This is a genomic window from Rhodoferax sp. GW821-FHT10B06 (assembly GCF_059415605.1).
The window spans coordinates 169,291-274,133 of the sequence record NZ_JBWKNO010000007.1 but is presented as its reverse complement, the minus strand read 5'-3'; the positions used below and the strand labels follow the sequence as shown (position 1 = coordinate 274,133).

The following is a 104,843-nucleotide window of genomic DNA, read 5'->3' as shown; positions in this document are numbered from 1 at the left end:
GGGCTTGCCGTCGGCGGTCTTGAAGGTGAAGGGCTCGTAGGTGGGGTCGATGGCGACTTTGAGGTCTTTACCTTGTGCCATTGCGGCAATAGACAGGGCGCTCAGGGCGAGAGTCAGAACGATTTTCTTCATTGATGTTCCTGGTAGGAGGGGTGTCAAAAATAGCTTGCAGGACACACTTTAGGGGCTCAAATTTTAGGCCCCAAGGTGGTGCGTAGCGGCAGGGGTTTGCCCTTAACAGCTGGGTAGCTTCGAATGCAAGTCCCATACCAAGGCTGGCCAGGTGGGTTGCTTCCAGTGTCTGCTGTAATCTGCGTATTTTGCATTGACCGAGAACCCACCATGACTTTGACGGATTTGTCCCAATCTTCCTTGCGCCCATTGTTGCAGCTCAAACTGGATCAGAAGACCAAGCCCTTGGGTTCTTTGGGGCGGCTGGAAGCCTTGGCCGTGCAGCTGGGCGAGATTTTGGGCACCGAGGCTCCGGTACTGGAGCAACCCCAGTTGGTGGTGTTTGCTGGCGACCATGGCCTGGCTGCGCGCGGTGTGTCGGCCTATCCCAGCGATGTGACCTGGCAGATGGTGGAAAACTTTTTGGCCGGTGGTGCCTGCGTCAGCGTGCTGGCGCGCCAGCATGGCATTGCGCTGACCGTGGTGGACTGCGGCGTACGGCATGACTTTGCGCCCCGCCCGGGGCTGCTGGACTACAAGCTGGCCTATGGCACAGCCGATGCGCTGGAACAAACGGCCATGAGTGCCGCCGAATGCGAGCGGGCGATTGCCCAGGGCCGTGCGGTGGTGAAAAGCCTGCCAGGCAATGTCTTGCTGCTGGGTGAAATGGGCATTGGCAATACCTCGGCCGCATCGCTATTGATGGCCCGTTTGACCGGGCTGGATATTGCGGATTGCACCGGCGTGGGCACCGGCCTGGACGATGCGGGTTTGCAGCGCAAGATCGCCGTGCTGACCCAGGTGCTGGAGCGCCATGCCGGCGTGACCGATCCGTTGGAAGCACTGGAGGCGTTTGGTGGCTTCGAGATGGCGACCATGCTGGGCGCAGTGCTGCAAGCGGCCCAGGAGAACCGCGTAATACTGGTCGATGGCTTCATCACCAGTGCGGTGGTTCTGGTGGCCCATGCGCTGCAGCCCTTGGTGTTGCAGCGCTGCGTTTTCGCCCACAGCTCGGGCGAGCGCGGCCATGCCTTGATGCTGCACCATATGGGTGCAACGCCACTGCTGGATTTAGGCCTGCGCCTGGGCGAGGGCTCGGGGGCCGCCATGGCTTGGCCGCTGCTGCAGTCAGCCTGCTTGGTGCTGGCGGACATGGCTAGTTTTGCATCTGCAGGTGTGTCGCAAAGCGCGGCTCCGTAATTGGGTGCGTGCTACGGTTTTAATAGCTTGCTGCGCAAGTTTTATATGCGCTACAAGGCATTTTTATATGTAAGTATGGTTTAGGGTTTGTGTGTGCGGTGGGGGCTGTACAGCAGCATATGCACTGGTAAACTGGGCTTCGACCTCGTTGAATGGCCCACCCATGAACATGTCGCCTCCCAATTTTGGAGCCCAGTCTGTCGGAGCACCCGAAGGGGGCTTTACGCGGGCGGTGGCAAGCCAGTTGCTGCAGGCCGTGTCGCACAGTGACAGCGCTTTCCTCGTATGCGGGCCGGACGCCCGCATCAGCTACGTCAACGCAGGTTTTACCCGGGTCTTTGGTTACACCGCAAGCGAAGCGCTGGGCCAGTTGGCCAGTGTGCTGTTGGCCGGGCCACACTCTAATGCCGAGGCCATGCAGCGCATGGCCGGTAACTTTTTGCAGCCAGGCGGCGGCCACACCGAGGCGCTGATGTACACCAAGACCCGCCACCTCTTGTGGGTGTCGGTGGTGGTGGACCCGTCGTATGACGAGCGCTGCCAGTTGCTGGGCTTGGTCTGTGTTCTGTCTGACGTTACACAGGTCAAGATGCATGAACAGCTGCAGTACAAGGTGCTGCAAGCCATGGCGCAGGAAATGCCCTTGCAAGACCTGATGGCGCTGGTCTGCTACGAGGTGGAACAGATCGCGCCCGAAGTGACCTCCTCGGTGCTGGCGGTGGACATGCAGGGCCGGCTGCATCCATTGGCGGCACCAGGTCTGGCCAATGAGTTTTCATCTGCGTTGGAAGGGCTGTCCATCGGGCCCCAGGCCGGCTCCTGCGGTACGGCAGCCTGGCGGCGCGCATCTGTGGTGGTGACGGATATCGCCAGTGACCCGCTGTGGGCGCCTTACAAGCACATGATCCTGCCCTATGGTTTTCTGGCCTGCTGGTCCAGCCCCATCATGGCGCAGGATGGCCGGGTGTTGGGCACCTTCGCGTTCTACTTTCGTGAAAATCGCGGGCCGGACCCATTGCACCAGCGCCTGGTGAATGTCTGTGTGCATCTCTGTGCGCTGGCAATGGAGCGCGAGGAGTCGCGCGCGCATATCCATCAATTGGCATTTTTCGATGCTTTGACCGGCTTGCCGAATCGCACCATGCTGCGCAAACGGGCTGAAGCTGCGGTGGCGGAAGCCGGCCGTACACAGGCGCCGCTGGCTGTGCTGTTTTTCAATATCGACCGATTCAAGCAGGTCAACGACACGCAAGGCCATGGCGCGGGGGATGCGCTGCTGCGTGAAATCGCTGCCCGTCTGGGCCTGTTCGTGCGTGTGGGCGATCTGCTGGGGCGCCATGCGGGGGATGAGTTCGTGGCCGTGCTGACGGAGTGCACCTCTGAGCAGGCCACGCAGGTGGCTGACGAAATGCGTGCCGCAGTGACCGCGCCGGTGCTGCTGTCGGGTACGGTAGTGCACTCCAACGCCAGTCTGGGTGTGGCCATGCTCCCCGAAGATGGCACCGACTTCGATACCCTGCTGACCCACGCCGATCTGGCCATGCACCAGGCCAAGCGCGATGGCCGGGGTTGCATGCGTTTCTTCAATCTGGCGATGGATCGCCAGACCCAGGAGCGCATTGCTCTTGAGTCGGCGTTGCGTGAGGCACTGCGCACAGGCGGCCTGCAGCTGCACTACCAGCCGCAGGTCATGGGGCATGGCGGTCAGCAATTGCATGGTGTGGAAGCCTTGGCGCGGTGGACGCACGCAGAGCTGGGGGTGATTTCGCCGGCCCGCTTCATCCCGCTGGCGGAAGAGTCTGGCCTGATCGACGTTCTGGGCCGCTGGGGCCTGGAGGAAGCCTGCCGCCAGATGGCCGACTGGCGCAGGCGGGGCATAGCCGTGCCAAGGGTGGCCGTCAATCTGTCGGCGCGCAATTTCCAGGATGCCGGCCTGCCACGCCTGGTGGCCAACTTGTTGAGCGAGCACGGGCTGACCCCGAACGACCTGACGCTGGAGATGACCGAGAGCGTGATGATGGACTCCGGCGGCAGCGCGCTGCAGACCATCCACGCGGTGCACGCCATGGGAGTGCATCTGTCGCTGGACGACTTTGGTACCGGCTATTCCTCCCTCGGCTATTTGCACCGCCTGCCCATTCACGAGCTGAAGCTGGACAAAAGCTTTGTGCAAGACCTGGACGACAGTGCCGCTGCGCAGGCGCTGACCAACACCGTCTTGCGCATCGGCGACGGTTTGCGCCTGACGGTGGTTGCCGAAGGTGTGGAAACCCAGCTGCAGGCCGACTTTCTCACGGACCGCGGCTGCCCGGTGCTGCAGGGTTATCTGTTTGCCAAGCCTTTGCCGGCGCCCGAACTGGAGCAGTGGCTGCAGTCCCGGGCCAGGGCGAGCGTCCCTCTGGTCTGACCGTGGAGTCAGGGCGCCGCAGTCTTGGGTTTGAAGTCGCAGTAGCTCGATACGCCGCACTGCCAGCACAGGGGTTTGCGTGCTTGGCAGATGTAGCGGCCGTGCAATATCAGCCAGTGGTGGGCATGCACCATGTATTCGGCCGGAATGCGTTTGAGCAGGCCTTTTTCTACTTCCAGCGGGGTCTTGCCGGGCGCCAGCCCAGTGCGATTGCCCAGGCGGAAGATATGCGTGTCCACCGCCATGGTGGGTTCGCCAAAGGCTACGTTCAAAACCACATTGGCGGTCTTGCGGCCCACGCCGGGCAGGGCTTCCAGGGCCTCGCGGTCGTGCGGCACTTCGCCGCCGTGCAGGTCCACCAGCATGCGGCAGGCTTGCATCAGGTGCTTGGCCTTGCTGCGGTACAGGCCTATGGTTTTGATGTAGCCCTCCAGCCCCTCCAGGCCCAGGTCCAGAATGGCCTGCGGCGTGTTGGCAACTGGAAACAGCTTGCGCGTGGCCTTGTTGACGCCCACGTCGGTGGCCTGGGCCGACAGCAGCACGGCCGCCAGCAGCTCAAACGGGCTGCTGTACTCCAGCTCGGTAACGGGGTGCGGGTTGGCGGCCTGTAGGGTGGCAAAAAATCCGGCGATGGCTTGGCGATTCATGCCTGGCAGAGTTCCATTTCAGAGTGAGGAGATATCGACAAACGAGTCGGGCAGGGGGAATTTGGACTGCATCCATTCTCGGTTCAGCTGCAGGGCGTGCACCACATCTTCGGGCAATTCATCCAGCATTTCTACGCCGCCGGCCGGCATGTCGGCCAACAACATGGCCAGGTGCACGATGCCGCCTAGCCGGTTGAACGGGTGGGCGGCCAGCGGGTCGGAGCAGGTGTCCAGCGCGCGCACGATCTCGGCGGGGAAGTTCCAGCGGCGCGCCAGCTCGGCGGTGATCTGGCCCTCGCTGAAGCCGGTCAGGCGCTGTTCGCGCTCCCAGCGGCCGCCGGGCTGGTGCGGCAGTTTTTCAATTTCTTGCAGGCTGCTCGGCTCGGCCTGGGCAATCATCAGCTCACCCAGGCGCACCATCATGCTGGCCAGCCAGGCTTCGCTGCCGTCCAGGCCCAGGTGGGCCGACAGCCATTGCGCATAGCCAGCGCTGACCATGCAGCTGCGCCAGAACTCCTTGCGATCCAGGCCGTCCACCACGGGAAACGCGTCGCCCATGGCTGCGGCCAGGCCCAGAGTGCGTACCCGGCCCATGCCCACCAGGGTGATGGCGTCGTCCACCGTGGCCACCTTGCGGCTCAGACCGAAGCTGGCGCTATTGGCCAGGCGCAGCAGGCGGGCGGTCAGGGTGGAGTCCTTGGCGATGATGGCGGCCACCTGCGGGCCGGTGGCATCTTCATCGTTGAGCGTACGGATCAGCGCATGGGCTACTTCCGACATGACGGGCAATTTGACGGATTGAAAAAATACCGAGATGTCCGACATGGTGTCTCCTCTGCAGGTGGGTAGGGCGGCTGAAATGCATGCCTTACATAAGGCCTATTCTTACCTATTTATGCGGCGCGAATGGGTAAACATAAGCTGCATTGCAGGACCCCGGTTTCGGCGTTTACCCGGTAGCCTTCGGGGTAGATTTCCAGCAGCGGCGCCTCCATCAGACGCCAGGCGCCGTCGGCCGTCGCGCTGGGCAGCCATTCGTTGCACAGGTGCATCCGGGCTACCTGGATATCTGCCGCGGTGCCGGTAAATTGGCCGCACACATAACGGCCACCGGCAAAGTCCTGCACCGCCACTTCGGCACTGGGCATAAAGCCCTCGTCCACCTCTACACAGCAGTCGTAGCGGCATAGCTCGGCGGGCGTGGCGCTTGGCCGGTCTTGGCGTATGCCCAGCTGCATGCGGTCTGGGCTGTCCAGCCCGTGCTGGCGGCACCAGGCAGCAAAGCGGCCCCAGGTCTGTGTGCTGGCAGGGCTGCCAGTGCTGTCATAAGGGCCGGTGCAGCGCATATAGGCCAAGTGCATGGGCGGCAGCAACCTCAGTTCTACGAGCATGGGGCGTCCCTTTTTGGATTAGCGACAATGCGGTTCAGAAAGCGAGAAACCCAACCATGTCCCTGCCATTTGCCGACCGACTCAATAACGTTGAAACCTCCGCCATCCGCGAACTCTTCAAGCTGCTGGGCACGCCCGGCATCATTAGCTTTGCGGGCGGCTTCCCCGACCCTGCGCTGTTTGATGTGGCTGGTATCGCAGAGTCTACCGCCGCCGTGTTGGCGAACAACCCCGGCCCGGTGCTGCAATACGGTGCCACCGAAGGCTTCAACCCGCTGCGCGAACAGCTCAGCAAATTCATGGGCAACAAGGGCGTGACCGTCGCGCCCGATGGCCTGATCGTCACCACCGGCAGCCAGCAGGCGCTGGACCTGATCGGCAAGACTATGATCAACCCCGGCGACAAGGTGATCGTCGAAGGCCCGACCTTCCTGGCCACCATCCAGTGCTTCCGCCTGTACGGCGCGCAGGTCGTCAGCGCCCCCATCGATGCCGACGGCGTGGACGTGGACGCGCTGGAGAAGCTGATCGACGAGCACAAGCCCAAGCTGGTCTACCTGATCCCCACCTTCGGCAACCCCAGCGGCGCCACCTTGAGCCTGGAACGCCGCAAGCGCATTCTGGACATTGCCGTGCGCACCCAAACCCTGGTGGTGGAAGACGACCCCTATGGCGAGCTGTACTTTGACCAGCCACCGCCACCCAGCATCCTGGCGCTGAGCGCCGACGTGCCCGGCAGCCGTGACTGGCTGGCGCATTGCGGCTCCATGAGCAAGATCCTCAGCCCCGGCCTGCGCGTAGGCTGGCTGATCGCCCAGCCTGAGCTGCTGGCCAAGGCCACCATGTGCAAGCAGTTCAGCGACGCCCACACCAGCAACCTGACCCAGGCCACGGCCGCGCATTACCTGACCCTGAACCGCCTGGACGCCACGCTGGTCGGGGTGCGCAAGGTCTACGCCGAGCGCGCCCGCGTCATGGCCGAGTCGTTGCGCCGCGAGCTGGGTAGCGCCATCACCTTCAATGCGCCGCAGGGCGGCATGTTCTTCTGGGCACGTCTGACCGAAGGCCGCGACGCCGGCGCCTTTGCCAAGCGCGCCATTGAAAAGCTGGTGGCCTTTGTGCCCGGCGCACCGTTCTTTGCGCACGACGCCGACTTGTCCACGCTGCGCCTGAGCTTCGCCACCGTGGGTGTGGAAAAGATCGAAGAGGGCATTGCCCGCCTGGGCCAGGCACTTTAAGGAAAATAGGGCTCCAGCGCAGGAATTGCCTGCGCAAGAAGCTATAAATTATGTAGCGTAGGCGTCCACTGAAAAGGGGCGGCATTCGGGAAAGTACCGAGGCCTAGCCCCTTTTGTTTTGAATTGACGATCCGTATACTGATCGTAAGAAGCAGCGGGCCTGAACTTGCCCGCCTAAATGACTCAACCCTCGATAGGAGCCCACGCCATGTTCCCCAAAAACGCCTGGTACGTCGCCTGCATGCCTGACGACATCGCCGACAAACCCCTGGGCCGCAAAATCTGCGGCGAGTCCATGGTCTTCTACCGTGGACCCGAGGGCCAGGCCACCGCGCTGGAAGACTTCTGCCCGCACCGTGGTGCCCCCCTGTCGTTGGGCAAGGTGGAAAACGGCAAGTTGGTCTGTGGCTACCACGGCCTGGAAATGGGCTGCGACGGCAAGACCGTGGCCATGCCCGGCCAGCGCGTGCGCGGCTTTCCACCGATCCGCAAGTTCGCGGTGATCGAGCGCTACGGCTTCATCTGGGTCTGGCCCGGCAACCCGGACCTGGCCGACGAGTCCAAGCTGCACCACCTGGAGTGGGCCGACAACCCCGCCTGGGCCTATGGCGGCGGCCTGTTCCACATCAACTGCGACTACCGCCTGATGGTGGACAACCTGATGGACTTGACGCACGAAACCTATGTGCACGCCAGCAGCATCGGCCAGAAGGAGATCGACGAGGCACCCGTGAAGACCGTGGTGAATGGCGACGAGGTCATCACCAGCCGCTACATGGAAAACATCTCCGCGCCACCGTTCTGGCGCATGGCGCTGCGCGGCAATGGCCTGGCCGACGACGTGCCGGTGGACCGCTGGCAGGTCTGCCGCTTCACCCCGCCCAGCCATGTGATGATCGAAGTCGGCGTGGCCCATGCCGGCAAGGGCGGCTACGACGCACCGGCAGAGCACAAGGCCGCTTCCATCGTCGTGGACTTCATCACCCCCGAGACCGAGACCTCCATCTGGTACTTCTGGGGCATGGCGCGCAGCTTCAACCCGCAGGACGCGGCGCTGACCGCCAGCATCCGCGAAGGCCAAGGCAAGATCTTCAGTGAAGACCTGGAAATGCTGGAAAAGCAGCAGCGCAACCTGCTGGCCTACCCCGAGCGCAAGCTGCTGATGCTGAACATCGACGCTGGCGGCGTGCAGTCGCGCAAGGTGATTGACCGTCTACTGGCCCAGGAAGCTACGCAGGTGACGGTATGAGCGACAAGTTGCGTGTGCGCGTGGCCCGTAAATGGCTGGAGGCCGAGGGCATTTGCGGCTTCGAGCTGGTGGCGCTGGACGGCGCGGCGCTGCCCGCTTTCAGCGCCGGCGCGCATATCGACGTGCATCTGCCCAGCGGCACCACGCGCCAGTATTCGCTGTGCAACGACCCGCAGGAAACCCAGCGCTACTGCCTGGGCGTGCTGCGCGACCCGGCATCACGCGGTGGCTCCGAGGCCATGCACAGCCTGGCCGAGGGCAGCGAGCTGGAGATCAGCGCGCCCAAGAACCACTTCCCCCTGGCGGCAGACGCCCAGCGCAGCCTGCTGTTGGCCGGCGGCATAGGCATCACGCCCATCCTGGCCATGGCGCAGCAGCTGGCGGCCAGCCGCAAGCCCTTTGACATGCATTACTGCACCCGTTCGCAGGAGCGCACGGCCTTTGTCGAGCGCATCCGCGGCAGCGCATTTGCGCGCGATGTGCACTTCCATTTCGACGACGGCGGCAGTGTGCAAGCGCTGTCTCTGCCCGACCTGCTGGCCGAGCCGCAGCCCGGCGTGCACTTGTATGTGTGCGGGCCCAAGGGCTTCATGGATGCGGTGCTGGGTATCGCCCGCGCCAGCGGCTGGCCCGAAGAGCAGCTGCATTACGAATTCTTTTCGGCGCAGGTGCTGCACTCGGCCAATGACGCCAGCTTCGACGTGCGCCTGGCCAGCAGCGGCAAGGTGATCCACATCGCAGCGGAGCAAACCGTCATCCAGGCCCTGGCGCTGGCCGGCGTGGAGGTGCCGTTCTCGTGCGAGCAGGGCGTGTGTGGCACCTGCCTGACCCGCGTGATCGAAGGCGTGCCCGACCACAAGGACCTGTACCTGACGCCCGAGGAGCAGGCCGCCAACGACCAGTTCACCCCCTGCTGTTCTCGGTCAAAATCACCGGTACTTGTACTCGACCTGTGACACCATGCCCGACACCGCTGCCACGTCTTTTGCCGCGCCCATCGACCTCAATGACCAGCCCGGCCATCTGATACGCCGGGCCCACCAGATCGCTGTGGCCAGCTTCCACCAGCATCTGGGCCGCGAGGTCACGCCGGTGCAGTACGCCATGATGCGGGTGCTGCAGGCCAAGCCGGGCATAGACCAGGCCACGCTGGCGCAAGAGGTGGCGCTGGACACGTCCACCACCGCCGACATCGCGGTGCGCCTGGAAAGCAAGGGTTGGATCAGCCGCGCCGTGCTGGCACGCGGCCAGCGCAGCCTGGCGCTTACCGAGGCCGGCGCCGCGCTGCTGGAGACCTTGGTGCCCGGCATGCAAGACATGCAGACCCAGCTGCTGGATGGACTGGAGTTGGAAGAACGGCAAGAGCTGCTGCGCCTGCTGCGCAAATTCGTCGCGCCCGACTCCGAGCGGCGCCAGGCGCGGTAGTTGTGCATTTGCTCTACTTTTGGGAGCTGCTAGCGCAGGTAATACCAGCGCTAGAGTCCAGTTTGGCTAGTATCAATTGCCCAGCAAAATCTGCGCAATGATGCCGGTGGTGATGGCAATCAGCACATAGTCGCCACCCGTTTGCACCCAGTGGTAACCGCGCGGCGGCGCGCTGAGGTGGTGGCCGAGCCAGTCGTTCACTACATAGGTGTTGTTGCGGTATTCGCGTGGCAGGCGGCCCCCCTTGCGGAAGTTGTGGTCCGGGCCAGCGCCGCGTTCCTGCATGGCCGGGGGGCGGTCATTCTGCATGCGCTGTCCCATGGCCTGGCCTGGCATTTGGCGGTCCATACGGTGTGCCTGGCGTGGGTCATTGCGCTGGTCATGCTGCTGGTTCTGGCGCTGCCAGTCGTCATCGCCCCCGGACCGGCCTTGCGCCTGGGCCACGCTGCCAAGGCACAGGCTGGCGGCGGTCAGTGCGGCGATCAAAGTTGTTTTGTGCATTTTCTGATCCTTTTCGTAGTGCGGCCAGGTGACCGCCTTTGCCTGCATTGGAGTCCAGTGTCCGAGTCAAAGCTGCAGGAACGGGCCTGGTTTACGGATGTTTACGCAGCAGCTACGTTCACGCGCTTCCACATCGCTGGATGTACATTCTCAGAACAAAGCAAGGAAGCGCACATGGCCAGTAAAACCAGGGTTGGAATCATTTTTGGTGGCAAATCGGCAGAACACGAAGTGTCTTTGCAGTCGGCCAAGAACATTGTGGATGCGCTGGACACAACTAAGTTTGAGGTGACCTTGATCGGCATCGACAAGCAAGGTCAGTGGCATGTGAACGATGTGTCCAATTACCTGCTGCATGCCGACAACCCTGCACGCATTGCGCTGCATCGCAGCCATCTGGACGTGGCGCTGGTGCCGGGCACGGATAGCCGGCAACTGGTCAGCACCCAGGCAGCAGCGACGGCGGTACTGGGCCAGATCGACGTGGTGTTTCCCATTGTCCACGGCTCGCAGGGTGAGGATGGCTCGCTGCAAGGCCTGCTGCGCATGCTCAACCTGCCTTTCGTGGGCTCGGGTGTGCTGGGCTCGGCGGTGTGCATGGACAAAGATGTGTCCAAGCGCCTGCTGCGTGACGCCGGGCTGGCCGTGGCGCCATTCCTGGTGTTCACGCGGGCCAACGTGCACCGCGCCCGGTTCGACGAAGTGGTGGCCCAGCTGGGCCTGCCCTTGTTCGTCAAGCCGGCCAATATGGGCTCGTCGGTCGGCGTGAGCAAGGTGCGCACTGCAGACGAATTCCAGCACGCCCTGGCCCTTGCGCTGGAGTTCGACCACAAGGTATTGGTAGAGCAAGCCATAGTGGGCCGCGAGATCGAATGCGCGGTGCTGGGCAATGAAGACCCTCAGGCCAGTCTGTGCGGCGAGATCGTGCTGCGTGACGAGTTCTATTCCTACGACACCAAATACATCGATGAGCAAGGCGCTGCGGTGGTAGTACCAGCCGACATCGACGATGCCGCCAGCAGCGAAGTCCGCCGCGTGGCCCTGGAGGCGTTTCGCGTGCTGGACTGCGCAGGCATGGCCCGCGTCGACGTGTTCCTGACGCCGCAAGGCAAGGTGCTGGTCAACGAGGTGAACACCTTGCCCGGCTTCACCTCCATCAGCATGTACCCCAAACTATGGCAGGCCAGCGGGCTGGGCTATACCGAGTTGATCACCAGGCTGATCGAACTGGCGCAGGAGCGGTATGTGCGGGACCGGGCTTTGAAGACTTCGATTGTTTGAGTGGGGGTAGAAGCTTTGGCAGCTTTGCGTTCAGGGCTTCGTCGCACTGCTATACAACCTTTTGAGCTTCGGCAATGCGACGGGCAAGGAGACTAGCGAACACCAAGTACTGCGCTGCCTTGGTTGGGTCCAAGTCGTGGGCAAGACTATGGGCCTTCGGGTTCCGGACTCCGACAAATGCGCCGGCGATGATCTGCATGAACCCAGATTGGTCATTTCTGCCCGACTCGGTGTCCATAGTGCTGAGGACGAGGACTGGCTTATTCGGGGATAGGGCAAGCTCAACCAATGCCTTCCCATCCTGGGCGAGGCCCGTGCGTTCGCGAATGAGGTCACCCAGCGCCACGTAGGCATTCAGAACAGCGTCTCTCAAGTGCCCCACTCTGAACTGGGCCCAGGAACTCTCAACAACTACAGGGTGGAGCAGTTTCAAGAGATCCTCTGCAGCCTCCGGCTCTTGTTTCGGTGGTGGTTCAAAGTCCCCAATGAGCTTGTCATCGATGAGCGCCACGAACTCGGCCGCCCGATCGACCGACTCAGGACGAATGGCGCCGGCGTCGATCAGGTCGTGCATGAACATCCGTCTTGCCCGCCATCGTGGCAGGAAGACCTTCTTGGTCAGGTCTTCATACTCTTGTTCAAGTGCTTCAAGTTGTTCGACTTCGGCAAGGTATGGGAGCGGAACGCCTGCAATGCACTGGCAATGGAGATGTGCTTGCACGATGACATCAAAATGGATCGGGCGGTGATGCGCCTCATAGGCTCGCTTCAACTCTGCGCGGGCCGTACCGATGAGTATTTGTAGTTTTTGTGCCTGCATGGTGGGGTGGTGCTTGCGAAGCCTAACGCCCAAGTTAACCTGCGCCGGAGCGCGAAGCGCGTAGGGCATCAACACTGGCTATGAAAATGGCGAAGCCATGGCCAGTGTTGGCGTCCGCGTTGAAACGACAGTTAGGCATTTCGCGCAATCGGAGGCATGAAGTTTTCGCTCACCTCCAGTATTCCAGAAAGCGTTCCGTCTACCTCTCGAATGGCAACATGAGCACTGCCATTTTTTTCGTAAAAGCCACCTACAACCATATCTTGCCCATCATATTCCACTTGCTTTGTTTCCAGTGATCTGTAGTTTGATTTGTAGCCCATAACGATGACTATTGATTTTGGCCTGGCTGTTCTTCCTGTTGAATCTATGAATTCGTGCTGCTGATTCAAATCAAAGCCAACCTCAACCCAAGGGTCGTTTCCATCTTTCTCGTTTTCCATCAGTTCCTTGAAGGCTGTTTTGCTTATCTCTGATGCAACGAATAGATTTCCCGCGAATTTTGCAAGAGGAATTTGACCTTCTGCGGTGCTGACCACTGCGCCAGCATCAAATGAAAAACCCGTGGTTGCGCAATCTTCTGCAATAACTACCGAGACGCTTCGAAGGTGGTAATTGCGACCATAAATTGATAACCCTTGAAGGCGTTCAAATTTTTTTGCCCAATTTTCTTTTTGTGCTGCCTTGAAGGTGAGTAGCCTTATATTTTGTTTTTTGGCGTATTTCTTTGCCGACTCTGAGAAGCCGTTCTTTGAGACGACTATCGTTTGATTTATTCCGACTTTTCGATGCTTCTCTTTGAAACTTTCGATTTTCCGAACATCGAGAGGACTGGTTTCGGTTGTGCACTCAATGCCAATTTTTAGTGAGCAGTTCAGAATCGTGCTTTCCACCAAAATGTCAATTTCCCTGTCGGTTTCGGCTTCCGAATCGTAAAGCATTGCGGATTCTGTGACTTTTGCGCCAGCGGGCGCTAAGTGATGATTGATTGCTTTTACTAGTTTCTGAAAGTGATTCGATCGTGCAGGCATGTGAATAGGTCTATTGTTCGTTAATGCCTAACGAATAGCGTTTATCTGCCGCGATGCGCTGCAAGAGACAAGAGCGATGTTCATACGCGGCGGATAAACCTTGTTGGACTGAACCAACGCCCGCAATGGCCGTTGATGTTTGGTGACGGATAGGGGATTACTCAAATGCCCCTGGCCTATGGCGCAAATTATGGAGTGATTCGAGAGCCGTTCGGGTGGCTATTTCTGTGACGCCTGCACCCAAGCGACCGCCCCATTGGATGGGCCTGCTGCGCAATTGCTCTATGCCGGCCAGTTCCTCCACGATGAACTCCACAAAGCTGGACCTTCCAGCTGTCATGGTGCGGTGCGGGCTTTGACAATGGCCGCCACTTCCTGCCCCAGCTCCAGCACGGCCATGGCGTAGTAGCTGCTCCAGTTGTAGCGGGTGATGGCGTAGAAGTTTTCGGTGCCGGCAACATATTGCGGTGGGTTGTCGCCGTTTTGCAGTTCCACCAGGGCCAGGGGGTCGGTGTGCTGCAGGGCTGGGCCGTCTAGCAGGGCGCCCTTGGCTTGGAAGCTGGCTACGCTGAAAGTAGGCAGGATGTCTGGGGCGAGCAGGGTGTCCATGTCGGCATTCGGCGCCAGCTGCACCGGGTAGGTGGCGGGCATGCCGGGTTGCCAGTGGAAGGCCTTGAAGTAGCTGGCTACCGAGCCGATGGCATCGGTGGCGCTGCCGAACAGGTCTACGTGGCTGTCGCCGTCGAAGTCCACCGCGTAGTGCACCCAACTGGTGGGCATGAACTGGGGCATGCCCATGGCGCCGGCGTAGCTGCCGCGCAGGCTGAGTGGGTCTATGCCGGCGCGCTGCGTGAGGCTGAGGAACTGCTCCAGCTCGCCTTTGAAGTAGGCGCTGCGCTCGGCGGCGCGCGGGTGGCTGGCGGGGAAGTCAAAGGCCAGCGTGGCCAGCGCGTCGATGACGCGGAAGTTGCCCATCTGCTGGCCGTAGATGGTCTCTACGCCCAGGATGCCGACGATGATTTCGGGCGGCACGCCGTATTCTTTTTCGGCGCGTTCCAGCGCGGCGCGGTTGTCTTGCCAGAAGCGCACGCCGGCGGCGATGCGGATCGGTTCGATGAAGCGGCTGCGGTAGAGCTTCCAGTTTTTGGCCGTGCCGCTGGGCGCGGGGGCCATCAGGCGCGGCACGCTGGGCAGAAAGCGTGCCTGGCCCAGGATGTTGTGCACCCAGGCGGCGTCCAGGCCGCGGCGCTCGGCGATGTCGTCGGCGGCGGCCATGGCGTCGTCACGGCTGGCGTACAGCGGGCCTGCGGTGATGGCGGCGACTTTGGCGGGTTTTTTGACTTTGGGCTGTTTTGCGGGCTTGGCGCAGACAGATGCTGCGCAAGCAGCTATTAAAACGAGAGCAATCGGGCGGGATATCGGGCGGAATGGGTGCATGGAATAAGGAAAGTGGCCGCCTGAGTTTAGTGGGGCCAGACGAGCCCCCTAAAGCTGCGCCGCAGCGCCGCCAGGCTATGCGGCGTTTGGGGTGCATAACGCTGGGCCTCCAGCTGCAGCAGCCATTGCTGGATGGCCGGGTGCTCTGGCAGCAGGGCGGCCAGTTCGCGGGGCGGAGCGTTGGGGGCGGGGGTGATGCCGGCCTTCAACAGCTTGCGCCGGGCGGCGTCCAGCAGGCGCAGCCAGGGGTCGTGCTGCAGGCGCTCCCACTGCGCCCAGCCGGCGCCACCCAGGGTGGCCAGCACCAGCAGGCCGGCGAGCAGCTTGCCCAGGTCTTCCCAGTCGGGGTCGTTGAAGCCTATGTTCTTCAGTAAGTTCAGCTGCTTGCCCTGGCTGTAGTTCAGCACCCATTGGTTCCAGCCGTTGTTCACCGCGTCCCAGGCGGCGCGCAGGCGCTTGGCCATGTCGGGGCTGACGGTGCCTAGCACCGTGCCGACCACGCCGCTGGGCGCCTGCAGGCGCTGGAAGCTGCCGACCCGGCCGGGCGACACGGCGCCGGTGGGGTCTACGCGGGTCCAGCCGCGCCCGGCCTGCCAGACCTCGGCCCAGGCGTGGGCATCGCTTTGGCGTAGCACCCAGAAGCCGTCCACGCCGTTGAGTTCACCGCCCTGGTAGCCGGTGACGATGCGGGCCGGCACGTCCAGCGCCCGCATCAGGATGACGAAGGACGATGCGATGTGCTCACAAAAGCCTTCCTTGCGGTCAAACCAGAACTCGTCCGCCGTGTCGCGCCCGTAGACGCCGGGGTCCAGCGTGTAGCTGTAGCCGCCGGTGCGCAGCCGGTTCAGCACCAGCGCGACCAGGCTGGCGGTATTGGCTGTGGGCTGGGCGCGGCGGATGTCGGCGGCCAATTGCAGGGTGCGCGGGTTGTAGCCGGGCGGCAGGTCCAGATAGGCTTGCAGGCTGTTGTTCGCTTGCTGCGGCCCGTACCGGAACTGCGGATAGCTTTGCACCTGGTAGCGCAGCAGGTCGCTGACCGGGCGGCTGGCCAGCCATTGCAGGTCGGGCGTCATGGCGGCGTCCATGCCGGCCAGGGTGGGGCGCTGGGGCGTGGCGTCCAGCGTTAGCAGCCAGGGGCGGTTGCTGGGCTCCAGCGTGACCTGGTAGTTCACGGGCGCACCGGATACCTGCAGGTCGGTCGGCGGCAGTCGTGCAAAGTCGCTGTACTGGGGCAGCCACTCGCGGCCATCAAAGCGCGACAGCACCGGGCCGCGAAAGTACAGGTCTTGCTGCTGCGGCGGCGGGCCTTCAAAGCGCACGCGCATGGCGATGCCGTCGTCCAGCGCTAGCTTTGCCATGGTGCCAACCTGCATGCTGGCGGACAGGCCGCTACGCCCGGCCATGGCATCGCTGGGCACGCCCCACAGCGGCGCCATGCGCGGGAACAGCAGGAACAGCACGGCCATGATGGGCGCACCCAGCAGGGCCATGCCGCCGGCGATCTTGGCGGCTTCGGGCAGGGCGGTTTGTGGGGCCACCGGCATGTGCGCGTTGACCAGCGCCGTCAGCAAGCCCAGCAGGGCAATCAGCATGGCGGCCGCCGTTAGCAGCGACTGCGAAAAGAAGAAGTTGCTGAGCATGGTGAAAAAGCCCAGGAAGAACACCACAAAGGCATCGCGCCGGGCGCGCAGCTCCAGTGTTTTCAGCGCCAGCAGCACCACGATCAGCGTTACCCCGGCATCGCGCCCGAGCAGGGTTTTGTGCGTGGCCCAGGTGGCCGCCAGCGTAACGGCCAGCAGGGCCGCCAGCCACCAGCGCGAGGGCAGGGGCCGGGCGCGCCAGGCCAGCCAGCCGCGCCACAGCAGCACACCCGCCGTCAGGCCCGTGCACCACAGCGGCAGATTGCCCACCTGGGGCAGCACCACCCAGGCGATGACCACCAGCAGGAACAGGGTATCGCGGCTGTCCCGGGGCAGGGCCCTCATCGGGTTCATGGTGCTCATTCCGCGCATGGGCTGCCCACTATCAAAATGAGAGCTGCTTGCGCAGGTAGATTCTGCGCTGGAGGTCGATTCAGCATAAGGCCAGTGCCTCCAGGCAGCGGCGTTTGTGCGCCTCGCCAGCAGCGGGCGGCAGGGCCAGACCAGGTAGGCGCAGGCCGTAGTCCAGGCCCAGGCGGTCGGCCTGCAGCACCCAGGCGCACAGGCGCGACAGCCGGGCCTCGGTGCCCAAGCCACCGGCCTGGGCGTAGTCCAGCCAGAGTTCGCTGCGCTGGGCCTGTTGGCTGTCGCGGCTGACCAGCTCATCGGCCTTGGCGGCTTTTTTCCAGACCACCAGCTTTAGCGGGTCGCCACGGCGGTAGGCGCGCACGCCATCAAAGTCGCCGCTGGCCTGGGCCGTGCTGTGGCTGGCACTGCCAGGGCGCGGCTGGCCGGGCGGCAGCGGCGGCGGATGGGCTTCGGGCCGGGGGTAGACCAGCAGCTGTGCCGCCGGCCGCCAATAGGTCCACACGCGGAAGGTGCCCAGCGGGAAGCGGGTCTCGGCGGTGATGGCTGGCACGCGCTGCAGGCCGCGTTCGGTGGGGGTGAAGGCGATCTGTACCTGGGCGCTGCCCTGGGCGGGCACATCGGTCCAGGCCCAGTGGCCAGAGCCCAGCAGCGCCAGGCCTATGCCGTGGCGAATCTTTTTTCGCGTGCTGCTGAGCTGTATGGAAACAAGCACGTTGGCGCCCGTGTACTGGGGCTCGGGTGCTATCAAATGCATGCTCAATCCATGCAGGGTTGCGTGGCCGACATAGGTACCCACTACGGCGCAGCCCGCCAGCAGAAAGGTCAATAAATAGCCCAGATTCAGCTGGTAATTGATGCTGGCCACCAATAGCACCAGCAGCGTGGCGGCGAGCATGAGGCCGGGTGCGGTGGGCAGGATGTAGACGTTGCGCTGGGTCAGCAGCGTGGTGTCGGTGAAGTGGATGCGCGCCTGCCACCAGCGCTGGAAGCGCGCGCGCAGCAGGGCGAGAGGGTTCCTGAGCGTCACGGCAAAGGTGTTGATTCGAGCATGGCCTGCACCTGGGCCACGGCGCCGCGGCCGGCATCGCCCACCGGCACCAGGCGGTGCGCCACGGTTTGTGCCAGGATGGCCCGCACGTCATCAGGCGCCACATAGTCGCGCCCGCTCAGCAGGGCCTGGGCCTTGGCGGCGCGTACCACAGCGATGCCTGCGCGCGGGCTCAGGCCCTGCAGAAACCAGCGGCCGGAGCGGGTGGCGGCCACCAGGTCTTGTACATAGTCGAGTAGCGGGGCGGCGGTGTGGACCTGCAGCACCTGCTGCTGCAGGGCTTGCAGCTCGGCCGCGTTGAGCAGGGCGGGCAGGTGCTCCACCAACTCGCGCCGGTCTTGCCCCGCCAGCAGCTCGCGTTCGGCCTGGCGGTCGGGGTAGCCGAGCGAGATGCGCATCAGAAAGCGGTCCAGCTGGGATTCGGGCAGGGCAAAGGTGCCCAGTTGGTCCATGGGGTTCTGCGTGGCGATCACGAAGAAGGGCGAGGGCAGGGGGCGGGTGGCGCCCTCTACGGTGACCTGTTTTTCTTCCATTGCTTCGAGCAGCGCGCTTTGGGTTTTGGGGCTGGCGCGGTTGATCTCGTCGGCCAGCAGGATCTGCGCGAACAGCGGGCCGGGGTGGAAGACAAAGGCCTCTTTACCTCGCTCGTAGATGGACACGCCGGACAGGTCGCTGGGCATCAGGTCCGAGGTGAATTGAACGCGCGAGAACTGCAGGCCGAAGGTGCGCGCCAGCGCATGGGCCAGCGTGGTCTTGCCCACGCCGGGCACGTCTTCGATTAACAGGTGGCCGCCGGCCAGCAGGCAGGCGACGCAGTCCTGAACTTGGGCTGGTTTACCCACAATCACCGTGTTAAGCTGGCCCAGCAGTGCGTGGAGTTTGTTTTGTACATGCATGCCAAGACGTTACATGAAATTTCAAGTCCCACGCCCATGACCGTGAACAAGACCGGATACTTCAGCCACCCCGCCTGCCGCAAGCACGAGATGGGCCCTGGCCATCCAGAATGCCCGGAGCGGCTGGATGCGATAGACGACAGGTTGCTGATCTCCGGCGTGGCCGACGCGCTGGACCCGCGCCAAGCGGATGCGGCGTCGCTTGCCGACATCGAGCTGGCGCACAGCCGCAGCCATATTTCCGCCCTGCGTGGCCTGGGCGATAGCCTGCGGGATGAGATCAACGCCGGTGGCCCCAGCCATGCGCAGATCGACCCCGACACCAGCATCAATATCCACACCTGGGATGCAGCCCTGCACGCCGCTGGCGCAGCCATTGCCGCCACTGACGCGGTGATTGCCGGTGAGCTGGAAAATGCCTTCTGCGCCATCCGTCCGCCCGGCCACCATGCCTGCCGCGACAAGGCCATGGGGTTTTGCTTTTTCAATAACGTGGCGATTGCCGCCAAGTACGCGCTGGAGCGCCATGGCCTGAAGCGCGTGGCTATCGTCGACTTTGATGTGCACCACGGCAATGGCACCGAGGACATCGTGGCCGGCGACGAGCGCATTTTGATGACCAGCTTCTACCAGCACCCCTTCTACCCGGTGGGCGGAGCGCAGTCCGATGCGCCCAACCTGGTGAACGTGCCGGTGGCTGCCTACACCCGGGGCATGGACATCCGCGAGCTGATCGAGATGTACTGGCTACCCCGGCTGGAGCAGCACCGCCCCGAGATGATTTTTATCAGCGCCGGTTTTGATGCGCACCGCGAGGACGATATGGGCCAGCTGGGCCTGGTGGAGCAGGACTACGCCTGGATCACCCAGCGCATCAAGGACGTGGCCCGCCGCTTTTCCAAGGGCCGCATGGTGAGCTGCCTGGAAGGCGGCTATGCGCTCAGCGCGCTGGGCCGCAGCGTGGAAGCGCATATCCGGGTGCTGGCTGACTTGTAACTCGGCGTGTTACCTGGGTGTCGCGCAGCGCCGGGATAATCGGTCGCCTCGATACGCCAAGGTTTTGCACGATGGATTTTTTGAAGACGACGACTTCCCCCGCACCGATTACCGACCTGGACAGCTGGATTGCCGCGCTGCTGCGGCCTGTGACCCTGTTTGAGCTGGCCAGCCTGGCGTTGTGCCTGCTGCTGGCCTGGGCCGTGGTGTGGACGGCGCGCAAGGCGGTGGATACGCCCGATCCGCGGTCTGTGCTGTTTGGCCGCCGCATTGTGGATGGTGTGCTGTTCCCATTCCTGCTGCTGGCATTTGGCACGCTGGCCGAGCTGCTGCTGGGGCATTGGATGTCGCTGGCGGTGTACAAGCTGGCCATGCCGGTGATCATCTCGCTGGTGGTGATACGCACCGGGGTGAAGGTGCTGCAGGCGGCCTTCCATGACGCGCCGCTGGTGCGCCTGCTGGAGCGCACCATTTCCTGGGTGGCCTGGCTGGCCATGGTGCTGTGGGTCAGCGGCCTGCTGCCGGTGCTGCTGGACGAGCTGGATCAGATCAAATGGAAGGTGGGCGCGTCCACCATGTCGGCGCGCAATGTGCTGGAGGGGGCGATCACGGCCGGTGCGGTGCTGATCGTGACGCTGTGGATTTCAGCGGCCATCGAGTCGCGCTTGCTGCGCAAGGCCACGGGCAGCGTGCTGTCGCTACGCAAGGCCATCAGCAATGCCACCCGCGCCTTGCTGATGTTCCTGGGGCTGCTGCTGGCTTTGTCGGCCGTAGGTATCGACCTGACGGCCTTGTCGGTGCTGGGCGGCGCTGTGGGCGTGGGTATCGGCTTTGGCTTGCAGAAGCTGGCAGCCAACTACGTGAGCGGCTTTGTCATCTTGGCCGAGCGCAGCGTGCGCATTGGCGACTTTGTGAAGATGGACAGCTTTGAGGGCCGCATCACCGACATCAACGCGCGCTACACCGTGATCAGCGCGCCCAATGGCCGCGAATCCATCGTGCCCAATGAAATGCTGCTGACCCAGCGGGTGGAAAACCTGTCGCTGAACAACTCCCGGATTTCGCAGGCCACCGAAGTCTCTGTGGGCTATGACAGCGACGTGGACCTGGTGATGCGCCTGCTGGTGGATGCGGCGCTGCAGGAAGAGCGCGTGCTGCGCGAGCCTGCGCCCGCCGCCACCTTGACGGCCTTTGGTGCAGACGGCCTGGGCTTCAATCTAGGCTACTGGATCAACGACCCGGAAAACGGACAGGGCAATCTGCGCTCGGCCATCAATCTGCGTATTTTGAAAGCCTTGCGTGCCCACCACATCGACGTGCCTTACCCGCAGCGCGTGGTGCACACCCGGGTAGTACCAGCCAGCGATTCGGATCAGGGTGCTGCGGTGGTGTCTGCATCGGCTTCGTAGACCAGCAGGTCGCCAGGCTGGCACTGCAGAATGCTGCAGATCTTCTCCAGCGTGTCAAAGCGCACGCCCTTGACCTTGCCCTGCTTCAGCAGGGACAGGTTGGCCTCGGTCATGCCCACCAGCTCGGCCAGCACCTTGGATTTGAGTTTGCGACGCGCCAGCATCACATCGAGTTGCACCACGATTGGCATTGGGCGCCTTTAACCTAGGTTTAAACGAAAGCCGCGTTTTCTTCGGCCAGCGCCTGGCCCTGGCCGATGATGGCCGCCATCAGCCACACCACCCCGGCGAACAGCAGGGTGAAGATGTGGTCTGAACCCACCGCAATCGCCAAGTGCCGCATGCCCGGCGGGTTGTTCAGCGTCAGCAATACAGACAGGGCGGGCACCAGCAGCATGCCCGCCAGCACGGAGGCCATGGTCCAGGCGGCAAAGCGCCGCAGGCCCAGCACCGCTTGCGGGGTGAAGACCTGACCCCGGGCGAAGCTCTGAAAGCATTTGCGTGCTTCCCACAGGCCGCGCAGCAGCAGGCCTACGGACCCGCAGGTCAGCAGCGCGCCGGCCAGCCTCTGCAGTGTCGAAAGAGCGCCCTGTATGGCGCCGGGCGCCAACTGGGCCTGGGCAGCCAGGGTGCCGGTATCGGCCACGGCCCAGCAGGCCAGCACGGCCAGGGGTAAGGCCCAGACCAATAAGCCGCAAGCTGCCGCCAGGATGCGGCTGGTGCGGCGCAATGCCAAAGGGTCGGATGTGGGTGCTGCTGCGGTGTGTTGCATGGTCATTCCTTTGCGAGGAATTTATTTTAATTTGACAAATAATTTCTGTAAAACAATAATTTATCAACATCTGCTAGAAATTATTACCATGTCCAACTATTGGCGAACTGTGATTTGTACCGGCTTGTTGTTGGGGCTGGTGGCCTGCTCCGGTATCCCCATCCGCTCCATGGCACGGTTGGCCAAGCTGCCCGATCAGCTGCTGCATGCCAGCCCGGCGGAGATCATGTTCGCGGTGCAGGTGGACAACCGTTTGCTGCCGGCCGTCAGCGGCACGCCCACCTTCAGTATCGACATCCAGCCCGCCGTTGCTGGGGCTTTTGAACCCGTGCTGCGCAAGCTGCCCATGCAGCTGAATGTGACAGCGGCTCCGGCCATGGGGCTGGAGCCCGCAGGCCCTGGGCGGCGTTGGATGCTGTACCGCTTCACGCCTGCATCGCAAGTGGAGTTGCAACGCATACAGGCCCAGTTTCTGCGCCTGCAGGCGGAGCGCCGTAGCGGCACCGGCGGCAGCCTGGCTGTGGGCATCGCGCAGGACGGAGTGGTGGCCAGTGATGCGTCACTGGACAGCACGCGTTGGGAGAGTTGGCTGCAAACCTCGGCTCAAGAAGGCTTTTACATGCTGTGGTCGGGCAGCCTGGGTGAGCTGAAGGCGCAAGAACGTGCCGCCCGCAACGCTACGGCCACGCAGAAAACAGGCGGATGAATGATGCAACAACGAACGGTTTTATTGGCTGCTGAGCTGGTGTTTTTATTATGTGGCTGCTCTACCGAGGCTTGGTACAAGGGCATGCAGCAAAGCGCCCAAGAGGCTTGCCGAACCCAGCGCAACGGGCCTATTGAATCCTGTACGGCAGGGCGCTACTCGAAGCCATACCCCGAGTTTGAAAAAGAACGCTCGGTGCTGAAGCCGTAGCTGTCGCCTGGATGACGGTGGGTCGCATATTGCGGTCTATAATTAAAAAGAACGATCGTGCTTTTTAATGGCGAACCCATGGTGATCGGCATGTTCGCAAGAGACTGGACGTGCTGCGGAATAGAATCAGCAAGTTTACGTATACGTCAATTCAATAACTCTGAGGAGTGCAGTGATGAAGGTCCTGGTAGCAGTCAAACGCGTAGTGGATTACAACGTGAAGGTTCGGGTGAAGTCGGACAACACGGGTGTGGACATTGCCAATGTCAAGATGAGCATGAACCCGTTTGACGAGATCGCCATCGAAGAAGCGGTTCGCCTGAAAGAAAAGGGCGCCGTCACCGAAATCATCGCCGTGTCCTGCGGCGTGACCCAATGCCAGGAAACCCTGCGCACCGCCATGGCCATCGGCGCCGACCGCGCCATCCTGGTGGAAACCAGCGAAGAACTGCAACCACTGGCCGTGGCCAAGCTGCTCAAAGCCCTGGTTGACAAAGAACAGCCCGGCCTGGTGATCTTGGGCAAGCAAGCCATCGACGACGACTGCAACCAGACCGGTCAGATGCTGGCCGCGCTGGCCCATCTGCCGCAAGCCACGTTCGCCAGCAAGGTGGAAATTGCCGACGGCAAAGCCAACGTCACCCGTGAAGTCGATGGCGGCCTGGAGACCATCGCGGTCAGCCTGCCAGCCATCATCACCACCGATCTGCGCCTGAACGAGCCACGCTACGTCACCTTGCCCAACATCATGAAGGCCAAGAAGAAACCGCTGGAAGTGGTGAAGCCGGAAGACCTGGGCGTCAACGTCGCCCCCCGCGTCAAGACCTTGAAGGTCAGCGAGCCGCCACAGCGCAGCGCCGGCATCAAAGTCCCAGACGTTGCAACTCTCGTTGCCAAACTCAAAACCGAAGCCAAAGTTATTTAACACCCCCAGGCTGCGCGCACTGCGTGTCGCTTCGCCAACCCCCTTGCAGAGGGCAACACCAGCGGCCTGGCAAAGCCAGTTCCGCGGTGTTTCTGGAAGGAGCGAACCTGCACCCGCAGGCCTGTGACAGGACCAAGGAAAGACACCATGACTTCTCTCGTTATTGCCGAACACGACAACGCCAGCCTCAAGGGCGCCACCCTGAACACCGTAGCCGCCGCCACACAATGCGGTGGTGATGTGCACGTCCTCATCGCGGGCAGCAACGCTGGTGCAGCAGCTGCTGCTGCAGCGCAGTTGCCTGGCGTGTCCAAGGTCCTGCACGCCGATGGCGCCCAGTTCGCCCATGGTCTGGCCGAGAACGTGGCCGCCCAGGTGCTGGCCATAGCCCCGGCTTACAGCCACATCCTGTTCCCGGCCACCGCTGGCGGCAAGAATGTGGCGCCACGCGTCGCGGCCCTGCTGGACGTGGCCCAGATTTCTGACGCCACCAAGATCGTCAGCGCCGACACCTTCGAGCGCCCGATCTACGCCGGTAACGCGATTGCCACCGTGCAAAGCCTGGACGCAACCAAGGTCCTGACCGTGCGCACCACCGCCTTTGACCCGGTAGCAACCAGCGGCGGCAGCGCTGCTGTCGAGCAGCTGACGGCCGTGGCCGATTCCGGCCAATCCAGCTTTGTGGGCAGCGAGATCGCCAAGAACGACCGCCCCGAACTCACCGCCGCCAAGATCATCGTCAGCGGTGGCCGTGCCCTGGGCAGCGCCGAGAAGTTCAACGAAGTGATGATTCCGCTGGCTGACAAGCTGGGCGCCGCTCTGGGGGCCAGCCGCGCAGCCGTGGATGCGGGCTACGCCCCGAACGACTGGCAAGTGGGCCAGACCGGCAAGATCGTCGCGCCCCAGCTGTACATCGCTGCCGGCATCAGCGGCGCCATCCAGCACTTGGCCGGGATGAAGGACAGCAAGGTGATCGTGGCCATCAACAAGGATGGCGAGGCACCGATCTTCTCCGTGGCCGATTACGGGCTGGAGGCGGATCTGTTTGTCGCCGTGCCTGCACTCGTCGCGGCTTTGTAAGAAGCAGGTCAGTGCGAAGGGGCATCGTGCGCGGTGCCCTTTTTTTATAACTATTGATCCCGGAGACACCCCATGAGCTACACCGCCCCGCTGAAAGACATGCTTTTCAACATCCAGCATCTGGCCCATATTGACCAGATCGCTGCCTTGCCAGGCTTTGAGGATGCGGGGCTGGACACGGCCCAGGCGGTGCTGGAAGAGGCCGCCAAGTTCAACGAGGGGGTGTTGTCTCCGCTGAACTGGGAAGGGGACAAAAATCCGTCCAGTTGGAAAAATGGCGTGGTCACCGCCACGCCCGGATTCAAGGATGCCTTCAAGCAATTTGCCGAAGGCGGCTGGCAGGGCTTGCAGCACCCCACCGAATACGGTGGCCAGGGCCTGCCCAAGACGATTGGCGCAGCCTGTGTGGAGATGTGCAATAGCGCGAACCTGAGCTTTGCGCTGTGCCCGCTGCTCAGCGACGGCGCGATCGAAGCGCTGCTGACCGCCGGCTCGGACGCACTCAAGGCCACCTACCTGGAGAACCTGGTCAGCGGCAAATGGACCGGCACCATGAACCTGACCGAGCCGCAGGCCGGCAGCGACCTGGCCATGGTGCGCAGCCGCGCCGAACCGCAGGGCGATGGCAGCTACAAGGTGTTTGGCACCAAGATTTTCATCACCTGGGGTGAGCACGACATGGCCGAGAACATCGTCCACTTGGTGCTGGCCCGCGTGACCGGCGCGCCCGAGGGCGTGAAGGGCATCAGCCTGTTCGTGGTGCCCAAGTTCCTGGTGAATGCCGATGGCTCGCTGGGCGCGCGCAACGACGTGCATTGCGTCAGCATCGAACACAAGCTGGGCATCAAGGCCAGCCCCACTGCCGTGTTGCAGTACGGCGACCACGGCGGTGCCGTGGGCTATCTGGTCGGCGAAGAAAACCGTGGCCTGGAGTACATGTTCATCATGATGAATGCCGCGCGCTACGCGGTGGGCATGCAGGGCATTGCCGTGGCTGAGCGGGCCTACCAGAAGGCCGTGCAGTTCGCCAAGGACCGGGTGCAAAGCCGCCCGGTCGATGGTTCGGCCAAGGCCAGCGTGGCCATCATCCACCACCCTGATGTGCAGCGCATGCTGATGACCATGCGCGCCCACACCCAGGGCTGCCGCGCGATGTCCAGCGTGGCCGCAGCGGCCTACGACGTGGCGCACCGCCACACCGATGCCGAGACGCGCCAGCAAAGCCAGGCCTTCCATGAGTTCCTGGTGCCGCTGGTCAAGGGCTACAGCACCGAAATGAGCCTGGACGTGGCGTCGCTGGGCGTGCAGGTGCATGGCGGCATGGGCTTCATCGAAGAAACTGGCGCCGCACAGTATCTGCGCGACGCCAAGATCCTGGCCATCTACGAAGGCACGACGGCGATCCAGGCGAACGACCTGGTAGGCCGCAAGACGGTACGCGACGGCGGCGCCACTGCTAAAGCGATTGCACGCCAGATCTTGGTCACCGAGACCGAACTGACCCAGAGCGGCAGCGCCGATGCGCTGGCCGTGGCCAAGCGCCTGAAGGCGGCACGCACCGCGTTTCTGGACGTGGTGAGCTTCGTGGTCAGCAGCACCAAGACCCAGCCGAATGCGGTATTTGCCGGCAGTGTGCCCTACCTGATGCTGGCCGGCAAACTGGTGGCCGGCTGGCAGCTGGCGCGCTCGCTGCTGGTGGCCGAGGACCTGCTGGCCAAGGGTGAAGACACAGCGTTTATGCAAGCCAAGATCAGCACCGCGCGCTTCTATGCCGACCATGTGCTCATCACCGCGCAAAGCCTGCGCGACAGCATTCTGGAAGGCGCGGACAGCGTCACTGCGCTGGGTGTGGATGCGTTCTGATTTGCTATTGATTGTGTAGCTGCTAGCGCAGGTATTACCTGCGCCAGAGCCAGATTTTTTATAAATGCACCGGAGACCCCATGTCCAGATTGCCTGCCCCGTTGAACGCGTTGCCGTTGCCCATCATCGCTTCACCGATGTTCATCGTCAGCACCCCCAGGCTGGTGATTGCCCAGTGCATTGCCGGGGTGGTCGGCTCCATGCCTTCGCTGAACGCGCGTCCGGCGTCGCAACTGGACGACTGGCTGGCCGAAATCACTGAAACCCTGGCGGCCTACAACCTGGCCCACCCCGACGCACCGGCCGCACCGTTCGCCATCAACCAGATCGTGCACAAGTCGAATGACCGCCTGGAGCACGACTTGCAGGCCTGCGTGAAGTTCAAGGTGCCCATCATCATCACCTCGCTGGGCGCGCGCGAGGATGTGAATGCAGCAGTGCACAGTTACGGTGGCGTGGTGCTGCATGACATCATCAACAACAAGTTTGCCCACAAGGCGATAGAGAAGGGCGCTGACGGCCTGATCGCTGTGGCGGCCGGTGCCGGTGGCCACGCGGGAGTGAAGAGCCCGTTCGCCCTGGTGCAGGAAATCCGTGAATGGTTTGATGGCCCGCTGGCGCTGAGCGGCGCCATCTCCACCGGCGGTGGCGTGCTGGCGGCACAGGCCATGGGGGCTGACTTTGCTTACATAGGCTCAGCCTTCATCGCTACCGAGGAAGCACGTGCCGTAGACGCCTACAAGCAGGCCGTCGTGGATGGTGATTCGGACGACATCGTACTGACCAATCTGTTCACCGGCGTGCACGGCAACTACCTGGCACCGTCCATCCGCGCGGCCGGCCTGGACCCTGAGCATCTGCCCGAAAGCGACCCTACCAAGATGAATTTTGGCGGCGATACGGCGGCCAAAGCGTGGAAAGATATCTGGGGCTGCGGCCAGGGCATTGGCGCAGTCCGTAAAATCCAGCCTGCGGGCGAATACGTGGCCCAGCTCCGGCGCGAATACGCCGAGGCCAAAGCCCGTTTATCCGTTTAGCCTATCCCTTTAGATTTTTACCGGGGAACGCCTTGTGCGTTCCCCTTGTTTTTGTGGACCCCGGACTGTTGCGGGGGCCGCCTTTTGTGTGACGATGCCTTCTTCCTCTAACCGTTCCAACGCTTCTCGTATCCCCCTGCTAGATGTATTCAAAGGACTGGCCTGCATGCTGGTCGTGGGGCACCACCTGGTTTTTTACGGTCCTATGTCGGACGTGGCTTTTCCGCTGGCCCCTGGCCTGATGGACTGGCTGTTCGACTACGGCCGTATGGCGGTGCAGGTGTTTCTGGTGCTGGGTGGTTATCTGGCGGCCAGCACCTTGGCGCCCACCGGCGTGGCCCGGTTCGAGCAGGCTTGGCCGCAGGTGCAGCGCCGCTTTGTGCGCCTGTCCACACCGTATCTGGCTGCGCTGCTGCTGAGCTTGCTGGCGGCGGAGCTGGCACGCAATGGCATGGAGCACTCGTCCATCCCGTCTGAGCCGTCCCTGCCGCAGCTGTTGGCCCATGTGCTGATGCTGCAGGACGTACTGGGCTTTGAGGCGTTGTCGGCCGGTGTCTGGTACGTGGCCATCGACTTCCAGCTGTTCGTGCTGGCGGTGGCGGTGTTTAGTCTGGCGCGTGCCTGGCCCACGCATGGCCGCAGTCCCTGGCTTGCGCCCGCGCTGGTGCTGGGCCTGACTTGCGCGTCTCTGGCTTATTTCAACCGCATGCCGTCGCTGGACACCTGGGCTTTGTATTTCGTGGGCTCGTATGGGCTGGGCATGCTGGCCTTCTGGGCCGGACGCAGCCAGCGGCCGTTGCTGTGGCTGCTGGCCTTGGCCTTGCTGGGCGTGGCGGCACTGGCCTGGGACTTCCGCGGCCGCATTGCCGTGGCGTTGGTCATGGCTTTGGTGTTGTGCGTGCTGCAGGCCAGCCAGAGCGTGCGCCACTGGTCGCCTCTGGCGCCGCTGCAGCGCTTGGGTCAGATGTCGTACTCGGTGTTTTTGGTGCACTTTCCGGTGTGCCTGCTGGTGAACACTGCGTTCAACCAGTTCTGGCCCACCCAGCCCTGGGTGAATGCCTTTGGCATGGTGCTGGCGTTTGCGGCGTCCATGGTCAGTGGACGCTGGCTGTACCGCCACGTGGAAACCCGTCTGGTCTGCATGCCCTCGGCCCTGCGCCTGCAAGGCGGCTTGCTGGCTGCCGGCCTGCTGCTGGCGGGGATCAAGGCGCTGTAGGAAAGCACACGGCAGGCGCTCCGGCCTGCCAGGGCGGGAACTTGGGCATCACCTGGGTCAGGGCGTCGGAGGCCTCCCAGGCGGCCAGCCAGGCTTGCAGCCGGGGCCAGGGCTGGGCGGCGAACCAGTCTGCATCCACATGGGCAAACTGCCGTACAAAGGGCGCCACCGCCATATCGGCCAGGCTGGTGCGCTGGCCCAGCAAAAAGGCGTGCGCTGTCAGCCGTGTTTCGAATTCTTCCAATAACAGGCTGGCAGCAGTCCGGTGCATATGCGTATTGGGTAGCGTGCTATTTTCTTCATAGCGGCCCGGGTATTTGTAGCGGTCCAGGTGGTGTTTGAAATTGCCATCCACGCGGGCCACCAGGGCCAGCATGTCGCCCAGTGTGCCGTGCGTAGGCGCCAGCCAGCCGGCCGGGTCGTTTCGCCGTAGCGCCCACAGCATGATGTCTAGGCTCTGGTCCAGTACCTTGCCGCCGGGCAGCACCAGCACGGGTACGGTGGCCTTAGCGGATGCGGCGAGCAGTTCGGGGGGCTTGTTGCGCAGCACCACTTCGCGCAGCTCGCAGACCTGGCTGCTGGCCCACAAGGCCAGCCGTGCCCGCATGGCATAGGGGCAGCGGCGGAAGGAATACAGGATGGGCCGCACTAGGATTTCAGCTTGGCGCCCACGTGTGGCTGCTGCCGCTCGCGGGCCAGGGCCATCTGGTGCTCGCGCTCCAGAAAGCCTTGTTTTTGGGCTTCGGTCTTTTGGTCGTGGCAATGCGCGCAGGACACGCCGCGTACAAAGTGGGGCGATGCCAGATCGTCTTCATTCAGAGGCCAGCGGCAGGAGCGGCACAGCTCCAGCGTACCGGGCACCAGGCCATGGCCTACCGAGACACGCTCGTCGAACACAAAGCACTGACCGTCCCAGCGGCTCTCGGGCTGGGATACGGTCTCCAGGTATTTCAGGATGCCGCCTTCGAGGTGGTAGACCTCGTCAAAGCCCTGGGCGCGCAGCAGCGCGGTGGATTTTTCGCAGCGTATGCCGCCGGTGCAGAACATGGCAACCTTGGGCTTGCGGTGCAGCGGCTGGCCCTCGGCGCGGGCTTGCTCCACCCACTGCGGGAACTCGGCAAAGCTGTCGATATGCGGGTTGATGGCGCCTTGGAAGGTGCCTATGCCGACCTCGTATTCATTGCGTGTATCCACCAGCACCACGTCGGGATCGGCGATCAGCGCATTCCAGTCTTCGGGCTTGACGTATTGGCCGGCCATCTGGCTGGGGTTCAGCCCTGGCACGCCCAGCGTGACGATCTCGCGCTTCAGCCGTACTTTCATGCGGTAGAACGGTGAATGCTGGGCGAAGCCTTCCTTGTGCTGCAGCCGCGCCAGCCGCGGGTCAGAGCGCAGCCAGGCCAGCACGGCATGCACGCCGTCTGGCGACCCCGCAATGGTGCCGTTGATACCTTCGGTGGCCAGCAAAATCATGCCTTTGACGCCGTGCGACTCGCAGCAGGCCTGCAGCGGCGCCTGCAAGGCGGTGTAGTCGGGCAGCTCTACGAACTGGTAGAAGGCGGCGGTGAGATAGTCAGACATGCAATTCGGCGTACGCGGTTAGGGTCGGCAGTGTAGCCAATGCACTGGTGAATGCCCCAGCTAATGGACGAGTGGGCGGGTATGGCTTTGGAAGAAGCGCCACATTTCTGCCGACGCGTCCGGGCCAAGTGGGTCGGTGTAGCTGCCGCTGTTGCTGCCGCCCGACCAGGCATGGCCGGCGCCGTGCAGTTCCCAGTATTCGGCCAGGCTGCTGCCGTCCTCACGCTGGTAGCGGGTGCGGGTATAGGCCCGGCCCTGGGGCGACTTGCTCTGGACCTTGTTGGGCGTGGACTGTTCACCTGCGCCAACCACGGATTGCAGCACGGCTTGGCCGTTGTGCGGGTGCACTACCGTATCGGCGTCACCGTGGAAGACGATGATGGGGACAGTGGACTGCAGCGTGCTGCGGCCATTGCCGCTTTTCATGACCGATAGGGCGCTAATGAGGCCATTGGCCGCGCCACAGGCCAAGCCGGAATGCACGCCGACAGCGGCAAACAGGTCGGGGTGGGTGTGGCCCAGGATGCTGGCCATGGCACCGCCTGCGGACAAACCTGCCACGTACACGCGGAGTGGGTCTATCGCGTGCTGGGCGGTCACGTGCTGCACCAGGGCTGCCAGCAGGGCTGCCTCGCCGCCGTCGCGTTGCTGGTCTGTGGGTTTGAACCAGTTCCAGCAGCGCTGGCTGTTGGCGGTCTGCTGCTGGGCGGGGTAGAGAACGGCAAATCCATGTTCTAGCGCGATGGCATTCATGCCGGTGCCGGCCGCAAAGTCGTCAGGGTCCTGCGTGCAGCCGTGCAACATCAGCACCAGTGGCATGGGCTGGGCTTGGGGACCGGGAGGGGTGTACAGCTTGTACTGCAGTGCACCCAGGGCGTGTTCGAACCGGCCTTCTACAAAGGCTTCCGCGGTGTCATGGATTGCGGGGCGCGTGGGGGCTTCTGCGGGTGGTGTGACAGGTGCGCTGGGCTTTGTCGGCAATTCGGTGACGTAGCCGTCGAATATCCAGGGGGATGCCGCGGGTGGACTGGCTGGCGCCGGACGGGCGGGTGCTTTGGTCGTCGCAAAACCCTCTGTCACCCGTGCGAGTGCCTGCTGGATGGCGCGGGTGGCATCTTGCAGATGGCCGCGTTGTGTCAGCCGGGTGGCTTCTTGCATGATCTTTTTAAACAGTGCGCTCATGCGGGCTTTCGTTGTAAGTCGGTGGACATGGGGTTTCAGGCTTGGCGCTTGGCCAAAGCTGCTTTGACGGCTGAGCTTGCATGCAGGGCGCCCAGCACTTCCAGCGAGTCGATGGTGGCCAATGCCAGCTCGGGACTCACGTCGTGGCCAATGCTGGCCAGGCCCAGCACACGGATCTGCAGTTTTTGGTTGGCGGCCTGGACAGCCAGCAAATCGCTTTCGCTGAAATGCTGCATGCCCAGCACCAGCATCTTGCGCGCTACCACCTGCTTGACGGCATCGGCGTGGGTGGTCAGCTGGTTGCGGATGGCGGTGCGGATGAAGTCTGTGCGGTTGGCGTAGAAGCCTTCCGATACCAGCAGGTCCACATGGCCGAGGTCCACAAAACCCAGGTTGATGGTGATTTTTTCAGAATCCTGGGCTTTGGCTTTGGCGGACTCGGTTGCAATGGGGGATTTCATGTTTGCAGTATGCACCATCCACATGGATGGTGTTGGGATGGTTTTTAAAACCACACACTGCAAATGGACGCGTCGAGAAATTTATGAAAAAGAAGGCTGTAGCGCAGGAAATATCCGCGCTGGAAGCTATGAAAAGTGTAGCGTGGTGCTCCGGCGCTCAGGGCGCGCTTTTGCCGGGCGCGCGGCGGCGCTTTTCGCTCAGGTGCTCGGCCACCAGGCTGGTGCTGCCGTCGGCGTTTTGCCGTTCCAGCCGCACATTGAAGCCCCACAGCGTGGCCATGTGCTTGAGCACGGTGGCACTGGAATCGCCCAGTGGGCGGCGTTGGTGGCTGAAGTGGCGCAGGGTCAGCGAGCGATCGCCGCGCAGGTCCACGTTCCAGACCTGGATATTTGGTTCGCGGTGGCCCAGGTCGTATTGCTCGGACAGCTGGTGGCGCAGCGCGCGGTAGCCGCTGTCATCGTGGATGGATCTGATCTCCAGGGTTTTACGGGCGTCGTCGTCCAGCACGCTGAACAGGCGGAACTCCCGCATCAGCCGGGGCGACAGGTACTGGGCAATGAAGCTTTCGTCCTTGAAGTTGTGCATCGCGAAGTCAAAGGTCTCGCGCCAGTTGGAGCCGGCAATGTCGGGGAACCAGGCGCGGTCCTCGTCGGTCGGGTCTTCGCAGATGCGGCGTATGTCGCGCCACATGGCAAAACCCAGCGCGTAGGGGTTGATGCCCGAGTAGTAGGGGCTGTTGTACGGCGGCTGGTAAACCACATTGGTATGCGACTGCAAGAACTCCAGCATGAAGCCATCGCCCAGCCGGCCTTCGTCGTACAAGGTGTTGAGCAGGGTGTAGTGCCAGTAGGTGGCCCAGCCTTCGTTCATCACCTGGGTTTGGCGCTGCGGGTAGAAATACTGGCCTATCTTGCGCACGATGCGCACAATTTCACGCTGCCAGGGGTCGAGCAGTGGGGCGTTTTTTTCGACGAAGTACAGCAGGTTTTCCTCGGGCTCCGGCGGAAAGCGCTTTTCCTCCTGTGTGGCCTCGGCCTCGGCGCGTGGGGGCAGGGTGCGCCACAGGTCGTTGACCTGGGCTTGCAGGTATTCGGCGCGCTCTTTCAGGCGCGAGGTTTCTTTTTCGAGCGACAGGCGGGGCGAGCGCTTGTAGCGGTCCACCCCCAGGTTGCTCAGCGCGTGGCAGGCGTCGAGCAATTGCTCTACAGCTTCTACGCCGTGGCGTTCCTCGCACTGTGCGATGTAGTTGCGGGCAAAAACCAGGTAGTCCACGATGGCATCCGCGCTGGTCCACTGCTTGAACAGGTGGTTGCCCTTGAAAAAGGAGTTGTGACCGTAGGCCGCGTGGGCGATCACTAGCGCCTGCATGGGCAGGGTGTTTTCGTCCATCAGATAGGCGATGCAGGGGTCGGAGTTGATGACGATCTCGTAGGCCAGCCCCATCTGGCCGCGCTTGTAGCGGTTCTCGGTAGCCAGAAAATGTTTGCCGAAGGACCAGTGGTGGTAGTACACCGGCATGCCGATGGAGGCATAGGCGTCCATCATTTGCTCGGCGCTGATGATCTCCAACAGGTGGGGGTAGCCGTCCAGCTTGTAGCGGCGAGCGACTTCGCCTATGGCCTGGTCGTAGGCCTCGATGGCTTCAAAGGTCCATTCGGAGCCGGTGGGGAGGAGTTTGGAGGCGCTCATGGTTCAGGCACGCCGCTTGAAGAGTTCACGGAACACAGGGTAGATGTCGGCCACCGTGGCAATGCGTTGCATGGCGAAATTGCCGCCAGCACTGCCTTGCAGCTGGGTGTATTCGTCCCACAGGTTTTGTGGCGGGCCTTCGGTTATTTCGATGTAGGCGAAGAACTGGCACAGCGGTAGCAGCGATTCTTGCAGCAGGTTTTTGCATAGGGGGGAGTCGTCGTGCCAGTTGTCGCCGTCGGATGCTTGTGCGCCGTAGATATTCCAGGCGTGGCTGTTGTAGCGGGCGGTGATGATTTCATGCATCAGCTTGAGCGCGCTGGACACCACGGTGCCGCCCGATTCGCGCGAGGTGAAGAAGTCGTCTTCATTCACTTCACTGGCCACCGTGTGGTGGCGTATGAATACCACCTCGATGCGCTCGTAGTTGCGCGTCAGGAACAGGTAGAGCAGCATGAAGAAGCGTTTGGCGATGTTTTTGCGCCCCTCGTCCATTGAGCCCGACACGTCCAGCAGGCAGAACATCACGGCTTGCGTGGTGGGCTGGGGTATGCGCACGCGGTTGTTGTAGCGCAGGTCAAAGGTGTCCACAAAAGGCACGGCTTCGATCTTGGCACGCAGGTGGGCGATGTCGCGGCGCAGTTGCTCCACGTCCGGGTCGTCCTCAGGTCGGGTTTTACGCAGTTCTTCCAGCTCGGCTTCGAGCGCGCGAATCTGCGCGGCATAGGGACCGCCCACCGCAATGCGCCGCCCGGCTGCGCCGCGCATGGTGCGGCTGAGATTGATGTTGGTGGGTACGCCCGTCTGTACAAAGCCGGCCCGCACGCGGCGGTACTGGTCTATGCGCGCCAGTTGTTGTTTGACCAGATTGGGTAGGGCCAGCTCATCGAAAAAGATGTCCAGAAATTCGTCGCGGGTGAGGGTGAAGACGAATTCATCCAGGCTTTCGCCTTCATTACTGGCCTGGCCCTTGCCTTTGCCGCCGGCTCCGCCGCCTTGAGGGCGCTCCACCTGGTCGCCACGGTGGAAGCGGTCGTTGCCTGGGCGCACCACTTCCCAGACGCCGCCCTGGCCGTGCTCGAACTGCGGTTCACCTATGTCTTTGCCGGGAATGCTGATTTTTTCACCATTGTCCAGATCGCGCATGCCGCGCTTGTTCACGGCGTCTGAAACGGCTTTGCGGATCTGGCCCTTGAAACGCTGGATGAAGCGGCTGCGGTTGACCGAGCTCTTGTGCTTGCTGTCAAACCGCCGGTCTACGATGCGCACCGTCATAGAGTCTCCCGTTGACTTGAAGGAACCCGTCTGCTGTGGTGCGCTGCACACATGGTGCAGACGGGTTGGTTGGCTATTGCGTTACGAGGATTTGCGCACCCGCAAATACCACTCGCACAGCAAGCGCACCTGCTTCTCGGTATAGCCCTTGGCGATCATGCGGTTGACGAAGTCCTGGTGCTTCTTCTGTTCTTCGCCACTGGCTTTGGCGTTGAACGAGATCACAGGCAACAGCTCTTCGGTGTTGGAGAACATCTTCTTCTCGATCACCGCGCGCAGCTTTTCGTAGGATGTCCACAGTGGGTTGTGGCCGTCCTGGCGGGCACGGGCGCGCAGCACGAAGTTGACTACTTCGTTACGGAAGTCCTTGGGATTGGAAATGCCGGCAGGCTTCTCGATCTTTTCCAGCTCGTCGTTGAGCGCACTGCGGTCCAGCATTTCGCCGGTGTTGGGGTCGCGGTATTCCTGGTCCTGGATCCAGAAGTCGGCATACACCACATAGCGGTCGAAGATGTTCTGCCCGTACTCGGAGTAGCTTTCCAGATAGGAAGTCTGGATTTCCTTGCCTATGAATTCTGCGTAGCGCGGTGACAGGAATTCCTTGATGGCACGCAGGTATTTTTCTTCCACCTCTGGCGGATACTGCTCTTGCTCGATCTGCTGCTCCAGCACATACATCAGGTGCACCGGGTTGGCAGCAACTTCACGGTGGTCGAAGTTGAAGACGCGCGACAGGATCTTGAAAGCGAACCGGGTGGACAGGCCCGTCATGCCTTCGTCCACACCTGCGAAGTCACGGTATTCCTGGTAGCTCTTGGCCTTGGGGTCGGTGTCCTTGAGGTTTTCACCGTCGTAGACCCGCATCTTGGAGAAGATGCTGGAGTTTTCGGGGTCTTTCAGCCGCGACAGTACCGAGAACTGGGCCAGCATGCGCAGTGTGTCGGGAGCGCAAGGTGCTTGTGACAGCGACGAGTTGGACACCAGTTTTTCGTAGATATGGATTTCATCGGACACGCGCAGCGAGTAGGGCACTTTAACGATGTAGATGCGGTCCAGAAAAGCTTCGTTGTTGCGGTTGTTCTTGAAGGCCTGCCATTCGGCCTCGTTTGAGTGGGCTAGTACCAGACCGTCAAACGGTATGGCGCCAAAGCCTTCCGTGCCCTTGTAGTTTCCTTCTTGCGTGGCGGTCAGTAAGGGGTGCAAGACCTTGATGGGGGCCTTGAACATTTCCACAAACTCCAGCACGCCGCGATTTGACAGGCACAGGCCGCCCGAGTATGAATATGCGTCCGGGTCGTTCTGGGAATAGGTTTCCAGCTTGCGGATGTCGATCTTGCCGACCAGGGACGAGATGTCCTGGTTGTTTTCGTCGCCCGGTTCGGTCTTGGAGACCGCGATCTGTGATAACACCGAGGGGCGTAGCTTCACCACGCGAAAGCGGGTGATGTCACCGCCGAACTCCTGCAAGCGCTTGACCGCCCAGGGGCTCATGATGGTGCCGAGGTAGCGTCGTGGGATACCGTAGTCGGTTTCCAGCAACTCAGCATCTTCTGCCGGGTTGAAAAGACCCAGCGGGGACTCGTGGACTGGGGAGTCCTTGATGGCGTAGAAAGGCACTTTTTCGATCAAGGCCTTGAGTTTTTCAGCCAGAGAAGACTTGCCGCCGCCGACCGGCCCCAGCAGATAGAGAATCTGCTTTTTCTCTTCAAGGCCTTGGGCTGCGTGGCGGAAATAGGAGACGATGTGCTCTATCACCTCTTCCATGCCGTAGAGGTCTTTGAAGCTGGGGTACACCTTCAAGACCTTGTTGGCGAAGATGCGTGATAGGCGGGAGTCGGTGCGGGTATCTACCAGCTCGGGCTCACCAATCGCCAGCAGCATGCGTTCTGCCACGCTGGCGTAGGCCGTGGGGTCACGCTTGCATAACTCCAGATAGTCCTGAACCGACATTTCCTCTTCCTGTGCTGCTGCAAAGCGGCCTTGGTAGCGGGTGAAAATGGTCATGGCATTCTCCTAATATTTGCAATGGACTTATACGGTCTGGATTCGCTGCTCTCGCTAAAAGTTCTATCTACTTAACGACCATCATAGGCCTTCCGTTTACCACTTGCGCAGAAGGGGACGGAATTAGTGCACTACCTCCAACAAACGGTCGAGTCCGCCGCTGTTTATAGCGACCATGGCTTTTTCGCGCACGGCTGGTTTGGCGTGGTAAGCCACCGACAAACCGGCTACGCCCATCATCGGCAAATCATTGGCACCATCGCCCATGGCAATGGCTTGCTGGGCTGTGATGCCCATTTCAGCACAGGTCTGCAGCAGCATCTTGCGCTTCTCGTCGCCGTCGCAAATATCGCCCCAGGCCTGATCCACCATGCGGCCGGTAAGCATGCCATCCACTGCTTCCAACATGTTGGAACGGGTGGCGTCTATGTGCAATAGATCACGAATGCGGTCGGTGAAAAATGTGAAACCGCCGCTGACCAGCAGCACCTTCATGCCGGCGGCTTTGCAGGCTGCAACCAAGGCTGCGGCACCTGGGTTGAGTTGCAGACGTTCGTTGTAGACCAGTTCCATGCTGGCTACGCTCACGCCCTTGAGCAGGGCCACGCGTTGGCGCAGGCTTTCCTTGTAGTCGGTGATTTCGCCGCGCATGGCGGCTTCGGTGATGGCGGCTACCTCGGCCTTGCGACCGGCAGCGTCGGCGATCTCATCCACGCACTCGATGTTGATCAGGGTGGAGTCCATGTCAAAGGCGATCAGTTTGAAGTCGCTCAGGCGCAGCGGGGGCGTGAAATCTTGGACGGATAGGCCGGGGGAAATTTCGGTGGCGATAGACATGGTGCGCTTGTGCGTGTTGATCAAAAAATAGAGGCGGTGCTTGGATGTATTTTGCTTGAAGCCCTGGGCATGAAAAAGTCGAAAAAAAAGCCCTAGCGTTTTAAGGCGCTAGGGCTTTTTCAGGCTTTGGAAGCCAATCTGGCGGAACAGGCGGGATTCGAACCCGCGGAGGGCTATTAACCCTCACACGCTTTCCAGGCGTGCGACTTAAACCGCTCATCCACCGTTCCAGAGCCTCGAATTATAGCAGTCAAACGGCGGTATTTCGACCCGGTACTGCATGTCGCAACAAGTCTTCCAATAAAACAAATTCCAACGCCCGGATGTGGGTGGAGTCCAGCACCACCGGTGGGGCCACACCGGCCTCCAGGGCTTCCTTCCAGCGGCTGGCACACAGGCACCAGCGGTCGCCGGGTTTGAGCCCGGCAAAGCGGTAGTCGGGGCGGGGTGTGCAGAGGTCGTTACCGCGTGACAGCGAGAAGGCCAGGAACTCGCGTGTTACTTTGACGCAAACCACATGTGCGGCCGCATCGCTGTCGTCGGTATTGCAGCAGCCGTCGCGGAAGTAGCCCGTCAGCGGGTCGTAGGAGCAGGGCACCAGCTCGGAGCCGAGTACGTTGTGTTCCATGGCCGGGTCTTCCATAGGGCTCCTATTGCGGTTTGGTGGCGTTGACCATCTTCATGGCCGAGCCTATCAAGGCCGATACCTCGGTCATATTGCTGGGCACGATCAGGGTGGTTTTGGCATCAGCGGCAACCCGGCTGTAGGCTTCGACGGCTTTTTCTGCTACTTTGAGCTGCACGGCCAGCTCACCGCCGGGCTGCCGAATCGCGGTGGCCACACGTTCGATGGCATCTGCGGTGGCGGTGGCGACTGCGGTGATGGACGCGGCTTCACCTTGCGCTTTGTTGATGACGGCCTGCTTTTCGCCTTCCGAGCGGGCGATAAAGGCCTCGCGTTCGCCGGTAGCGATATTGATCTGCTCCTGGCGGCGACCTTCGGAGGCGGCGATCAATGCGCGTTTTTCGCGCTCGGCGGTGATCTGGGCTTGCATGGCGTGCAAAATTTCCTTGGGTGGTGTCAGGTCCTTGATTTCATAGCGCAAGACCTTGACGCCCCAGTTCAGCGCGGCTTCGTCGATGGCGGCGACCACCTGGGCGTTGATGATGTCGCGCTCTTCAAACGTCTTGTCCAGCTCCAGTTTGCCGATGACGCTGCGCAGCGAGGTTTGCGCTAGTTGGCTGATGGCCATGATGTAGTTGCTGGAACCATAGCTGGCGCGCATGGCATCCGTGACCTGGAAGTACAGAATGCCGTCCACCTGCAGTTGGGTATTGTCTCGTGTGATGCAAACCTGGCTGGGGATGTCCAGCGGGATTTCTTTCAATACATGTTTATAGGCCACCCGGTCTACGAAGGGCACCAGGAAATTCAGGCCTGGCGTCAGCGTGCCGTGGTATTTGCCCAGCCGCTCTATGACCCAGGCATGCTGCTGGGGCACGACTTTCAAGGTGCGGCTGACAAAGATGATGGCGATAACGAGGACGACGAGGGCAATTTCCATAACAACTCCGGTAGTGGGCAGGTGCCCAGTGTTTCACAGTTTGTCGACCAACAGGCGGTTTCCCACCACTTCCGCAACCCGATGAGGGCCGCTGCTGGGCGGGTTGCCAGCGCGGTGCACCACCGTCCATTGGGCGCCTCGGTAGTGCACCTGGGCGGTACCGTCGGCCTGCCAGGTATCAACCACCACGGTTTCACCGATGTCCATATTCACGTCCGGGTTGGCGCTGGCCGGGAGGCTTTGGGGATGTTTGCCACGGATGCGGCTCCAGACGATGACCGCACCGCCACCGACGGCGCTGGCCAGCAGGATTTGCACCGTGGTGCTTGCTCCGAATAGCGCCGCCAGGGCAGCTGCGGCGAAGCCAATGGCCAGCATTAACAAATAGAAGGTGCCGGTGACAAGTTCCACAGCGACTGCGGCACCTGCCAGCAGCCACCAAAAGGTCGATTCGGCCATATTGCTCTCGATTGTGTTGCTAGCGCCACATTTTGGGACAAAAGCAGCCCTGTGTCGGAGAAGCTTCACCAGATGTCCTTACACTTCGCGCCTATTTTGCAGATTTGTCCCCGCTGGCGCGGCCCTGGGTGGTGCCGGGCGGGTGTGGTAGCTTGATTCACGTATTGGCTGGAGGCCGGCATGAAGTTTCGTTTCCCTATCGTCATCATCGATGAGGATTTTCGCTCTGAGAACACCTCGGGCCTGGGCATTCGTGCCTTGGCGCAGGCCATAGAGCAAGAGGGTTTTGAGGTGCTGGGTGTGACCAGTTATGGCGACCTGAGCCAGTTCGCCCAGCAGCAAAGCCGTGCCAGTGCGTTTATTTTGTCGATTGACGACGAAGAGTTCTCGCCCGGGCCGGATCTGGACCCGGCGGTGCTGAACCTGCGCCACTTCATTGATGAAGTGCGCCGCAAGAACCGCGATGTGCCCATTTATATATATGGCGAGACCAAGACCTCGCGCCATATGCCCAACGACATCCTGCGCGAATTGCATGGTTTCATCCACATGTTCGAAGATACGCCGGAGTTCGTGGCGCGCCACATCATCCGTGAGGCCAAGTCCTATCTGGAGAGCGTGCAGCCGCCGTTCTTTAAGGCCTTGCTGGACTATGCGGAAGACGGCTCCTACTCCTGGCACTGCCCCGGTCATTCTGGTGGTGTGGCCTTTTTGAAGAGCCCGGTGGGCCAGATGTTCCACCAGTTCTTTGGTGAAAACATGCTGCGCGCCGACGTCTGTAATGCGGTGGAAGAGCTGGGCCAGCTGCTGGACCACAACGGCGCGATTGGCGACAGCGAGCGCAATGCCGCGCGCATCTTCAATGCCGACCATTGCTTCTTCGTGACCAACGGCACCAGCACCAGCAACAAGATGGTCTGGCACCACACGGTGGCACCGGGTGACGTGGTGGTGGTGGACCGCAACTGCCACAAGTCGAACCTGCACGCCATCATCATGACCGGTGCAATCCCGGTGTTCCTGAAGCCCACGCGCAACCATTTCGGCATCATTGGTCCTATTCCGAAGAGCGAATTTGAGCCCGCAGCCATCAAGGCCAAGATTCGCGCCAACCCGTTGCTCAAGGGCGTGGACGCGGATACGGTGAAGCCGCGCATCCTCACGCTGACGCAGTCCACCTACGACGGCGTGCTGTACAACACCGAAACCATCAAGAGCATGCTCGATGGCTACGTGGAAAACCTGCACTTCGACGAGGCCTGGCTGCCGCATGCGGCCTTCCACCCGTTCTACGGCAGCTACCACTCGATGGGCAAGAAGCGCATCCGTCCCAAGCATGCGGTGGTGTATGCGACCCAGTCCATCCACAAGCTGTTGGCCGGCATCAGCCAGGCCAGCCATGTGCTGGTGCAGGACTCGCAAAACGTCAAGCTGGACCGGCATCTGTTCAACGAAGCCTATCTGATGCACACCAGCACCAGCCCGCAGTACAGCATCATCGCCAGTTGCGATGTGGCGGCCGCCATGATGGAGCCGCCCGGCGGTACCGCCCTGGTGGAAGAAAGCATTGCCGAAGCGCTCGACTTCCGCCGCGCCATGCGCAAGGTGGACGAGGAATATGGCACCGATTGGTGGTTCAAGGTCTGGGGCCCGGACAAGCTGGTGGAAGAGGGCATTGGCCGCGCCACCGACTGGATCATCAAGGGCGAATCCAAGACCAACGCCAAGGCTAACTGGCACGGCTTTGGCAAGATGGCCACCGGCTTCAATATGCTGGACCCGATCAAGTCCACCATCGTGACGCCCGGCATGGACCTGAACGGCAAGTTCGCCAAAACCGGCATCCCGGCCAGCATCGTGACCAAGTTCCTGGCCGAGCACGGTGTGGTGGTCGAGAAGACCGGCCTGTACAGCTTCTTCATCATGTTCACCATCGGCATCACCAAGGGCCGCTGGAACAGCATGTTGACCGCGCTGCAGCAGTTCAAGGACGACTACGACAAGAACCAGCCCATGTGGCGCATCCTGCCCGAGTTTTGCCAGAAGTACCCGCGCTATGAAAAGATGGGCCTGGCCGACCTGTGCCAGCATCTGCATGCGCTGTATGCCAAATACGACATCGCCCGCCTGACCACCGACATGTACCTGAGCGATCTGACGCCGGCCATGAAGCCCAGTGACGCCTACGCGCACATTGCGCTGCGCAAGACCGAGCGGGTGGAAATCGACAATCTGGAAGGCCGCGTCACCGTGGGCCTGGTCACGCCCTACCCACCGGGCATTCCGCTGCTGATCCCGGGTGAAGTGTTCAACAAGAAGATCGTCGACTATCTGAAGTTCTCGCGCGAGTTCAACACCCAGTGCCCGGGCTTCGAGACCGACATCCACGGCCTGGTGGAAGAGGTGGACGCCGACGGCAAGCACCATTACTACGCCGACTGCGTCAAGCTCTAAAACTGCCTTTGCTATCAAAAGCGTAGCCGCCAGCGCAGGTAACACCTGCGCTGGCGGCTTGTTTTTTATAAACTCAAGGAAACACGAGGGGTTTTCTGCATCCAAAGTCGGGCCCGCTCCGTATTGAGATCAGCCGCAACATTTCGGCTTGTCATCAACCTACTAGGAGCATTCCATGGTCTCGATTCAAACTACCCGCAAGCTGGCCTCTTTCAGCCTGGCCCTCGTGATGTCGGCCGTTTCCGTGGCCGCCATGGCCGATGTGATGGTCGGCGGCGCGCCCATGCTGGCATCCAAGGACATCATCGACAACGCCGTTAACTCCAAGGACCACACCACCTTGGTCGCTGCTGTCAAGGCTGCGGGTCTGGTGGAAACGCTGAAAGGCCCCGGCCCGTTCACCGTGTTTGCGCCTACCAACGCCGCCTTTGCCGCCTTGCCTGCTGGCACGGTAGACACGCTGCTCAAGCCTGAAAACAAGGGCACGCTGACCACCATCCTGACCTACCACGTGGTGGCCGGTAAATACGACGCAGCCGCCATCGGCAAGATGGTCATGGATGGCAAGGGCATGGCCACCTTGAAGACAGTCAGCGGCGGTACCTTGACCGCCAAGGCCAACGGCATGGGCGTCACGGTGACCGATGAAAAAGGCGGCACTGCGAATGTGACGATTGCCGACGTCTACCAGTCCAACGGCGTCATCCACGTCGTGGACAAGGTGCTGCTGCCCAAGTAATTTCGTCTCTGATTCAGCCCGATATGTCGTTGCTTCGCCTTGCCGTACGCAAGTACTGCCCGCGGCTTCGCGCCTAATCTCGGACTGAATTAGAAACGAAAGGGTCATAAATTCGCATCCTCCCGCTGCCGCAGATAGCTGGCAAAGCGGGGGATGCCGCTGGGGTTGACATCGCGGAAGCGGTACGTCACCCAGCTACCGATAGCCGGTGGATCGCGGCGCTGGGCATCGCTGAAACCGGTGCCCAGTTTGAAGCGCTGGCCCTGCGGTGTCTCCACCAGCAGCGCGCCCAGCATGCCGTCGAATTTACCCTTGCCCGGAATATGCGCCACGACTGTGGCCTCAGCGTCGTCAAAGGGTTTGAATTTCAATAGATCCTCGTTGCGCTGGGCGCTGTACAGCGAGTCGCCCCGGTGTAGTACCAGGCCTTCGCCACCATCCCCCACGGTTTTGCGCAGCAGGGCTTGCAGGGCCGCGTGGCTGGCAATACGCGACTGTGCCACCGGCTGCACCCAGGCGGGCAAAGACAGCTGCTGCAGCGCCTTGAGTCGCTCGTCAAATATGCCACCTTGGTTTGGCAGATCAAACACCATGTAATGCATCTCGCGCCACGTTGCATCGCTGGCCGCTTGCTGGCGCACCGTGGATACCGCGCTGGCAAATGCGCCATGCCCGGCCCAGAGTTCACCGTCCATGGGCACAGACGGCCAGCCTGCAGTGAACCAGGCTGGCGGCGTGACGCGCTGACCGCCGCGTGTCCATAGTTGCTGGCCATCCCAGTAGCCACGCACACCGTCAAACTTTTCGCTGACCCAGTACCCGTTCAGCGCCACACCTTGCCGGTAAATCTTGGGCAACATCAGCGGTGGGGTCTCGGCCCGTGCGCGTATCGGGGCTAAACCACTGGCGACTAGGAATAGTGCGCACTGCAGGACGCTGCGGCGCGGAAGTGTCGGTGTCGATGTAGGATTTTTCATGCCGACATTTGACGCCGCCCCTGGCGCGCAGCAAATACCTGAGCCGGTTATTTTTCCTTACAAAGCAGCATGACTCGCATATGAAAAGCATGCCGTTTTCGCCACTGCAGTTGTTACAGTGGTTTCTGTGACGTCGTAAATTTTTGTAGTAGCCCGTCCCCCAAGTTTGGAGATCTATTCGCATGCAAACTCTATCTTTCCGTCTGGCGTTGATCGCTAGCGCTGCCAGCCTGTGCTGTATTGCGCAGGCCGCTTCCGTGGCACCGGTTGCCGCTGAAAACGGCATGGTTGTCACCGCCCAGCACCTGGCAACCCAGGTCGGTGTTGACGTACTCAAACGCGGCGGTAACGCCATTGACGCGGCAGTCGCCGTGGGCTATGCGCTGGCGGTGGTGTACCCGGCTGCCGGCAATTTGGGCGGCGGCGGCTTCATGACCGTGCAACTGGCCGATGGCCGCAAGACTTTCTTTGACTTTCGCGAAAAAGCCCCATTGGCTGCCACGGCGAATATGTATCTGGACGCCGCTGGAAACGTAGTCAAGGGCGCCAGCACGAATGGCTATCTGGCCGTGGGGGTGCCTGGTTCGGTTGCCGGCTTTGAAGAGGCCCGGACCAAATACGGCACCATGCCGCGCGCCAAGCTGATCGCCCCGGCCATCACCTTGGCCGAACGCGGCTTTGTGCTGCAAGAGGGCGATGTGGACATGCTGAAAACTTCGACCGAAGACTTCAAGAAAGATGCGCCTTCTGCCGCCATTTTCCTGAACAAGGGTGAGCCTTTCAAAATCGGCGAAAAGTTGGTGCAGAAAGACTTGGCCAAAACGCTCAAGCTGGTCAGCCAGAAGGGGGCGGACGGCTTCTACAAAGGCTTGGTCGGCGCCAACATCGTCGCCGCCAGTACCGCCGGCAAGGGCATCATCACCCAGGCCGATCTGGACCAGTACAAGGTGCGTGAGCTGGCGCCGGTGGAGTGCGACTACCGTGGCTACCACATCGTCTCGGCGCCGCCTCCCAGCTCGGGCGGCGTGGTGATCTGCGAGATTCTGAATATCGTCGAAGGCTATCCCATGAAAGAGCTGGGCTTCCGCTCGGCCCAAGCGGTGCATTACCAGATCGAGGCCATGCGCCACGCCTACCTGGACCGCAATAGCTACCTGGGCGACCCGGACTTCGTGAAGAATCCGCTGGACCGCCTGCTGGACAAAGCCTATGCCGCGAAGATCCGCGCTGCCATTGACCCGAGCAAGGCCGGGGTCTCCAAGGACTTGAAGCCAGGCGTCGAACCGCACGAAGGCAGCAACACCACCCACTATTCCATCGTGGACAAAGATGGCAATGCGGTATCGGTGACCTACACGCTGAATGACTGGTTTGGCGCGAAAGTGACGGCGGCCAAAACCGGCGTGTTGCTGAACAACGAGATGGACGACTTCACCTCCAAGGTGGGTGTGCCCAATCTGTACGGTCTGGTGCAGGGCGAGGCCAACAAGATTGAGCCCGGCAAGCGTCCGCTGAGTTCCATGAGTCCGACCATCGTCAGCAAAGACGGCAAGCCGGTCATGGTGGTGGGCACACCGGGTGGCAGCCGCATCATCACTGCGGTGACGCACACCATATGGAACGTAATTGACTACGGCATGAACGTACAAGAAGCAGTAGACGCGCCGCGCTTTCACCAGCAATGGCTGCCCGACCTGACGAACGTGGACACTTTCGGCATCAGCCCGGATACCCGCAAGATTCTGGAAGGCATGGGCCACAACCTCGGCGCGCCCCAGCCCGCAAACCACTTGGCTGCCATCTTGGTGGGTGCGCCAACGCTAGAGGGTAAGCCGCGCGGCAACTTTCGCTTCTACGGCGCGAACGATCCACGCCGCAATACCGGTCTGGCGGAAGGCTACTAAGCCCACAAATAGCTATAACAAATATAGCTAGGGGCGCTGGTGCTATCTGCGCCAGCGCCCCTTTTTGCTTGGATCCTGGCGGCGACTGCCGCGTGAACCTTATTCGCCGATACCACCCACGACTTGGCTAAAGCCGCCGTCCACGTAGGTGATCTCGGCGCTCACACCGGCCGCCAAGTCGCTCAGCAGGAAGGCGGCGACATTGCCCACGTCTTCAATCGTTACATTGCGGCGGATGGGGTTCATAGCCGTGGCCTTGAGCATCTTGCCGAAGTCCTTGATGCCGCTGGCGGCCAGGGTCTTGATTGGACCGGCGCTGATGCCGTTGACGCGCACGCCCTTGGGGCCCACCGACTCAGCCAGGTAGCGCACGCTGGCTTCCAGCGAGGCCTTGGCCAGGCCCATGGTGTTGTAGTTGGGCAGCACGCGCAGGGCGCCCAGGTAGGTCAGGGTCAGCAGGGCCGACTTGTCGCTGAGGTAGGGCAGGGCGGCCTTGGCCATCGCAGGGAAGCTGTAGGCGCTGATGTCGTGCGCAATCTTGAAGCCTTCACGGCTCAGGCCTTCCAGGAAGTCGCCGGTGATGGCTTCGCGTGGTGCAAAGCCGATGCTGTGCACAAAGCCGTCGAATGTGGGCCAGGTTTGTGCCAGGTCGGCGAACAGCTTGTCGATCTGCGCGTCGTCACCCACGTCGCAGTCAAAAATCAGCTTGGAGTCGAATTCGGCGGCGAACTCGGTGATGCGGTCCTTGAAGCGCTCGCCCACGTAGCTGAACGCCAGCTCGGCACCTTGTGCGTGGCAGGCCTTGGCAATGCCGTAGGCAATCGAGCGGTTGCTTAGCACGCCGGTGATCAATAGTTTTTTGCCAGCAAGAAATCCCATGACTAAAGTCTCCAAGAAAAGTGAGCAGTGCTAAGCGTGTCGTTTAGCGACCAAAAGTATTGCAGAATTGTCGCATGCGATTTCTGCTGGCTTTGGGGGGACTGTTGTGTGCCGCGTCGGCCTGGGCTGCGCCTGGCTATGCGCTGTGGGGCGAGCTGAAATACCCGCCCGGTTTTACGCACTTTGATTACGTCAACCCCGATGCCCCGAAGGGCGGCGAGCTACGCCTGGTCAGCAACATCCGCAGCTCCACCTTCGACAAATACAACCCCTTCACCATCAAGGGCAGTGCGCCGGCCTATTTGACCGAGATGCTGTTCGACAGCCTGCTGGTTGGCTCCATGGACGAGAACGGCGCGGGCTATGGTCTGCTGGCCGAGGATGTGGCGGTGCCGGCCGACGGCATGGGTGCCACTTTTGTGCTGCGCCGTGAGGCGCGCTTCCACAATGGCGATCCGGTGCTGGCGTCTGACGTGAAGTTCAGTTACGACACACTGATGGGCCCGTACACCTCGCCGGGCTACAAGACCGCGCTGGAGGACGTGGCCGGTATTGACGTCTTGGATGCACGCACCGTGCGCTACCGCTTCAAGAAGCCAAACCGTGAGCTGCCGTTGACCGTGGGCGGCCTGCCCGTCTTTAGCCATAAGTGGGGCCAAGGCAAGCGCTTTGACGAGGTGGTGATGGACCTGCCGATTGGCAGCGGCCCCTACCGTATCGGCCCGGTGAATTTCGGCAAGGACATCACCTATGTGCGCGACCCCAACTACTGGGCTCGCGACCTGAATGTGAAGCGCGGCACCGAGAATTTCGACCGTATTACGGTGAAGATCTACAAGGACAACACCGCCCGACTGGAGGCGCTGAAGGCCGGCGAGTTTGACCTGATGCGCTTTTTCTCTGCCGGCGATTGGGCGCGCCGCGTGACCGGCAAACGTTTTGACACGGGCGAACTGGTCAAGGGTGAATTCCAGCATCGCCTGCCCTCGGGCTTCCAGAGCTATGTCATCAACCTGCGCCGTGACAAATTCAAGGATGTGCGGGTGCGCGAAGCCCTGGGCCTGGCGATGGACTACGAGTGGATGAATCGCCAGATGTTCTACGGCGCCTACCAGCGCGTGAACGGCCTGTTTGGCAATACCGACTGCGCGGCCACGGGCCTGCCCAGCCCGCAGGAATTGGCCCTGATGGAGCCGCTGCGCAAGGACATTCCGGCTGCGGCCTTCGGTCCGATGACGGTGCCACCGCGTACCGATGGCGATTCGTCCCTGCGTGCCAATCTGCGGCGCGCCCAGGCCTTGTTGCAGGAAGCGGGTTGGACGGTGCGTGACGGTGCGCTGCGCAATGCCAAGGGCGAGCCGTTGGTGATCGAAATGCTCGACAGCAGCGAGAGCGGCGTGCGCGTGGTCAGCCCCTGGGCACGCAACCTGGAAAAGCTGGGCATCCAGCTGAACTACCGGCCAGTGGACTTCGCGCTGTACCAACAGCGCTTGAGCAAGTTCGAATTCGACATGATCTCCATCAACTACCCCGGCACCAACAACCCGGGCCAGGAATTTGCAGATTTGTTCGGCAGCAAGGCCGCCGATGTGGAGGATTCGGGCAACTACAACGGTCTGCGCAACCCGGCGGTGGATGCGCTCATTACCCGCATGACGGGCGCCAAAACCCAGGCCGAGCTGCTGCCGGCCTGCCGTGCGCTGGAGCGCGTGATCAGCCACAGCCACGTGCTGATTCCGCAGTGGACGGCCACCACCCACCGCATGGCTTATAACGCCTGGCGCCTGGCGCGTCCCGATGTGGTGCCGCCGTATTCTCCTGGTGAAAGCTGGGCCATCCACACCTGGTGGGCCCGGCCCGTCAAAGCACCTTAAACCATGTTTGTCTACATACTGAAGCGTTTGCTGCTGATGGTGCCTACGCTGCTGGGCGTGCTGCTGATCACCTTTGCGGTGGTGCAGTTCGTACCTGGCGGGCCGGTGGAGCAGTACCTGGCCGAGGCCAGGGCCGGTGTGGCCGGCAGCGGCGGTGCGGGCGAGGGGGCAGGCTTCAGCTACCGCGGCGCGCAGGGCGTGGACCCCAAGCGTATCGAGCAAATCAAGGCGCTATATGGCTTTGACAAACCGGCGCATGAGCGCTTCGTCCAGATGCTGGGGCAGTTTCTGCGCTTCGACTTGGGCAAGAGCTTTTTCCAGAACAAGCCGGTGTCGCAGCTGGTGTGGGAGAAGCTGCCGGTGTCCATCAGCCTGGGCCTGTGGACATTTTTCATCAGCTATCTGGTCGCTGTGCCGCTGGGCATTGCCAAGGCGGTTCGGGCCGGGTCCACGTTTGACCTGGTGACTTCGCTGCTGATTTTGGTGGGCTACGCGATTCCCGGTTTTGTGCTGGGTGTGGTGCTGCTGGTGGTGTTTGGCGGGCAGTTGCAGTGGTTCCCATTGCGCGGCCTGGTGTCGAGCAATTTTGACGAGCTCAGCTGGGGCGCCAAGGTGGTGGACTACCTTTGGCACATTGCCTTGCCGGTCACGGCCATGGTGGTGGGCAGCTTTGCCGTCACCGCCATTCTGACCAAGAACGCCTTCCTGGAAGAGATTCGCAAACAGTATGTGCTGACGGCGCGGGCCAAGGGCTTGTCGCAGAACCAGGTGCTGTACAAGCACGTGCTGCGTAACGCGCTGATCCCCATCGTCACCGGTTTTCCGGCGGCCTTCATTGGCGCCTTCTTCACTGGTTCATTGCTGATCGAGACCCTGTTTTCGCTGGATGGCCTGGGCCTGCTGAGCTACGAGAGCGTGATCCGCCGTGACTATCCGGTGGTGTTGGGCACGCTGTATTTGTTTACGCTGATCGGCCTGGTCACCAAGCTGATTTCCGATCTTTGCTACGTATGGGTGGATCCGCGTGTCAGATTTGATTAGCCCATCGCCCGGCCGCCGCGCCTGGCAGCGCTTCAAGCGCAATCGCCTGGGGTACTACAGCCTGGTTGTTTTTTTTGTGCTGGTATTGCTGAGCCTGGCGGCCGAGCTGGTCAGTAATGACCGGCCGTTGGTGCTGCGCTACCAAGGTCAGCTGTACTTCCCCTTGGTGCATGACTACTCCGAAAAGACCTTCGGCGGCGACTTTGAAACCAGCACCGATTACTTGGACCCGTTCATCCAGGCGCAGCTGGCCCACGGCGACAACTGGGTGCTGTACGCGCCGAACCGCTACGGCCCCAAGACGCTGAACTATTTTGCCAAGTTCCCCAATCCATCCGGGCCGTCGCGTGACAACTGGCTGGGCACGGACGATCGGGGGCGCGACCTGTTGGCGCAGCTGCTGTACGGCTTTCGTGTCAGCGTTCTGTTCGCGCTGGCGCTGACTCTGGTCAGCGTGGTCGTGGGCGTGGCGACGGGTGCGCTGCAGGGCTATTTGGGCGGCAAGACGGACTTGGTCTTCCAGCGGTTCATTGAAATCTGGAGCTCCATGCCGTATCTGTACATGCTGATCATTTTCAGCGCGATTTTCACGCCCAGCATCAGTCTGTTGTTGGTCCTGCTCAGCCTGTTTGGCTGGATGGGCCTGAGCGACTACACCCGCGCCGAATTTCTGCGGAACCGGCAGATGGACTACGTGCGCTCCGCGCGCGCCCTGGGGGTGAGCGATATGCAAATCATCTGGCGTCACATCCTGCCCAACAGCCTGACGCCGGTGGTCAGCTTTTTGCCGTTTCAGATGAGTGCCTCCATCCTTACGCTAACTTCGCTGGATTTTCTGGGCCTGGGCGTGCCGCCCGGTACGCCGTCGCTGGGCGAGCTGCTCAGCCAGGGCAAAAACAATATCGACGCTTGGTGGATTTCGCTGTCCACCTTTGTGGTGCTGGTGGTCACTTTGCTACTGCTGACCTTTATGGGCGACGCGCTGCGTGATGCGCTCGATCCGCGAAAGGTTCAGGCATGAGCTTGCTCGACGTACAAGACCTGAGCGTGCGTTTTGGCGACAAGCCGGTGGTGGACCGCGTCAGCTTCCAGATACAGCCAGGGGAGAAGTTTGCACTGGTGGGTGAGTCCGGCTCTGGCAAGAGCATCACGGCGCTCAGTTTGTTGGGTTTGGTGGAGGACGCCCGGGTTTCCGGTAAGGCCCTGTGGGGTGGAACCGATTTACTGACACTGTCAGAACGTGCCTTGCGCGGTATCCGTGGGCAGGACATCGCCATGGTGTTCCAGGAGCCGATGACGGCGCTGAACCCGCTGTTCACCATTGGCCGCCAAATTGCCGAGGTTTTTGAGTTAAAACAGGGCCTGACGCAGGCGCAATCTGCGCAGGCAGCTATTGAAATACTAGCAAGTACAGGTGTTGCCGAATCCGCACGCCGGGTGGGCAGCTATCCGCACCAACTCAGCGGCGGCCAGCGCCAGCGCGCCATGATCGCCATGGCCCTGGCCTGCAGACCGAAGCTGCTGCTGGCGGATGAGCCCACCACCGCGCTGGACTTGACGGTGCGCGCCCAGATTCTGGCCTTGCTGTCTGACCTGCAGCGCCAGTACGGCATGGCCGTGCTGTTGATTACCCACGACCTGCATTTGGTGCGCCAGTTTGCCGACCGCGTGGCGGTGATGGAGCAGGGCCGCATCGTCGAAACTGGTGTGGTGGCTGAGGTGTTTGCCTGTCCGCAGCATGTCTACACCCGCAAGTTGATCGACAGCACGCCGGTCCGCAATGTGGTGCCCGACAGCCCCGCGCCGCCCTTGCTGCAGGCGCAGTCCCTGCGGGTGGCCTATCCGGTGCCTATTGCCGGTCTGCGCGGCTGGTTTCGCAAGGCGGAGTTTGTGGCGCTGAAAGAGGCCAGCTTTGCCATTCCCCCTGGTCAGACACTGGGTGTGGTGGGCGAATCGGGTTCGGGTAAATCCACGCTGGCACTGGCGGTTCTGGGGTTGCAGAAATTTTCCGGTAGCGTGCAGTGCGCCGGCCAGGCCTGGGGCCGTGATGCGACGGGCAACAAGGCCCTGCGGGCCAAGCTGCAAGTGGTGTTCCAGGACCCGTTTTCCTCCTTGTCGCCACGTATGACGGTGGAAGAGATTGTGGGTGAAGGTCTGCGCGTGCATGCGCCGCATGTAGGTGTAACGGATCGTAAAAAATTGGTGCTGGAAGCTTTGGCTGAGGTGGGCTTGGGTGAAACCCAGTTCCCGGGTCTGCTGCAGCGCTACCCGCATGCCTTTTCTGGCGGCCAGCGCCAGCGGCTGGCGATTGCACGGGCCCTGATCGTGCGGCCTCAGCTCCTGGTGCTGGACGAGCCCACCAGCGCGCTGGATGTGACCATCCAGAAGCAGGTGCTGCAGTTGCTGCAGCAGTTGCAGCGCACGCATGGCATGGCCTATCTCCTGATTACCCACGATATGGCGGTGATACGTGCCATGGCCCACCAGGTGCTGGTGATGCAAGAGGGCAAAATCCTGGAATCGGGCCCGGTAGACCAGGTCCTGGATGCGCCACACCATGGCTATACCCGTGCGCTGGTGGCTGCGGCGGCCTGAATGCCGGCCGAGCCCCGCTAAAACCCTTACGTATCAATGGATTAAAGCCATTTTTGCGCTACAATCCGGGCTCACGACCAAACGGGCGGGTAATTACCGGCCCGTTTTTTTTGGTCGATTGTTTTTAACACGCCTCTCGGCACCTGCTTTTATGGTGGTGCGGTCGGGCCCAATGTACTCATATTCATAACACGTGGCGTTACAAGACATCGTTGAACAAACCGTGACCGGATTCGGTTATGACCTCGTAGAGATCGAACGCTCTGCTGGTGGTTTGCTGCGCATCACCATCGACCATCCTTGGGTCGCGGGGGCGCCTGAGCAGTTCATCAACGTGGAAGACTGCGAAAAAGTCACCCGCCAACTCCAGTTTTCGCTGGAAGTCGATGGCGTCGAATACAAGCGGCTGGAAGTCTCCTCGCCCGGTATCGATCGCCCACTGCGCCACAAGACCGACTTTGAACGTTTTGAAGGTTCGGTGATTGATATCACCCTCAAGGTCGCCATCGGTATGGCGGCCGGTGGCCAGGTCAATGCCAACCGCAAGAAATTTCGCGGCACGCTGGAAAGCGTTGCCGCTGTGAGCGCCGATGCGGCGCCCACTTGGCAAATCGTCTGGAGCGACGAGCCCGTGGCCAAGCCCGGTGCTCGTATCAGTAAAAAGCGGGCTCCCGCGCCGGTGCAGGCGTTGGGGTTCACTCTGGATGAGATTCGGGATGCCCGTTTGGCACCAATCGTAAGTTTCAATGGCCGCAACGCAAAAGACACTGGCGCGGCGCTTGGGTGATGGTCCGTCGGCGCCAGCGTGCAGATGCGGCTCAGCGGGTTTGGTTTTGTTGGTTTAAGTGTTCAGGAGATTCGTGACATGAATCGCGAAATGTTGATGTTGGTAGATGCCATTTCACGTGAGAAGAACGTGGAGCGGGACGTTGTGTTTGGCGCAGTGGAATCGGCTTTGGCGCAAGCCACCAAGAAGCTGTACCAGGGCGAAGTGGATATCCGCGTGGCGCTGGACCGCGATAGCGGCAACTACGAAACCTTCCGCCGCTGGCTGGTGGTGCCAGACTCTGCCGGTTTGCAAAACCCCGAGGCAGAAGAGCTGGTGTCGGACGTGCGCGACGACATTCCTGACATCGAAGAAGGCGACTACATCGAGAAACCGATTGAGTCCCTGCCGATTGGTCGTATTGGTGCGATGGCCGCCAAGCAGGTCATTCTGCAAAAAATTCGCGACGCTGAACGTGAAATGCTGTTGAACGACTTCATGAGCCGCGGCGACAAGATTTTTGTCGGCACCGTCAAGCGCATGGACAAGGGCGACATCATTGTCGAGAGCGGCCGCGTTGAAGGCCGTCTGCGTCGTAACGAGATGATCCCTAAGGAAAATCTGCGTACCGGTGACCGCGTTCGCGCCATGATCATGGAAGTGGACCTGACCTTGCGCGGTGCCCCCATCATCCTGTCGCGCAGCTCGCCTGCCTACATGGTCGAACTGTTCCGCCAGGAAGTGCCTGAAATCGAACAAGGCCTGCTGGAGATCAAATCCTGTGCCCGCGACCCTGGTTCGCGCGCCAAGATCGCCGTGCTGTCGCACGACAAGCGCGTTGATCCCATCGGCACCTGCGTGGGTGTGCGTGGTACCCGTGTCAACGGTGTGACCAATGAACTCGCTGGCGAGCGCGTCGACATCGTGCTGTGGAGTGAAGACCCGGCCCAGTTCGTGATTGGCGCTCTGGCTCCGGCCAATGTCACCTCCATCGTGGTGGACGAAGAGCGCCATGCCATGGATGTGGTGGTCGATGAGGAAAATCTGGCGATCGCGATCGGCCGTGGTGGTCAAAACGTGCGCTTGGCCGCCGAATTGACCGGCTGGAAGATCAATATCATGGACGCCGCCGAGTCGGCCCAGAAGCAGGCTGTGGAAACCGATTCCAGCCGCAAGCTGTTCATGGAAAAACTCGATGTCGATGAAGAAATGGCTGACATCCTGATCCATGAAGGCTTCACCAGCCTGGAAGAAATTGCCTACGTGCCTCTGCAGGAAATGCTGGAAATCGAAAGCTTTGACGAAGACACCGTGCACGAGCTGCGCTCGCGTGCCAAGGACGTGCTGCTGACGATGGAAATCGCCCTGGAAGAAAATGCCGAGGCGGTATCCCAGGACCTGCGCGACCTGGAAGGTCTGACCCCCGAACTGATTGCCAAGCTCCATGCGGGCGGCATCCAAACACGCGACGATCTGGCCGATTTGGCTGGTGATGAGCTCTCCGAAATTACCGGCCAGTCTGAGGACGAGGCCACGACCTTGATCATGAAGGCGCGCGCGCATTGGTTTACCAATGACGGCGCCTCTCAAGAGTAATGGTCATGAAAGGTCACACAATACATGTCCACTACTACCGTCGCCGAGTTTGCTGCTGAACTCAAAAAATCCCCTGACACCCTGCTGGAACAACTCCGGGGTGCCGGTGTTGCCAAAGCTGCTGTGTCTGACGTTCTGAGCGAGTCCGACAAGCAACGCTTGTTGGGCTATCTGCAGGCCAGCCATGGCACTGCTACTCTGGAACGCAAGAAAATTACCTTGGTGAAGAAATCCACCAGCGAAATCAAGCAGGCCGATTCAACCGGTCGTGCTCGCACCATCCAGGTCGAGGTGCGCAAAAAGCGCACCTTCATCAAGCGTGATGAAGGCATGGACGCGAGCCCCGAGGGCGCTGTGCTAGAGGCTGAACTGGAAGTTCCGTCCAGCAACGCGGCAGAAGAAGCTGAATTGGCCCGCCGTGAGGAAGAAGCTCGCCGCCAGGCTGAGCTGATGCGCCGTCAGGAAGAAGAACTGATCGAAAAGCGCCGCCAGCGTGAAGAGCAGGAAGCGCGTGAACGGGCTGCTGCTGAAAAGGCAGAAGCTGAAGCAGAAGCGGCGGCCAAGGCTGCAGCACGTGCCCAGGCTGAACAACAAAAAGCGGCTGCGCCCACGCCGCCTCTGTCTGCCGTTGGACAAAACATCAACGCCGCAGCTGAAGCTGCTGCCCAGGCCAAGGCGCAAGCCGACGCTGCTGCGGCCCAAGCCAAGGCCCAGGCCGAGGCGGATGCCCGCGCCAAGGTCGCTGCCGAGGCCAAGGCCCGTGCAGACGAAGAAGCCGCCCGCGTGGTGGATCTGGGAGACCGCCGCCGCAAGGCCGAAGCAGAAGCTGCCGCCATCCGTTTGATGATGTCCACGCCCAAGAAGGTGTTGGTCGCCAAGAAACCGGAAGAGCCCAAGCCTGTGGCCAAGCCTGCAACCGCTGACGCGGCCAAGGCCGGCATGAAGGGCACCTTGCACAAGCCCGCTGCCGGTGCAGCTCCGGCCAAGCCGGCGCCAGCGCCAGCAACTACCGGCGCTGGTGCAGGTAAGGAAGTCAAGTCGGCCAAGCTGTCGAGCAGCTGGGCAGATCCCGCCAAGAAGAAACCACTGCCCACCCGTGGCGATTCCAGCGGTGGCGTCGGTGGCCGTGGCAACTGGCGTGGTGGACCGCGTGGTCGCCGTGGCAGCAATGACCGCGACCAGCATGACGACCACGCGCAACAAGCGCCGGTGGAAGCGCGCATCATTGAGGTGCACGTGCCTGAAACCATCACCGTGGCCGAACTGGCCCACAAGATGGCGGTGAAGGCCTCCGAGGTGATCAAGCACCTGATGAAGCTGGGTCAGATGGTCTCCATCAACCAGCCGCTGGACCAGGATACGGCCATGATCGTGGTCGAGGAAATGGGCCACAAGGCGGTGGTGGCGGCACTGGACGATCCAGAAGCCTTCACCGACGACGAAGTGTCGCAGCAGGATTCCGAAGCTTTGCCGCGCGCACCTGTGGTGACCGTCATGGGTCACGTGGACCACGGTAAGACTTCTCTGCTGGATTACATCCGCCGTGCCAAAGTAGCATCGGGTGAAGCCGGTGGCATTACCCAGCACATTGGCGCCTACCACGTGGAAACCCCGCGCGGTATGGTGTCCTTCCTGGATACCCCGGGCCACGAGGCGTTTACCGCCATGCGTGCCCGTGGAGCCCAGGCAACCGATATCGTGATTCTGGTGGTGGCTGCCGACGACGGTGTGATGCCGCAAACCAAGGAAGCTATCAAGCATGCGAAAGCGGCTGGTGTGCCCATCGTGGTTGCCATCAACAAGATCGACAAGCCTGATTCCAATCCCGAGCGCGTGAAGAACGAGCTGGTGGTGGAAGACGTGATCCCTGAAGACTTCGGTGGCAACTCGCCATTCGTTGCGGTGTCGGCCAAGACCGGCCAGGGCATTGACGAACTGCTGGAGCAAGTGCTGCTGCAGGCCGAAGTGCTGGAGCTGAAGGCACCGGTGGATGCCATGGCCAAGGGTCTGGTAATCGAAGCGCGTCTGGACAAGGGTAAGGGCCCTGTGGCCACCGTGCTGGTGCAGTCGGGTACGCTGAAAACCGGCGACATCGTGCTGGCAGGTTCGACCTATGGCCGTGTGCGCGCCATGCTGGATGAAAACGGCCGTCCCTCCAAGTCGGCTGGTCCATCGATCCCGGTGGAAATCCAGGGTCTGACCGAAGTGCCACAGGCGGGTGATGAGTTCATGGTTCTGCCGGACGAGCGCCGGGCCCGTGAAATCGCCACCTACCGTGCCGGCAAGTTCCGCAATACCAAGCTGGCCAAGCTACAAGCCGCCAAGTTGGAGACTATGTTCACGGACATGACGGCGGGCGAAGTCAAGGTACTGCCTATCATCGTCAAGGCCGATGTGCAGGGTTCGCAGGAAGCTTTGGCTGCATCGCTGCTCAAGCTGTCGACCGACGAAGTCAAGATCCAGATGGTGTACGCCGCTGTGGGTGGTATCAGCGAGTCCGATATCAACCTGGCGATTGCGTCCAAGGCTATCGTGATCGGCTTCAATGTGCGCGCCGATGCCGGTGCCCGCAAGCTGGCCGAAGGCAATGCTGTGGACGTGAAGTACTACAACATCATTTACGACGCCGTGGATGAGTTGAAGGCTGCCATGGCCGGCATGCTGGCGCCCGAGCAACGTGAAGAAGTCATCGGTATGGCCGAGATTCGCACCGTGTTCGTGGCTTCCAAGATCGGTACAGTCGCAGGCTGTATGGTTACCAACGGCTCGGTCAATCGTAGTGCACGCTTCCGCTTGCTGCGCGAAAACATCGTCATCTACACCGGTGAAATTGACTCGCTCAAGCGTGTCAAGGACGATGTCCGCGAAGTGCGCGAAGGCTTCGAGTGCGGTATCAAGCTCAAGAACTACAACGACATCGCCGTGGGCGACCAGTTGGAGTTCTTTGAGATCAAAGAAATCGCCCGTACCCTGTAATGGTGAAACGCAAAGCCGCTGCGCCAAACCGCAGCCTCAAAGTCTCCGACCAGATTCAGCGGGATCTGACGGAGCTGATCGCCCGCGAGTTGAAAGACCCGCGGGTGGGCATGGTCACCATCCAGGGGGTGGAGGTTACGCCCGACTACGCGCACGCCAAGGTTTTCTTCAGCGTGCTGACGGGCAACCCGGACGAATGTACCGAGGGTTTGAACCAGGCCGCAGGCTTTCTGCGTGCTGGTTTGTTCAAGCGCTTGCACATCCATACTGTGCCGACTTTGCACTTTCACTTTGACCGGACGACCGAGAAAGCCGCCGATATGAACGCGCTGATTGCGCGCGCGGTGGCATCCCGGGCCAAGGAAGACTGAGCCCCATGACCGCAACGCCACGTGTACGGGTTGCCAGGCGTCCCGTGCATGGGGTGCTGCTGCTGGACAAGCCTTTGGGCCTGTCCAGCAATGATGCGCTGCAAAAAGTGAAATGGCTGCTGCGCGCCGAGAAGGCCGGCCATACCGGTACCTTGGACCCCTTGGCCACCGGTGTGCTGCCCCTGTGTTTTGGCGCGGCGACCAAGTTCAGTCAGCTGCATCTGGATGCTGACAAGACCTACCTGGCAGTAGCCCGGCTGGGGGTGAAAACCTCTACCGGCGATGCCGAAGGCGATGTGATCGAGACGCGGCCGGTGCATGTCAGCCCCGAACAGGTGGTGGCCGTGGAGAAGCAGTTCACAGGCCCGATCCGGCAGGTGCCGCCCATGTACAGCGCCTTGAAGAAGGACGGCAGGCCCTTGTACGAGTACGCGCGTGCCGGGGTGGAGATTGAGCGACCGGCGCGGGATGTCGAGATTTTTGAATTAAAAGTGACTTTAGCGCAGACGGAATCTGCGCTGGATGCTATAGAAATCGTAGCTAAGTGCAGCAAGGGCACCTACATTCGCACGCTGGGTGAAGATATTGGTGAGGCACTCGGTTGCGGTGCGCATCTGACGGCATTGCGCCGCATTGCGACCGGTGATTTCGGGATAGCGCAGTGCGTCACTTTGGCGGAGCTGGAGGCCATGACGGAAGACCAGCGCCTGGACTGCCTGCTGCCGGTGGATGCGTTGTTGGCGCAGCACCAGCGTGTCATGTTGGACACGCAGAATGCGGGGCGGTTTCTGAGCGGCGTGCGCCGCCGGGGTGACTGGCCCGATGCTGCCCATGTGGCGGTATACGGCGACAGCCCCGCCACCTTGCTGGGAACGGCACAGGTGAAGGACGGTGAATTGATACCAGGGCGACTGCTAAGCCCGCTGGACATAGGTCAGATTCTGGCCCAGGCGCAAAAAGCAGAGAGCCATTCGATTTAGGAGTAGAGAAATATGAGCACTAAACAAATCCGTAACATAGCGATCATCGCCCACGTTGACCATGGCAAAACCACCATGGTTGACCAACTGCTGCGCCAGTCCGGCACCTTTGCCGAGCACGAAAAAGTGGTTGACACCGTGATGGACAACAACGCCATCGAAAAAGAACGTGGCATCACGATTCTGGCCAAGAACTGCGCAGTGAGCTGGGAAGGCACGCACATCAACATCGTTGATACCCCCGGTCACGCGGATTTCGGTGGTGAAGTCGAACGCGCCTTGTCCATGGTCGATGGCGTTGTGCTGTTGATCGACGCACAAGAAGGCCCTATGCCGCAAACCCGTTTCGTGACCAAGAAGGCGCTGGCCCTGGGCCTGAAGCCGATTCTGGTGGTGAACAAGGTGGACAAGCCCGGTGCCCGTCCCCAGCACGTGGTGAACGCCGCTTTCGACCTGTTCGACAAGCTGGGTGCGACCGACGAGCAACTCGACTTCCCGGTGGTTTACGCTTCCGGCATCAACGGCTGGACCTCGCTGGAAGAGGGTGCTCCTGGCGAGCAATGGGGCCCCGACATGTCGGCCCTGTTCAACACCGTGCTAAAGCACGTGCCATCGCAAAGCGGCGACCCTGAAGCTCCTCTGCAGCTGCAAATTTCCGCACTCGACTTCTCCACCTTCGTGGGCCGTATCGGCGTGGGCCGCATCGGTCAAGGCACGATCAAGCCCAATATGGACGTGGTGGTCATGGAAGGTCCGGACGGCAAGGTCGTCAAGGGCCGTATCAACCAAGTGCTGACCTTCCAAGGTCTGGAACGCGTGCAAGCCACGGAAGCCGGCCCCGGTGAAATCGTGCTGATCAACGGTATTGCCGACATCGGTATTGGTGTGACCGTGACCGATCCGCTGAAGCCCGCACCACTGCCCATGCTGAAAGTGGACGAGCCCACGCTGACCATGAACTTCTGCGTCAACACCAGCCCGCTGGCCGGCCGTGAAGGCAAGTTCGTAACCAGCCGCCAGATCTGGGACCGTCTGCAAAAGGAACTGCAACACAACGTGGCTTTGCGCGTCAACGAAACCGACGAAGAAGGTATCTTTGAAGTGATGGGCCGTGGTGAATTGCACCTGACCATCCTGCTGGAAAACATGCGCCGTGAAGGCTATGAGATGGCAGTGTCCAAGCCACGCGTGATGTTCAAGGACATCAATGGCGAGAAGCACGAACCTATCGAGCTGGTGACGGCCGATATCGAAGAACAGCACCAGGGCGGCGTGATGCAGGCCTTGGGCGAGCGCAAGGGTGAACTGGTCAATATGGAGCCGGACGGCCGTGGCCGTGTGCGCCTGGAGTACCGCATCCCGGCCCGTGGCCTGATCGGTTTCTCCAATGAATTCCTGAACTTGACCCGTGGTTCCGGCCTGATCTCCAACATCTTCGACAGCTACGAGCCGCACAAGGGCGACATCGGCGGCCGCAAGAACGGTGTGCTGATCTCCATGGACGACGGTGAAATCTTCACCTATGCCCTGGGCAAGCTGGACGACCGCGGCCGCATGTTCGTGCGCGCCAACGACCCTGTGTATGAAGGCATGATCGTCGGTATCCACAGCCGTGACAACGACCTGGTGGTGAATGCTACGCGTACCAAGCAACTGACCAACTTCCGCGTGTCCGGCAAGGAAGATGCGGTCAAGATCACGCCTCCGATCGAGCTGACGCTGGAGTATGGCGTTGAGTTCATCGAAGACGACGAACTGGTCGAAATCACGCCCAAGTCGGTGCGTCTGCGCAAGCGCCATCTGAAGGAAAGCGACCGTAAGCGCGCAGGCCGTTAAACCCTGATTCCGAGCAGCCATCGCAAGATGGTGCTCTCTTGGAAGCCCCGGGCGCCGTCATGGCGTGCCGGGGTTTTTTCATGCGTGGCATGTTTTGCTGCATGGCGGGCACGCGTTACCATGGTTGTGTGCTTGGATGGTCCAGGTGGACGCATTTCGAATGGGACTCCCTTGATGTTTGGGCGTACGAATTACCACCGTTATTTGCTCTGGGTCGCCGTAGTGACGGTCGGCATGGCGCTGGCCATGGCGGTAATGCTGGTGCTACAGCTGACGCAGCGGCAGGCAATACGGCAAAACAGCCATTTGGGAAATGATTCGATCACGGCCATGGCCTTTCAGTTTGAGCGCGAATTTTTGCGTTTTCGCCAGGTGCTGGACAGCCGGGTCAAAAGCCGTGAACCACCGGACATGGATGAGCTGAATCTGCGGCTGAACATCTTCGTGAGTCGCCTGGGTTTGTTGCGTGACAACCCCAGCATTGCCATCCTCCAGGGGCGGCCTGAATACGTGGCGGTCATTCCCCGCATGGAACAGCTGGTGGCGCAGACCGATAGCGTGTTGGAGCAGCCAGATCCGGACCCTCAGGCATTGACTGATTTGCTGCGGGAATTCAATGCCATGGGGCCCGAGGTACAAGCACTGAGCATGGTTGCAAACAGCCAGGTATCACTGCAGCTGGAGGGACAGGGCACCACGCTGCTGTGGCAGAACAATATGATCGTCTGGCTTACGCTGGCACAGCTGATCGTGTTGTTGGTGGCATCCGGTGCCCTGGTGGTCCGGCATCGCCGGCAGGAAGAGGAGCGCTTAGCCTTGAAGCGTTTGACCGATGATCTGGTAGAGGCCAACCGCATGGCCGAGAGCGCCAACCGCGGTAAGAGCCAGTTTCTGGCGAATATGAGCCACGAGTTGCGCACGCCTTTCAATGGTATTTTGGGCATGCTGGGGCTGCTGGAGGAAACGCGACTGAATGCGCGACAGGCTGACTATGTCGCCACCGTGCGCGGCTCGGCCAACCATTTGCTGGCTTTGTTGAATGACATTCTGGACGTGTCGGCCCTGGACGTGGGCAAGATGGCCATCAATCCTTCACCTGTGCAATTGATCCGGCTGTTGCACGATGTAGATGCCCTGATGGGCCCGCTGGCCAAGGAGAAGCACCTGGAGTTCGCGCTGGAATTGCATAGCCCGCTGCCCGATTGGGTGCAGGCCGACGGTACACGCATCAAGCAGATCTTGCTGAACCTGGTGTCCAACGCCATCAAGTTCAGCGCCCAGGGCCGCATTCTGCTGAGTGTGGACTGCGAACCTCAGGGCGATGCCGCACCTGCGCATTCCGTAGCGCTGCGGCTGTGCGTCAGCGACCAGGGTATAGGTATGGACGCCGCCACGCTGGACAGCCTGTTCCTGCGCTTTTCGCAAGGTGACGCCAGTATTTCCCGCCGTTTCGGGGGCACCGGTCTGGGCCTGGAAATTTCCCGCAGCCTGGCCCGGCTGATGGGAGGCGATATTACGGTGCAGAGCCAGCCCGGCCGGGGCAGCCAGTTCAGCCTGGCACTGCTATTGCCCTGCGTGCCGGCTCCGCAGGGTACCGAGCAGGCGCCCGCGGTGCTACCTGCGCATGCGACCCAGTACGGCATCATCGGCGGCCTGGACATCCTGGTCGCTGAAGACCACCCGGTGAACCGCAAGTACATGGAGGGCTTGCTGCTTCGGCTGGGCCACCGCATCCGCTTCGTGGAGGATGGCGAACAGGCCGTGGCCGAGGTACGGCGTGCCGCGCCCGATGTGTTGTTCATGGATGTGCACATGCCCGTGTTGGACGGTCTGCAGGCCACCCAGGCGTTGCGCGCGGGTGGTGGTGCGGCGTCCCGCGTCTACATCGTGGCTTTGACGGCCGATGTCTTTGCCGAATCCCGTGAGCGTGCGCTGGCAGCGGGCATGGACGATTTCCTGTCCAAGCCGGTGCGAATGGACCAGATCGAATCCTTGCTGCAGCAGCGCTTCGGCCTGATGGACAGCCGCGCTCCTGCGCAAGAGGCTGCAACGGTGGCCCCGCCTGCACCGGCCGAACCACGGCGCTTCCGTTCGGAAGATGTGGCCCGGCACTTGGATATGCCCATGCTGGGCGAGGTTTGCGTGGCGATTTCCCTGGACGGCTACCGCTCCTTGCTGGACAGCTTTTTCAACGACGAGTCTCGCAGCTTCAATACCCTGGTGGCATGCCTGGACGCGGCCGATACGGCGCGCTTGCAAGAGGTGGCCCATGCCTTCAAGGGTGGCTGTGCCAGCCTGGGCTTTCATGCTCTGGCTGCCCTGGCCGGGCAGGTTGAACGCGCTGGGCTGGACTATAGCGCCGACGCCTGCGCGGACGCGGCGCGGCAAGTGCGCAGCCTGTACCAGACGGCGCATGCCTTGTGCCGGCGCATGGGCCTGACCGGTTTGGCGCATCCCGCAGCTTAGGTTACGTTGTCTAGGCAGGTGCTGCGGCAGGCGACAATAGGGCATGCATTTATCCCACGCCCGCGCCTTGTTCATGATGGTTTTGGTGACCCTGATGTGGTCCATCGCAGGGGTTACCACCCGCCACCTGGAGTCTGCCCACAGCTTTGAAATCACTTTTTGGCGTAGCGCCTTCACAGTGTTGTCGTTGCTGGTGATTTTGCCCATCCTGCAGGGCCGTGCGGTCTTTACCAAGATCGCCCGGGGCGGCGTTTCGCTGTGGTTGTCGGGTGTGTGCTGGGCGGTGATGTTTACTGCCTTTATGCTGGCTCTGAGCATGAGCCCGGTGGCCAATGTGCTGGTCACCATGGCGCTGGGGCCTTTGTTCACTGCATTGCTGGCCCGCTTCGTGATTGGCCACCGTTTGCCCATGCGCACCTGGACGGCGATTGCCGTGGCGGGCGTGGGTATCGCCACCATGTATGGTGCACAGCTCTCGCTGGAGGGTGGGATGGAGCAGTTGCTGGGCTCGCTGGTCGCCTTGTGCGTACCGATTGCCGGCGCGGTGAACTGGACCGTGCTGCAGCGCAGCCGGGCACAGGGCCATGATGTGGACCTGGTGCCTTCGGTACTGGTGGGGGCCTTGATTTCGTCGGCTTTGACCCTGCCTTTGGCTTTGCCTTTCCAGGCGACCGCGCACGATATGGGCTTGCTGGCCCTGCTGGGCTCGGTGCAGCTGGCCATTCCATGCGTGCTGTCGGTATGGTGCGCTCGGGTGTTGAAGGCGCCCGAGGTGTCCCTGCTGCAGTTGCTGGAAGTGCTGTTTGGCATTGCCCTGGCCTGGCTGGGTGCCAACGAGGCACCCGATCCGCGCGTTCTGCTGGGCGGTACCCTGGTTGTGGCCGCGCTGGTGGGCAATGAGCTGCTGGGTTGGTGGCAGCGCCGCCCGATGTCTTGAACATACAAGCCGCTGCGATTACCCGTCTCAGGTGTAGGTGGTGTGCTTGCGTGCCACGGTTGCCTGTTCTTCTTCCACCTCTTTGCGCAGCCGGCGGATTTCTGTCAGTGCGTGCTGGAACTCGGTCAGTGAACGGTCGATGTCGTGCACCGGCTGTTCTTCCAGCTCGTTGCGGGAGTGGATGAAGCGCTGCGCATGGGCGGCGATTTCTCCGGCCAGATCGGCCTTGGCATCGGCGGCCAGCTGCGACTGGTGCGCGTCCAGCTCGCCAGAGGTGGTGAACAAGCCCATCAGCCCATAGGCGCGGCTAAGTTCTGCGGCCTGCTGCTGTGCCCGTTCGGCCTCCATATGGACTGCGCTGGCGGCGGCGACGGCCTCGCGCACCTCCATCAGGCGCAGCATGCGTTCGCAGGCCATGCTGGCCGCGCTGGCGGCTTTGGCCGCCTTGTGGGCAATCAGGCCAGCGAATGCGGTGAACAGGCCGATGACGGCACAGACCAGGGCCGCAGCCAGGGAGAGGAGGGCGGAGTTGCTCATAGCGTTCGGGGTCTGCAAGTTTCAAGCCGAATATGCGTTTGACGCACATAGAGCCTGCGGGAGTAGCTATTAAAAATGTAGTGTCCCCCAAGCGCCACGGCACGGCAGCTAGAGGCCATCTACGGCTTGTTTTTACCTTCGGGATAGGCTGGCAGAGGCAGTCTATCAAAGCGCGTGCGTCCGCTGGCGGCGGTGATGTGCGCCAGGCGCTCTGCGGCCTCGCTGCCCACCCATTCCCACTGGAAACGCCAGGTCCAGCAGCCCACGGTGCCCGGGGTGTTCATGCGGTGGCTGCCGTCCAGGCCCAGTACGTCCTGGAACTGGCACAGCGCGTGGTTGGCCACTGATTGCGCGCAGGCGCGCACCATGGCCCAGTGCACATCATGTCCGTCGGTGTGCAGGTACTCGCCGGCATAGGCGCGTTCGCGTTCGGTGCAGTCGGCCCACCAGCCTTTGACCGTGTCGTTGTCGTGCGTGCCGCTGTAGACGACCGTGTCGCGCGCATAGTTGTGCGGCAGGAAGTTGTTGGCTGCATCGTCCGAGAACGCGAACTGTAGTATGCGCATGCCGGGGAAGCCCGCGCGCTGGCGCAGCGCCACCACTTCGGGCGTGATGACACCCAGGTCTTCCGCGATGATGGGCAGCTTGCCGAGCGCGGCTTCGATGGCGGCGAACAGTTCGTAGTCTGGCCCCGGCATCCAGCGGCCTTTGACGGCTGTGGGTTCGCTGGCGGGGATTTCCCAGTAACCCACAAAGCCGCGGAAATGGTCGATGCGCACCACGTCGGCCAGGCTCAGCTGGCGCTTCACGCGCTCTATCCACCAGCGGTAACCGTCGGCCTGCATGGCCTTCCAGTTGTACAGCGGGTTGCCCCAGCGCTGGCCGGTTTCCGAGAAGAAGTCGGGCGGCACTCCGGCGATCACATTCGGGTTGCCCTGCGGGTCCAGTTCATACAGATCCGGGCGGGACCAGCAGTCGCTGGAGTGGTGGGCGATGAAGATGGGCAGGTCGCCCACCAGGTGGATGTTCTTCTGGTTGGCGTAGCCCTTGAGCCGTTTCCACTGCACATCAAACTGCCATTGCACAAAGCCCCAGAAGGCGATTTCCTGCGCATGCTGGCTGCGTGCCTGCGCCAGTGCGGCCGGGTCGCGCTGGGCCAACGGAGCCGGCCAGTCCGGCCACAGCGCTGGGCTGTGCGCCTGGTCCAGTGCCATGAACAGGGTGTAGTCGTCCACCCAGCTGACCTCGGCCTGCAGCCAGGCCTGGAATGCCTGCTGGTCTTCCGGCTCGGCGGTTTGCTGAAAGCCGGCAAAGGCCTCGCGCAGGCGGGCCAGGCGCCAGGGCACGACCTGGCTGTAGTCAATCTTTTGGGCGTTGAAGTCGGCTTTCAGCGATGCAGCGCCTATCCAGCCGCGCTCCTGCAGCGGCTCAAACGCCACGAACAAGGGGTTGCCGGCGAAGGCCGAGCTGCCCATGTACGGCGAGTCGCCCGGGCCGATAGGGCCCAGCGGCAGCGTCTGCCATAGCGTCTGGCCGGCCACTTCCAGCCAGTCCACAAAATAGTAGGCGTTCGGTCCGAAATCGCCGCAGCCATGCGGGCCTGGCAGAGACGTGGGGTGCAGCAGCACGCCCGAAGTGCGTTGGTTCAGAAGATCGGATGCCATGGTGCGCGGGTCCTGGTAAGAAGGGTGGATATTTCAGGCGGCAAACCAGCCAAAGCCCTTGGGTGCTAGCGTAAGCGCGCCGCGTGCCAGCTCGTGCCCACCATACACGGATTGCCAGTGGATGCTAGCCAGATCCGCTGGCAGGGCGATGTCCACCGCAGTGTCGCCCAGGTTTTGCAGCACCAGCACCCGGCTGTCGCCGTTGGCGCGCACATAGGCCAGCACGCTGTCGGCCAGACCGGGCACGGGCTGGAAGCTGCCACCGCTCAGTGCGGGTTGGCCGCGGCGTACGGTCAGCATGGCGCGCACAGCACCATGGATGTGCGCCGGCAGGCTGCCGGGCGTGGCCAGGGCTTTGTCCACCGCAGGCCAGTCCACCGCGCCGCGCACGCGGTAGCGTGCGTCCTGGTAGCCGGTCAGGGCCTCCTGCTCTCGCTGGAACTGGTCGTCATTCGGCTTGGCGAATTCATCGCCGTAGAAGATCACCGGCGTGCCCAGCAGGGTGAAGCTGATGCTGAAGGCCAGCAGGATGGCGGCCGGATCGTGGCGGAACAGGTCCACCAGCCGCGCCGCTATGCCTTCGCCCTGGCGGAAGTCCCATTCCGGCTGCAGGCAGTAGGCCGCATGGATGGCTTTGCGCTCCTCGGGCGTCACCATCTCCAGCGTCAGCTCGTCGTGGCAGCGCAGGAAGGAGAACCAGCCGCAGTCGGCAGGAATCTCGGGTGTGAAGTTGGAGGATAAGGTTTCGACAATCGGTTTTGCCGAGCCCTGGGCCAGCGCCAGGTAGATGCGCGGCATCACCGGGAAATGGTAGGCGGCCTGGCATTCGTCGCTGTCGCCGAAATAGGTGACCACCTCGGCCGGCGGCTGGCAGGCTTCGGCCAGCAGGATGGTGCCGGGGCGCACGGTGTCCAGCACGGCGCGGAAGAACTTGATGATGGTGTGCGTGCCCGGCAGGTTTTCGCAAATCGTGCCTTCTTCCTTCCACAGGTAGGGAATGGCGTCGGCACGGAAGCCGTCCACCCCCTGCGCTACCCAGAACAACAGCACCCGGCACATGGCCAGCAGCACCTCGGGGTTGCGGTAGTTCAGGTCCGGCTGCGAGTCGAAGAAGCGGTGGAAGAAATAGGTGCCGGGCTGACCATCGGAACTAGGCAATGGGTGCCAGTTGCTCGGCATCATGCCTTTGAAGATGATGCGCGCTTCCTTGTAGCGCTCTGTTGTGTCGCTCCAGATGAAGTAGTCGCGGTAGGGGTTGTCCGGCCCCTTGCGGGCTTCTTGGAACCAGTGGTGCTGGTCTGAGCAGTGGTTCATCGCCACGTCGAAGATCACGCGGATATTGCGGCGGTGCGCCTCGGCCAGGAATTCGGCAAACGTAGCCTGGGCCGCAGTGTCGCTGCCGCCCACCAGTTCGCTGCGGATGCGGGTGTAGTCGCTGATGTCAAAGCCTGCGTCGCGCATGGGCGAGTCGAGTATCGGCAGCAGCCACAGGCAGGTGACGCCCAGGTCCTGCAGATAGGGCAGGCGGTCGCGTAGGCCCTTGAAGTCCTTGTTGAACAGGTCCACGTACAGCGAATACACCACCACCTCCTTGAACCAGGTGGCAGGCGGCGGCGGGCTGGCCTGGGCGGCGGCTTGCTGCAGCTCGGCGAGGAAGGCGTCCAGCTGTGCGGTGGGCTGGCCGGGGTAGAGCTGCTGCCAAAACTGGCGCAATGGGGCAGACGAGGGGGCGGGCATAGAAGCTTCTCCAAAGCGCTTTGAATGCGTGAGGAAGCGGATTGTACGGGGTGTAAATAAGCTGCGAATGCGGGTTGCTCCTAGGAGCCTGTCGGACTTGGCAAGCGTCGGCTGCAAAGGGACCGCAGCGGTCCATTTTTATGGGAGCAGCGCTTTCACCGTCTTTTTGTCCCATAGCGGGGCTATGGGCCTGCAAACCCGGCAAAACCAGTCCTCGCTGGGGCCGCTTTTCGCTATCGACGCCCCAAACCCGAAAGCCTTCTGGCGCAATGATCCAGGTTAAGGCAGCGCCTTCCCGCTCGTCGCCCCGTTTGTTCCGCAGTTGCCAGACTGCACTTCATAGTTGACCACTTGCACGGTCACGCTGAATGACGCCAGGGCCGGGTCGTAGGTGATCCGTAAAACTTCGGCACGGTCGTTCGCCGTGGGCAATGGTGGCAGTGCCGAGTTGTCCACTACCAGACTCTCTTCCTCGATACGCATGGCATCAGCGCGTAGAGTCAGCTGCTGGGTGGCCCCTTTTTGGGCCAGCACGGTAGCCACGCAGGCCTGCACCATGGGCGATCCCCGGGCCGGTATCTGCTCAAACACCAGCGCCTTGAGGTCGCTGGCCGCCAACGGAACCATGCCCTTGCCCGGCACCTCCAGCGTGAAGTTCCTGCTCACCGCATCGAAGCCGGCAATGTGGCGCACACCGGCCAGCGAACTGCCGTCGACGCGTTGCACGTCCACGCGGCGCATCGCGTAGCGGTCCGGTTGCGTGAGGTTCAGCGCCACGTCTGCGGCCTGCGCCATGCCAGTGGCCAGGGCCCATCCGAGCCAGAGCGCCTGACGCAATCCGCGGGAGTCAAGTTTCAGCATGTTTGCCTCCTATTCAAGGACCAGCACCACATTGCCGCGGTTGGGCAACACCAGCGTCAACGGCCGCCTATCGGTTGCGTCGGCAGGTCGCGCGGCGAACAGATAAACCTCGTCGTCGTCGCGGTAGAGCAGGCGCCAGCTCACCTCGCGGTCGTTGCAGGTCCGGAAAAAACGCTGCAACTCCTGCAGCCGCTGGCCATCGCCAATGAAGGTGGCCAGCGTGGCCGCGTCGGCTGTCGCACCACAGGCCAGCGCGGCCACCGGGCCATCTTTGGCGCCGCCAAAAACCGCGGTGACAGCGGGCAGCGGATGGTGCGGATCCATGCGGGCATGCGCCAGGAAAGTCTCATAACCAATCATCGACGCGACGTTGTAGACCGCATAAACGATCACCCCGGCCCGCAACAGATCCGCCAACAGCGGTGAGGGCCAACCCAGGTATGCCGCACCACGGCCGATGGCGCGCCCACCCGCATGCGCCGACGTCGCCGCAGCCGAGAGCCCCGCCGAGATGGCTGCCAGCACCAGGTTTATCACCAGCACCGGCACAGCCACCCAAAGCAGCAGCATGACCAGGTTGCGCGGCGTGCGCATCAGCTCGAAAGCGGCGATCAGGAAAGACTGGAAGCCGAGCTTGAACACTAGGTGCTGCACACCGAAGTTGTAGTAATAACTCCAGCGGTAGGCGAAGCCGGCCACATACAGCAAAGCCGCCAACAACGAAGATACGCCTATCAGCGCGGCGAAGGGATTGGGTCTTTCGGCGGCTTTTGTGTTTTCCATGCGGGTGGTGGTTGCCAGCAGTGGCGTGTGATGGTGGAGCTCATTTTTGGCGGGTACTGCCGGCCCGTCAACAGGCGCGCCACGCAAAAGGTGGAAGCTCAGCCAAGCCCTACACACTCCTGGGCGTTCAACCGTGACCCCGCCCAAGCCTGCCAGTGGGCAGACGTCGCACCGCACCTCCATGCGCAAGGTACCGTTGACTTGGCTGCCGATGGGTGCGCGACAGGGTGTGGCTGCTAAGGACCCGGGCGGAGGGGCCCTGGTTTGTGGGGCAGTTCTTGGTGCCTTTTAGATCGCTAGCACAGGTATTACCTGCGCTGGTAGCTATTTTTTATATAGCACTTTGAATTTGACTTTCAATAGAGTGTCGAAGACCGCTGCAAATGGCCTCTATGCAATGCGGGAAGGCGAAGGCTCCGCCGCTCCCGGTGCTATTTTTTGCGTTTCGGCAGACTGACCAGTCCGGTGGACAGGGCCGTGCCGCACACCACCACCAGGCCGCAGCCCAGCATCCAGGGTGTCAGCGTCTCGCCCAGCAGCACCGCACCGTAGAACACCGCGAACACCGGCACTACGAAGGTTACTGTCAGCGCCTTGCCGGGGCCGATGTTGCTGATCAAGCGGAAGAACAGGATGTAGGCCAGGCCGGTGCACACCACGCCCAGCACCAGCAGGGCCAGCATGGCGTGGGTGCTGGGCCATTGGGCCGGCCAGAGCCACAGCGCGGGCAGTGCCAGGCCCAGCGTAGCGCCGACCTGGCTGCCGGTGGCGGTGACCAGGGGCGGTACGCCGGTGAGAAAGCGTTTGGTGTAGCTGCCGCTGATGCCGTAGCAAATGGAGGCCAGCAGGCAGGCCAGCACGGCCCAGCCGGGGGCGATGCCATGGGCGTCGGGCTTGAAGCTGGCTTTGTCCCAGGCCAGCAGGGCGACACCTACAAAACCAATCACCAGGCCCAGGCTGCGCGAGCTGTTTGGCCGGTCCTTTAGCCAGGCCCAGGCGATGAGGGCGCCGAACAGCGGCACGGTGGCATTCAGAATGGCCGACAGCCCGGTGGTGATGGACAGCAGCGCAAACGAAAACAGCGCGAACGGAATGCCCGAATTCAGCATGCCAATCAGCAGCACCGGCTTCCAGTGCTGGCGCAGGGAGGGCATCAGCCCGCGCAGCCACAACAGCGGCAGCAGGGCCAGCGAGGCAATGGCCACGCGCACTGCGGCGGTCGGTACGGCGCCGATTTCCACCGTGGCGATGCGCATGAACAGGAACGAGGCCCCCCAGATGGAGGCCAGTGCCACGAAGTCCAGCAGCCAGGGCTTGGCAAGAGATTGAGGCACCGCACTCACAGTAGCACCGCCTGGCGCTTGGCTTCCAGCTGCAGCAGCGCGGTCTTGCGCTCTAGCCCGCCGGCATAGCCGGTGAGCGAGCCGTCCGAGCCCAGCACCCGGTGGCAGGGCACGATGATGCTGATGGGGTTGCGCCCCACCGCACCGGCTACGGCGCGCACCGCGCTGGGCCGGCCCAGGCCGAAGCTCAAGGCGCCATAGGTGGTGCTGGCGCCACTGGGGATGCGCAGCAGGGCCTGCCACACAGCCTGTTGGAATTCTGTGCCGCTGCGCAGGTCCAGCGGCAGGTTGAAGCTGCTGGTGTCGCCCTCAAAATAAGCCTGCATAAAGGCCTGGGTGTGCAGCAGCACCGGGTGCTGTTGCGCCACCGGCCAGCCCGACATATCCGGCAGATGGCGCTGGCCTTCTGCAAACCACAGGCCGCACAGGCCTTGCTCGCTGGCGGCGGCCAGCATAGGCCCTAGCGGTGAGTCGAAACGGCTTTGCACCGTGTGGGATGGGAATTTCATATCAAACAAGCCTTTGGCGCAGGTAAATCAAGCGGCAGCAGCTACTTTTTTGGTAGCAACGGGTTGGGGGTTAGCGGCCGGTGCGGGCAGCTCGGCCCAGGCGCGCAGCACGGCGTAGCTGCGCCAGGGCTTCCAGGCCTGGGAGGCAGCTTCGGCCGCGCGTGCGGCCAGGCGCACATTCGGCTCCTGCTGCACGCCCAGGGCTTTGTGCAGGGCCACGTCGCCGGCCGGGAATGCATCGGGCCAGCGCAGCGCGCGCATGGCGATGTACTGGGCGGTCCAGTCGCCGATGCCGGGCAGTTCGCGCAGCTGGGCCATGGTGGCGTGTATGGGGCCGCTGCCGCACAGCCGCAGCTGCCCGTCGGCCACGGCGCGGGCCAGGGCCAGAATGGCGTTTTGCCGCTGGCGCACGACGCCCAGGGCGCCCAGCGCATCGCCGCTTAGTCGGGCCAGCACCTGGGCGGAGGGGAAGAGCCGGTTCAGCCCCGGCACGGGTGTTTCCAGCGGTTCGCCAAACTGTTCCACCAGGCGCTGGGCCAGGGTGCGGGCGGCGGCCACGGTGATCTGCTGGCCCAGCACGGCGCGCACGGCCAGCTCAAAGCCATCCAGTGTGCCGGGTACGCGCAGGCCGTCGCCGCTGGGGAAGTCGCTGTGCAGCACTGGGTTGATGGCCTTGGGGTCGGCGTCCAGGTCCAGCCAGGCGCGTACCCGGCGTATCACCTGCGGCAGCACGCTCAGCAGCGATTCGCTGACGTGCAGCAGCACATGGGTCTGGCCGGGAACGAACTCGGCGCGCAGCCAGCCGCTGTGGATCTTGCCGCCAGAATCCAAGCCAAAAGTGCGTGTGGCGCACGATTCATCTGCGCTGGTAGCTATGGATTCAATAGCGTCTATCTGGCGCTTGCGCAAAAATCCCAACATGGCGGCCACGTCATACGGCGGGCGGTAGCCGAGCTTGATGGCCGTGCCGCCCTGGGCTGCAGGCTGGGTGCCCTGGCGCCGCAGCTGGCTGGGGTTGAGCTGGTAGCGTTCCATGAACACGGCGTTGAAACGGCGCACGCTGGCAAAGCCGCTGGCCAGGGCAATCTGGGCCATGGGCAACTGGGTGTCGGCCAGCAACTGCTTGGCTACCAGCAGGCGCCGGGTCTGCAGGTATTGCAGGGGCGACACGCCCAGCTGGGCCTCGAAGATACGGCGCAAATGCCGGTCGCTGACGCCCAGGCGCGCCGCCAACTGGGCCACCGAGATATTGCTGTTGTCGCTCCAGCTTTGCGGGTCGTCCAGCAGGCGGGCGGCCTGCTGGGCAAGGATGGTGGTGGCGTCCTGGAACGACCACACCAGCGAGTGCGGCGCCAGCTCGGGCCGGCAGCGCAGGCAGGGGCGAAAGCCCGCATGCTCGGCCTGGGCTGCGTGGCCAAAGAAGCGGCAGTTTTCGCGCTTGGGTGTTTTCACGCTGCACACTGGCCGGCAGTAGATGCCGGTGGAGGTTACGCCGGTGAAAAAGCAGCCGTCAAAGCGGGCGTCCCGCGCCTGCATGGCGCGGTAGCAGGTATCGTCAAAGCGGCTGGTGCTGTCAGGTGTCATAGAGGGCATGGTACGCCAGGCGCCGGCCCTGATTAGCCGTTTTCGGACCCGTGATTGGCGTGCTGTGCACGGCCTCATTTCCGTCCACAATTTATGCGCAGCCTGGCTTGGCGCGGGGCAATTCTCAGGGAAAATGAAGTTATGCACCAACCCATCGTCGAAGTCCCTGGCGCCCACTGGTCTGGCCGTCCCACCGAAGCAAAACTGACCCGGGCGCTGGAAAGCGGCGGGGTTCTGTATTTTCCGTCCATGGCGTTCACCATGTCGCCGGCCGAGCAGAGCTTGCTGCGCCCCGATATGCGCGATCCCAAGGCACGCAATATCAGTCAGCCGCCACAGGGCCAGGTGAAGGGCGCACTGGGTTCGCCGGATGAGCTGGCCCTGCTGGATGCGATGATGCGCCGCTACCGCCACCAGGCGGTGCAGCTGGTGCAGGACTTGTTCCCGCGCTACAGTGCTTATCTGCGCATGGAGCCCACCAGCTTCCGACCGACCGAGGTGGCCTCGCGCAAGCAGTCCTGGCGCGCTGATGATAAACGCCTGCACGTGGATGCTTTTCCGTCCCGGCCGAACCGGGGCGAGCGCATCCTGCGGGTGTTCAGCAACGTCAACCCTGAGCAGCCGCGCGTGTGGCGCGTGGGCGAGCCGTTCGAAGACATGGTGCAGAAGTTCTGGCCCCAGCTGCCGCCGTACAGCCCCTGGAAGGCGCGTTTGCTGCGCAGCATGCGCATCACAAAGTCCTTGCGCAGCGAATACGACCACATGATGCTGCAGCTGCACGACAAGATGAAGCGCGACATGGTCTACCAGAAGGAAGCGCCCAAGACCGTTGTGGCCTTTGCCCCGGGCAGCACCTGGGTGTGCTTTTCCGACCAGACCCTGCATGCGGTGGACCAGGGCCAGTTCATGATGGAGCAGACCTTTTTCATTCCGCCCCAGCACCAGTACGATCCCTCGCAAAGCCCCCTGGGCATTTTGTCGCGCATGGCAGGCCGCACGCTGGAAGGCGCGCGCCAGTAGCGAGTAGCGTCTACGGCGTAATGCCGGAGCCTGCTGCGGCCAACAGCACCAGGCTGTGCGCTGGTAGCTGGAACATCACTTCGCCCTGGCCGACCCACTTGGATCGGCCCTGTGGTTGGCTGCTATCCAGGACAACTTGCCAGACGCCGGCGGGCAGCCAGAACGGGTCGTCGGTATGGCCAGCATTCACCAGCAGCAGCAAAGGTGCTTTGGCCCGGCCGGGCCGGCCTATGAGGCAGCCCAGCGAGCGGTAGTGGGGGTCGCGCCAACCATCACCTTCCAGCGGCCGGCCGCTGCCGCGCAGCCAGGCCAGGTCGTGCAGGCCCAGCGCGTCGGCCACACCGCTGTACCACTGGTTGGCGAAGGGCAGGGCCTGGCGGCGCAGCGCGATGACGCGGGCCGTGAAGGCGATCAGGTCGTCGTCGGCCTCGGACCAGTTGATCCAGGTGGTCGGGTTGTCTTGGCAATAGGGGTTGTTGTTGCCGCCCTGGGTATGGCCCAATTCATCGCCAGCGCAGATCAATGGTGTGCCTTGTGCTAGTAAAGTAGTAGCAAGCAGGGCGCGCTGCAGCCGCCCGCGCAAGGTGTTGACCACGGGGTCGTCGCTCGGGCCTTCGGCACCGCAGTTGAAGTTCAGGTTGTGGCCATGGCCGTCGCGGTTGCTCTCGCCATTGGCTTCGTTGTGGCGGTGGTTGTAGCTCAGCAGGTCGCGCAGGGTAAAGCCGTCGTGCGACACCACGTAGTTCACCGATTCGGCCGGTGCACGCTGGCGCGGCTGGAACATATCGGAGGAGCCGCACAAGCGCAGGGCCAGGTCGGCGCGGGTGTTGTCGGGCAGGGCGGCTTCGGGCGCGGCGGCGGTTTGCACCCAGAAGCCGCGCATGCAGTCGCGGAAGCGGTCGTTCCACTCCAGCCAGCCGCGCGGAAAGTTGCTGGTCTGGTAGCCGCCCGGGCCTACGTCCCAGGGCTCGGCGATCATTTTCACGCGCGACAGTACCGGATCTTGGGCCACGGCGGTGAAGAAGGCGCTGCCGCGCTCGAAACCGGTATCGGTACGGCCCAGCACGGGTGCCAAATCGAAGCGAAAGCCATCGACATGCATGTCCGCAACCCAGTAGCGCAGGCTGTCCATCACCATTTGCAGCACGCGTGGCTGGCGTATGTCTAGCGTGTTGCCGCAGCCGGAGTAGTTGTCGTAGTAGGCCAGGGCTTCTGGCGGCAGGCGGTAGTAGCTGCGGTTGTCCAGCCCGCGAAAACTGATGTTGGGGCCGTCTTCGCCCGATTCGGCCGTGTGGTTGTAGACCACGTCCAGCAGCACCTCCAGCCCGGCGGCGTGCAGGGTCTTGACCATGCGGCGGAACTCGTCGCGTGGCGACAGGCTATCCACGCCGCTGGCCATGCGTGGGTCCACGCTGAAGAAACCCAGGGTGTTGTAGCCCCAGTAGTTGCTCAGGCCCATGTCGCTGAGCCGCTCTTCGCTGACTGCGTAGTGCACCGGCAGCAGGCTGACCGCCGTCACGCCCAGGCGCTTCAGGTGGGCGATGGAGGCGGGGTGTGCCAGGCCGGCGTAGCTGCCACGCAGGGCTGGCGGCACCTGGTCATTCAGGCGCGAGAAGCCTTTGACATGGCACTCGTAAATCACCGAATCGGCCAGGGCTATGCGTGGCGGGTGGTCGCCGCTCCAGTCGAACTGGTCGTGCGTGACGCGGGCTTTGAGTGCAAATGCTGCGTTATCGCGTGTGTCCATATGGCGCGGGTGCAGGCGGTCGCCAGCGAAATGCTCGTCGCGCCACTCGAATTGGCCAACGATGTCGCGCGCATAGGGGTCCAGCAGCAGCTTGGATGCGTCGAAGCGGTGGCCCCGGTCGGGCCGCCAGGGGCCGTGGGCGCGTAGGCCATACACCTGGCCGGGCTGGGCGCCTGGCAGGTAGCCGTGCCAGACATCGCTGGTATGGGCGGGCAGCCTTAAGCGGGCCAGTTCCTGCGTGCCTGTGGCATCGAACAAGCACAGGTCCATGGCCTGGGCATGGGCGGAAAACACCGCGAAATTGACGCCAAGGCCATCAAAGCTGGCACCCAAGGGCCAGGGTTGGCCTTGGGTCAGGCTAAGCCTGGCCGCATGGGGCGGGGGGGCGGGGGGAGATTTCAGGCTGTCCATTCCAGCAGTACTGTAGCCAAAGGCGGCAAGTTCAGCACAACAGAATGCGCGAACCCTTGCCAGGCCACATCTTCCGCTGTGGCAGTGCCCAGTGGCGTGCCTACATTGCTGCCGCCGTAGTGGGCCGAATCGGTGTTCAGCTTTTCATGGTAAGTGCCGGCGCTCGGTACGCCCAGGCGGTAGCCGTTCCAGACATTGGGGGTGAAGTTGCACACCACAACGATGAACGAGGTGGCGTTCATGCCCCGGCGTATGAAGGCCAGCACCGAGTGCTCGGTATCGTTGTGCTCAATCCACTGGAAGCCCTCTGGCACGAAGTCCAACTGGTACAGCGCCGGGGTGGCAGTGTAGAAGTGGTTCAGGTCGCGCACCAGGCGCTGTATGCCAGCGTGGGGCGCGTGCTCCAGCAGATGCCAGTCCAGGCTTTGGTCGTGGTTCCATTCGCGGTCTTGGGCGAATTCGCAGCCCATGAACAGCAGCTTCTTGCCCGGGTGGGCAAACATATAGCCGAGGAAGGCACGTAAATTGGCGAACTGCTGCCAGCGGTCGCCCGGCATCTTGTTCAGCAGCGAACCCTTGCCGTGCACCACTTCGTCGTGCGAAATGGGCAGCACAAAGTTCTCGGTAAAAGCATAGACCAGGCTGAAGCTGATTTCTCCCTGGTGGTGCTTGCGGTAGATCGGGTCGCGCTGCATATAGGCCAGCGTGTCGTGCATCCAGCCCATATTCCACTTGTAGTGAAAGCCCAGGCCGCCGGCATAGGTCGGGCGAGACACGGAAGGGAAAGCTGTGGACTCTTCCGCCAGGGTAATGGCTTGCGGCCGCTCGGTGCCTACCACCTCATTCATGCGCTTGAGGAAGGCGATGGTTTCCAGGTTCTCGCGCCCGCCGTGCACATTCGGAATCCACTCGCCAGCCTTGCGGCTGTAGTCGCGGTACAGCATGGAGGCCACGGCATCCACGCGCAGGCCGTCGACGCCGAAGCGCTCCAGCCAGTACAGGCTGTTGCCGACCAGGAAGTTGCTGACCTCGGTACGGCCCAGGTTGTAGATCAGGGTGTTCCAGTCGTTGTGGAAGCCCTCGCGCGGGTCGGCGTATTCGTACAGGTGCGTGCCGTCAAAGTTGCCCAGGCCGTGCGCATCGGTGGGGAAGTGGGCGGGTACCCAGTCCAGTACCAGGCCCAGGCCCTCGGCATGGCAGCGGGCCACGAAGCGGGCGAAACCCGCCGGGTCGCCGAAGCGGGCAGTGGGTGCGTACATGCCGACCGGCTGGTAGCCCCAGGAGCCGTCGAACGGGTGCTCGCTGATGGGTAGCAGCTCGATGTGGCTGAAGCCCATGTCGCGTGCGTAGGGCACCAGGCTGTCGCTGAGTTCGTCCCAATTCAGCCAGCGGTTTCCTTCCTCGGTCTTGCGTTGCCAGGAGCCCAGGTGCACTTCGTAAATGCTGATGGGCGCATCCAGTGCGTTGGCGTGTTTGCGGGCAGCGGATGCGGGCACGAAGGGCGGCAGCGGTGCCACGATGCTGGCTGTGGCGGGGCGCAATTCGGCCTGCAGGGCATAGGGGTCGGCCTTGCCGGGCAGTATGCGGCCGTCCTGCGTGCGAATTTCGTATTTGTATTTGTTGCCGGCATGCACACCGGGCAGGAACAGCTCCCACACGCCGCATTCGCGGCGCAACCGCATGGGGTGGTAGCGGCCGTCCCAGAAATTGAAGTCGCCCACTACGCTGACGCGACTGGCATTGGGCGCCCATACGGCAAAGCGGGTGCCGGCCACGCCTTCCATGCTACAGGGTTGCGCGCCCAGTACTTCATACGGCCGCAGGTGCGTACCTTCACCCAGCAGCCAGACGTCCATTTCCGCCAGTACCACGGGGAAGCGGTAGGGGTCGTCCAGGATGCTGCTGTGGCCATCGGCCCATTGCACCTGCAATCGGTATGCGGCGCCCGGTGTCAGTGCCACTGTGCCTTCAAAGAAGCCAGCGGCGTCTTGCAACGCCAACGGCCCCAGCAGCGCACCCTTGGCTGATTCCACGACCACGCTCTGGGCACCTGGCAAAAAGCAACGCACCGAGGTTTGGCCAGCATCTGCAGGGTGGGGGCCCAGCACTGCAAATGGATCGCCGTGGCGTGCGCCACAAATCATTTCAATATCGTGGGCGTGCAACATAAAAACCGATCTTGAAGTGGGTTTAATCAGAAATGGACAGCGCTATGCGGTGTTGTCTGTCACCGCACGTGTCTTATAGCGCGCCCGATGCATCCGGTGTGATGTGCCAGATTTGTTTTGCGTACTCTCGGATCGTACGGTCGGATGAGAACACCCCCATGCCCGCCACGTTGCTGATAGCCTTGGCGCACCAAGCCGCCGGCTGGCGGTACAGCGCATCCACCTCAGATTGCGTCGCTACATAGGATGTGTAGTCGGCCAGCAGCAGGTAGTGGTCGCCACCCCACAGCAGCGAGTCCACCAGTGCGCGGTAGCGGCCGGGTTCGTCCGGCGAGAACTGGCCGCCGGCTATTGCGTCCAGTACGGCTTTCAGCTGCGGCGTGCTTTCGTAGTAGCGCATGGGCTGGTAGCCGCTTTGCTTCAGGGCTTGCACCTCGGGGGTCTTCAGGCCAAAGATGAAGATGTTGTCGTCCCCCACGTTCTGGCGTATTTCGATGTTGGCACCATCGTCCGTACCGATGGTCAGCGCGCCGTTCAGGGCCAGCTTCATATTGCCGGTGCCGGAGGCTTCGGTGCCGGCGGTGGAAATTTGTTCGGACAGGTCGGCGCCGGGCATGATGACTTCGGCCACCGAGACGCCGTAGTTGGGCATGAATACCAGCTTGAGCTTGTCGCCAATCCGCGGGTCGTTGTTGATGACCGTACCCACATCGTGGATCAGCCGGATGATGGACTTGGCTGCCACATAGGACGAGGCGGCCTTGCCCGCGAAGATCACGGTACGCGGCACCCAGTCGGCGTTCGGGTTGGCCAGAATGGCCTGGTAGCGTGTCACCACGTGGAGCACGTTGAGCAACTGGCGCTTGTATTCGTGGATGCGTTTGACCTGCACGTCGAACAAGCTGTCCGGGCTAACGGTGATACCAGTGCTGTGCTGTATGGCGGCGGCCAGGTGGACCTTGTTGGCGCGTTTGACGGTCATAAAGGACTTTTGAAAGTCCGCATCGTCCTTCTTGGCCTTCAGCTTCTGCAACTGGTCCAGATCCTGGCGCCAGCCCTTACCAATGGTGTTGTCCAGCAAGGAGGATAGGCCTGGGTTGGCCTGGGCCAGCCAGCGGCGCGGAGTCACGCCGTTGGTCATATTGGTGAAGCGGTCGGGCCAGATGCTGGCGAAGTCGGCGAAGATGGTTTGCACCAGCAACTCGGAGTGCAATGCTGACACGCCGTTGACCTTGTGGCTGCCGACGATGGACAGGTGCGCCATACGTACCCGGCGCTCACCTTGCTCGTCGATCAGCGACAGGCGGGCCAGGAAGCCGTTGTCGCCCGGGCGGTGGGCGGCGGCGATGTCCAGAAATTCCTTGTTGATGCGGAAGATGATTTCCAGGTGGCGTGGCAGCACATGCTGCATCAGGCTCACCGGCCAGGTTTCCAGCGCTTCCGGCATCAAGGTGTGGTTGGTGTACGAGAAGGTCTTGCAGCAGATGCTCCATGCCTTGTCCCAGGGCATGCCTTGCTCGTCGCACAGCACGCGCATCAGCTCGGCAACGCCTATGGCCGGATGGGTGTCGTTTAGGTGGATGGCCACGTGTTCGGCCAGGTTGTCCAGCGACGGGTGTTCAGCCAGATGCCGTGCCACCAGATCCTGCACCGAGGCGGCTACAAAGAAGTACTCCTGCTTCAGCCGCAGCTCGCGCCCGGCGGGCGTGCTGTCGTTGGGGTAGAGCACCCAGGAGATGTTTTCGTACTCGTTCTTCAGGCTGGCGGCGCGTGCGTAGTCGCCTGTGTTGAAGGCGTTCAAGTCGATGTGGGCTGGTGCCACGGCTTTCCACAGGCGCAGCGTGCTGACTTTGGGCGTACCGTGGCCGGGCACCACCATGTCATAGGCTTTGGCCGCCACTTCACCCGCATGGCGCCAGACGGAGGCGCCGTCCACATGCTCTACCCAGCCGCCAAAGCGCACCGGGTAGCTGATGTCTGCACGCGGGAATTCCCAGGGCGTGCCGTTTTCCAGCCATGGATCGGGGTACTCCATCTGCGCGCCGTTCTGGATATCCTGCGCAAACATGCCGTATTCGTAGCGGATGCCGTAACCGAAGGACGGCAGACCCACGGTGGCCATGGAATCCAGAAAGCAGGCTGCCAGGCGGCCCAGGCCGCCATTGCCCAGCGCGGCATCGGGTTCACGGTCGGCCACGGTTTCCAGGTTTTGGGCGAATCGGGTCAGGCCTTCTGCGGCACTGCCACGCAGCTCCAGGGCGCCCAGGGCGTTGGACAGGGTGCGGCCCATCAGAAATTCCATGGACAGATAGACCACGCGGCGGGCCTTCTGGGATTTTTCCTGATTTTGGGTTTGCACCCAGCGTGCTGAAAGTTGTTGCCGTGCAACATGCGAGCTTGCGAGCATCAGGTCGTGTGCGGTTGCATCGGCCGGAGATACGCCTACGGTGTGCAGCAGATGCTGTTCAATGGCGGTATGGATATCGTCAGCGGAGGGGGTAATACACTGGGGCACAGGGGCATCCTTTGTCGAATGTGGTCAAGGCTGTCGCACTCCATTTGGAGGCTTTTTTGCAGAGTCTAAGCGCTTTGGATTTCTGAAATAGGCTTATTTGTTGAATTTTCGCATGCAGGGTTGGGCTGTAGGATTTTTTCGGCTTCGAGGTTTAAGATGTTGGCGGTAATCGGAAAGCCAATCAACAATTAATTTCTTCTGGAGACATTTGATGCAAAAAAATGATTTGGCACTCGGGCTGGATTTGCCCAAGCGGGCCATCGCATTGGTACTGGCCGGCGGACGCGGCAGCCGCCTGATGAACCTGACCGATAGGCGTGCTAAACCGGCGGTCTACTTCGGCGGCAAGTTCCGTATTGTTGATTTCGCACTGTCGAACTGTTTGAACTCCGGTATCCGCCGCATTGGCGTGATCACCCAGTACAAGTCGCACAGCCTGCTGCGCCATTTGCAGCGTGGCTGGGCCTTTCTGAAGAATGAGATGAACGAGTTCGTGGACCTGCTGCCGGCCCAGCAGCGCAACGACAACGAAAACTGGTACCGCGGTACCGCCGACGCGGTCTATCAAAACCAGGACATTCTGGAAAGCTATGGTGCGGACTACATCGTGGTGCTGGCCGGTGACCATATCTACAAGATGAATTACGCCCTGATGTTGGCCGACCACGTGGCCAAAGGGCGGGAATGCACCGTGGGTTGCATTGCTGTACCGCGCAGCGAGGCATCTGCCTTTGGTGTGATGGCCGTGGGCGACAACAGCCTGATCACCGAATTCCTGGAGAAGCCGGCCGACCCGCCGGCCATGCCCGGCAGTACGGACATGTCTCTGGCCAGCATGGGCATCTATATCTTCAATGCCGCCTATCTGTATGCCGAGCTGGAACGCGATATGGCGGACCCGGAGTCCAGCCACGACTTCGGCAAGGACATCATTCCGCGCGCGGTGCGCAACGGCAATGCATCGGCCCACCCGTTCTCTTTGAGCTGTGTGCCCAATGCGGATGATGAGGAGCCTTACTGGCGTGACGTGGGCACCATTGATGCTTACTGGGATGCCAATATCGATCTCACAGCCACGGAACCGAAGCTGAACCTGTACGACACGCACTGGCCCATCTGGACTTACCAGGCGCAGCTGCCGCCCGCCAAGTTCGTGCACAACCAGGATGACCGGCGCGGCCTGGCGATCGAATCCATGGTGTCGGGCGGTTGCATCGTGTCGGGCAGCGTGTTCCGTTCCGTGCTGTTCTCCAGCGTGCGGGTGCATTCCCATTCCAGTGTGAATTGGTCGGTACTGTTGCCGGGTGTACAGGTGGGCCGTGGAGCACGTATCACGCGGGCTGTCATAGACCGTGGCTGCGTCATTCCCGACGGCATGGTGATCGGTGAAGATGCCGTGCTGGATGCGGAGCGCTTCCACCGCAGTGAAAATGGCATTACTTTGGTGACACCCTCCATGTTGAAGAAGTTGGCCGGATGAAAGTATTGCAAGTAGGCGCCGAGGTTTTCCCTCTGGTCAAAACAGGTGGCTTGGCGGACGTCATGGGGGCTTTACCCCAGGCCTTGATTGCGGCGGGGGCTGATGTGCGTCTTCTGCTGCCGGGCTTTCCAGCCATTCTGGCAGGGCTGAAGAAACCCGCACTGGTGTGTGAGCTCGGTGCCGTGTTTGGTGCGGGGCGGGTACGTTTGCTGCGTGGCACCCTGGCCGTCAGCGGTGTGCCGGCCTACGTGGTGGATGCCCCGTATTTTTACCTGCGAAAAGGTAATCCTTATTTGGCGGCAGACGGATCCGAGTGGCCGGACAACGCGCAGCGCTTTGCCTTGCTGGGCTGGGCGGCGGCCCAGGTGGCCTCTGGTGGCCTGGATCCGGCCTGGGAGCCCGATGTGCTGCACGCCCACGATTGGCACGCTGCCATGGCGTGTGCCTACGTTGCGGCGAACCCAGGGGGCCATGTGGCGACGGTATTTACCGTGCACAACCTGGCCTACCAAGGGCTGTTTGATGCCAGGGACTTTCATCTACTGGGTTTACCCATCCGGTACATGGACCCTACGCGACTGGAGTACCACGGCAAGTTTTCATTCATGAAGGCGGGTTTGACCAGCGCGCGCTGCATCACCACGGTCAGCCCCAGCTACGCCCAGGAGATCGCAACCTCCGAGTTCGGCTGCGGTTTGGATGGGGTGGTGCGCTCACGCGGCGCAGATGTCTCCGGCATCCTGAACGGGGTGGATGACGCGGTGTGGAACCCGTCCACCGACAAGGATATTCCCGCTCGCTATTCCGCATCCGATCTGGCTGGCAAGGCCGTATGCAAGGCGGCGCTGCAAAAAGCCCTGGGTTTGCGGGTGGATGCCAAGGCACCACTGTTTACCCTGGTGAGCCGTTTGACGCAGCAAAAAGGCCTGGACCTGGTGCTGGCCGCCATACCCGAGATGCTGGCGGCAGGTGCGCAGCTGGCGGTGCAGGGGACGGGTGATGCCGTGCTGGAAAAGGCCTTCAGGGAAGCCATGGCTGCATATCCCGGCGCCATGGCGGTGCGCATAGGTTATGACGAAACCTTTGCCCACCAGATGATTGCCGGGGCGGACGCTATGCTGGTGCCATCCCGTTTCGAGCCCTGTGGCCTGACCCAGCTGTATGCCTTGCGCTACGGCACTGTGCCCGTGGTCCGCCATGTGGGCGGTTTGATCGACACGGTGGTGGATGCGGATGCGTCCAGCCTGCAGGCGGACACCGCAACGGGCTTCATGTTCGGCCCCGCGACCCGCGAGGCTTTGGCCTTGGCGGTGCACCGTGCCGTGCAGGACTTTGCGCTGCCGGATGTGTGGAAGCAGCTGCAACGCCGTGGCATGGCGCAGAACTTTTCATGGGCTGCAGCGGCTACGCAATACCTTGCGTTGTACCAAGCTTTGGGTGTGTCGGCACAGGCTGCGTAGCTGGTGGATTGCAGGCCTGTCAAAACGGGCTTGCGAAAAACCTACAATTCGCGCTCGTGGTCTGGCCCTCTGGGTCGGATGTCTGATTTACCCGACCTCATCTACACCATGCACATTGCCAATTCCATCTTCAAAGCCTATGACATCCGCGGCATCGTGCCGACCACGGTAGACGAAGCGGTTGCAGAGGGAATCGGTAGGGCGTTCGGCACGATTGCGCTGGCCGAGGGGGAGAAGGTCATTGCTGTCGGGCGCGATGGCCGTTTAAGCGGCCCCAGCCTGGTCGCCGCACTGATCCGTGGCCTGGTTGCGGTGGGTGTGGAAGTGATTGATGTGGGCGCCGCCACTACGCCCATGCTGTATTTCGCGGCGTACACCCTGTGCCGCAGCGGTATCCAAGTCACCGGCAGCCACAACCCCAAGGACTACAACGGTTTCAAGATGATCATGGGTGGGCGTGCCATCCATGGTGAGGAAATCCAGGCGCTGCGCCGCATGATGGAAGCGGAAACCTGGGTATTCCAGGCCGGTGGCTCGGTACGCCAGGTAGATGTGCTGCCTGCCTACACCGCGCGCATCGTCTCCGACATCCAATTGGCCCGGCCGATGAAGATCGTGGTTGACTCGGGCAACGGCATTGCCGGCGCTTCGGCCCCCGCCATTTTGCGGGCCATAGGCTGTGAAGTGGTGGAGCTGTTCAGCGAGGTGGATGGCAACTTCCCCAACCACCACCCGGACCCGAGCAAGCCCGAGAACCTGGAAGACCTGATTGCCGCGCTGAAGACCACGGGCGCCGAGCTGGGCCTGGCTTTCGATGGCGATGGCGACCGCCTGGGCATCGTGACACAGGACGGCAGCAATATTTACCCTGACCGCCAGATGCAGCTGTTCGCCGAAGACGTGCTGCGGCGCGTGCCCGGTGGCACCATCTTGTTCGATGTGAAGTGTTCGCAGCGTCTGGCACCGGCGATTGCTGCCGCCGGTGGCCATCCGCTGATGTTCAAGACCGGCCATTCGCTGATCAAGGCCAAGATGAAAGAGATCGAAGCTGCGGGTGGCCAGGCGCCGCTCGGTGGCGAGATGAGCGGCCATATCTTCTTCAAGGAGCGCTGGTTTGGCTTCGATGACGGCACCTATGCCGGCTGCCGTCTGCTGGAAATCCTGAGCCAGTCGCCCGACGCCAATGCGGTGTTGCATGCCTTGCCGACCAGCTTCTCCACGCCTGAGCTCAATGTGCCCTGCCATGAAGGCGAGCCGCCCCGCGTGGTGGCGGAAGCCTTGCGTTTGGTGGATTTCGCCGCGCCTGCAGTGGTCAGCACCATCGATGGTTTGCGCGTGGATTGGCCGGACGGCTTTGGCCTGATCCGCGCATCCAACACCACTCCTGTGCTGGTGCTGCGTTTTGAAGGCCACACCCAGGCGGCGCTGGACCGCATCCAGGCCGATGTGTTGGCGCTGCTGCGCCGCGTCAAGCCCGATGCCAGTTTTGCAGCCTCTGCCCACTAAGGTGGCTGCTGGCGTCTGCAGGTATCTGGCATGAATGTTCTGATCGTCAAATTGTCTTCTCTTGGTGACGTGGTGCACGCCATGCCGGCTGTGCAGGACATACTCTCTGAGTTGCCCGGTACCCAGGTGGACTGGGTGGTCGAACCGGGTTTTGCACCGCTGGTGCGCCGCTGTGAGGGCGTGCGCCGGGTGATCGAGTGCGACTTGCGCCGCTGGCGCAAGACCGTGTTTACCGTGGACACGCGCAATGCTTGGCGTGCCTTTTCGGCCGACTTGCAGCAGGAGACCTATGACGCGGTGCTGGACCTGCAGGGCCTGAGCAAATCCGCGCTGGTGGCCAAAATGGCGCGCCTGAGCCCGGACGGCCTGCGTTATGCCCTGGCCAACCAGACCGAGGGTTCCAGTTTTGAGGCGCCTACCCGCTGGGTGGCCGATGTGGCCATTCCCGTGGAGCCGCGCATCCACGCCATCAACCGCTCCCGCGTGATGTGCGCCCGGGCCTTGGTGTACGCATTGCCGGAGAAGGTCAATTTCGGCCTGGTGTCGCATTCCAGCATGGATGTGAACGCGATCAAGAATATTTCCAACAACTTCTTCGATTCTGGTGCCACGTCTCCCGCGCCCGTGGTGGCATTTGTGCACGGCACGTCTCGCGCCGACAAGCAATGGCCGGTGGAGCATTGGTTGGACCTGGGACATCGCATGAATGCCTTGGGCTATACCGTGGCTTTCACGCACGGCAATGATGAGGAGTTGTGGCGCAGCGAAAGCATTGCTAGCCGGCTGACGCAGGCGGTGGTCTGGCCCCGCATGAAGGTGGACGCGCTGACCGATGCCATGTCCGAATGCATGGGCGTGGTGGGCGTGGACAGTGGCCTGAGCCATATCGCCGTGGCGCTGGATCTGCCGCATGTGCAGATATATAACTTCGACACCGCCTGGCGTACCGGCCCGCTGCAGAGCGACCACCAGATCAGCGTGGTGTCTGACACCACGCCCACGGTCGATGCGGTCTGGGGCGCCTGGATGCAGGCCTCGGCCCTGGCGGCGCTGCGAGACTGAGTACTCTTGGTTCGCTCCTTGTATTCCCTGCTGCTGTGGCTGGCCAGTCCCTTGCTGCGCCGCAAGCTGCGTCTGCGCGCCGTGGCAGAGCCCGGCTATGCAGAACACATATCCGAACGTTTTGGCCACTACACCCAGGCGCCCAGCACAGGCTGGGTGTGGGTGCACGCGGTTTCGCTGGGGGAGACCCGGGCCGCCGCCATTTTGCTGGCAGCCTTGCGCAAGGAGATACCGGACCTGCGCCTGCTGCTGACCCATGGCACGGCCACCGGCAGGGCTGAAGGCCGCGCTCTGCTGCGTCCGGGTGATGTACAGGTGTGGCAGCCCTGGGATAGTCTGGGCGCCGTGCAGCGCTTTGTGAGTCACTTTCAGCCGCGTATCGGCATCCTGATGGAAACCGAGATCTGGCCAAACTTGTTGGCCGCTTGCCGTAGCGTAGCCATACCAGTGGTGCTGGCCAATGCCCGGCTCAGCGAAAAATCCTTGCGCCAGGCCCAGCGGCTGGCTTGGTTGTCGCGGCCGGCCTATGGCGCGCTGAGCGCGGTGTGGGCGCAGACTGAGGCGGATGCCCAGCGCTTCGTTGCAGCCGGCGCGCCCAGGCCCCAGGTGCTGGGTAATTTGAAGTTCGATGCCAGCCCGGATGCCGCCCAGTGCGCCCGAGGCCGCAACTGGCGCCAGGCGGCGGGCCGTACGGTGGTTTTGTTGGCCAGTGCGCGCGAAGGCGAGGAGCGCATGCTGCTGGAAGCCCTGAAGTCTTTTAAGGCTCTGGCGCAGGATTCATCTGCGCTGGGTGCTATTAAAATGGGAGCAAGCGGTGTGCGGTGGCTGATCGTGCCGCGCCATCCGCAGCGTTTTGACGAAGTGGCCGCGCTGGTACAGACCTACGGTTTGAGCGTGTCGCGCCGCAGCCAGTGGCAGGACGCTCCGATCGAGGCCGATATCTGGCTGGGGGATTCCTTGGGTGAGATGGCGCTGTACTACGGCCTGGCCCATATGGCTTTGTTGGGCGGAAGTTTCGAGCCATTGGGCGGGCAGAACCTGATCGAGGCCGCGGCCTGTGGCTGCCCCATGGTGCTGGGGCCCTCTACCTTCAATTTTGCAGAGGCGGCTGAATTGGCAACCCAGGCCGGTGCGGCCTACCGGGTGGCCGATATGCCCGCGGCGCTGGAACAGGTGCGGGCCTGGTGCCAGGCGCCGGATCAGCTGGCTGCTGCCGCGGCAGCCGGGCCGGCATTTGCCGCAGCCCACCGCGGAGCGGCGCAGAAGACGGCCGCCGCGATCAAGGCCTTGTTACAGGCCTGAGGTTTTAGAACGTTCTTAGTGGGCCAGCAGGGCGTTCACTGCCTGCAGGTCTTCTGGCTTCAGGCTTCCGCTGGCTTGGCGCAGCTTCAGCGAACCCACCAGCACGTTGTAGCGGGCCTGGGCCAGACTTTGCTTGGTCTGGTAGAGCTGGCTTTGCGAGTTCAACACATCGATATTGATGCGCACGCCGACTTGGTAGCCCAGCTTGTTGGCGTCCAGTGCGATCTGGCTGGAGCTTTCGGCGGCCTCCAAGGCCTTGACCTGGGCCAGGCCGGACAGCACGCCATAGAACGCGGTGCGGGTGGATTGTGTGACCGCGCGCCGGGTTGCGTCCAGGTCGGCCTGGGCCTTGTCTTCCAATGACAAGGTTTCGCGTATACGGTTCTGGACAGAGTAGCCGGCAAACAGTGGAATGGTCAGGCTCAGGCCCACCACGGCGGTGTTGTTGCGCGAGTTGGACGGCAGGCTGGAGGTGCCGTTGGGGTAGCGGTTGACGTTGTAGGCGGCCGTCAGGTCCAGGGTGGGCAGATTGCCAGCTTTGGCCTTCTGGGTTTCCAGGCGTGCCACATCCAGTGCCACCAGGGCCTGCTGCACGTTCGGGCTGGCGCCTTCGGCCTGGCTGACCCATTTATAGACATCGGCTTCTTCCACGTTGGGCAGCACGGCGGGCTGGGCTAGCGGCGTGGGCTGGGCATTGGTTTTGCCGACGATGGTGTCCAGCGCTATTTTTTTCACCAGCAGGTCGTTGTCGGCCGCGATCTCCTGGGAGCGGGCCAGGTCGAATCGGGCCTGGGCTTCGCGGGTATCGGTGATGGTGGCCGTGCCGACTTCGAAGTTGCGCTTGGCAGAAGCCAGTTGCTCCGCCACAGCGGCCTTCTGGGCGCGTACAAAGGTCAGGGTATCGCTGGCGGCCAAGACGTCGAAATAGGCTTGCGCCACGCGCACCACCAAGTCTTGTTCGGCCACGACCAGTTGCGCCTGGGCGACTTCTACCGACTTCTTGCCCTGCTCATAAGTGATCCAGTTGGCCGGGCGGTACAGTGGCTGCGTGCCGCTGAGGGCTGCAGTCTGGGTGGTGTAGTCCTTGTCCAGCGTGGGATTCACACTGTCGAGCAGGTTACGGTTCAGCCCGGCGGACAGGCCTGCGGTAGGCAGGATGCCAGCCTTGGCTTGGTCGGCCTTTGCCAGATTGGCGTCGTACTGCGCCTTGGCCGACTGGTAGGTTGCATCCGTGGCGCGGGCGGAGTCATACAGCTCCTGCAGACTTTGCGCATGGGCTGAGCCGGCAAAAATGGCAGCCACGGCCAAAGCGAGCGCGCCGAGCGGGAAACGTTGCATGTTCATCCTTGTCATGTCAGTAGCGGGGCACACGGGTATCCAGCTGTTGCGACCATGCATCTATGCCGCCGGCAATGTTCACCACTTGCTCGAATCCGCTCTGCAGCAAATACATGGCGACCCGCTGGCTGCGCGCGCCATGGTGACAGAGACAGGCCACGGGTTGCGCGGGGTCCAGCTCCGCCAGGCGTGCCGGGATTTCGCCCATGGGTAGAGTCACCAGGCTAAAGCCTTCTGGCTGCACGCTGGCGGTTTGCCATTCCCAGGGCTCCCGTACATCCAGCACAACCGGCTTTGCCGTGGAGGGAAGGCTTTGCAGCCACTGGGCCAGTTGGGCGGGGGTGATCTGGTCGAGCATGGGGTTCAGAAATGGAACTTCGAGGGTTCTGGGAAATGTGCCAGCCGGGGGGCGACGATATCCCAGGGGGTGGTGGTCTGGTAGCTGGTGGTGCTGGTGCGGGTGATGATATGGGCTTGCATCACCGGGTCTTGGCCCACGATGGCAAACAGGCGGCCGCCCACCTTGAGCTGGGCTTTCAGTACTTCAGGCACCGAAGCCACAGAGCCGCTGAGCACGATGACGTCAAAAGGACCGTCGCCGACCGCGCCCTGGGCGCCGTCGGCCTGGCGTACTTCCACGTTGTGCACACCGGCGTCACGCAGGTTCTTGCGGGCCAGGCTGGCGAGTTCCGGCAGGATTTCCAGGGACAGCACGCTTTGCGCGCAGGCACCCAGCAGGGCGGCCATGTAGCCGGAGCCGGTGCCGATTTCCAGCACTTTTTCGTGTTTCTGGATTTTCAGGTCCTGTAGTGCGCGAGCCTCGACCTTGGGCGACAGCATGCATTGGCCACCGGGCAGGGGCGCTTCCATGTCGATGAAGGCATAGGCCTGGTGCTCGGGCGGGAGGAACTTTTCGCGCTTGACGATAGACAACAGAGCCAGGATCGAGGCGTCCAGCACATCCCAGGGGCGGATCTGCTGCTCGATCATGTTGAAGCGGGTTTTTTCAATCTGGGCGGTGGTGGTCATGGTGGGTCTCTGTGGCGAAGGCGAAATAAGCTCTGGATTTTAGGGGTGGAATATGGCGGGTTCGGCGGGCAGCTAGGCCATTTACTTTCCGGTCGTGCCTTGGCATGGGCGGCGATGTGTGTGTCGATAGCTAAAGTTTCATGTGGTGGCGGCTCCGGAGGGCTCGGGGCGGGCGCGCAGCCCGTTCAGCATGATGCGCACCTGCGAGGCGATGTACTGCTCGGGGGTAAACGGCTGCTGGGTGCAGGGGTGGCTGCCATCGGCACGCTGGCCCACCGACATGAATATCAGTGGCGCAGTCACGCTATAGGTGGCCAGGTCCAGGTTGAGCGGCGCGAATTCGCCGCTGTCCACACCGCGTTGCAGTATCTTGCGCACCAATTGCTGGTAGGGGTGCACCACTTCGTCCTGGTAGAAGGTGGCCATTTCCGGGAAGTTATGGGCTTCCAGCAGCATCAGACGGCTAATGCCTGCGGCTTTGGTCCGGCCTACGCGCTCCCACCAGGTCAGCATGCCGTGCTCCAGCAGGCTGGCGATGCTGCCGGTGTATCCATCCACTTCGCCGTTCAGTTCGTGGAAATGGCTAGTCAGGCTTTGCCGAACTACGGCTTTGAACAGTTCTTCCTTGCTGGAGAAGTACAGAAACAGCGTGCCTTTGGACACGCCGGCGCGCAGGGCGACTTCTTCCACACGGGTTGCGGCAAAGCCTTTTTCAACAAAGATGTCCAGTGCCGCTGCCAGCAGTTCACCCGGGCGCGCTTCTTTGCGCCGCGCACGTTTGGCGGTAGGGGGGGGCAGGGACTCTAGGCTGGGGGGCATTTTACTGACTGGTTGGTTATTAATATAGCCCGTTACCGATGCAGCGTCAACGTTCGGGCTGTACGGGCTGGGCTTGGGCTGGCACATGCGGGATTTGTTCCCGCAGTCATGACATGCCTTAGATCGTAAACACGTTCTTATATGCGCCCTGCAACCTGCATGCCTAGCCATTCCCGCAGGATTTCGCGCGAGGACTGCAAGCCACTGCCGGAGGGCAGCCATTCCAGCAATGTGCGCTGCTGCGGCAGGGTAAAGCCGGTGGGGGCGGGCACGACCTGCAAGCCGGCCCGTTCGAAGGCCTGCACGGCGCGCGGCATATGCCAGGCGTGGGTTACCAGCGCGATGCGCTGCACGCCGTCGTGTGCCAGCAGCCGCTGCATTTTCTGAGCGTTTTCCACGGTGTCGCGGGATTGGTCGTCTACCCAGCGCAGGTTGCCGCCCAGTTCTTTCGACACCATGGCCTTTGCCACATCGCCTTCCGACATGGCGCTGGTGCCGCTATTGGCCCAGCCCACGCCGCCTGCAAACGCCAGTGGCAGGCTGGATTGGCGCGCCAGCCAGACGCCGTAGCGCAGCCGCGCAGCGGTTTGGGCCGAGGGCTGGGCCGCGCCGTATTCGGGTGCGCTGGGCTGCACGCCACCGCCCAGCACCACAATCGCCTGGACCTGGTGGGCCTGCAGGTAGCTGGGTGCAGTGGCGGGTGGAATGGCTGCAACCTGCGGCAACAGGGTCTGCGCCAGCCAGACCGCCACTACATTGCAGCTCAGCAGCCACAAACCTGCTAGGGCCAGCACGGCGATGCCCCGGCCCAGCCATTTGCGTCGCCGCGCCAGCACGCTGGCCAGAGCCGCCAGCAACAAAGGCCCGGCTGGAGGCATGGCCAATGCTGTCAGTATGGGTTTGAGTTCACTTGGATTCATTTGCTCTTGTATTGATAGCTGTTGGTGCAGGCAATTCGTGCGCTACACCATGTTTTGCTTTGTATCGAAGCTGGCTGCTTTCCAGTCGGGGCAGGGGGCAAGGTGAGTGTACAAGTCGGGCGCTGTTGAATCGGTGTACAAAGTAGCTTATGCAAAATTCGCCGTCCTCCACATCCTCGTCCAGTGCCGCCCAACGTGAGTCCATCACCTTGGGCGGCGGTTGTTTTTGGTGCACCGAAGCCGTGTTCGTCCAGGTGCGCGGCATTACCGATGTAGAAAGCGGCTATTGCAACGGCACGACCCAGAATCCCAGCTATGAGGCCGTGTGTAGCGGCCAGACCGGCCATGCCGAAGTGGTCAAGCTGGAGTTTGATCCGGCCCAAATCAGCCTGCGTGAGATTCTGGAAATCTTCTTCGTCATCCATGACCCGACCACGCTGAACCAGCAAGGCCACGACGTAGGCACACAGTACCGCAGCGGCATCTACGTGAATTCGCCCGACCAGCAGGAAGTGGTGCAGTCTGTGCTGCGTGAGGTCAACGACAGCAAGACCTATCGCCACCCAGTGGTGACCGAGGTGCTGCCCCTGGCCAACTATTGGCCCGCCGAGGAATACCACCAGGATTACTTTGAAAAGCACCCCAGCCAGGGCTACTGCCTGATGGTGGCTGCGCCCAAGGTGGAGAAATTCCGCAAGACCTTCAGCCGTCTGGCCAAGAGCTGATTGCTCTACTTATAGGAGCGCCTGGCGCAGCTTTCATCTGCGCTAGCGCCGGTTTTCTTGTGTGAGCATGCGGCGCTGCACCCCTAAAGCCATGTAGAGGGACGTGGGGCCATATGCGCGTCTGGGTGCGTAACGGGGCCCCAGCCCTTAAAATCGCGGGTTAATCCCCACAAAGTTTTGCATGAACGCCCCCGTCGACGTTTCCTTTTTCGCGCGCGCCGCCAAGCCGCTGACCAGTTACCGCAAGTACTGGGCGGCCCGCTTTGGCACTTCCAAATTCCTGCCGATGAGCCGCGCCGAGATGGATGTGTTGGGCTGGGACAGCTGCGACGTGATCATCGTCACCGGCGACGCCTATGTGGACCATCCGAGCTTCGGCATGTCGGTGATCGGCCGCATGCTGGAGATGCAGGGCTTTCGCGTCGGCATCATCGCCCAGCCCGACTGGCAGAGCGCCGACCCGTTCAAGGCCCTGGGCAAACCGAACCTGTTCTTCGGCGTCACGTCGGGCAATATGGATTCGATGATCAACCGCTACACCGCCGACCGCAAGATCCGCAGCGACGACGCCTACACCCCCGGCGACATCGGCGGCAAGCGCCCGGACCGCGCGGCCATCGTCTACAGCCAGCGCTGCCGCGAAGCCTACAAGGATGTACCCATTGTCTTGGGCGGCATCGAAGGCTCGCTGCGCCGCATTGCGCACTACGACTACTGGTCCGACAAGGTGCGCCGTAGCGTGGTGGTCGATGCCAAGTGCGATCTGCTGTTGTACGGCAATGCCGAGCGCGCGATCGTCGAAGTCGCCCATCGCTTAGCCGCCAAAGAGCCCGTGCAGAGCATCACCGATGTGCGCGGCACGGCCTTCATCCGCCGCAGCGACGACCCGACCGGGCGCGACTGGGTCGAGATCAATTCCACCTCGGTGGATGCGCCGGGCCGGGTTGAGTCGCACATCAACCCTTACCAGACCACCTCCGAGCAGGCGGCAGAGCAGGGCGCGACCTGCTCCAAGGACGATGCCAATCCGCAGGGCGTACCGGCAGAAGCCGTCGTCAAGATGAGCCCATCGCTGGGCGATGCCCTGGCCCGCTCCCAAGCCCGCGAACTCGCCAAGATCAAGGTGCCGCCACGCGAACGCTCGGTGATCCGCCTGCCGTCGTTTGAGCAGGTCAAGTCCGACCCGGTGCTGTATGCCCACGCCAACCGCGTGCTGCACCTGGAAACCAACCCCGGCAACGCCCGTGCGCTGGTGCAGGCCCACGGCGAGGGCGTAACCGCCCGCGATGTGTGGATCAACCCACCCCCGATCCCGCTGACTACGGCCGAGATGGACGCGGTGTTCGACCTGCCGTATGCGCGCAGCCCGCACCCGGCCTATGCGGATGAGAACGGCAGCCATGACGGCGCCACCAAGATCCCCGCCTGGGAAATGATCCGCTTCAGCGTGAACATCATGCGCGGCTGCTTCGGCGGCTGCACCTTCTGCTCGATCACCGAGCACGAGGGCCGCATCATCCAGAGTCGTTCCGAAGAATCGATCATCAAGGAAGTCGAAGACATCCGCGACAAGGTGAAGGGCTTTACCGGCACCATCTCCGACCTGGGCGGCCCCACCGCCAACATGTACCGACTCGGCTGCAAGAGCCCCGAGATCGAGGCTGCCTGCCGCAAGCCCAGCTGCGTGTATCCGGGCATCTGCTCGAATCTGGGTACGAACCACGACCCGCTGATCAAGATCTACCGCCGCGCCCGTGCGCTCAAGGGCATCAAGAAGATCTTGATTGGCTCCGGCCTGCGCTACGACCTGGCAGTGCAAAGCCCCGAGTACGTGAAAGAGCTGGTGACCCACCACGTCGGCGGTTACCTGAAGATCGCGCCCGAGCACACCGAGCAGGGCCCGCTGACCAAGATGATGAAGCCCGGCATCGGCAGCTACGACAAGTTCAAGACCCTGTTCGAGAAGTTCAGCGCCGAGGCCGGCAAGAAGCAGTATCTGATCCCGTACTTCATCGCCGCGCATCCCGGCACCAGCGACGAAGACATGATGAACCTGGCGCTGTGGCTGAAGAAAAACGGCTTCCGCGCCGACCAGGTGCAGACCTTCTATCCGTCGCCCATGGCCACCGCGACGACGATGTACCACAGCGGCAAGAACCCGCTGCGCAAGATCACCCGCGACAGCGAAACCGTCGACATCGTCCGTGGCGACCGGCGCCGCCGGCTGCACAAGGCCTTCTTGCGCTACCACGATGCCAACAACTGGCCGCTGCTGCGCGACGCGCTGAAGACCATGGGCCGGGCCGACCTGATCGGCAACGGCAAGCACCATCTGATCCCGACCTACCAGCCGATGACCGACGGCGGCTACGAGAGCGCACGCAAGAAGAATTCCACCGTGGTGACCAAGTCTTCACCGGTGACCAAGGGCCGCCTGCTGACCCAGCACACCGGCCTGCCGCCGCGCGACAACGGCTCGGGCAAGGCGCCGGTCCGCAAGGTCGTGCGCAAGCCGCGCTAAGCCTGCAAAAGTTTTAAGAAAAAACCGCTGCCAGCGCAGGATTTGTCTGCGCTGGCAGCTATAAATAACGTAGCAATCTCCCCATGTCTTCTCCTAAAGTTCTTTTCGGCTTTCACGCCGTGGGCGTACGCCTGAAAACCGCGCCGCAGTCCATCATCGAGATTTACTACGAGCCCACCCGGCGTGACGCGCGCATGCGCCAGTTTCTGGAGAAAGCCAATGAAGCCGGTGCGCGTCTGATTGAAGGCGACAGCCTGCGCCTGGCCAAGCTTTGCGGCAGCCACGGCCACCAGGGCGTGGCGGCGCGCGTGGAACATATTCCGCAGGTCCATTCGCTGGACGACCTGCTCGACAGCCTGACCACGCCGCCGCTGCTGCTGGTGCTGGACGGCGTGACTGATCCGCACAACCTGGGCGCCTGCCTGCGTGTGGCCGATGGCGCCGGTGCCCATGCCGTCATCGCTCCCAAGGACCACGCGGCCGGCATCAATGCGACGGTGGCCAAGGTGGCCAGCGGTGCGGCCGAGACCGTGCCCTACTTCATGGTGACCAACTTGGCGCGCACCCTGGGCGAGCTGAAGGAGCGCAGCATCTGGTGCATAGGCACCAGCGACAACGCGCCCAAGACCCTGTACCAGGTGGACCTGAAAGGCCCCGTCGCTTTGGTGCTGGGCAATGAAGGTGACGGCATGCGCCAGCTGACGCGCAAGACCTGCGACGAGCTGGTTGGCATCCCCATGGCGGGCGCGGTGGAGAGCCTGAACGTATCGGTGGCCAGCGGCGTTTGCCTTTACGAGGCCTTGCGCCAGCGCTTGTAGCCCAAGGGGGCGAAGCACCGTTCGAAAAATGCGGGTTTTCGCCTGAATTGTGGGTATATGTTGCTGAAAGCGGCTCGAAGCAGTGCAGAGTCAGTTATTCTTTACATTGTAAATATGCGTGTCACCAATATCCATTAAGGAGGAGGTGGGGCACAGCATGGAAATCGGGTTGCCGCAGTTGATGGGCAATACAAGAATAAGCAGGAGACTCAGCGTGTTTTATGAACCCCAACCTATCGATTGCATCACCAGCCGTGCGAAGACGTACAGCCTAATTAATAGCGTTTCTTTCCATCCGAGCGAGAATCTTTTTTGTGCGGCTTTTACCACTGTCAGCCAACTGATTATTTTCAAAATTGATCGTTTCGGCCAGGCGCGGACGAGCCAGATATTGAAAAGCCCCACAGCTTTGCTGGATGAGCCTCAGCATGTGGTGTTTTCCACGGACGGCCAAAAAATAATCGCCGTCAATTGGAATAGCGAGATATTCACGATTTACCAGCGCGGCGCCAATGGGCGTTATGCACACAGCCCCCTGGCTTCCATCAAGTTTCCAGAGCCTCTGGCCGGCTTCAAGCCGCATGGCATGGATATGTCGCGGTGCGGCAATAAGATGGTGCTGGCCTTCGGCTCCACTTCGCTGCGCAAACGCGGGGTCGCGCTCTTCAGTTTTGATGACAAGGAGCCGGCGATCCGCTTGCTTAGCCTCATCAAGGAAGAGGAGTTGCCCGGCATACCCAAGGGCGTTGTTTTCTCTCCGGATGGCAGCTGCGTGCTGGTGACCTACGCGGATGCAAACTGCATTTGCGTTTACGGGTTTGATGCGGAAACCGGGCGCCTGAATCCTGTTCCCCTGCAGACTTTCAAGGGCGAGGCCACGCGTCTATTTCGGCCGGAAGATATACGGATTTCGCGCGAAGGCGACAGCATTCTGGTGTCGAACAGCGAGGCGGACCGCATAACCTCCTACCATTTTGATAGCCGCAGCAACCGCATCACGGAAGAAGCGCCCAGCAACGCACTGGAAAACCCAGGCGCAAACATGCAGTTCCCGCACGGAATTGCGCTGTCGCCCGATGGCGGCTTGCTGGTGGTATCCCAATTTGGCCCACTGCCTATCACCAGCGACGGGAATATTGTGTTTGGCAGTAAGACGCCGCGCAAACAGGCGCGTATCAACATCTACCGCCACCAGCAGTTTCAGCCGGTCTTGAAAAAGTACGCCTGGAGGCGGTTCTGGTCGTCGCTGGTACGGACGGTTGCATTCCGATAAACGCCCACTATTTGGGCCCGCATGTGATTACAGCGGGCCGAGCCGGACCCGCACGGTGTAGGCGCCAGGTCCACCCCTAAATTCCAGCCGTCCGCCCATGCGGGTGGTGATTTGTCGCACGATGGCCAAGCCTAGCCCAGTGCCTGGCAGGGTACGGCTGCTGTTACCCCGGCTGAAGGCCTGTTGCAAGGGCTCCACCTCTTCCTGGGCGATGCCTGGGCCGGCGTCCGTTACGTCCAGCCAAACCTCTTGTCCTTGCTGACGCAGCTGCACGCACACAGGTGTCTGGCCGTGCTTGAAGGCGTTGTCCAAAAGATTGCTGACCAGCCTGTCTACAAGCAGGGCATTGGCGTTTGGCCAGAGCAGGCTGGTTGGGGCATCGATGTGCAGCTCTTCGACAGGGCGGTCCCAGCGGGTTGCGGCGCTACGCACGGCTTCAGCCAGATTCACGGTCTCATTCAGTGGCAGGGTGTCGCTGCGCACATAGTCTAAAAAACTCTCTATCAGGCGGTCGGCTACGCCTACGTTGCGGGCGATGGCCTCCTTGCGGGCGCTGGTGTCGGGTACGTCAGGCAGCAGCTCGGCGGCCAGGCGGATGCGGCTCAGCGGGCTGCGCAGATCATGGGATACGCCGGCCAGTAGCACGGCCCGTTCGCTTTGCTGTTGGGCCAGCCGCGCCAAGGCTTGGGTGTAGGCACTGTCGATGGCGGCAATTTCGGGTGTGCCACCCGGAGGCAGGGCGCTGGCAGGCGTCTCCAGCAGGTGGGCGTCGCCGTTGGCAAGAGCCTGCATGCGCGCGCGTAGCTGTTCCAGTGGCCTTGTGAGGCGGCGGGTAAAGGCCCAGCTGGCCAGCACCAGTAAGATCGCCAGGGCGGTCAGCGCCAGCAGCACGCGTGTGGGCCACGCGGTCAGCACAATCTCCCCAGGCATCCCCAGCCAGATGGCGGAGGCCTGGGGGCGCAGCACGTGGATCCAGACCATGGGTTCGTTGGCACGCATGTTCAGCCGGACCTCGTCTATCGACAGGCCGCGTTGTGCCAGGGTGTTGCGCAAGGCGATGAAGCGTGGCGTGAGTGTGGGCAGGCGGCGGGTCTGGGCTGGCGTATCGCTTTGCTGCAGGATCTGGGCGGGAGCCGAGGGTGTGAGTTGCAAGCCCGCTGCCTGGGTGAGTTGCGGCGCCCATAGCTCGGCGTACAGAGTGGCGATGGTGGTGTTGCGTTCCAGGTAGAACAGGCTGCCGACAATGCTGCCCAGTGCCATCACCACGGCCAACTGTGTCAGCAGCAGGCGCAGAAACAGGCTGTCCAGGCGGCGCAGCATGCCCATGTGCTTGCCTCTCTCAGCCGCGCGGTACGAAGACATAGCCTTCGCCGCGCACAGTGTCTATCCAGGCTTTGCCGGGCACGGCTTCTTCCAGCTTGCGCCGTAGCCTGGCCACTTGGACGTCTACCGTGCGGTCTTGCGGCTTGTAGCCACCGCTTTGCACGGCGTCGCTGAGCTGCTCGCGTGAGCGTGGTTTGCCGGGGCTGGCAGCCATGGCGATCAGCAGTTTGTATTCCACGCTGGTCAGCGCCACCGCCCGGCCGCCGGCCAGCACCTCGCGTTTGAGTTGGTCTATGCAGAGCCCCTCGAAGCGCAGCTGCGTGGATTCGGCGCGGCCGGGCAGTTGCCGGCGCAGCAGGGCACGCAGACGGGCGACCAACTCACGGGGTTCAAAGGGTTTGGGCAGGTAATCGTCAGCGCCGATTTCCAGGCCCAGCACGCGGTCCATGGGGTCGCCGCGCGCAGTCAGCATGACGATGCCCAGGGCCGGGTGGGCGGCACGCCAGCGCCGGCAGACGTCAAAGCCATTGGCGTCGGGCAACATCACGTCCAGCAGTACTGCGTCGGGTTTCCATTGTTGCAAGGCGCGCTCGCCGTCGCCGGCGGTCAGCACCGTATGCACGGCCAGACCTTCACGCTGCAGCAGTTCCGCCACCATGGCCGACAGCTCGGCATCGTCGTCCACCACCAGGACCAGGGCTTTGTTCATGGGCACTGAGTGTAGGAGAGGGCAGGCCGTGCGACATGCATGTTTCAAAACTGTCGCATTTCGTCGTATTCCGTGGTCATCCTGGGCGCGTCCGGACCGTCAAATAGAGGCCAGGCCACAAGGCTCGTGCGCAAACCCTCAACCCCAGGAGCAACCACCATGCAAACACCTTCCTCCATGACTTTCCGCCACTCGGTGCTGATGGCACTGGCGGCCGCATGCGCGCTGGGCGCCTTTACCGGCGTAGCCCAGGCGCGTAGCCGCCAGACCACCATCACCGGAGCAAATGGGGAGTCGGCCACCCGTGACGTGCTGCGCAAGCGCGGCGACGTATCGTCCAGTACCACCGGCCCCAATGGCAAGACCAGCCGCCGTGTGGTGGACCGTTCGACCACCGGTGCCACGGCCACAATGACGGGACCGAATGGTAAATCTGCCAGCCGGGTGACAACGCGCAGCAGCACCGGTTCACAATCCACGGTGACCGGCCCAAATGGTCAGACCGGCACGGTGACGGTAACGCGTTAAGCCGGCAGTTCGCCTCCACCCAGAAGAGCCCAGGAGAAGCTTATGCGAACCGGAATGTGTTGCGGGCTGCTCGCTTCCGCCGGGCAACCCGTGACGGGCGGCTGAGATGCTGGCTTTGTTCAGCAAGGCTCCGGAATACCTGCCCTGGTTGCTGTGGCCGCTGGCTTTGGTCTGGCTGGCCGCTACCCTGGAAGGCCTGGTGCAAAGCTTTGTGCGCCGCCAGCCCTATGACTGGCGGGCCTACGCCACATCGGTGGCCGATATGCTGGGGCGCAGACTGGCGGACGCGTTGGGTTTGTCTTTGGCCGCGCCGGTGTTTGCCTGGGCCTATACGCACCGCATAGGGGATATAGGCTTGTCCAGTCTGGTGGCGGTGGGTGGCCTGTTTTTGGCGCAGGAGTTCTTCTACTACTGGTACCACCGCGCGGCACACCGTGTGGGCTGGTTCTGGGCCACGCACTGCGTACACCATTCGCCCCAGCAGTTGACCCTGGTCTCGGCACTTCGTCTGGGTTGGACAGGCAAGCTCACCGGGGCTGGCTTGTTCTTTGTGCCGTTGGTGTGGCTGGGCTTTCCGCCGGTGGCTGTAGCGGGTGTGCTGGCGGCGAATCTGCTGTACCAGTTTTGGCTGCATGCCACCTGGATACCCAAGCTGGGCCCGTTGGAATGGGTGTTCAACACGCCGTCGCACCACCGCGTGCACCATGGCAGCAATGCCGAGTACCTGGACTGCAATTACGGCGGCGTGCTGATTGTGTTCGACCGTTTATTCGGTACTTTTGTGGAGGAGCGGGCGGATATTTCCATCCGTTACGGCCTGGTCGAACCTGTGGCCACCTACAACCCTTTGCGGGTGGCCCTGCACGGTTGGTGGCGGCTGGGGCGGGACTTGCGGCAGGCGCAGGGCTGGCGCGCGCGCCTGGCGGTGCTGTGCGGACCGCCGGGTGGCCGATGGGGTTCAGACAGACTCTTGCCGGTAGTTAAGGGTGAAATACGCCTCTAGCGCAGAAGATATGTGCGTAAGTTGCTATTTATTTAGTAGCGATTGATGGCGGCTCACGGAACATGGCAAGTTCTCCCCGTTGGCGCTGGATAACTTTGGGGATAACTCTGAATGAATGCTGTATTACTGGGGTAAACCCTTGTTTTTAAAGGGTAAACATTGCAGTGCCTTATTTTCGGGCAGTTAACAACCCGGGCACTGCGCCCCCTTCAAACCCAGCCCCAAGCCCCCAGGATGGCGCCTATGCCCAGCAACCACAGAAGGTGTAACCGGGTGCGCCACATGATGAGGGCGGACACGGCGGTCAGCAGCCACAGGTTCCAGTCTCCGCGCGGGCCGTGCTGTGCTGATGACAGCACCCAGCCTGTGGCCACCATCAGCGCAATCACGATGGGCGCCATACCTTGTTTGAAGGCGCGCACGGCACGTAAGTCGCGGTTGCGGTGACCCCAGCGGGTGGATACGCTGGTGAGTATGGTGCTGGGCAACAGCAGGCCCAGCATGGTGCAGGCCATGCCCAGCAGCGCAGCCCAACCGCCGCCCGCATTCAAGCCCACGTTCCAGCCGAACAGGGCGACGAACAGTACATTTGGCCCGGGCGCGGCCTGGGCGATGGCAATGGCGGTATTGAACTGCTCGCTGGTCAGCCAGTTTTGCTGATCCACCAGATAGCGGTGCATATCGGGCACGGTGGTGATGGCGCCACCTACGGCCAGCAAGGACAGCGATACGAAATGCAGGAACAGATGCAGCCAGTCCTGGGCCTGCATGCTGATGGCGTGCAGGGTATTCATGGTTTGAGCTTGCGGTAGGTCAGCAGGCAGGCCAGTCCGCCCAGGCTGGGCAGCACAAAGGCCAGCGGAATCCGCAGCAAGGCGATGAGGATGAAACAGGCCACGGCCAGTGCAGCGCACACCGGTATGCCCAGCGCATGCCGCCGCAGCGCTGGCAGCAAGCGCAGGCCTGCCGCCGTGATCAAGCCCGCAGCCACCGCGCCCATGCCGCGCAGCGCGCCCACCACCTGGGGGTAATGCGCGTACTGGGTGTACACCAGGGCGAGGGCCAGCACCGCCAGCAGCGGCATCGTCAGCATGCCGGCCAACGCGGCCATGGCACCACGCAGGCCGAAGTGGCGGTCGCCGATCATGATGGACAGATTGACCACGTTGGGGCCGGGCATGATCTGCGCCACGGCCCAGTCTTCCACGAACTCTTCGTTTGTCAGCCAGCGCTTTTTCTCTACCAGTTCGTTCTGAACCACGGCCAGCACGCCGCCAAAACCTTGCAACGCCAGCCAGGTGAAGGACAGAAACAAATCCGTGGGGGATCGGGGCTGTGGACGGGCGGGGGCTGGTGCATTAGAGGTGCTCATCGCGCCATTATGACGACCCGTTTAAGGACGATCCGGCAGATTCTTTTCACCCAAATGGAGGAAGTGGCGGTGCAGGGGCTGGCAGGCCTGGGGTACATTGCGAAGTAGTATTTTTCTCTTTTGTATCAAATATATCAAATTAGAGAGCATGATAGAACGCACACTTTTCAGCTCAGACCACGAGACTTTCCGCGCCAGCTTTCAGAAATTCATCGCCCGGGAAATCGCGCCCTTCCATGCACAGTGGGAGGAGCAGGGTTATGTGGATCGAGCCGTATGGAACAAGGCCGGCGAGCAGGGCTTCCTGTGTCCCTCCATGCCCGAAGTTTGCGGCGGGGCTGGCGCCGACAGGTTGTACTCGATTGTGCAGATGGAAGAGCTGGCGCGTGCTGGCACCACCGGCATTGGCTACACCCTGCACAGTGAAATAGTGGCGCCCTACCTGCTGCACTACGGCACGCCGGAGCAGCAGCACAAGTACCTGCCGGCCATGGCCAGCGGCGCCATGGTGGGAGCCATCGCCATGAGCGAGCCGGCAGCGGGCTCGGATTTGCAAGGCATGCAGTGCACCGCCTTGCGCCAGGCCGATGGCAGCTACGTGCTGAATGGCAGCAAGACCTTCATCACTAACGGCTGGCACGCCGATCTGGTGCTGGTGGCCGCCAAGACCAACCCGGCAGCTGGCGGCAAGGGCACCAGCCTGTTTCTGGTGGAGCGTGGCATGCCCGGTTTCGCGCCGGGCAAGCGGCTGAAGAAACTGGGCCTGAAGGCGCAGGATACGGCAGAGTTGTTCTTCGACCATGTACGCCTGGCACCCGAGCAACTGTTGGGTGGGGCGGCCTTGGAAAACCACGGTTTTGTCTGTTTGATGGAGCAGCTGCCCTGGGAGCGCCTGCAGATTGCCATCACGGCCGTGGCGGCCGCGCAGTCGGCGATCGAGGGCACAGTGGATTATGTGAAGGAGCGCCGGGTCTTCGGTCAGCCACTGGCCGGCTTTCAAAATACCCGGTTTGTGTTGGCCGAGCTGCAGACCGAGGTGCAGATTGCCCGGGTGTTTGTAGACCGCTGCATTGAGCTGATGCTGAAGGACAGCTTGGATACTGCAACCGCCAGCATGGCCAAGTACTGGGCCACCGATCTGCAATGCAAGGTGATGGACGCCTGCGTGCAGCTCTATGGCGGCTATGGCTATATGTGGGAGTACCCGATTACCCGGGCCTACGCCGACGCCCGGGTGCAGCGCATTTATGGCGGCACCAACGAGATCATGAAGGAAGTGATCACCCGGTCCATGGGACTGGGCAGCGTGTAGCCGCCCAGTTACTTCCTACTCTTACCGCCGACTTAGCAGGGCACGCCCTTGCGAGCGACCAGCCAGTCCGGTGCGTCCTGCAAAGCCACCGGGCGCAGGAAGCGGTCCAGCGCGGCGTAGCCCACCGAGGTGGTGAAGGGCTGTGTCGATGCGGGGAAGGGGCCGCCATGGTGCTGGGCCGTGGTCACGGCCACACCGGTCGGAACACCTGCGAACAGCACCCGTCCAGCGATTTGCGTGGCCGCGCGCACGAGGCTGCGGGTGGCTTCGCTTTCGGTTTCTGCGCCCCACAGCGTCACGGTCAGCGAACCGCCGATGGCGTGCAGCACGGCCAGGGTTTCTTCCACCGAGGCGGTACGAACGACCAGGGCGGCTGAGCCAAACACTTCCTCGTGCAACTGGTGGTCGGCGATGAAATCGGCTGCCTGTACTTCGGCTAGGAATGGGCGTGGAGGGGCGGACGCTTCGGCGCTACCGTCCACCAGGGGCTTCAGGCTGGCCGTGTTTTTCCAGCGGGCCACACCCTTGTCGAAGGTGGAGCGGATCGCACCCGACAGCATGGCGTGCGGCTGCAAGGCCTGCAGCGCTTGAGCAAAGGCCGCTACGAATGCATCGGATGCGGCATCCTTTTGGACCAGGATCACGCCTGGGCTGGTGCAGAATTGGCCTGCACCCAGGCAGATGGAGCCGGCCAGCGTGTTGGCCAGCTCTGCGCCATTCTTTTCTGCTGCGGCGGGCAACACGACCAGCGGGTTGACCGAACCCAGTTCACCGTAGAACGGCACGGGGCGTGGCCGGTCAGCGGCAATCTTGGCCAGAGCCGTGCCGCCCTTGAACGAACCGGTGAAGGCAATCGCGGCGATGCCAGGCGCTTGCGCCAGCTGTACGCCCACGGCAATGGAGCCGCCTTGCACCAGGCCAAAGACGCCAGCGGGCAGACCTTGGGCTGCGACCACGCCCTGGGCCAGGGCCGCAGTCTGGCGGGTCAGCTCCGGGTGGGCGGGGTGGCCCTTGACCACCACGGGGCAACCGGCCGCCAGTGCTGCGGCGGTGT

90 protein-coding genes and 1 tRNA gene (1 of these 91 running past the window's edge) are annotated in these 104,843 nt (G+C 62.1%); 44 read left to right on the top strand and 47 right to left on the bottom strand.

Going from position 1 to position 104,843, the window contains the following annotated elements; genetic code table 11:
• Positions 1 to 342 precede the first annotated feature (342 nt).
• On the top strand, positions 343 to 1,371 hold the full coding sequence (cobT, locus tag AC07O2_RS13845) for a nicotinate-nucleotide--dimethylbenzimidazole phosphoribosyltransferase (RefSeq protein WP_495076318.1): 1,029 nt from the start codon (positions 343 to 345) through the stop codon (positions 1,369 to 1,371).
• A 169-nt stretch (positions 1,372 to 1,540) separates the two neighbouring features.
• Complete coding sequence (locus tag AC07O2_RS13840) at positions 1,541 to 3,778, top strand: sensor domain-containing protein (protein WP_495076317.1); 2,238 nt, start codon at positions 1,541 to 1,543, stop codon at positions 3,776 to 3,778.
• 8 nt (positions 3,779 to 3,786) lie between these two features.
• On the opposite strand, the gene nth is transcribed toward AC07O2_RS13840, so the two are convergent.
• From nth to AC07O2_RS13825, 3 genes are all read right to left on the bottom strand, one after another.
• The gene (gene nth, locus AC07O2_RS13835) at positions 3,787 to 4,425 is read right to left on the bottom strand and encodes an endonuclease III (protein ID WP_495076316.1); all 639 of its coding nucleotides are present in this window, start codon (positions 4,423 to 4,425) and stop codon (positions 3,787 to 3,789) included.
• A gap of 18 nt (positions 4,426 to 4,443) precedes the next feature.
• Positions 4,444 to 5,250, bottom strand: a complete 807-nt coding sequence (locus tag AC07O2_RS13830) for an HDOD domain-containing protein (protein ID WP_495076315.1) — start codon at positions 5,248 to 5,250, stop codon at positions 4,444 to 4,446.
• 68 nt (positions 5,251 to 5,318) lie between these two features.
• Positions 5,319 to 5,816: an AraC family transcriptional regulator gene (locus tag AC07O2_RS13825; protein WP_495076314.1), complete on the bottom strand. Its 498-nt coding sequence runs from the start codon at positions 5,814 to 5,816 to the stop codon at positions 5,319 to 5,321.
• 62 nt (positions 5,817 to 5,878) lie between these two features.
• Here AC07O2_RS13825 and AC07O2_RS13820 point away from each other — a divergent pair, with 62 nt between their 5' ends.
• The 4 genes from AC07O2_RS13820 to AC07O2_RS13805 all read left to right on the top strand — a co-directional run bounded on the left by AC07O2_RS13820 (position 5,879) and on the right by AC07O2_RS13805 (position 9,728).
• Positions 5,879 to 7,054, top strand: coding sequence for an aminotransferase-like domain-containing protein (locus AC07O2_RS13820; RefSeq protein WP_495076327.1), 1,176 nt, complete (start codon positions 5,879 to 5,881; stop codon positions 7,052 to 7,054).
• Between the two features lie 208 nt (positions 7,055 to 7,262).
• Positions 7,263 to 8,303, top strand: coding sequence for an aromatic ring-hydroxylating dioxygenase subunit alpha (locus AC07O2_RS13815; protein ID WP_495076313.1), 1,041 nt, complete (start codon positions 7,263 to 7,265; stop codon positions 8,301 to 8,303).
• The gene (locus AC07O2_RS13810) at positions 8,300 to 9,259 is read left to right on the top strand and encodes a PDR/VanB family oxidoreductase (RefSeq protein ID WP_495076312.1); all 960 of its coding nucleotides are present in this window, start codon (positions 8,300 to 8,302) and stop codon (positions 9,257 to 9,259) included. The genes AC07O2_RS13815 and AC07O2_RS13810 overlap by 4 nt, the downstream gene beginning before the upstream one ends.
• Before the next feature lie 4 nt (positions 9,260 to 9,263).
• Positions 9,264 to 9,728 carry a MarR family winged helix-turn-helix transcriptional regulator gene (locus AC07O2_RS13805; RefSeq protein ID WP_495076311.1) on the top strand — a complete coding sequence of 155 codons (465 nt, stop codon included), beginning with the start codon at positions 9,264 to 9,266 and terminating at the stop codon, positions 9,726 to 9,728.
• A 72-nt stretch (positions 9,729 to 9,800) separates the two neighbouring features.
• On the opposite strand, the gene AC07O2_RS13800 is transcribed toward AC07O2_RS13805, so the two are convergent.
• Positions 9,801 to 10,229 carry an RcnB family protein gene (locus AC07O2_RS13800; RefSeq protein WP_495076310.1) on the bottom strand — a complete coding sequence of 143 codons (429 nt, stop codon included), beginning with the start codon at positions 10,227 to 10,229 and terminating at the stop codon, positions 9,801 to 9,803.
• A 174-nt stretch (positions 10,230 to 10,403) separates the two neighbouring features.
• Between AC07O2_RS13800 and ddlA the strand changes: the two genes are divergently transcribed.
• A complete protein-coding gene (gene ddlA / locus AC07O2_RS13795) occupies positions 10,404 to 11,510 on the top strand; it encodes a D-alanine--D-alanine ligase (RefSeq protein WP_495076309.1) in 1,107 nt (368 codons plus the stop codon).
• A 49-nt stretch (positions 11,511 to 11,559) separates the two neighbouring features.
• Here ddlA and AC07O2_RS13790 read toward each other — a convergent pair whose 3' ends face one another.
• The 6 genes from AC07O2_RS13790 to AC07O2_RS13765 all read right to left on the bottom strand — a co-directional run bounded on the left by AC07O2_RS13790 (position 11,560) and on the right by AC07O2_RS13765 (position 18,751).
• A complete protein-coding gene (locus tag AC07O2_RS13790) occupies positions 11,560 to 12,330 on the bottom strand; it encodes a TIGR02391 family protein (RefSeq protein ID WP_495076308.1) in 771 nt (256 codons plus the stop codon).
• A gap of 131 nt (positions 12,331 to 12,461) precedes the next feature.
• Positions 12,462 to 13,361, bottom strand: a complete 900-nt coding sequence (locus tag AC07O2_RS13785; RefSeq protein ID WP_495076307.1) for a restriction endonuclease — start codon at positions 13,359 to 13,361, stop codon at positions 12,462 to 12,464.
• Positions 13,362 to 13,697: 336 nt separating this feature from the next.
• Entirely contained in the window at positions 13,698 to 14,798 is a 1,101-nt protein-coding gene (gene mltB, locus AC07O2_RS13780) for a lytic murein transglycosylase B (RefSeq protein ID WP_495076306.1), read from the bottom strand.
• Between the two features lie 26 nt (positions 14,799 to 14,824).
• Positions 14,825 to 16,801 carry a transglutaminase TgpA family protein gene (locus tag AC07O2_RS13775; RefSeq protein WP_495076305.1) on the bottom strand — a complete coding sequence of 659 codons (1,977 nt, stop codon included), beginning with the start codon at positions 16,799 to 16,801 and terminating at the stop codon, positions 14,825 to 14,827.
• Between the two features lie 70 nt (positions 16,802 to 16,871).
• Positions 16,872 to 17,834, bottom strand: a complete 963-nt coding sequence (locus AC07O2_RS13770) for a DUF58 domain-containing protein (RefSeq protein ID WP_495076304.1) — start codon at positions 17,832 to 17,834, stop codon at positions 16,872 to 16,874.
• The gene (locus AC07O2_RS13765; protein WP_495076303.1) at positions 17,831 to 18,751 is read right to left on the bottom strand and encodes an AAA family ATPase; all 921 of its coding nucleotides are present in this window, start codon (positions 18,749 to 18,751) and stop codon (positions 17,831 to 17,833) included. Before AC07O2_RS13765 ends, AC07O2_RS13770 begins: the two co-directional genes overlap by 4 nt.
• Before the next feature lie 42 nt (positions 18,752 to 18,793).
• Here AC07O2_RS13765 and AC07O2_RS13760 point away from each other — a divergent pair, with 42 nt between their 5' ends.
• Together AC07O2_RS13760 and AC07O2_RS13755 are read left to right on the top strand one after the other, a co-directional pair.
• Positions 18,794 to 19,747, top strand: a complete 954-nt coding sequence (locus tag AC07O2_RS13760; RefSeq protein ID WP_495076302.1) for a histone deacetylase family protein — start codon at positions 18,794 to 18,796, stop codon at positions 19,745 to 19,747.
• Positions 19,748 to 19,818: 71 nt separating this feature from the next.
• A complete protein-coding gene (locus tag AC07O2_RS13755) occupies positions 19,819 to 21,156 on the top strand; it encodes a mechanosensitive ion channel family protein (RefSeq protein WP_495076301.1) in 1,338 nt (445 codons plus the stop codon).
• Here AC07O2_RS13755 and AC07O2_RS13750 read toward each other — a convergent pair.
• Both AC07O2_RS13750 and AC07O2_RS13745 read right to left on the bottom strand, forming a co-directional pair.
• Entirely contained in the window at positions 21,120 to 21,347 is a 228-nt protein-coding gene (locus AC07O2_RS13750; protein WP_348007854.1) for a helix-turn-helix domain-containing protein, read from the bottom strand. The two genes, AC07O2_RS13755 and AC07O2_RS13750, sit on opposite strands and share 37 nt — an antisense overlap.
• Positions 21,348 to 21,367: 20 nt before the next feature.
• The gene (locus tag AC07O2_RS13745; protein WP_495076300.1) at positions 21,368 to 21,928 is read right to left on the bottom strand and encodes a DUF2975 domain-containing protein; all 561 of its coding nucleotides are present in this window, start codon (positions 21,926 to 21,928) and stop codon (positions 21,368 to 21,370) included.
• 88 nt (positions 21,929 to 22,016) lie between these two features.
• On the opposite strand from AC07O2_RS13745, the gene AC07O2_RS13740 reads away from it, so the two are divergent.
• The 7 genes from AC07O2_RS13740 to AC07O2_RS13710 all read left to right on the top strand — a co-directional run bounded on the left by AC07O2_RS13740 (position 22,017) and on the right by AC07O2_RS13710 (position 28,965).
• Positions 22,017 to 22,634 carry a hypothetical protein gene (locus tag AC07O2_RS13740; protein WP_495076299.1) on the top strand — a complete coding sequence of 206 codons (618 nt, stop codon included), beginning with the start codon at positions 22,017 to 22,019 and terminating at the stop codon, positions 22,632 to 22,634.
• Entirely contained in the window at positions 22,635 to 22,844 is a 210-nt protein-coding gene (locus AC07O2_RS13735) for a hypothetical protein (protein ID WP_495076298.1), read from the top strand.
• 175 nt (positions 22,845 to 23,019) lie between these two features.
• Positions 23,020 to 23,769: an electron transfer flavoprotein subunit beta/FixA family protein gene (locus AC07O2_RS13730; RefSeq protein ID WP_495076297.1), complete on the top strand. Its 750-nt coding sequence runs from the start codon at positions 23,020 to 23,022 to the stop codon at positions 23,767 to 23,769.
• Between the two features lie 147 nt (positions 23,770 to 23,916).
• Positions 23,917 to 24,849, top strand: coding sequence for an electron transfer flavoprotein subunit alpha/FixB family protein (locus tag AC07O2_RS13725; RefSeq protein ID WP_495076296.1), 933 nt, complete (start codon positions 23,917 to 23,919; stop codon positions 24,847 to 24,849).
• A 72-nt stretch (positions 24,850 to 24,921) separates the two neighbouring features.
• Positions 24,922 to 26,712 carry an acyl-CoA dehydrogenase gene (locus tag AC07O2_RS13720; protein WP_495076295.1) on the top strand — a complete coding sequence of 597 codons (1,791 nt, stop codon included), beginning with the start codon at positions 24,922 to 24,924 and terminating at the stop codon, positions 26,710 to 26,712.
• An 80-nt stretch (positions 26,713 to 26,792) separates the two neighbouring features.
• Positions 26,793 to 27,749 carry an NAD(P)H-dependent flavin oxidoreductase gene (locus AC07O2_RS13715; protein ID WP_495076294.1) on the top strand — a complete coding sequence of 319 codons (957 nt, stop codon included), beginning with the start codon at positions 26,793 to 26,795 and terminating at the stop codon, positions 27,747 to 27,749.
• A 94-nt stretch (positions 27,750 to 27,843) separates the two neighbouring features.
• Positions 27,844 to 28,965, top strand: a complete 1,122-nt coding sequence (locus AC07O2_RS13710) for an acyltransferase family protein (RefSeq protein WP_495076293.1) — start codon at positions 27,844 to 27,846, stop codon at positions 28,963 to 28,965.
• On the opposite strand, the gene AC07O2_RS13705 is transcribed toward AC07O2_RS13710, so the two are convergent.
• From AC07O2_RS13705 to AC07O2_RS13650, 12 genes are all read right to left on the bottom strand, one after another.
• Positions 28,952 to 29,620, bottom strand: a complete 669-nt coding sequence (locus tag AC07O2_RS13705; protein WP_495076326.1) for a glutathione S-transferase — start codon at positions 29,618 to 29,620, stop codon at positions 28,952 to 28,954. The two genes, AC07O2_RS13710 and AC07O2_RS13705, sit on opposite strands and share 14 nt — an antisense overlap.
• Positions 29,614 to 30,546 (bottom strand): oxygen-dependent tRNA uridine(34) hydroxylase TrhO, encoded by a 933-nt coding sequence (gene trhO / locus AC07O2_RS13700; protein ID WP_495076292.1) that lies wholly within the window; start codon positions 30,544 to 30,546, stop codon positions 29,614 to 29,616. The genes AC07O2_RS13705 and trhO overlap by 7 nt, the downstream gene beginning before the upstream one ends.
• 60 nt (positions 30,547 to 30,606) lie before the next feature.
• Positions 30,607 to 31,728 carry an extracellular catalytic domain type 1 short-chain-length polyhydroxyalkanoate depolymerase gene (locus AC07O2_RS13695; RefSeq protein WP_495076291.1) on the bottom strand — a complete coding sequence of 374 codons (1,122 nt, stop codon included), beginning with the start codon at positions 31,726 to 31,728 and terminating at the stop codon, positions 30,607 to 30,609.
• Positions 31,729 to 31,763: 35 nt separating this feature from the next.
• Positions 31,764 to 32,189: a CopG family transcriptional regulator gene (locus AC07O2_RS13690; protein WP_495076290.1), complete on the bottom strand. Its 426-nt coding sequence runs from the start codon at positions 32,187 to 32,189 to the stop codon at positions 31,764 to 31,766.
• 157 nt (positions 32,190 to 32,346) lie between these two features.
• On the bottom strand, positions 32,347 to 33,879 hold the full coding sequence (locus AC07O2_RS13685) for a SpoVR family protein (protein ID WP_495076289.1): 1,533 nt from the start codon (positions 33,877 to 33,879) through the stop codon (positions 32,347 to 32,349).
• 3 nt (positions 33,880 to 33,882) lie between these two features.
• Positions 33,883 to 35,154: a YeaH/YhbH family protein gene (locus AC07O2_RS13680; RefSeq protein WP_495076288.1), complete on the bottom strand. Its 1,272-nt coding sequence runs from the start codon at positions 35,152 to 35,154 to the stop codon at positions 33,883 to 33,885.
• Positions 35,155 to 35,235: 81 nt separating this feature from the next.
• Entirely contained in the window at positions 35,236 to 37,158 is a 1,923-nt protein-coding gene (locus AC07O2_RS13675) for a PrkA family serine protein kinase (RefSeq protein WP_495076287.1), read from the bottom strand.
• A gap of 123 nt (positions 37,159 to 37,281) precedes the next feature.
• A complete protein-coding gene (gene serB, locus AC07O2_RS13670; RefSeq protein ID WP_495076286.1) occupies positions 37,282 to 37,995 on the bottom strand; it encodes a phosphoserine phosphatase SerB in 714 nt (237 codons plus the stop codon).
• 139 nt (positions 37,996 to 38,134) lie between these two features.
• A tRNA-Ser gene (locus AC07O2_RS13665) sits at positions 38,135 to 38,225 on the bottom strand.
• A gap of 20 nt (positions 38,226 to 38,245) precedes the next feature.
• A complete protein-coding gene (locus AC07O2_RS13660; RefSeq protein ID WP_495076285.1) occupies positions 38,246 to 38,623 on the bottom strand; it encodes a DUF2237 family protein in 378 nt (125 codons plus the stop codon).
• Positions 38,624 to 38,645: 22 nt separating this feature from the next.
• Positions 38,646 to 39,560 carry an SPFH domain-containing protein gene (locus AC07O2_RS13655; protein ID WP_495076284.1) on the bottom strand — a complete coding sequence of 305 codons (915 nt, stop codon included), beginning with the start codon at positions 39,558 to 39,560 and terminating at the stop codon, positions 38,646 to 38,648.
• 33 nt (positions 39,561 to 39,593) lie between these two features.
• Positions 39,594 to 40,019 (bottom strand): NfeD family protein, encoded by a 426-nt coding sequence (locus AC07O2_RS13650; protein ID WP_495076283.1) that lies wholly within the window; start codon positions 40,017 to 40,019, stop codon positions 39,594 to 39,596.
• A 180-nt stretch (positions 40,020 to 40,199) separates the two neighbouring features.
• Here AC07O2_RS13650 and AC07O2_RS13645 point away from each other — a divergent pair, with 180 nt between their 5' ends.
• Entirely contained in the window at positions 40,200 to 42,473 is a 2,274-nt protein-coding gene (locus AC07O2_RS13645) for an Orn/Lys/Arg family decarboxylase (protein WP_495076282.1), read from the top strand.
• Between the two features lie 175 nt (positions 42,474 to 42,648).
• Entirely contained in the window at positions 42,649 to 43,212 is a 564-nt protein-coding gene (locus tag AC07O2_RS13640) for a fasciclin domain-containing protein (RefSeq protein ID WP_495076281.1), read from the top strand.
• A gap of 104 nt (positions 43,213 to 43,316) precedes the next feature.
• Here the strand turns inward: AC07O2_RS13640 and AC07O2_RS13635 are convergent, their stop codons facing one another.
• Positions 43,317 to 44,189 carry a DNA ligase gene (locus AC07O2_RS13635; RefSeq protein ID WP_495076280.1) on the bottom strand — a complete coding sequence of 291 codons (873 nt, stop codon included), beginning with the start codon at positions 44,187 to 44,189 and terminating at the stop codon, positions 43,317 to 43,319.
• A 182-nt stretch (positions 44,190 to 44,371) separates the two neighbouring features.
• Here AC07O2_RS13635 and ggt point away from each other — a divergent pair, with 182 nt between their 5' ends.
• A complete protein-coding gene (ggt, locus tag AC07O2_RS13630; RefSeq protein ID WP_495076279.1) occupies positions 44,372 to 46,093 on the top strand; it encodes a gamma-glutamyltransferase in 1,722 nt (573 codons plus the stop codon).
• A 99-nt stretch (positions 46,094 to 46,192) separates the two neighbouring features.
• Here the strand turns inward: ggt and fabI are convergent, their stop codons facing one another.
• Entirely contained in the window at positions 46,193 to 46,972 is a 780-nt protein-coding gene (gene fabI, locus AC07O2_RS13625) for an enoyl-ACP reductase FabI (RefSeq protein WP_495076278.1), read from the bottom strand.
• A gap of 74 nt (positions 46,973 to 47,046) precedes the next feature.
• On the opposite strand from fabI, the gene AC07O2_RS13620 reads away from it, so the two are divergent.
• The 12 genes from AC07O2_RS13620 to AC07O2_RS13565 all read left to right on the top strand — a co-directional run bounded on the left by AC07O2_RS13620 (position 47,047) and on the right by AC07O2_RS13565 (position 64,410).
• Positions 47,047 to 48,846, top strand: coding sequence for an extracellular solute-binding protein (locus tag AC07O2_RS13620; RefSeq protein WP_495076277.1), 1,800 nt, complete (start codon positions 47,047 to 47,049; stop codon positions 48,844 to 48,846).
• A gap of 3 nt (positions 48,847 to 48,849) precedes the next feature.
• On the top strand, positions 48,850 to 49,887 hold the full coding sequence (locus tag AC07O2_RS13615; RefSeq protein WP_495076276.1) for a microcin C ABC transporter permease YejB: 1,038 nt from the start codon (positions 48,850 to 48,852) through the stop codon (positions 49,885 to 49,887).
• Positions 49,871 to 50,908, top strand: coding sequence for an ABC transporter permease (locus AC07O2_RS13610; RefSeq protein ID WP_495076275.1), 1,038 nt, complete (start codon positions 49,871 to 49,873; stop codon positions 50,906 to 50,908). Before AC07O2_RS13615 ends, AC07O2_RS13610 begins: the two co-directional genes overlap by 17 nt.
• Positions 50,905 to 52,482 (top strand): ABC transporter ATP-binding protein, encoded by a 1,578-nt coding sequence (locus AC07O2_RS13605; RefSeq protein WP_495076274.1) that lies wholly within the window; start codon positions 50,905 to 50,907, stop codon positions 52,480 to 52,482. Before AC07O2_RS13610 ends, AC07O2_RS13605 begins: the two co-directional genes overlap by 4 nt.
• 193 nt (positions 52,483 to 52,675) lie before the next feature.
• Positions 52,676 to 53,269: a ribosome maturation factor RimP gene (rimP, locus tag AC07O2_RS13600; protein WP_495076273.1), complete on the top strand. Its 594-nt coding sequence runs from the start codon at positions 52,676 to 52,678 to the stop codon at positions 53,267 to 53,269.
• Positions 53,270 to 53,347: 78 nt separating this feature from the next.
• Positions 53,348 to 54,844, top strand: a complete 1,497-nt coding sequence (nusA, locus tag AC07O2_RS13595; protein WP_495076272.1) for a transcription termination factor NusA — start codon at positions 53,348 to 53,350, stop codon at positions 54,842 to 54,844.
• Between the two features lie 24 nt (positions 54,845 to 54,868).
• Positions 54,869 to 57,820 carry a translation initiation factor IF-2 gene (infB, locus tag AC07O2_RS13590; RefSeq protein ID WP_495076271.1) on the top strand — a complete coding sequence of 984 codons (2,952 nt, stop codon included), beginning with the start codon at positions 54,869 to 54,871 and terminating at the stop codon, positions 57,818 to 57,820.
• Positions 57,820 to 58,191, top strand: a complete 372-nt coding sequence (gene rbfA / locus AC07O2_RS13585; protein ID WP_490593799.1) for a 30S ribosome-binding factor RbfA — start codon at positions 57,820 to 57,822, stop codon at positions 58,189 to 58,191. The genes infB and rbfA overlap by 1 nt, the downstream gene beginning before the upstream one ends.
• Positions 58,192 to 58,196: 5 nt before the next feature.
• Positions 58,197 to 59,171: a tRNA pseudouridine(55) synthase TruB gene (truB, locus tag AC07O2_RS13580; RefSeq protein ID WP_495076270.1), complete on the top strand. Its 975-nt coding sequence runs from the start codon at positions 58,197 to 58,199 to the stop codon at positions 59,169 to 59,171.
• 12 nt (positions 59,172 to 59,183) lie between these two features.
• Positions 59,184 to 61,007, top strand: coding sequence for a translational GTPase TypA (typA, locus tag AC07O2_RS13575; protein WP_495076269.1), 1,824 nt, complete (start codon positions 59,184 to 59,186; stop codon positions 61,005 to 61,007).
• Positions 61,008 to 61,181: 174 nt separating this feature from the next.
• On the top strand, positions 61,182 to 63,473 hold the full coding sequence (locus AC07O2_RS13570; RefSeq protein WP_495076268.1) for an ATP-binding protein: 2,292 nt from the start codon (positions 61,182 to 61,184) through the stop codon (positions 63,471 to 63,473).
• A 43-nt stretch (positions 63,474 to 63,516) separates the two neighbouring features.
• Entirely contained in the window at positions 63,517 to 64,410 is an 894-nt protein-coding gene (locus tag AC07O2_RS13565) for a DMT family transporter (protein WP_495076267.1), read from the top strand.
• Between the two features lie 27 nt (positions 64,411 to 64,437).
• On the opposite strand, the gene AC07O2_RS13560 is transcribed toward AC07O2_RS13565, so the two are convergent.
• The 8 genes from AC07O2_RS13560 to AC07O2_RS13525 form a co-directional block, all read right to left on the bottom strand.
• A complete protein-coding gene (locus AC07O2_RS13560; protein ID WP_495076266.1) occupies positions 64,438 to 64,947 on the bottom strand; it encodes a hypothetical protein in 510 nt (169 codons plus the stop codon).
• 119 nt (positions 64,948 to 65,066) lie between these two features.
• Positions 65,067 to 66,611 carry a 4-alpha-glucanotransferase gene (gene malQ, locus AC07O2_RS13555; RefSeq protein WP_495076265.1) on the bottom strand — a complete coding sequence of 515 codons (1,545 nt, stop codon included), beginning with the start codon at positions 66,609 to 66,611 and terminating at the stop codon, positions 65,067 to 65,069.
• Between the two features lie 33 nt (positions 66,612 to 66,644).
• Positions 66,645 to 68,348 carry an alpha-amylase family glycosyl hydrolase gene (locus tag AC07O2_RS13550; protein ID WP_495076264.1) on the bottom strand — a complete coding sequence of 568 codons (1,704 nt, stop codon included), beginning with the start codon at positions 68,346 to 68,348 and terminating at the stop codon, positions 66,645 to 66,647.
• A 279-nt stretch (positions 68,349 to 68,627) separates the two neighbouring features.
• Positions 68,628 to 69,143, bottom strand: coding sequence for a hypothetical protein (locus AC07O2_RS13545; protein ID WP_495076263.1), 516 nt, complete (start codon positions 69,141 to 69,143; stop codon positions 68,628 to 68,630).
• 75 nt (positions 69,144 to 69,218) lie between these two features.
• Complete coding sequence (locus AC07O2_RS13540; protein WP_495076262.1) at positions 69,219 to 69,992, bottom strand: hypothetical protein; 774 nt, start codon at positions 69,990 to 69,992, stop codon at positions 69,219 to 69,221.
• A gap of 431 nt (positions 69,993 to 70,423) precedes the next feature.
• Entirely contained in the window at positions 70,424 to 71,326 is a 903-nt protein-coding gene (locus AC07O2_RS13535; protein ID WP_495076261.1) for a DMT family transporter, read from the bottom strand.
• A 5-nt stretch (positions 71,327 to 71,331) separates the two neighbouring features.
• Positions 71,332 to 71,844 carry a methylated-DNA--[protein]-cysteine S-methyltransferase gene (locus AC07O2_RS13530; protein ID WP_495076260.1) on the bottom strand — a complete coding sequence of 171 codons (513 nt, stop codon included), beginning with the start codon at positions 71,842 to 71,844 and terminating at the stop codon, positions 71,332 to 71,334.
• Positions 71,845 to 71,871: 27 nt separating this feature from the next.
• On the bottom strand, positions 71,872 to 73,428 hold the full coding sequence (locus AC07O2_RS13525) for a DNA-3-methyladenine glycosylase 2 family protein (protein WP_495076325.1): 1,557 nt from the start codon (positions 73,426 to 73,428) through the stop codon (positions 71,872 to 71,874).
• 141 nt (positions 73,429 to 73,569) lie between these two features.
• Here AC07O2_RS13525 and kdoO point away from each other — a divergent pair, with 141 nt between their 5' ends.
• Positions 73,570 to 74,448 carry a Kdo hydroxylase KdoO gene (gene kdoO / locus AC07O2_RS13520; protein WP_495076259.1) on the top strand — a complete coding sequence of 293 codons (879 nt, stop codon included), beginning with the start codon at positions 73,570 to 73,572 and terminating at the stop codon, positions 74,446 to 74,448.
• 10 nt (positions 74,449 to 74,458) lie between these two features.
• On the opposite strand, the gene glgX is transcribed toward kdoO, so the two are convergent.
• From glgX to AC07O2_RS13505, 3 genes are all read right to left on the bottom strand, one after another.
• Positions 74,459 to 76,606, bottom strand: a complete 2,148-nt coding sequence (glgX, locus tag AC07O2_RS13515; RefSeq protein ID WP_495076258.1) for a glycogen debranching protein GlgX — start codon at positions 76,604 to 76,606, stop codon at positions 74,459 to 74,461.
• Positions 76,594 to 78,774: a 1,4-alpha-glucan branching protein GlgB gene (glgB, locus tag AC07O2_RS13510; RefSeq protein ID WP_495076257.1), complete on the bottom strand. Its 2,181-nt coding sequence runs from the start codon at positions 78,772 to 78,774 to the stop codon at positions 76,594 to 76,596. The genes glgX and glgB overlap by 13 nt, the downstream gene beginning before the upstream one ends.
• A 73-nt stretch (positions 78,775 to 78,847) precedes the next feature.
• Positions 78,848 to 81,289 carry a glycogen/starch/alpha-glucan phosphorylase gene (locus tag AC07O2_RS13505; protein WP_495076256.1) on the bottom strand — a complete coding sequence of 814 codons (2,442 nt, stop codon included), beginning with the start codon at positions 81,287 to 81,289 and terminating at the stop codon, positions 78,848 to 78,850.
• 211 nt (positions 81,290 to 81,500) lie between these two features.
• On the opposite strand from AC07O2_RS13505, the gene glgC reads away from it, so the two are divergent.
• The 5 genes from glgC to AC07O2_RS13480 all read left to right on the top strand — a co-directional run bounded on the left by glgC (position 81,501) and on the right by AC07O2_RS13480 (position 88,099).
• Positions 81,501 to 82,769, top strand: a complete 1,269-nt coding sequence (glgC, locus tag AC07O2_RS13500; protein WP_495076255.1) for a glucose-1-phosphate adenylyltransferase — start codon at positions 81,501 to 81,503, stop codon at positions 82,767 to 82,769.
• On the top strand, positions 82,766 to 84,229 hold the full coding sequence (gene glgA, locus AC07O2_RS13495) for a glycogen synthase GlgA (protein WP_495076254.1): 1,464 nt from the start codon (positions 82,766 to 82,768) through the stop codon (positions 84,227 to 84,229). The genes glgC and glgA overlap by 4 nt, the downstream gene beginning before the upstream one ends.
• Before the next feature lie 108 nt (positions 84,230 to 84,337).
• Entirely contained in the window at positions 84,338 to 85,735 is a 1,398-nt protein-coding gene (locus AC07O2_RS13490; RefSeq protein WP_495076324.1) for a phosphomannomutase/phosphoglucomutase, read from the top strand.
• A 30-nt stretch (positions 85,736 to 85,765) separates the two neighbouring features.
• Positions 85,766 to 86,797, top strand: coding sequence for a lipopolysaccharide heptosyltransferase I (gene waaC / locus AC07O2_RS13485; RefSeq protein ID WP_495076253.1), 1,032 nt, complete (start codon positions 85,766 to 85,768; stop codon positions 86,795 to 86,797).
• A 6-nt stretch (positions 86,798 to 86,803) separates the two neighbouring features.
• Positions 86,804 to 88,099 (top strand): 3-deoxy-D-manno-octulosonic acid transferase, encoded by a 1,296-nt coding sequence (locus tag AC07O2_RS13480; RefSeq protein ID WP_495076252.1) that lies wholly within the window; start codon positions 86,804 to 86,806, stop codon positions 88,097 to 88,099.
• A gap of 15 nt (positions 88,100 to 88,114) precedes the next feature.
• Here AC07O2_RS13480 and AC07O2_RS13475 read toward each other — a convergent pair whose 3' ends face one another.
• From AC07O2_RS13475 to AC07O2_RS13455, 5 genes are all read right to left on the bottom strand, one after another.
• A complete protein-coding gene (locus AC07O2_RS13475) occupies positions 88,115 to 89,437 on the bottom strand; it encodes a TolC family outer membrane protein (RefSeq protein WP_495076251.1) in 1,323 nt (440 codons plus the stop codon).
• A gap of 16 nt (positions 89,438 to 89,453) precedes the next feature.
• Positions 89,454 to 89,795 carry a rhodanese-like domain-containing protein gene (locus AC07O2_RS13470; RefSeq protein WP_495076250.1) on the bottom strand — a complete coding sequence of 114 codons (342 nt, stop codon included), beginning with the start codon at positions 89,793 to 89,795 and terminating at the stop codon, positions 89,454 to 89,456.
• A gap of 5 nt (positions 89,796 to 89,800) precedes the next feature.
• Positions 89,801 to 90,466, bottom strand: coding sequence for a protein-L-isoaspartate O-methyltransferase family protein (locus AC07O2_RS13465; RefSeq protein WP_495076249.1), 666 nt, complete (start codon positions 90,464 to 90,466; stop codon positions 89,801 to 89,803).
• A 138-nt stretch (positions 90,467 to 90,604) separates the two neighbouring features.
• Entirely contained in the window at positions 90,605 to 91,285 is a 681-nt protein-coding gene (locus tag AC07O2_RS13460) for a TetR/AcrR family transcriptional regulator (protein WP_495076248.1), read from the bottom strand.
• A 137-nt stretch (positions 91,286 to 91,422) separates the two neighbouring features.
• Entirely contained in the window at positions 91,423 to 92,205 is a 783-nt protein-coding gene (locus AC07O2_RS13455; RefSeq protein WP_495076247.1) for a YdcF family protein, read from the bottom strand.
• 149 nt (positions 92,206 to 92,354) lie between these two features.
• Here AC07O2_RS13455 and msrA point away from each other — a divergent pair, with 149 nt between their 5' ends.
• The 4 genes from msrA (at position 92,355) to AC07O2_RS13435 (ending at position 97,542) form a co-directional block, all read left to right on the top strand.
• Positions 92,355 to 92,930 (top strand): peptide-methionine (S)-S-oxide reductase MsrA, encoded by a 576-nt coding sequence (msrA, locus tag AC07O2_RS13450; RefSeq protein ID WP_495076246.1) that lies wholly within the window; start codon positions 92,355 to 92,357, stop codon positions 92,928 to 92,930.
• 181 nt (positions 92,931 to 93,111) lie between these two features.
• Entirely contained in the window at positions 93,112 to 95,451 is a 2,340-nt protein-coding gene (locus AC07O2_RS13445) for a YgiQ family radical SAM protein (protein ID WP_495076245.1), read from the top strand.
• Positions 95,452 to 95,534: 83 nt separating this feature from the next.
• A complete protein-coding gene (gene rlmB, locus AC07O2_RS13440) occupies positions 95,535 to 96,269 on the top strand; it encodes a 23S rRNA (guanosine(2251)-2'-O)-methyltransferase RlmB (RefSeq protein WP_495076244.1) in 735 nt (244 codons plus the stop codon).
• 214 nt (positions 96,270 to 96,483) lie between these two features.
• A complete protein-coding gene (locus AC07O2_RS13435) occupies positions 96,484 to 97,542 on the top strand; it encodes a lactonase family protein (protein WP_495076243.1) in 1,059 nt (352 codons plus the stop codon).
• A 27-nt stretch (positions 97,543 to 97,569) separates the two neighbouring features.
• Here the strand turns inward: AC07O2_RS13435 and AC07O2_RS13430 are convergent, their stop codons facing one another.
• Positions 97,570 to 98,904, bottom strand: coding sequence for a HAMP domain-containing sensor histidine kinase (locus AC07O2_RS13430; protein WP_495076242.1), 1,335 nt, complete (start codon positions 98,902 to 98,904; stop codon positions 97,570 to 97,572).
• Positions 98,882 to 99,574, bottom strand: coding sequence for a response regulator transcription factor (locus AC07O2_RS13425; RefSeq protein WP_495076241.1), 693 nt, complete (start codon positions 99,572 to 99,574; stop codon positions 98,882 to 98,884). The genes AC07O2_RS13430 and AC07O2_RS13425 overlap by 23 nt, the downstream gene beginning before the upstream one ends.
• A 159-nt stretch (positions 99,575 to 99,733) precedes the next feature.
• Between AC07O2_RS13425 and AC07O2_RS13420 the strand changes: the two genes are divergently transcribed.
• Both AC07O2_RS13420 and AC07O2_RS13415 read left to right on the top strand, forming a co-directional pair.
• Positions 99,734 to 100,102, top strand: a complete 369-nt coding sequence (locus AC07O2_RS13420; protein WP_495076240.1) for a hypothetical protein — start codon at positions 99,734 to 99,736, stop codon at positions 100,100 to 100,102.
• A gap of 106 nt (positions 100,103 to 100,208) precedes the next feature.
• On the top strand, positions 100,209 to 101,105 hold the full coding sequence (locus AC07O2_RS13415) for a sterol desaturase family protein (RefSeq protein ID WP_495076239.1): 897 nt from the start codon (positions 100,209 to 100,211) through the stop codon (positions 101,103 to 101,105).
• Positions 101,106 to 101,314: 209 nt separating this feature from the next.
• On the opposite strand, the gene AC07O2_RS13410 is transcribed toward AC07O2_RS13415, so the two are convergent.
• Complete coding sequence (locus tag AC07O2_RS13410; RefSeq protein WP_495076238.1) at positions 101,315 to 101,899, bottom strand: chromate transporter; 585 nt, start codon at positions 101,897 to 101,899, stop codon at positions 101,315 to 101,317.
• Positions 101,896 to 102,477, bottom strand: coding sequence for a chromate transporter (locus AC07O2_RS13405; RefSeq protein WP_495076237.1), 582 nt, complete (start codon positions 102,475 to 102,477; stop codon positions 101,896 to 101,898). Before AC07O2_RS13405 ends, AC07O2_RS13410 begins: the two co-directional genes overlap by 4 nt.
• A 148-nt stretch (positions 102,478 to 102,625) precedes the next feature.
• Here AC07O2_RS13405 and AC07O2_RS13400 point away from each other — a divergent pair, with 148 nt between their 5' ends.
• Entirely contained in the window at positions 102,626 to 103,789 is a 1,164-nt protein-coding gene (locus AC07O2_RS13400; protein ID WP_495076236.1) for an acyl-CoA dehydrogenase family protein, read from the top strand.
• A gap of 32 nt (positions 103,790 to 103,821) precedes the next feature.
• Here the strand turns inward: AC07O2_RS13400 and AC07O2_RS13395 are convergent, their stop codons facing one another.
• Positions 103,822 to 104,843, bottom strand: partial view of an aldehyde dehydrogenase (NADP(+)) gene (locus tag AC07O2_RS13395; protein WP_495076235.1) — the 3' portion only. 451 nt of this gene lie beyond the right edge of the window; only the last 1,022 of its 1,473 coding nucleotides appear in the window; the start codon falls outside the window, past its right edge; its stop codon occupies positions 103,822 to 103,824.

Excerpts from the sequence above, each read along its gene's own strand:
- AC07O2_RS13675 (WP_495076287.1), bottom strand. The coding sequence starts at position 37,158 with ATGACCATTTTCACCCGCTACCAAGGCCGCTTTGCAGCAGCACAGGAA.
- glgX (WP_495076258.1), bottom strand. The coding sequence starts at position 76,606 with ATGGACAGCCTGAAATCTCCCCCCGCCCCCCCGCCCCATGCGGCCAGG.
- AC07O2_RS13715 (WP_495076294.1), top strand. The coding sequence starts at position 26,793 with ATGTCCAGATTGCCTGCCCCGTTGAACGCGTTGCCGTTGCCCATCATC.
- truB (WP_495076270.1), top strand. The coding sequence starts at position 58,197 with ATGACCGCAACGCCACGTGTACGGGTTGCCAGGCGTCCCGTGCATGGG.
- AC07O2_RS13660 (WP_495076285.1), bottom strand. The coding sequence starts at position 38,623 with ATGGAACACAACGTACTCGGCTCCGAGCTGGTGCCCTGCTCCTACGAC.
- mltB (WP_495076306.1), bottom strand. The coding sequence starts at position 14,798 with ATGCACCCATTCCGCCCGATATCCCGCCCGATTGCTCTCGTTTTAATA.
- AC07O2_RS13640 (WP_495076281.1), top strand. The coding sequence starts at position 42,649 with ATGGTCTCGATTCAAACTACCCGCAAGCTGGCCTCTTTCAGCCTGGCC.
- AC07O2_RS13490 (WP_495076324.1), top strand. The coding sequence starts at position 84,338 with ATGCACATTGCCAATTCCATCTTCAAAGCCTATGACATCCGCGGCATC.
- AC07O2_RS13655 (WP_495076284.1), bottom strand. The coding sequence starts at position 39,560 with ATGGAAATTGCCCTCGTCGTCCTCGTTATCGCCATCATCTTTGTCAGC.
- AC07O2_RS13735 (WP_495076298.1), top strand. The coding sequence starts at position 22,635 with ATGATGCAACAACGAACGGTTTTATTGGCTGCTGAGCTGGTGTTTTTA.
- AC07O2_RS13645 (WP_495076282.1), top strand. The coding sequence starts at position 40,200 with ATGAAGTTTCGTTTCCCTATCGTCATCATCGATGAGGATTTTCGCTCT.
- AC07O2_RS13840 (WP_495076317.1), top strand. The coding sequence starts at position 1,541 with ATGTCGCCTCCCAATTTTGGAGCCCAGTCTGTCGGAGCACCCGAAGGG.
- AC07O2_RS13560 (WP_495076266.1), bottom strand. The coding sequence starts at position 64,947 with ATGAGCAACTCCGCCCTCCTCTCCCTGGCTGCGGCCCTGGTCTGTGCC.
- AC07O2_RS13775 (WP_495076305.1), bottom strand. The coding sequence starts at position 16,801 with ATGAGCACCATGAACCCGATGAGGGCCCTGCCCCGGGACAGCCGCGAT.
- AC07O2_RS13445 (WP_495076245.1), top strand. The coding sequence starts at position 93,112 with ATGAACGCCCCCGTCGACGTTTCCTTTTTCGCGCGCGCCGCCAAGCCG.
- msrA (WP_495076246.1), top strand. The coding sequence starts at position 92,355 with ATGCAAAATTCGCCGTCCTCCACATCCTCGTCCAGTGCCGCCCAACGT.
- AC07O2_RS13455 (WP_495076247.1), bottom strand. The coding sequence starts at position 92,205 with ATGAATCCAAGTGAACTCAAACCCATACTGACAGCATTGGCCATGCCT.
- AC07O2_RS13790 (WP_495076308.1), bottom strand. The coding sequence starts at position 12,330 with ATGCAGGCACAAAAACTACAAATACTCATCGGTACGGCCCGCGCAGAG.
- rbfA (WP_490593799.1), top strand. The coding sequence starts at position 57,820 with ATGGTGAAACGCAAAGCCGCTGCGCCAAACCGCAGCCTCAAAGTCTCC.
- AC07O2_RS13530 (WP_495076260.1), bottom strand. The coding sequence starts at position 71,844 with ATGAAATTCCCATCCCACACGGTGCAAAGCCGTTTCGACTCACCGCTA.
- AC07O2_RS13815 (WP_495076313.1), top strand. The coding sequence starts at position 7,263 with ATGTTCCCCAAAAACGCCTGGTACGTCGCCTGCATGCCTGACGACATC.
- AC07O2_RS13565 (WP_495076267.1), top strand. The coding sequence starts at position 63,517 with ATGCATTTATCCCACGCCCGCGCCTTGTTCATGATGGTTTTGGTGACC.
- AC07O2_RS13545 (WP_495076263.1), bottom strand. The coding sequence starts at position 69,143 with ATGGCGCAGGCCGCAGACGTGGCGCTGAACCTCACGCAACCGGACCGC.
- AC07O2_RS13470 (WP_495076250.1), bottom strand. The coding sequence starts at position 89,795 with ATGCTCGACCAGATCACCCCCGCCCAACTGGCCCAGTGGCTGCAAAGC.
- AC07O2_RS13765 (WP_495076303.1), bottom strand. The coding sequence starts at position 18,751 with ATGCATGTACAAAACAAACTCCACGCACTGCTGGGCCAGCTTAACACG.
- waaC (WP_495076253.1), top strand. The coding sequence starts at position 85,766 with ATGAATGTTCTGATCGTCAAATTGTCTTCTCTTGGTGACGTGGTGCAC.
- AC07O2_RS13725 (WP_495076296.1), top strand. The coding sequence starts at position 23,917 with ATGACTTCTCTCGTTATTGCCGAACACGACAACGCCAGCCTCAAGGGC.
- cobT (WP_495076318.1), top strand. The coding sequence starts at position 343 with ATGACTTTGACGGATTTGTCCCAATCTTCCTTGCGCCCATTGTTGCAG.
- AC07O2_RS13525 (WP_495076325.1), bottom strand. The coding sequence starts at position 73,428 with ATGACACCTGACAGCACCAGCCGCTTTGACGATACCTGCTACCGCGCC.
- glgA (WP_495076254.1), top strand. The coding sequence starts at position 82,766 with ATGAAAGTATTGCAAGTAGGCGCCGAGGTTTTCCCTCTGGTCAAAACA.
- AC07O2_RS13460 (WP_495076248.1), bottom strand. The coding sequence starts at position 91,285 with ATGCCCCCCAGCCTAGAGTCCCTGCCCCCCCCTACCGCCAAACGTGCG.
- AC07O2_RS13730 (WP_495076297.1), top strand. The coding sequence starts at position 23,020 with ATGAAGGTCCTGGTAGCAGTCAAACGCGTAGTGGATTACAACGTGAAG.
- AC07O2_RS13810 (WP_495076312.1), top strand. The coding sequence starts at position 8,300 with ATGAGCGACAAGTTGCGTGTGCGCGTGGCCCGTAAATGGCTGGAGGCC.
- AC07O2_RS13690 (WP_495076290.1), bottom strand. The coding sequence starts at position 32,189 with ATGAAATCCCCCATTGCAACCGAGTCCGCCAAAGCCAAAGCCCAGGAT.
- AC07O2_RS13710 (WP_495076293.1), top strand. The coding sequence starts at position 27,844 with ATGCCTTCTTCCTCTAACCGTTCCAACGCTTCTCGTATCCCCCTGCTA.
- AC07O2_RS13755 (WP_495076301.1), top strand. The coding sequence starts at position 19,819 with ATGGATTTTTTGAAGACGACGACTTCCCCCGCACCGATTACCGACCTG.
- AC07O2_RS13750 (WP_348007854.1), bottom strand. The coding sequence starts at position 21,347 with ATGCCAATCGTGGTGCAACTCGATGTGATGCTGGCGCGTCGCAAACTC.
- AC07O2_RS13620 (WP_495076277.1), top strand. The coding sequence starts at position 47,047 with ATGCGATTTCTGCTGGCTTTGGGGGGACTGTTGTGTGCCGCGTCGGCC.
- AC07O2_RS13680 (WP_495076288.1), bottom strand. The coding sequence starts at position 35,154 with ATGACGGTGCGCATCGTAGACCGGCGGTTTGACAGCAAGCACAAGAGC.
- AC07O2_RS13650 (WP_495076283.1), bottom strand. The coding sequence starts at position 40,019 with ATGGCCGAATCGACCTTTTGGTGGCTGCTGGCAGGTGCCGCAGTCGCT.
- AC07O2_RS13550 (WP_495076264.1), bottom strand. The coding sequence starts at position 68,348 with ATGCCCGCCCCCTCGTCTGCCCCATTGCGCCAGTTTTGGCAGCAGCTC.
- AC07O2_RS13800 (WP_495076310.1), bottom strand. The coding sequence starts at position 10,229 with ATGCACAAAACAACTTTGATCGCCGCACTGACCGCCGCCAGCCTGTGC.
- glgB (WP_495076257.1), bottom strand. The coding sequence starts at position 78,774 with ATGTTGCACGCCCACGATATTGAAATGATTTGTGGCGCACGCCACGGC.
- AC07O2_RS13605 (WP_495076274.1), top strand. The coding sequence starts at position 50,905 with ATGAGCTTGCTCGACGTACAAGACCTGAGCGTGCGTTTTGGCGACAAG.
- AC07O2_RS13635 (WP_495076280.1), bottom strand. The coding sequence starts at position 44,189 with ATGAAAAATCCTACATCGACACCGACACTTCCGCGCCGCAGCGTCCTG.
- AC07O2_RS13740 (WP_495076299.1), top strand. The coding sequence starts at position 22,017 with ATGTCCAACTATTGGCGAACTGTGATTTGTACCGGCTTGTTGTTGGGG.
- AC07O2_RS13570 (WP_495076268.1), top strand. The coding sequence starts at position 61,182 with ATGTTTGGGCGTACGAATTACCACCGTTATTTGCTCTGGGTCGCCGTA.
- infB (WP_495076271.1), top strand. The coding sequence starts at position 54,869 with ATGTCCACTACTACCGTCGCCGAGTTTGCTGCTGAACTCAAAAAATCC.
- AC07O2_RS13415 (WP_495076239.1), top strand. The coding sequence starts at position 100,209 with ATGCTGGCTTTGTTCAGCAAGGCTCCGGAATACCTGCCCTGGTTGCTG.
- AC07O2_RS13425 (WP_495076241.1), bottom strand. The coding sequence starts at position 99,574 with ATGAACAAAGCCCTGGTCCTGGTGGTGGACGACGATGCCGAGCTGTCG.
- glgC (WP_495076255.1), top strand. The coding sequence starts at position 81,501 with ATGCAAAAAAATGATTTGGCACTCGGGCTGGATTTGCCCAAGCGGGCC.
- AC07O2_RS13685 (WP_495076289.1), bottom strand. The coding sequence starts at position 33,879 with ATGAGCGCCTCCAAACTCCTCCCCACCGGCTCCGAATGGACCTTTGAA.
- nusA (WP_495076272.1), top strand. The coding sequence starts at position 53,348 with ATGAATCGCGAAATGTTGATGTTGGTAGATGCCATTTCACGTGAGAAG.
- AC07O2_RS13420 (WP_495076240.1), top strand. The coding sequence starts at position 99,734 with ATGCAAACACCTTCCTCCATGACTTTCCGCCACTCGGTGCTGATGGCA.
- AC07O2_RS13400 (WP_495076236.1), top strand. The coding sequence starts at position 102,626 with ATGATAGAACGCACACTTTTCAGCTCAGACCACGAGACTTTCCGCGCC.
- ddlA (WP_495076309.1), top strand. The coding sequence starts at position 10,404 with ATGGCCAGTAAAACCAGGGTTGGAATCATTTTTGGTGGCAAATCGGCA.
- AC07O2_RS13695 (WP_495076291.1), bottom strand. The coding sequence starts at position 31,728 with ATGAGCGCACTGTTTAAAAAGATCATGCAAGAAGCCACCCGGCTGACA.
- AC07O2_RS13405 (WP_495076237.1), bottom strand. The coding sequence starts at position 102,477 with ATGAGCACCTCTAATGCACCAGCCCCCGCCCGTCCACAGCCCCGATCC.
- AC07O2_RS13430 (WP_495076242.1), bottom strand. The coding sequence starts at position 98,904 with ATGTCTTCGTACCGCGCGGCTGAGAGAGGCAAGCACATGGGCATGCTG.
- AC07O2_RS13805 (WP_495076311.1), top strand. The coding sequence starts at position 9,264 with ATGCCCGACACCGCTGCCACGTCTTTTGCCGCGCCCATCGACCTCAAT.
- kdoO (WP_495076259.1), top strand. The coding sequence starts at position 73,570 with ATGCACCAACCCATCGTCGAAGTCCCTGGCGCCCACTGGTCTGGCCGT.
- serB (WP_495076286.1), bottom strand. The coding sequence starts at position 37,995 with ATGTCTATCGCCACCGAAATTTCCCCCGGCCTATCCGTCCAAGATTTC.
- AC07O2_RS13465 (WP_495076249.1), bottom strand. The coding sequence starts at position 90,466 with ATGACCACCACCGCCCAGATTGAAAAAACCCGCTTCAACATGATCGAG.
- AC07O2_RS13410 (WP_495076238.1), bottom strand. The coding sequence starts at position 101,899 with ATGAATACCCTGCACGCCATCAGCATGCAGGCCCAGGACTGGCTGCAT.
- trhO (WP_495076292.1), bottom strand. The coding sequence starts at position 30,546 with ATGTCTGACTATCTCACCGCCGCCTTCTACCAGTTCGTAGAGCTGCCC.
- AC07O2_RS13540 (WP_495076262.1), bottom strand. The coding sequence starts at position 69,992 with ATGGAAAACACAAAAGCCGCCGAAAGACCCAATCCCTTCGCCGCGCTG.
- AC07O2_RS13830 (WP_495076315.1), bottom strand. The coding sequence starts at position 5,250 with ATGTCGGACATCTCGGTATTTTTTCAATCCGTCAAATTGCCCGTCATG.
- AC07O2_RS13745 (WP_495076300.1), bottom strand. The coding sequence starts at position 21,928 with ATGCAACACACCGCAGCAGCACCCACATCCGACCCTTTGGCATTGCGC.
- fabI (WP_495076278.1), bottom strand. The coding sequence starts at position 46,972 with ATGGGATTTCTTGCTGGCAAAAAACTATTGATCACCGGCGTGCTAAGC.
- ggt (WP_495076279.1), top strand. The coding sequence starts at position 44,372 with ATGCAAACTCTATCTTTCCGTCTGGCGTTGATCGCTAGCGCTGCCAGC.
- typA (WP_495076269.1), top strand. The coding sequence starts at position 59,184 with ATGAGCACTAAACAAATCCGTAACATAGCGATCATCGCCCACGTTGAC.
- AC07O2_RS13785 (WP_495076307.1), bottom strand. The coding sequence starts at position 13,361 with ATGCCTGCACGATCGAATCACTTTCAGAAACTAGTAAAAGCAATCAAT.
- malQ (WP_495076265.1), bottom strand. The coding sequence starts at position 66,611 with ATGGCATCCGATCTTCTGAACCAACGCACTTCGGGCGTGCTGCTGCAC.
- AC07O2_RS13615 (WP_495076276.1), top strand. The coding sequence starts at position 48,850 with ATGTTTGTCTACATACTGAAGCGTTTGCTGCTGATGGTGCCTACGCTG.
- AC07O2_RS13720 (WP_495076295.1), top strand. The coding sequence starts at position 24,922 with ATGAGCTACACCGCCCCGCTGAAAGACATGCTTTTCAACATCCAGCAT.
- nth (WP_495076316.1), bottom strand. The coding sequence starts at position 4,425 with ATGAATCGCCAAGCCATCGCCGGATTTTTTGCCACCCTACAGGCCGCC.
- AC07O2_RS13475 (WP_495076251.1), bottom strand. The coding sequence starts at position 89,437 with ATGCAACGTTTCCCGCTCGGCGCGCTCGCTTTGGCCGTGGCTGCCATT.
- rlmB (WP_495076244.1), top strand. The coding sequence starts at position 95,535 with ATGTCTTCTCCTAAAGTTCTTTTCGGCTTTCACGCCGTGGGCGTACGC.
- AC07O2_RS13825 (WP_495076314.1), bottom strand. The coding sequence starts at position 5,816 with ATGCTCGTAGAACTGAGGTTGCTGCCGCCCATGCACTTGGCCTATATG.